The following is a 114,989-nucleotide window of genomic DNA, read 5'->3' as shown; positions in this document are numbered from 1 at the left end:
CCCTGGTGGCGTACCTGCAAGGCCTTGGCACCCTCATCAAGAGCAAACGGTGACGGCGATGGATATCGGAATGATTCGCGGCCTGGGCACCGTGGTGGTGCTGGTGGCCTTCATCGGCCTGGCGCTGTGGGTGTTCAGCCCGCGGCGCAAGAAAGACTTCGACGAAGCGACCCAACTCCCCTTTGCCGATGATCCCCAGGCCCGCCAACACGTCGAGCACGCACAAGAAAAGGCATCCGGGAGCAAAAAACAATGACAACGTTCTGGAGTGTGTACGTCACCGTTCTGACCCTGGGCACCATCCTCGCCCTGACCTGGCTGCTGCTGTCTACCCGCAAGGGCCAACGCGAGGAGACCACCAGCGAGACCGTCGGCCATGCGTTCGACGGTATCGAGGAGTACGACAACCCGCTGCCCAAGTGGTGGTTCTGGCTGTTCGTCGGCACCATTGTCTTTGCCCTGGGCTATCTGGCCCTGTACCCGGGCCTGGGCAACTGGAAAGGCATCCTGCCCGGCTACGCTTACCTGGATAACGACAAGCAGGCCGAGTTCTCGGACGGCCAGGCCGGCTGGAGCGGTGTGCACGAATGGGAGAAGGAAATGGCCAAGGCCGACGCCCGGTTCGGGCCGATCTTCGCCAAGTTCGCGGCCATGCCCATCGAAGAGGTGGCCAAGGATCCACAAGCGTTGAAGATGGGCGGTCGCCTGTTCGCCTCCAACTGCTCGGTATGTCACGGTTCCGATGCCAAGGGTGCCTACGGTTTCCCCAACCTGACCGACAAGGACTGGCGCTGGGGCGGCGAGCCGGAAACCATAAAAGCCTCGATCATGAACGGGCGCCACGGGGTCATGCCGGCGTGGGCCGAGGTGCTGGGCGAACAGGGCGTGGCCGATGTGGCCGCCTTCGTGCTCACCAACCTGGACGGTCGCCGTCTGCCGGAGGGCATCAATGCCGATCCGGCCAAGGGCAAGGTGATCTTCGCCAGCAGCTGCGTGGCCTGCCACGGGCCGGAGGGTAAGGGCACCCCGGCCATGGGCGCTCCGAATCTCACGCACCCCCAGGCGTTCATCTATGGGTCGAGCTTTGCACAGTTGCAGCAGACCATCCGATACGGCCGCCAGGGGCAGATGCCGGCCCAGGCACAGTTGCAGGGCAACGACCGGGTGCATTTGCTGGCTGCTTATGTGTACAGCCTTTCGCACTCGCCGGAGGCAGGCGAGAAAGCCGAGTGAGGAAGTTTGGGGGTGGGCTGCTGGCAGCCAGGCCAGACATAAGCCCAGCAACCGGGTTGTTCCAACAGGCGGGCAACAAATGCGTCACCGGCTGACCTGGATCAATTGACACTTCCCATATCACGTTTCACAAGATCAACCCAATGCGGCCAAAGGTCGCACCTCGGTCTGAACGTCTGCCAGGGGCGTATCATGGCCGCGCAGCGCTAGGCTCTGTGTGAAGAGTCTTGAGACGAAGGTCAGGCAAGGCGAAAACAGCCGAGGAAGCGGAGTTTACATGTTGTAAATGAGCATTCCGACCGGGCTGGCGATCCAGGCTGTTTTCAACGCAGCATCACCGAGTATCAAGGCTTTTCACACAGGGCCTAGCAGATTGCGCGAGACTGCGGCCGGCATGCACTGGCCGCGGCATTTCTCCACTGCCGTGGGACATGATGATGAGCAAGCATATACCGGTACATGATGTAACCCCGCCTGCCAAGACAGGAAAGGATTCCGTCGACCTCTACGCCTCGCGCGAAAAAATCTACACACGTGCCTTCACCGGCCTGTTCAGGCGCTTGCGCATGGTAGGTGGTGCGGTCTTGTTCTTGCTGTACTTCGGTACCGTCTGGCTGAACTGGGGCGGGCACCAGGCCGTGTGGTGGAACCTGCCAGAGCGCAAGTTCTACATCTTCGGCGCGACCATCTGGCCCCAGGACTTCATCCTGCTGTCGGGCATTCTGATCGTGGCGGCCTTCGGCCTGTTCTTCATCACCGTGTTCGCAGGCCGGGTCTGGTGCGGCTATACCTGCCCGCAAAGCGTGTGGACGTGGATCTACATGTGGTGCGAGAAGGTCACCGAAGGTGATCGCAATCAGCGAATGAAGTTGGACAAGGCGCCCATGAGCGCCAACAAGTTCGCCCGCAAGTTCGCCAAGCACAGCCTGTGGCTGCTGATCGGCTTCGTCACCGGCATGACCTTCGTCGGCTATTTCGCCCCCATCCGCGAGCTGGTGGTCGAGTTCTTCACGGGCCAGGCAGACGGCTGGGCCTACTTCTGGGTCGGTTTCTTCACCCTGGCCACCTATGGCAACGCCGGCTGGTTGCGCGAGCAGGTGTGCGTGTACATGTGCCCCTACGCGCGCTTCCAGAGCGTGATGTTCGACAAGGACACACTGATCGTGTCCTACGACCCGCGCCGTGGCGAGACGCGTGGGCCGCGTAAAAAAGACGTGGACTACAAGGCCAAGGGCCTGGGCGATTGCGTCGACTGCACCCTGTGCGTGCAGGTGTGCCCCACGGGCATCGACATCCGCGATGGCCTGCAGATCGAGTGCATCGGCTGCGCCGCGTGCATCGACGCCTGCGACAGCATCATGGACAAGATGCACTACCCCAGAGGGCTGATCAGCTATACCACCGAGCACAACCTGTCCGGGCAGAAGACCCACCTGCTGCGCCCTCGCCTGATCGGCTACGCCGTGGTGCTGCTGGTCATGATCATCGCCCTGGCCAGCGCCTTTGCCACCCGCTCGCTGGTAGGCCTGGACGTGAGCAAGGACCGCGTCCTGTACCGGGAGAATGCGCAGGGGCGCATCGAAAACGTGTATAGCCTCAAGGTCATGAACAAGGACCAGCGCGACCACGTCTACGTGCTCGATGCCACCGGCCTGCCCGACCTGATGCTCGATGGCCAACGGGAAATCCGCGTGGCCGCCGGCGACATCGTCAGCCTGCCCGTGCAACTGTCGGTGGCCCCGGAAAAACTTCCCTCGACCACCAACGAAATCACCTTCATCCTCAAGAGCGCCGATGACAGCGACGCCCAGGTTGAAGCCAAGAGCCGTTTCATCGGCCCGCAGATTCGCTAAGAAGGATGAACACCATGCCTGCCACCGCCGCCAGCCCCTGGTACAAGCACCTCTGGCCCTGGATCATCATCGGCATCCTGACCACCTCGGTGTGCCTGAGCCTGACCATGGTCAGCATCGCCGTGCGCAACCCGGACAACCTGGTGAACGACAACTACTACGAGGCCGGCAAGGGCATCAACCGCTCCCTGGACAGGGAGCTGCTGGCTCAGCAACTGGCGCTCAAGGCCAGCGTCCACCTGGACGACCTGACCGGTGAGGTAGATGTGCGCCTGACCGGTAGCAGTGACCCGCAGACGCTGGAGCTGAACCTTATCTCCCCTACCCAGCCGGCCATGGACCGCCGGGTGCTGCTGAGCCGTGTCGAGCAGGGGCGCTATGTCGGCCAGCTGGAAGACAAGGTCAATGGCCGGCGCTTCGTCGAGCTGCTGGGCAGCGAAGGCGATCAGGTGTGGCGCCTGTTCGAAGAAGAGAAGGTCGAGCATGGTGTGATCCTGGAGTTGGGTGACGAGGCGCTGCAAGGCGCTCAACACCTTTGATCGCGCTCGCGATCGACTTGTGCAAGGCAATGATGCGATGACCCAACCCATCCTCTGCTACCACTGCGCACTGCCCGTTCCCGCCAGTCGCGGGTTCACCGCCGTGGTCCTGGGGCAGCCCCGAGCCTTCTGCTGCCCAGGCTGCCAGGCTGTGGCCGAGTCGATCGTGGCCGGGGGCCTTGAGCACTACTACCAGCACCGCAGCGACAACAGCGTCAACCCGCAAGCCCTGCCCCGGCAGTTGCAAGACGAGTTGGCGCTGTACGACCGCAGCGATGTGCAGCAGCGATTCGTGCGGCACGAGGGCGAACTGGCCGAAACCACGCTGCTGGTCGAGGGCGTCAGTTGCGCCGCCTGCGGCTGGCTGATCGACAAGCACCTGCGCAACCTGCCGGGGGTGGCCGAGGCGCGCTTGAACCTGTCCAATCATCGGCTGCTGCTGAGCTGGGATGATCGGCAATTGCCGCTGTCGCAGGTGCTGGCGGCGCTGCGCCGGATTGGCTACGCCGCCCACCCCTATCAGCCTGACCAGGCGGCCGAGCAGTTGAACCGGGAAAACCGCAGTGCGTTGCGCAGGCTGGGGGTCGCAGGATTGCTGTGGTTCCAGGCGATGATGGCAACCATGGCCACCTGGCCGGAATTCAACATGGACCTGTCCGCCGAGTTGCACACCATCCTGCGCTGGGTGGCCCTGTTCCTCACCATTCCCATTGTCTTCTACAGCTGCGCGCCCTTTTTCAAGGGCGCAGCGCGTGACCTGCGCACCCGCCACCTGACCATGGACCTGTCCGTCTCGCTGGCCATCGCCCTGGCGTTCGGTGCCGGGATCTGGACGGCTGTCACCGGTAGCGGCGAGCTGTATTTCGACACTGTCGGCATGTTCGCCCTGTTCCTCCTGACCGGGCGCTACCTGGAACGGCGCGCCCGCGAACGCACGGCCGCCGCGACGGCGCAACTGGTCAACCTGTTGCCGGCATCCTGTCTGCGTGTCGATGCCCAGGGCCGCAGCGAGCGCATCCTGCTCAGTGAACTGCGTTGCGGGGACAGCGTGCAGGTGCTGCCGGGGTCGGTGATCCCGGCTGACGGTCGCATCGTGCAAGGGCGCTCGAGTGTCGATGAGTCGCTGCTGACCGGCGAATACCTGCCCCAACCTCGCCAGGAGGGTGATCGGGTCACAGGTGGCACGCTGAACGTGGAAAGCGCCCTGCAGGTGCAGGTGCAAGCCCTGGGCCAGGATTCGCGGTTGTCTGCCATCGTCCGCTTGCTCGAACGTGCCCAGACCGAAAAGCCACGCCTGGCCCAGATTGCCGACCGCGCCTCCCAGGTGTTCCTGTTGTGCTCACTGCTCGCGGCCGCCGCCATTGGCGTGTGGTGGTGGCAGGTGGAGCCGCAACGGGCGTTCTGGATTGTGCTCGCCATGCTGGTTGCGACTTGCCCCTGCGCGCTGTCGCTGGCCACCCCGACCGCGTTGACGGCGGCGACAGGCACGTTGCACAAGCTGGGCCTGCTGGTTACACGCGGTCATGTGCTGGAGGGCCTGAATCAGATCGACACGGTGATTTTCGACAAGACCGGCACGCTGACCGAAGGGCGCCTGACCTTGCGCAGCATCAGGCCGCTGGGCCATGCAACGGCCGACACTTGCCTGGCCTGGGCCGCGGCCCTGGAAAACCGCTCCGAGCATCCCATCGCACGGGCCTTCGGCCAAGTGGCCACGCCGGCCGATGGTGTGCTGGCCGTGCCCGGGCTGGGCCTTGAGGGTGAGGTTGAAGGCCAACGCCTGCGCATCGGCCAGGCAAGCTTCGTCTGCGCCTTGAGCGGCACCCCGCCGCCGGCAATACCCGAGCCACGGGGACAGTGGCTGCTGCTGGGCGACCGCCGCGGGCCGCTGGCCTGGTTCGGGCTGGACGATCGCCTGCGTGAAGACGCCCCTGCCCTGCTCGCGGCCTGCAAGGCGTTTGGCTGGCGTACGCTGCTGCTGTCCGGAGACAGCTCGCCGATGGTCGGCGAGGTGGCCGCGCAACTGGGCATCGACGAGGCCGCCGGCGGCCTTAGGCCCGATGACAAGCTAGCGCGGCTCAAGGCCCTGCAAGAGGCCGGGCACAAGGTGCTGATGCTGGGGGACGGGGTCAATGACGTGCCGGTGCTGGCGGCGGCAGACATCAGCATCGCCATGGGCAGTGCCACTGACCTGGCCAAGACCTGCGCCGACGCGGTGCTGCTTTCCAACCGGCTTCAGGCGCTGGTGCAGACGGCCTCGCTGGCGCGGCGCACGCGGCGCATCATCATCGAGAACCTGCTGTGGGCCAGCCTGTACAATGGCCTCATGTTGCCGTTCGCGGCCCTTGGCTGGATCACCCCGGTGTGGGCAGCGGTCGGCATGTCGGTCAGTTCACTGGTGGTAGTGCTCAACGCCCTGCGCCTGACCCGAATGCCTGCTGCGGCGCCTGCCCTGGCCCCGTCAGCACCTACCCTTGCGAGGAACCTGCCATGCCCGCCCTCTATGTGATGATTCCCGCAGCGCTGCTGCTGGTCGGCGTGGCCGTCTACATCTTCTTCTGGGCGGTGGACAGCGGCCAGTACGACGACCTGGAAAGCCCCGCTCACAGCATTCTCTTCGACGATCAGGATCCCCGTCACCAAGCCGCCGTCACGCCCGAACAAACGCCTGATAACCCTTCCGAGCCCCCGGCTCGTGGCTGACTTGCTACCCCTACTGGGCTCGGCGCTGGTGCTCGGCCTGCTCGGAGGCGGTCACTGCATGGGCATGTGCGGCGGCCTGATGGGCGCCCTGACTCTGGCCATACCCCCGGCGCAGCGCGGCCGTCGATTGCGGCTGCTGGTGGCTTACAACGTCGGGCGTGTGCTCAGCTACACGGCCGCGGGCCTGATGCTCGGCATGGCGGGCTGGGCGGTGGCCAACAGCCCTGCCGTGCTTGTTTTGCGCATCATGGCCGCCTTGCTGCTGATCGCCATGGGCCTGTACCTGGCCGGTTGGTGGAGCGGACTGACCCGCATCGAAGCCATGGGTCGCGGGCTGTGGCGGCACATCCAGCCGGTGGCGTCACGCCTGCTTCCGGTCTCGAGCCTGCCTCGGGCACTGCTGCTGGGCGCCTTGTGGGGCTGGCTGCCGTGCGGATTGGTGTACAGCACCTTGCTGTGGGCCGCCAGCCAAGGCAATGCATTGCACAGTGCCGCCCTGATGGCGGCATTCGGGCTCGGGACCTGGCCCGTGCTGCTGGCCACCGGGTTGGCGGCCGAGCGGGTAAACAGGTTGTTGAGACAACGCAGCGTGCGGGTGGCCGGCGGCATGCTCGTGGTGCTGTTCGGCGTATGGACACTGCCCGGCCCTCATCAACACTGGCTGATGGGCCACTGAGGCGAGCCAGGCGGCGCAGCGTATGGCTTATGGCCAGTAACCGGCCGTACCCACCGCGCATCGCTTGAGCTAGACCTAGCGCCCTCAGGCCGTTTAGCGCTTGATACAAATCAACACAGATTCCTACAGACATCCCTAGACTCCGGAACATTGCTGCTCTTTCCGGGGACCGCCCTCATGCTCGACGACCTACGTTGGGACACCGACCTGATCCGCCGCTACGATCTGGCCGGGCCACGCTACACCTCCTACCCAACCGCCGTGCAACTGCACAGCGAAGTGGGCTCGTTCGACCTGCTGCACGCCCTGCGCGAAAGCCGGCGGGCCGTGCGCCCGCTGTCGCTGTACGTGCATGTGCCGTTCTGCGCCAACATCTGCTACTACTGCGCATGCAACAAGGTCATCACCAAGGACCGGGCACGCGCTGCCCCCTACCTGCAACGCCTGGAACAGGAAATCCAGCTGGTGGCCTGCCACATGGACAGCAGGCAACGTGTGGAGCAGCTGCACTTCGGCGGCGGCACCCCGACCTTCCTGAGCCATGTAGAGCTGCGTCAGCTGATGGCCACGCTGCGCCAGCACTTCAGCCTGCTCGATGACGATTCGGGCGATTACGGCATCGAAATCGACCCGCGCGAGGCGGACTGGTCGACCATGGGCCTGCTGCGTGAGCTGGGCTTCAACCGCGTCAGCCTCGGCGTGCAGGACCTGGACCCGGCCGTGCAGCGTGCCGTCAACCGTCTGCAGAGCCTGGAGCAGACGCGCACCTTGATCGAGGCGGCTCGCACCCTGCAGTTTCGCTCGGTGAACCTGGACCTGATCTACGGGCTGCCGCGCCAGACGCCCGAAGGGTTCGCACGCACCGTTGAAGAAGTGATCCGCCTGCAGCCCGATCGCCTGTCAGTCTTCAACTACGCCCACCTGCCCGAACGGTTCATGCCGCAACGGCGCATCGAAGCCGGGGAGCTGCCCAGTGCAGCGGCCAAACTGGACATGTTGCACGCCACCATCGAGCAACTGACCGCTGCCGGCTACCGCTACATCGGCATGGACCACTTTGCCTTGCCCGATGACGAACTGGCCATTGCCCAGGAGGAAGGCACGCTCCAGCGTAACTTCCAGGGCTATACCACTCATGGGCACTGCGACCTGATCGGCCTGGGCGTGTCGGCGATCAGCCAAATCGGCGATTTGTACTGCCAGAACAGCAGCGACCTCACCACCTACCAGGACAGCCTCTCCAACGCCCAGCTCGCCACCCAGCGCGGCCTGCTGTGCACCCCCGACGACCGTCTGCGCCGGGCGGTCATCCAACAGCTGATCTGCCATTTCGAGCTGGACTTCGAGTCGATCGAACAGGCATTCGCCATCGATTTTCGTGGCTATTTCAATGACCTGTGGCCGGAGCTCTTGACCTTGCAGCGCGATGGCCTGATTCGCCTGGACGACAAGGGCATTCGGATTCTACCGGCCGGGCGACTGCTGGCCCGTTCGGTGTGCATGGTCTTCGATGCCTACCTGGCCCTGCACAATCGCCAACGGTTCTCCCGTGTGATCTGAGCGAGGCATTTGGCCGCACTCCATGCGTCCTGGCCATGCGGCTGCTGGCACACAGGCCATCGGGTGATGCGCAGCCGGGCGTGGCAAGCCAGCCTACTGGTCGCGGCCACTGGCCTACACCCTATGTCGTGGGTTACCCTTACGACTTATGTGTGCTTTCCCACAAGGATCGAGTCAAATGTCCGAGCCAGTCAAACTGCGCCCACACAGCCAGGCCCATTGCAAGGATTGCAGCCTGGCCCCCCTGTGCCTGCCCCTTTCACTCAACCTGGAAGACATGGACGCACTGGACGAAATCGTCAAGCGAGGTCGCCCTCTCAAGAAAGGCGAGTTCCTGTTCCGCCAGGGGGATAATTTTGGCTCGGTCTATGCCGTACGCTCCGGCGCTCTGAAGACGTTCAGCCTGAGCGACAGCGGTGAAGAGCAGATCACCGGTTTCCACCTGCCCAGCGAACTGGTGGGCCTCTCCGGCATGGACACCGAGGCCTACCCGGTGTCGGCCCAGGCCCAGGAAACCACGTCGGTCTGCGAAATTCCGTTCGAGCGCCTGGATGAACTGTCGGTGCAATTGCCGCAGCTGCGTCGCCAGTTGATGCGCGTGATGAGCCGCGAAATTCGCGACGATCAGCAGATGATGCTGCTGCTCTCGAAGAAAACCGCCGATGAGCGCATCGCGACGTTCCTGGTCAACCTGTCGGCGCGCTTCCGCGCCCGTGGCTATTCGGCCAACCAGTTCCGCCTGAGCATGTCGCGCAACGAGATGGGCAACTACCTGGGGCTGGCGGTGGAAACCGTGTCGCGCGTGTTCACCCGCTTCCAGCAGAATGGTCTGCTGCGCGCCGAAGGCAAGGAGGTGCATATCCTCGACCCGATCCAGCTTTGCGCGCTGGCCGGTGGCGCAATGGAGGCCTGAGGGCGGCTTTAGCAGGTATACTGGGCCGTTCGTTTTCCCAGGATACCTGCAACAATGCACAGCGACGCCTTCGACCTCAAAGCCCTGATCCGCCCGGTAGTGGACTTTCCCAAGCCGGGTGTGATCTTCCGCGACATCACCCCACTGTTCCAGTCGCCGCGCGGGCTGCGCTATGTGGCCGATCAGTTCATCGAGCGTTATGTGGAGGCCGAATTCAGCCACATCGGCGCCATGGACGCGCGTGGTTTTCTGATCGGTTCGATCATCGCCCATCAGCTGAACAAGCCCCTGATCCTGTTCCGCAAGCAAGGCAAGCTGCCCGCTGACGTGCTCAGCGAGGGGTACCAGACCGAGTACGGTGAAGCCTTCCTTGAAGTGCACGCCGACAGCCTGTGCGAGGGCGACTCGGTACTGATCTTCGACGACCTGATCGCCACCGGCGGTACGCTTCTGGCCGCCGCCAACCTGGTGCGCCGTACGGGTGCGCAGGTGTTCGAGGCGGCAGCCATCATCGACCTGCCCGAGCTGGACGGCTCGCGCCGTTTGCAAGCGGCGGGCGTACCGACCTTCTGCCTGACCGAGTTTTCCCTCAGCGAGCGTTGAGGGGTGACGCCTGGGCGGCGATAGGGTGCGGCGACACCAGGATCAGCTTCGCGGCGGAAATCCCGGGGTCACTGCACCGCAGGTCGTACTCCATCACTGCCTCAGAGCGAGATAGGGCGACGCCCTGCAAAGGCATGGGCCAGCGTGCCGCCATCTACCAACTCCAGCTCGCCGCCCAGGGGCACGCCATGGGCGATACGCGAGGCGACCAGACCCTTCTCAGCCAGCAACTGCGCAATGTAGTGCGCCGTGGCTTCACCTTCCACCGTGGGGTTGGTGGCAAGAATGACTTCGGTGAAGGTGCCCTGCTCCTGGATGCGTGCCATCAACTGTGGAATGCCGATCGCCTCCGGGCCCAGTCCGTCGAGCGGCGACAGATGCCCCTTGAGCACAAAGTAGCGGCCGCGATACCCGGCCTGCTCGACGGCATAGACATCCGTCGGGCCCTCGACCACGCACAGTTGCGTGTCGTCACGCCGTGGGTCGGCGCACTGCGGGCACAGGTCCTGTTCGGTCAGGGTGCGGCATTGGCGGCAATGTCCTACCCCTTCCATGGCCTGAGTCAGCGCCTGGGCGAGCCGCAGCCCCCCGCTGCGGTCACGCTCCAACAATTGCAGGGCCATGCGCTGTGCCGTTTTCTGGCCAACGCCGGGCAAGATGCGCAAGCCGTCGATCAGCTGGCGGATGAGAGGACTGAAGCTCATGGGAAACGCCTGACAAGTCATTAAGAGGCGGTTTATACCCACCATGGGGTGTGGCGTCAAATCGGCACGGCGGCCATAAAAAAACCGCCGCTGTTACCAGCGACGGTTCGTGGGCGCGCAGGGGCTCAGAACGGCATCTTGAAGCCTGGCGGCAATTGCATGCCAGCCGTCATGCCGCCCATCTTTTCCTGGCTGCTCTGTTCGATCTTGCGCACGGCATCGTTCAGGGCTGCAGCGATCAGGTCTTCGAGCACTTCCTTGTCGTCTTCTTCGGTCGACATCAGGCTCTGGTCGATGCTCACGCGCTTGACGTCGTGGCGACCGGTCATCACCACGCTGACCAGACCACCGCCGGACTGGCCGGTGACTTCTGCGTTGGCCAGCTCTTCCTGCATTTTCTGCATCTTTTCCTGCATCTGCTGGGCCTGCTTCATCAGGCCGGCCATGCCACCTTTCATCATGGGGAATACCTCGATTGGGTCATGTGATGCGGCCGGGCACGGGGCTGGCCGCATGGTTATTCGTTATTGGCCCTGACTGGCCAGGGCCTCTACAGGCTCAATAGTATCGTGCCGCACCTTGGCGCCAAACAGCTTGATCATCTGCTGGATCAGCGGGTCGTGCTCGATCGACGCCTCGGCTTCATGCTGGCGCTCCAGGCGCTTGCGGGCTGCCGCCTGAGCTGGCGTTTCCTGTTCGGGCCGGATCAGCTCGATGCGCAGGTTCAAAGTACGCCCCAGGTGCTGGTTGAGCGCCTCGCTCAGGCGTCTTTGCTGGGTGGCGTTGAACAACGCGCCTTGGCCCGGGTCCAGGTGCAGGAGCCAGTCATCACCGTCGGCGGCGATCAACGTGCAGTTGGCCGCGATGTTGCCCGTCATACCAGAGACAGGCAACTGCGGGAACAATTCCAGCCATTGCAAGGCCAGCCCGGTCGCCGGCTTGGCAGCAGGCAGCGGCTCGGCGGCCGCCTGGGGCTGCTCCTGGACGTGTTCGGCCAGCTCGTCGAGGTAGCTGAAGCCCACCGGATCGCTTTCGCCAGCGTAGTAGTCTTCGTCGAGCGGCGGCTCGTCGTCGCGGTCCATGCCCACCGATGCATACGCACCCGGATCGAACGGAGGTACATCATCGTGGGTTGCAGCGGCCTGTTGGGCAGGAGCAGGGTTTGCAGCAACGGGGGCTGGAGCCGGCTGGGGCTCCTGCATGGCCGGTGCGGCAGGCGCTTCCCACGGCAGATCGATTACCGGCGCGACTGGCTCAGGCACCGAGATGGCCGTAATCTCCGCCTCGAGTTCGCGGTCACGCTCAGCTTCGGGTTCATGGTCTGCCGTTGCCGGCGCAGGCACCTCGATCACAGGCGCAGGCGTTGACGGCGCCGACGCAGCCGGCTCGCTTACCGGTTGGGCAACCGCTGCCGGGGGCGCCACCGGTTCGACGGAATCAGCTGTGGCCTGGCTGATCCCCACTGGCTTTAGCACCGGCCTCGGGGCTCCATCGGCATCGGCCGGGCGGAACGCCAGCATGCGCAGCAGTACCATCTCGAAACCACCACGCGGGTCGGGCGCCAAAGGCAAGTCGCGCCGCCCTATCAGGCCCATCTGGTAATAGAACTGCACGTCCTCGGCCGGCAATGCAGCGGCCAGGGCGAGCACGCGCTCCCGGTCACCCTGGCCGTTGTCCACGGCCTCGGGCAAGGCCTGGGCAATGGCCACACGGTGCAGCACGTTGAGCATTTCGGCCAGCACCCCGGCCCAGTCCGGGCCCTGCTCGGCCAGGTTGCGCACGGCTTCGAGCAGGGCGCGTGCATCCCCTTCGAGCAATGCCTGCAGCACCCCGTACACCTGGCCATGGTCCAGGCTGCCGAGCATGGCGCGCACATCGGCGGCCAGCACCTTGCCTTCACCGAAGGCGATGGCCTGGTCGGTCAAGCTCATGGCATCGCGCATCGAGCCGTCGGCCGCGCGGCCGAGCAACCACAGCGCATCGGCCTCGAACGGCACGTTTTCGGCCTCGAGCACGTGGCTCAGGTGCTCGACCACCCGCTCCGGGCTCATGTTCTTCAACGAGAACTGAAGGCAGCGCGAAAGGATGGTAGCCGGCAGTTTCTGCGGGTCGGTGGTGGCCAGGATGAACTTGACGTAGGGCGGTGGCTCTTCCAGCGTCTTGAGCAACGCGTTGAAGGAGTGGGTCGAGAGCATGTGCACTTCGTCGATCAGGTAGACCTTGAAGCGCCCACGGCTCGGCGCGTACTGGACATTGTCCAGCAGCTCGCGGGTATCCTCGACCTTGGTGCGGCTGGCGGCGTCGATCTCGATCAGGTCGACGAAACGCCCTTCATCGATTTCGCGGCAGACCGAGCAGGTCCCGCAGGGCGTGGAGGTGATACCGGTTTCGCAGTTCAGGCATTTGGCGATGATGCGCGCGATGGTAGTCTTGCCTACACCGCGCGTGCCGGTGAACAGGTAGGCATGGTGCAGGCGCTGGTTGTCCAGCGCGTTGATCAAGGCCTTGAGCACATGGGCCTGGCCGACCATTTCGCGAAACGAGCGCGGACGCCATTTACGTGCAAGAACCTGATAACTCATCGAAAAACCATCGTAGCCTGATCGAGCGGAAGATCGCTAATGCTAGCGGAGCGGGGGCAAAATTGCACTGCCTGACTGGCCGTGCGCGACGATGGACAGCGGATCATGGAGAACATGCGGTGCGGACCCTGCTGGCTTTGTTTCTTTTCTGGTCGGCTCACAGCCTGGCTGAACAGCCGGTACTGCGCTTTTCGGTGGCCGAGAGCTGGAGCATGCCGCTGATTCGCATCGAGAACGGCCAGCCGGTCGAAGGCCTGCTGTTCGATGTCATGGAGGCAGCTGCCAAACAAGCCGGTGCCCGACCCGAATATCATGTGATGGCTCGAATGCGCCTCGAGGAGGCGATGAACCAGGGTGATATCGATGTACGTTGCTACGTCAGCGACCAGTGGTTGATGGCGCGGCCGAAGGACTTCATCTGGAGCGTGCCGCTGATTCACCAGCGCGATGTGCTGGTAGGCCGCCTGGGCGAAGGCGGCCCGATTTCGCCACAACGGCTGTCACCCCAGCCCATCGGCACCGTTCTGGGCTACACCTACACCACGCTTGAACCCTTGCTGGCGGCACACCGGCTTTACCGGGAAGACAGCCGCAGCCAGGAGCTGGCCTTGCAGAAGTTGCAAGCGGGACGGTACCGGTATGCCGTCAGCAACCAACTGTCACTGCGGTGGTTCAACCACCAGCGCCATGCGCAATTGCAGCCACTGGCGGTGCTGGACGAGCAGGACCTGGGCTGCCTGGTCCGCAACGACCCTGACATCCCCGCCCAAGCGCTGCTGCGCGCATTGGTGCGCATCAAGCAGAGTGGGGAGATGGAGCGCTTGCTGCAACGCTACGGCAGCACCGAAGAGCCCCCACCCACCGGGACGGGCACCTGACCCCTATAGCGCCAAGGCCGTCACGTACAACCCGATACCGAATACCATGTGGTTCACCAAGCTCTTGAAGCGCGCACGCCAGGGGCTGGGCGTGCGTGAAGCAAAAAAACCCATGCCCATGGCAGGCTGCATCAGGCACATGGGCGCCAATACCGTACCTGCGCCCACGGCCAATGCCGGCCACAGGGTCGGCGCGCTCAGCCACGCGACGCCCGCCGTAGTGACCAGCAGCATCGCGAACGCCACGCCAATGGCGTAGTGCAGCGCCCAGCCCCACACCCGCTCGTGCTTGATGGGCGGGGCCTGCCGGATCGCCTGATGGCGCCAGTGCCCTTGCAGTGCATGCCCGGCCCAGCGACCTACCAAGGCGTAATCGAGCGTGGTGGCGCCCAGGCGCCTGGAGACCGCAGACCAGCCGTCCATGACCAGTGTGGCGCCAACGCCGATGCCCATTGCTGCAATCCACTGTTCGCTGTTGACCATGACGCTTCCTCTCATTTGACGTTGTTGAATACGCCGGGCAGCATGCAAGTTGAAGTCAACTTCAAGTCAAGGGCTTGTACATGGACATTGCCGATGTGGCGAGACGCACGGGCGTGCCGTCTTCCACGCTGCGTTACTACCAGAAGAAAGGCCTGCTCACGGCGCGTGGCGAGCCAGGCCAACGCCGGCAGTTCTCGGCCGACGTGGCTGAAAGGCTCGCATTGATAGCGCTGGGCCAGGCCGCCGGTTTTTCGCTGGACGAGATCAGCACCCTGCTGGTGGACCTGAAGGTCGACCGGGCGCAGCTGCTGGCCAAGGCCGATGAGCTCGACAGCCAGATCAAGACATTGCAGGCCATGAGCAAGGGCTTACGCCATGCGGCTGAGTGCCCTGCGGCCGATCACCTGGCCTGCCCGCGGTTTCGCCGGTTGATGGCAGTGGCCTCAGCACGATCAGCACATCCGAATGTAGTGCGCCGTTTGAAAAGGGCGACCCCTTCGGCAGGTAAACCTAGGCACTGAATAGGGCTAACGACATCCAGAATCGGATTCACCTGCATGCCCATGAGTGCAACGCTCAAGGCGTTTGTACTCACGTCTCGATGCACCGCGAGGCAGCATGGCATAATGATATTAATGATGGAGCGAAGCGCTGATCATTCAACATTCATTATCGACAAGGAAATCTCGATGCTGTCTCGCATCAAGCTGTTCGCTACTGTCATCAGTCTGGCTATCTTAACGGGCTGCGCCTCCGTACCCATGGAGAGCCCCGAAGCAGACGCCGCGCTAAAGACTTTTGCAGCACCGCCCGCCGACCAGGCCGGCCTCTATATCTACCGTGACAACTTCGTCGGTAAAGCCCTGAAGAAAATCGTCACTGTCGATGGCAAGATCGTGGGACAAACTGCAAACCGGGTCTACTTCTACCGCCTGGTTACCCCTGGCCCGCACAAGATCGGCACTGAGTCCGAATTCAGTGACAATGTCATCGATTTGATGGCGGTGGGCGGGAAGAATTACTACATCCGCCAATCGATCAAAGTTGGCGTTTTCGTAGGCGGTGCGAAGTTGGAGGTTGTGCCTGAAAGCGTGGGCCAGGCCCATCTGCAGAAGTGCACGTTGGCAAAATCACAGTAACCCCAGCGCCTGATGCTGCGTATGCGGTAGTGTGCGCAGCGTTATAACCAGTGTTCGCAGTGCGGGCACTTACGAAAAAACGGCACAGTTTAGGTGACTGAGCGCTTGGCCTTGTAGAATTCAGGGCCTGAAATGGAGGCGGCCCCGCCAGCCACACCCCGGCACTCGATGTTCCCGCTATGGCTGCTCCCTTCCGGGCCTGACCAGGTTAACGGGTAATCAATGCGGGAGGACCGACAGGGCCACCACTACATGTCTCGCTGAACAGCGAGTGGCGCCATTGTACCGGTCCTGAGCCCAGATACAACCTCTGCGGCAGAAAAAGTCATCATTTCTCAATGACTTGTCTGGCTAGCGCGCGCCACACGGTCAAACACCCTAACCCGCCAGCGGCCCCGGCCGCCAAGATGGACAAGTGCCGGCACTCACGCAACGGGTCAGCACAGCCCCAGGGTGATCAGACCTCGATGCCCTGCTGGGCAAGAAACGCCACGAACGCCTCTTCATCGAGCACCTTCACGCCCAGCTCGCTGGCCTTGGCCAGCTTCGACCCGGCACCCGGCCCTGCCACCACGCAGTGGGTCTTGCCAGAAACCGACCCCGCCACTTTCGCACCCAGGCCTTCGAGCTTTTCCTTGGCGATGTCGCGGCTCATGCGTTCCAGGGAGCCGGTGAGCACCCAGGTCTGGCCCGCCAGAGGCAGCCCCTCGGCCACCTTCTTCTCGCTACGCCAGTGCATGCCGAAGGCCAGCAACTGCGCTTCGATGGCGTGGGCCAGTTGCTGGTTGGCTTCATCCCTGAAGAACGCGCGTACAGCCTCTGCCTGGCGCGTATTGAGCGCCTGGCGCAGGTCGATGCCATCCGCGGCGATGATCTTGTCCAGGCTGTCCAGGCGCGCCACCAGCTTCTGCGCGCCAGTCGGCCCTACCGAGGGGATGTCGAGCTTGGCGAGCAGGTCGGCCAGGGTGGTACTGGCGGCGAATTCGGCTGCCAGCTCGCCTTCGTCCTGCAACTGCATGCCGCTGTCCAGCAACTGGCGGATGACCTTCTGGTTGTGTTCGTCTTCAAAGAAGTTGTGAATCTCATGGGCCACTTCCAGGCCGATGTCCGGCAGGTAGGTGAGCACCTGCGGCAATGCCTGTTGCACGCGTGACAGGCTGCCCAGTGAGCGGGCCAGCACCTTGGCGGTTTCTTCACCGACATCGGGAATGCCCAGGGCATAGATGAAGCGGGCAAGGGTCGGCTGCTTGCTGGCGGCGATGGCTTCGAGCAGCTTGCGGCTCGACACTTCGGCAAAACCCTCGAGGCCTACGATTTGGTCGAACGCGAGCGTGTAAAGGTCGGCTGGTGAGGCAATCAGGCCCTCGTCCACCAACTGCTCCACGCTTTTCTCACCCAGCCCGTCGATATCCATCGCCCGGCGCGACACATAGTGAATGATCGCCTGCTTGAGCTGCGCCCCACAGGCCAGGCGGCCGACGCAGCGGTACACGGCCCCTTCGCTGGTCACTTCCCTGCCCTTGCTGCGCTTGACCAGCTGGGTGCGCTCCACGTGGGAGCCGCACACAGGGCATTGGCTGGGCACCTGCACTTCACGCGCCCCTTCCGGGCGACGCTCCAGCACCACCTGCATCACCTGCGGAATCACATCACCTGCGCGGCGGATGATGACCGTATCGCCGATGCGCAGGCCCAGGCGTGCGATTTCGTCCATGTTGTGCAACGTGGCATTGGACACCGTGACACCGGCGACCTTTACCGGCTTCAGACGGGCGACCGGGGTAACCGCGCCCGTGCGCCCCACCTGGAACTCCACGTCCAGCACCTCGGTGAGCTCCTCCATCGCCGGGAACTTATGGGCGATGGCCCAGCGCGGCTCCCGGGCACGGAAACCCAGCTCACGTTGTGCGGCCAGGCTGTTGACCTTGAACACCACGCCGTCGATCTCGTAAGGCAGGCTGTTACGCCGTTCACCGATGTCGCGGTAATAGTCCAGGCATTGCTCGATGCCGGCCGCGTGCTTGAGCTCACGACTGATCGGCAATCCCCATGCCTTGAGTTGCTCCAGCGTGGCGATATGGCTGTCGGCCACAGGCGCGGACACCTGACCGACACCGTAGCAGCAGAATTCCAGCGGGCGACTGGCAGTGATCTTGGAGTCCAGCTGACGCAGGCTGCCTGCCGCAGCATTGCGCGGGTTGGCGAACGTCTTGCCGCCAATGTCGGCCTGGGACGCATTGAGCCGGTCGAAGCCGGCCTTGCTCATGAACACCTCGCCCCGCACTTCCAGCACCGCAGGCCAGCCTTGGCCGTGCAGCTTCAAGGGAATGTTGCGCACGGTGCGCACGTTGGCGCTGATGTCCTCGCCGGTGGTGCCGTCGCCTCGCGTGGCACCCTGCACCAGATGACCGTCACGGTAGAGCAGGCTGACCGCCAGGCCATCGAGCTTGGGCTCGCAGCTGAAATCCACCGCGTCTGGCTGGTCCAGCCCCTCCGTCACGCGGCGACCGAACTCGCGCAGGTCGGCTTCTTCGAAGGCATTGCCCAGGCTGAGCATGGGAACCTCATGACGAACCTGGCTGAATGCAGCAAGGGCCGCACCACCTACCCGCTGGGTGGGCGAATCGGGCGTGACCAAGTGGGGGTGCTCGGCCTCCAGCGCCTTGAGTTCGTTGAACAGCCGGTCGTACTCGGCGTCGGGCACGCTGGGTTCGTCCAGCACATAGTAGCGGTAGTTGTGCTGGTCGAGTTCGGCACGCAGTTCGTGGATGCGGGTTTCAGCGGTCATTTTTCAGCTTCTCTTGCAAAACGAAAGAGCAGCCTGGCAGCGTCTGGAGGGCCAAGTCTGGTCATCGCCTTCTGCCTTAGGCAGCGAGCCCGCTTCACAGGTTCGACACAGACTCGAAAGACTGTGGTGAACCTGTGAAGCGGGCTCGCTTGCCGAAAGCCGATTCGATGAGCAAGAGGCCTGGGCCGACCAGCACGCCCCGAGGCTGCTCTTCGTCTGGATTTATCAGCGCTTCTGGGTCAGGGCGCGGCGCTCGAATTCCACGATGCGCTGGCGGTAGTGCTCGATGGTCTGCGCCGTCAACACGCTGCGCTGATCATCCTTGAGTTCACCGTTGAGCTCATGGGCCAGCTTGCGAGCGGCCGCCACCATCACGTCGAAGGCCTGCTTCGGATGGCGTGGGCCTGGCAGGCCGAGGAAGAAGCTCACCGCACGCGTGCTGAAATGGTCGATGTCATCCAGGTCGAAGATGCCCGGCTTGACGGCATTGGCCATGGAGAACAGCACTTCGCCGTGACCGGCCATGCTCTCGTGACGGTGGAAGATGTCCATCTCGCCGAACCGCAGGCCGCTCTCCAGAATGTTCTGCAGCAACGCCGGGCCTTTGAACCCGCCCTCGTCCCGGGAAATGACGCTGATCACCAGCACTTCCTCGGCCGGTGGCAGCTCCTTGACGCTGTTGTTGGCCGTTGCTGGGGATGGGCTACGGCCATTGTCCGCGGCGAAGTCGTCTTCCTCGTCGATCACGATATCCGCTTCGCGGGAAGGCGCGCTGAAGCCTGCGTCAACGCGTGGCGCTTCTGCAGCCGTCGGGCGTTTTGGCCACTTGCTGACCTTGGCGGGCTTGGGCTCACGCTCACGGTCGCGATCCGAGGCACTGAGCGACGGCAGATCACTTTCGTCCAGCTCAGGCTCCCTGTGGGTGTCGAGCACGCGGGGTGGGCCAAGTACTTCGGCGCCACCGCCTTCATCGTCCGCCGCATTGGCATAACTGCGGTCCAGACGGAATTTCAACTTGCCCTTGCCGCCGCGCATACGGCGCCAGCCGTCGAAAAGAATGCCGGCAATGACAATGATGCCGATAAGGATCAGCCACTCGCGCAGACCGATTTCCATGTAATCCCGTGCCTCTAATAAATATGCTGAAAACAAAGGCTTCAAAGGCCTTTAACACGTGGCGCCAAGCCTATGTTCTGACAGGCGTTTTACCCACGCAGAAAACGAGTGACATAAAGCTAGCACGACCAAAGACAACTTTACACCGTCTGTCTCACATGACAGGGGCATTTCAATGAAGATTGTGCCGTTTGACTACAGGTTTCACGCATCGACCATCGCCATTGCCGCCTCCACGTCCACGGCCACCAGGCGCGAACAGCCTGGCTCGTGCATCGTGACACCCATCAACTGGTCGGCCATTTCCATGGCGATCTTGTTGTGCGTGATGTAGATGAACTGCACGCTCTCACTCATTTCCTTCACCAGCCGGGCATACCGCCCGACGTTGGCATCGTCCAGCGGTGCGTCGACTTCATCGAGCATGCAGAACGGTGCGGGGTTCAACTTGAAGATGGCAAACACCAGCGCCAAGGCGGTCAGTGCTTTTTCGCCACCGGACAGCAGATGAATGGTGCTGTTCTTCTTGCCCGGTGGTCGCGCCATGATCGTCACCCCTGTATCGAGTAGATCTTCGCCCGTCAGTTCCAGATAAGCGCTGCCACCGCCGAAAACTTTTGGGAAAAGTGCCTGCAACCCGGCATTTATCTGATCAAAGGTATCTTTGAAGCGGTGGCGGGTTTCCTTGTCGATCTTGCGAATGACATTTTCGAGTGTGTCCAACGCTTCGACCAGGTCAGCATCCTGGGCATCGAGGTAGCGCTTGCGCTCGGACTGCTGTTCGTATTCCTCGATGGCGGCCAGGTTGATCGCGCCCAGCCGCTGGATACGGGCCTCCAGTTGCTCCAACGCCTGCTCGGTGCCGGCCTCGGTAACGTCGGGCTCGACCGTGGCGAGAACACCCTGCAAGTCGTAACCGTCGGCAAGCAACTGCTCCTGCAACGTGGTACGCCGCACTTCCAGGCCCTGACATTCCAGACGCAGTTGTTCAAGTTGACCGCGCAGCAACTGGGCCTGCTGCTCGGCCTGGGTGCGGCGCTTTTCGGCATCGCGCAGTTCGCGGTCGGCCTCGTCCATCTGCAAGCGTGCCTGGCGCATTTCTTCGTCGACACCCATGCGCCGTTCCAGCAGCTCTTCGAGCTTGAGCCGCAGTTCCTCCAACGGCGCCTCCCCCTCCTCCAGGTTCAGGCTCAACTGCTCCTGTCGCTCGCTCAGACGGGCCGCCTGCAGTTCCAGGCGTTCCAGAGCCTGACGCGTGGAGTCATGCTGGGCGCGCAACGACCCCAGGCGCACCGCCAGTTGGTGGGCATGATCCTTGTGCTGCCTGGCTTCCTGGCGAATACGGTCCAGGCCCTCACGCAGCCGGTCGCGCTGGGCCAGCAGCACTTCGCGCTGGTCGGTGTCCTGGGCCATAAGTTCGAGGGCATCCTGCAACAGCAAGCGGGCTTCGCCCAGCTGCTCATGCTCAAGGGCGCGCTGCTCGTCGAGCTCCGCCAGCTCCTCTTCCAGACGGCGGCGGCGCAGCGCGACCTGTTCGGCGCGGGCACGGTTGGCTGACAAGCTGGCCTTGAGCTCGGCCTGCAAGCGGTTTTCTTCCTGGGCGCGACGGCGTACCTGCTCGCGCTGCGCTTCCAGGTGCTGCTGCTGTTCACGCAAAGTCTGCAACTGCTGTTCAAGCTGCTGCAAGGCGATGTGCTGCTCGCGCTGACTGTGCTCGAGCCGTTCGATTTCCTGACCGCGCGCCAGCACGCCGCTCTCACCGCTACCCCCGCGGCGCACACGCAGGCTGTTTCGAGAGACCCAGTAGCCATCGCGGCTGACCAGGCTCTGCCCTTCGCCCAACCCGGCACGCAAGGCCAGGGCCTCGGCCAGGTCCTCCACGGGCCTGACCTGGCCCAGCCATGGCGCCAGGTCAACAGGACCCTGCACCCTGTCTAGCAGGCTGCCGGAAGTCGCTGCCTGGCTGGCGCAAGCCGCGAGCAGCAGGCTTACATCGCCCTGCTGCAAGCCTGCCAGATCCAACGGTGCAAAGTCGTCCACCAGCACCGCTTGCAAATCGGCGCCCAGCACGGTTTCCACCGCAAGCTCCCACCCGGGCTCCACGCGCAGCGCTTGTGCCAGGCGGGGGCAGTCTGCCAACCCCTGCCCCTGCAACCACTCGCCCACACCAGCACCTGGGTCCAGGGCTGCCTGTTGCAGGGCTTCCAGCGATGCCAGGCGCCCGCCCAGGCGTTGCATATCGCCCTGGGCCTGCTGCTGAGCCAGCCCAGCCTCCTGCAGCGCCTGGCGCACCGTTTCCAGGCGCTCGATAACCTCCTCTTCCTCCTGTTGCAGTGCTTCGAGCGACAACTCGCTGCTGGCCAACTGTTCAACCTGCTCCAGCATGGCTGCGTCTTGCGGGTCTTCGCCCAACTGCGCCTGCTCGTCGGTGAGTTTGCGCTGACGCTCGGCCAGTCGCTCCAGGCCGCTTTCCAACTGCTGCAAGCGCGCCTGCTGCACCTCGGCCTGGCGACGCGGTTCAGCCGAGCGACTGTTGAAGGTGTCCCATTGCTCCTGCCACCCGTGCATGCCTGACTCGGCCTCTTCCAGCACGGCAGCGCTTTCTTCGGCAGCCTCCAGGGTCAGCGCCTGCTCGGGCTCAAGCATGGCCAGTTCTTCGCCCAGGGTTGCCAGCAGCGTACGGTCATGCCCCAGGTGCGATTCGGTTTCCTGGCGCGTGCGCTCGGCTTCCTTGAAATCGTCCTGCAACTGGCGCAGGCGTTGTTGGCCGTGCTGAATGCTCTGCTCGACCCGGGCGATGTCGCCGGCCACCGAGTAGAACCGGGCCTGCACCTGGTTGAAGCGCTCGGACAGCTCATGATGACCGTCACGCAGCCGCTCGATACTGGCATCGGCATTGCGCTGCTCGGCCACCAGTGCCTCGAAGGACACATCCTGGTTACCGATCACCGACTGGCGCTGACGAACCCGTTCATCCAGCTCGCGCCAGCGCAGCGCCGCCAGGCGTGCCTTGAGCTGGCGTTCCTGCGCCTTGTATTCACGGTACTTCTCGGCCGCCTGGGCCTGGCGGTGCAGGCGTTCGAGCTGGCGTTCCAGCTCCTCGCGAAGGTCGGTCAGGCGCGCCAGGTTCTCCTGGGTGCGGCGGATGCGGTTTTCGGTTTCGCGGCGACGCTCCTTGTATTTGGAGATACCGGCCGCTTCCTCGATGAAATTACGCAGTTCCTCGGGCTTGGCTTCGATCAGCTTGGAGATCATGCCCTGTTCGATGATCGAGTAGCTGCGTGGCCCAAGGCCGGTGCCCAGGAAAATATCGGTGATGTCCCGGCGCCTGCACTTGGTGCCGTTGAGGTAGTAGCTGTTCTGGCTGTCGCGGGTCACCTTGCGCCGAATCGAGATCTCGGCGTAGGCGGCATACTCGCCCACGAGCGTGGTTTCGCTGTTGTCGAACACCAGTTCGATGCTGGCCTGGCTGACTGGCTTGCGGCCGCTGGAGCCGTTGAAGATGACGTCGGTCATCGACTCGCCGCGCAGGTTCTTTGCCGAACTTTCGCCCATCACCCAGCGCACGGCGTCGATGATGTTGGACTTGCCACAGCCATTGGGGCCCACGACCGCCGCCATGTTGCTCGGGAAGTTGACGGTGGTGGGGTCGACGAATGACTTGAACCCCGCCAGGCGGATGCATTTGAGGCGCATCGATCAGGGCCGGGCCAGCGCCGCCAGTACCAGTTCGCAACTGCGCTGGCCATAGGCGGTGAGTACTTCACGAATGCGCGGCAAGTCGCGCAGCACCACCGCCTCGAGCAAGTGACTGAACAGGCCCAGGTAATCGACCATGTTCGCTTGACGCTGGTCCAGGGACAGGTAGTAGGCGCGGCTCATGGCGGGTTGCAGGTTCTCGACGGTTTCCTGGAGGAACGGATTGTCGGCGAAGGGATAGGCGGCACGCATTACCTCGAAGCTCTCGGCCACGAACGCCTCGATGTCACGCGCGGCGTGAGCCACCTGAAGACGCTGCTGAATGTCCAGAAACGGGCGCAGTTCGTCTTCGTTGCGCCAGCGTTGTGCAACCGCGTTGCCCAGCAGGATGTAGAACTCGCTCATGAGCGTGCACAGGCTGCGCACACTGCGCTCGTCCAGCTCGGTGACGTGGGCGCCACGGCGCGGCAATATCGCCACCAGGTGGCGGCGCTCGAGGATCAGCAGCGCTTCACGCACCGAACCCCGACTGACGTTGAGCGCCTGGGTCACCTTCTGTTCCTGGATACGCTCTGCAGGCGCCAGTTCGCCGCGGATGATGCGCTCGGCCAGGTAATCGGCGATCTGCTCGGCGAGGCTGTCCGGGGCCTTGAACGTCATGGTTTTCCTTCAAATCACTGAACGGGGCACAAGGGGGCGGATTGTAGCCTACTTGCCCCTGGGAAGCGCAGCGGTGTGTCGCGGTTTATTTGACCGCCCGGACAGCTGCCGGGTCGGCGCGATCTATGCTTGGTGTAAGCACCATCAACCAGGGTGGGCCGGCCGCCGAGCAATTTCCTGACCTTTGAGTCAGAAAAACATTGACCCGCGTGACAGGTGTTGCTTAGAGTCGGCCCAACAACAATAAAACCATTGCGAGGCCATCCCCGTGATCCAGTTTCTCGTCAACCAGGAGCTGCGCAGCGAGCACGCCCTGGACCCGAACATGACCGTGCTGCAGTACCTGCGCGAACAGTTGGGCAAACCCGGCACCAAAGAGGGCTGCGCCAGCGGTGACTGTGGCGCCTGCACCGTGGTGATCGGTGAACTGACTCAGGACGACGCCGGCAACGATGCCTTGCGCTATCGCAGCCTCAATTCCTGCCTGACGTTCGTGTCCAGCCTGCACGGCAAGCAACTGATCAGCGTCGAAGGCCTCAAGCACCAAGGCCAGCTGCACAGCGTGCAACAAGCCATGGCGGACTGCCATGGATCGCAATGCGGTTTCTGCACGCCAGGTTTCGTCATGTCGTTGTTCGCCCTGCAAAAGAACAGTCAGGGTGCCGACGAGCATCAGGCCCAGGAAGCACTGGCGGGCAACCTGTGCCGCTGCACGGGGTACCGGCCCATCCTGGACGCGGCCCGGCAGAGCTGCCGGCAGCCCTGCCACGATCAGTTCGATGCCCAGCAAGCGCAGACCATCGCCCGCCTCAAGGCCATTGCACCGTCGCAGACCGGCGAGCTGAACAGTGGCGACAAACGTTGCCTGGTCCCGCTGACCGTCGCCGACCTGGCCGAGCTGTACAGCTCGCACCCCGAAGCCAGGCTGCTGGCTGGTGGTACCGACCTGGCGCTGGAAGTCACGCAAATGCACAAGACCCTGCCGGTGATGATCTACGTGGGGCATGTGGCCGAGCTCAAGCGGATCGAGCAGACCGCCACCCACCTAGAAATCGGTGCTGCCACCCCACTGACCGACTGCTACCAGGCGTTGAATGCGCAGTACCCGGACTTCGGCGCGCTGCTGCATCGCTTCGCTTCGTTGCAAATCCGCAACCAGGGCACCCTGGGCGGCAACATCGGCAACGCTTCGCCCATCGGCGACTCACCGCCCTTGTTGATCGCACTGGATGCCCAGGTGGTCCTGCGCCAGGGCGAGCGCCAGCGCACGATGCCGCTGGAAGCCTATTTCATCGACTACCGCATCACCGCCCGGCAAGACAGCGAGTTCATCGAGAAGATCCTGATACCCCTCGCCCGGCACGACTGGACGTTCCGCGCCTACAAGGTTTCCAAGCGCCTGGACGATGATATTTCGGCGGTGTGCGCAGCCTTCAATCTGAGCATCGAGCACGGTGTGGTCAACGGGGCACGCATCGCCTTTGGCGGCATGGCCGCCATCCCCAAGCGCGCCCGTGCCTGCGAGGCGGCGTTACTGGGCCAGCCCTGGAACAAGGCCAGCGTGGAGCGCGCCTGCCAGGCATTGGCCGAAGACTTCACCCCGCTCAGCGACTTCCGCGCCAGCCAGCAGTACCGCCTGCTGACCGCGCAGAACCTGCTGCGCAAGTACTTCATCGAACAGCAAACGCCGCACATCGAAACCCGGGTGACCGCTTATGTCTAATCATCATGTGGCAAAAAGCCAGGCCGAAATGGCCGACCTGTTCCGTCAGGACCTGACCACCGGGGTCGGGCGCAGCGTCAAGCACGACAGCGCCGACAAGCACGTGTCCGGCGAAGCGCTGTACATCGATGACCGACTGGAATTCCCCAACCAGTTGCACGTCTACGCACGCACCGCAGACCGTGCCCACGCGCGCATCCTGCGCATCGACACCACGCCCTGCTATGCCTTCGAAGGGGTACGCATCGCGATTACCCATGAGGACATTCCCGGGCTCAAGGACATTGGACCGGTGGTGGCAGGCGACCCCTTGCTGGCCATCGACAAGGTCGAGTTCTTTGGCCAGCCGGTCCTGGCCGTGGCCGCACGTGACCTGGACACCGCACGCCGCGCCGCCATGGCAGCCATCATCGAATACGAGGACCTCGAACCGGTGCTCGATGTGGTCGAGGCGCTGCGCAAGCGGCACTTCGTGCTCGACAGCCACACCCACCAGCGCGGTGACAGCGCCGCGGCCCTGGCCAGCGCGCCGCATCGCCTGCAAGGCACCCTGCACATCGGTGGCCAGGAACACTTCTACCTTGAGACACAGATTTCCTCGGTGATGCCCACCGAGGACGGCGGCATGATCGTCTACTGCTCCACCCAGAACCCCACCGAGGTGCAGAAACTGGTGGCCGAAGTGCTTGATGTGCCCATGAACAAAGTGGTGCTGGACATGCGCCGCATGGGCGGCGGCTTTGGCGGCAAGGAAACCCAGGCCGCGAGCCCGGCCTGCCTGTGCGCCGTCATCGCCCGCCTGACCGGGCAACCGACGAAGATGCGCTTGCCGCGGGTCGAGGACATGACCATGACCGGCAAGCGACACCCCTTCTACGTCGAGTACGACGTGGGCTTCGACGACCAGGGTCGCCTGCACGGCATCAACCTGGACCTGGCCGGCAACTGTGGCTATTCCCCAGACCTGTCCGGCTCGATCGTCGACCGCGCCATGTTCCATTCCGACAACGCCTACTACCTGGGCGATGCCACCGTCCACGGGCATCGCTGCAAGACCAACACCGCGTCGAACACGGCCTACCGAGGCTTTGGCGGGCCGCAGGGCATGGTCGCCATCGAGCAGGTGATGGACCATATCGCCCGATACCTTGGCCGCGACCCGCTGGCTGTGCGCAAGGCCAACTATTACGGCAAGGACGAGCGCAACGTTACCCATTATTACCAGACCGTCGAGCACAACATGCTCGAGGAAATGACCGCCGAGCTTGAAGCCAGCAGTGATTACGCCGAACGGCGAGCGGCCATCGGTCGCTTCAATGCCGGCAGCCCGATCCTGAAAAAAGGCTTGGCGCTGACCCCGGTCAAGTTCGGCATCTCCTTCACCGCCACCTTCCTCAACCAGGCAGGGGCGCTGATCCACATCTACACCGATGGCAGTATTCACCTGAACCACGGCGGCACTGAGATGGGCCAGGGCCTGAACATCAAGGTGGCGCAGGTGGTGGCCCAGGTCTTCCAGGTGGATATCGACCGGATCCAGATCACCGCCACCAACACCGACAAGGTGCCCAACACCTCCCCCACCGCTGCTTCCAGTGGGGCCGACTTGAACGGCAAGGCCGCCCAGCATGCCGCCGAGATTCTCAAGAAGCGTTTGACCGAGTTTGCCGCCAGGCATTACCAGGTCACCGAGGAAGACGTCGAGTTCCGTAATGGCCACGTGCGTGTGCGCGACCAGATCGTCAGTTTCGAGCAGTTGGTGCAGCAGGCTTATTTCGGTCAGGTGTCGCTGTCGAGCACCGGGTTCTACCGCACACCAAAGATCTTCTATGACCGCAGCCAGGCACGGGGCCGCCCCTTCTACTACTACGCCTTCGGCGCGGCCTGCGTGGAAGTGATCGTCGACACCCTGACCGGCGAGTACAAGATGTTGCGTGCCGACATCCTGCACGATGTGGGCGACTCGCTGAACCCGGCCATCGACATCGGGCAAGTCGAGGGCGGATTCATCCAGGGCATGGGCTGGCTCACCACCGAGGAGCTGGTGTGGAACGCCAAGGGCAAACTCGTGACCAATGGGCCGGCCAGCTACAAGATCCCAGCGGTGGCCGACATGCCGCTGGACATGCGGGTCAAGCTGGTGGAGAACCGCAAGAACCCAGAGGACACGGTGTTCCATTCCAAGGCTGTGGGCGAGCCGCCGTTCATGCTCGGAATTGCCGCCTGGTGCGCGATCAAGGATGCGGTGGCCAGCCTGGCCGACTACCGCGTGCAGCCGAACATAGACGCACCTGCCACGCCAGAACGGGTGTTGTGGGGCTGCGAGCAAATGCGCAAGGCGGCTGCCGTGCAACCTGCGGTGCAGGAACTGGACGCAGTGAACAATTGAAGGTGCGTTGCCTGTTCGGGCCCCATTGCCGGCAAGTCGGCAGGAAGGCCTGAACTGGCATCCACAGGAGGATCTTGCATATGCACCAATGGATCAACGCCCTGGCCGAACATCAAGCCCGCGGTGAGGCCTGCGTACTGGTGACCATCATCGAGGAGCGCGGCTCCACCCCGCGCAATGCCGGTTCGAAGATGGTGGTCAGCGCGTGCGGTTCATACGACACCATCGGCGGCGGCCATCTGGAATACAAGGCGCTGCATATCGCCCGGCAGATGCTCCTTGAGCAACGCGGCACCCCCCATCTGGAACGCTTCAGCCTGGGCGCCAGCCTCGGCCAGTGCTGCGGGGGCGTGACGGTGCTGTTGTTCGAACCCATGGCCGCCGTGCAAGCGCAGATCGCGGTATTCGGCGCGGGCCATGTAGGCCGGGCTCTGGTACCCTTGCTCGCCGCGCTGCCCTGCCGGGTGCGCTGGATCGATTCGCGCGAGCAGGAATTTCCTGTCCAGATCCCTGCTGGCGTGACGCGCGTGGTGAGCGAGGAGCCGGTCGACGAAGTGGCAGACCTGCCGCCGGGCTGCTACTGCATCGTCATGACCCATAACCATCAGCTCGACCTGGAGCTGACCGCTGCCATCCTCAAGCGCAACGATTTCACCTGGTTCGGCCTGATCGGCTCGAAGACCAAGCGGGTCAAGTTCGAGCATCGCCTGCGCGAGCGCGGGTTCGATGCCGCCGTGGTGGCCCGCATGCGGTGCCCGATGGGCCTGACCGAGGTCAAGGGCAAGCTGCCCATCGAAATCGCCGTGTCCATCGCCGGCGAAATCATCGCCACCTACAACGCCCGCTTCGGCCAGCACGATGCTGCCGCCAACGCCGGCCCCATTGCCCAGTTGCTGCCGCCTTCACGGCGCAGCCAAGCCATTTGACGAGTGAGATATGACCGTTACCCGCAAAGCCTACCGAGCCGCCATCCTGCACAGCATCGCCGACCCGGCCGAGGTCGGCCTGGACGCTTCCCATGAGTATTTCGAAGACGGCCTGCTGGTGATCGACGGCGGACGCATCCAGGCCGTGGGCCATGCCAGTGACCTGTTGCCGACCCTGGACGCCGACATACCGGTAGAGCACTACCAGGACGCATTGATCACCCCAGGTTTCATCGACACCCACATCCACTTCCCGCAGACCGGCATGATCGGTTCCTACGGTGAGCAGTTGCTGGACTGGTTGAACACCTACACCTTCCCTTGCGAGAAGCAATTCGCCGATAAGGACCACGCTGACCAGGTGGCGCACATCTTTCTCAAGGAGCTGCTGCGTAACGGCACCACTACCGCACTGGTGTTCGGCAGTGTGCACCCCGAATCGGTCAATGCCTTGTTCGAGGAAGCCGAGCGCCTGGACCTGCGCCTGATCGCCGGCAAGGTGATGATGGACCGCAATGCCCCCGATTACCTGACCGACACCGCCGAGTCCGGTTACGCTCAGAGCAAGGCGCTGATCGAGCGCTGGCATGGCAAGGGTCGTCTGCATTATGCCGTCACCCCGCGTTTCGCACCGACTAGCACGCCTGAGCAGTTGGCACGGGCCGGCCAACTGCTCAAGGAACACCCAGGCGTCTACCTGCACACGCACCTGTCGGAGAACCTTCAGGAAATCGACTGGGTCAAGTCGCTGTTCCCCGAACAGAAAGGCTACCTGGATGTGTACGACCACTTCGAACTGCTGGGCGAGCGCTCGGTATTCGCCCATGGCGTGCACCTGTGCGACGAAGAATGCCAGCGCTTGGCAGAAACGGGCTCGGCGATCGCGTTCTGCCCCACCTCCAACCTGTTCCTGGGCAGCGGGCTGTTTAACCTGCCCCAGGCGGAGCGTTTCAAGGTCAATGTCGGCCTGGGCACCGACGTAGGCGCCGGCACCAGCTTCTCGCTGCTCAACACGCTCAATGAGGCGTACAAGGTGATGCAACTGCAAGGTGCACGCCTGCACCCCTACAAGTCGCTCTACCTGGCGACCCTGGGCGGTGCGCGTGCGCTGCGCCTGGATGACCGGATTGGCAGCCTGCGCCCGGGCAATGACGCGGACTTCGTGGTGCTGGACTACAAGGCAACGCCTTTGCTGGACTATCGCCTGCAGCAGTCCAGAAGCATCGAGGAGACGTTGTTCGTGTTGACCACCCTGGGCGACGACCGCACGGTTCGTGAAACCTATGCGGCCGGCCGTTGCGTGCATCAGCGCGAAGGATAAGGTTCGCGCTTGATGCGAGCCCAGGCGAGCGGTCAGTTCTTGACCGCGACCTTGGGCTTCTTCAACAGATGGGAGAACACCGCGTGCAGATCGTCCGAGGCACTCTCCTCATCCAGGTTCAGCTTGCTGTCGATGTGGTCCATGTGATGCATCATCAGGCTGACGGCCTGGGCGGCGTCACGCGCTTCGATAGCATCGATCAGTTGCAGGTGTTCGTCGTACGAGCAATGGGAACGGTTGCCGCTTTCGTACTGGGCGATGATCAGCGACGTCTGCGATACCAGGCTGCGCTGGAAGCTGACCAACGGCGCATTACCGGCCGCTTCGGCGAGCTTGAGGTGAAACTCGCCGGACAACCGGATACCGGCACCGCGATCCCCTCGAGAAAAGCTGTCGCGCTCTTCGCGGACCATCTGCCTAAGCTCGGCCAACTGCTCGGCCGTGGCGTGCTCCACGGCAAGCTCGGTGATGGCGCGCTCGACCATGCGCCGCGAGAAGAACACCTGGCGCGCCTCCTCCACGGTTGGGCTGGCGACCACGGCACCTCGGTTGGGCCGCAGCAGCACCACGCTCTCATGAGCCAGCCGTGACAGGGCCCGACGAATGATGGTGCGGCTGACGCCGAAAATCTCGCCCAGCGCCTCTTCGCTGAGCTTGGTGCCCGGCGCCAGACGTTGCTCCAGGATGGCCTCGAAGATGTGCGCATAGACAATGTCGTCCTGGGTACCACTGCGGCCGGCCTTGCCGGTACGCGCGGGTTTTTTCAGGGGTTGCAGCTGTTCGTTCATGGGCTCTCGAGGCACGAAGGAAAGTATGGCGTCATTGTACACAGGCTGAGCCGTTTCTGCAGGCGCGCTTTAACGCATATAGCGATTGTTCACCACACCCGGCATACAAAACATAAAACAGTATTTGCTTTCTTTGTACACAAAAGCATAATCGCTCAGGCAACTTCCTGACCTTACGGTCAACAATATCCAGCGACATTGCAAGCCGCTGGACAGTTGCCGCCCTCGCGGAGCCGCCAAGTGCATTGCTCAGGACCACGGGCTCCATAACAACAAGAAAGACTTGAGGAGTACTCGCTGTGGAAAGCCGCAAAACCGAAGTCCCTACGCTGGACATCGCCTCACCGCCCGCCACGGGTTGGCTGGAGCGCATTTTCAAACTCAGGCAACACGGCAGTACCGTCAAGACCGAGCTGATCGCCGGGGTGACCACCTTCATCACCATGGCCTACATCATTTTCGTCAACCCCAACATCATGGCCGATGCCGGCATCGATCATGGCGCCGCCTTCGTGGCCACCTGCATCGCCGCCGCCCTCGGCTGTCTGCTCATGGGGTTGTATGCCAACTGGCCGGTGGGCCTGGCCCCCGGCATGGGCCTCAATGCGTTCTTCACCTACACCGTGGTCGGCACCATGGGCTACAACTGGGAAACGGCGCTGGGCGCGGTCTTCATCTCCGGCGTGCTGTTCATGTTCCTGACGCTGTCCAAGGTGCGCGAGTGGCTGCTCAACAGCATCCCCGTCAGCCTGCGCCATGCCATGGGCGCCGGTGTGGGCCTGTTCCTCGGCCTGATCGGCCTGAAGACAGCAGGCATCATCGTCGACAGCCCCGCCACCCTGATCAAGCTCGGTTCGCTGCATGAACCAGGCCCGCTGTTGGCGGCGGTGTGCTTCCTGCTGATCGCCATCCTCAGCTACAAGCGGGTATTCGGGGCGATCCTGATCAGCATCATCGGCGTGACGCTGGCGGGCTGGGGCCTGGGGCTGGTGAAGTTCGGTGGCGTGGTGTCGATGCCGCCCAGCCTGGCACCGACCTGGATGGCCATGGACGTGGCGGGCGTGTTCAACGTGAGCATGATCAGCGTGGTCCTGGCGTTTCTGTTCGTGCACATGTTCGACACCGCCGGCACGCTGATGGGCGTGGCACAGCGGGCGAACCTGGTGGCCCCCGACGGCCGTATCGAGAACCTGTCCAGGGCCCTCAAGGCCGACAGTGCGTCGAGCGTGTTTGGCGCGGTGGTCGGCGTGCCGCCGGTCACCAGCTATGTGGAAAGCGCAGCGGGGGTGGCCGCCGGGGGTCGCACCGGCCTGACGGCGGTGGTAGTGGGCGTGCTGTTCATCGCCGCCATGTTCTTCGCACCGCTGGCCGGCATGATCCCGGCCTATGCTACCGCAGGTGCCTTGATCTATGTCGCGATGCTGATGATGGGCAGCATGGCGCACATCAATTGGGACGAGGCGACCGACAGCATTCCGGCGATCGTCACCGTGATCATGATGCCACTGACGTTCTCGGTGGCCGATGGCATTGCGCTGGGTTTCATCAGCTACGTGGCATTGAAGGCCGGTACGGGTAAGTACAAGGAGATTTCCGCCAGCTTGTGGGTACTGTGCGCGATCTTCATTGCCAAGTTCATATTTCTTTGACCCGATCCTCTGCGGACAAAGGCGCCTGAGCGCCTAAGTCCGCAGAGGCGGAATGTAACTCATGACCCTGGTACGAGAAATACCGCTTTGTACTACCTTCGCACACTGCCGTTTATCCAGGCGCATAAGCAATGCGAACGCTCAGCACTGGGGCGCATGCCTTATCGGTGTAAACCGCCGGCCAGTACCTCAAGGCCACCTCTCTGCGGGGTGAGCGCAACAACCGTGCACCGTATTTGGAGCTCATCGCAGTGCAAGGCCGCACCTGCTTGAGATGCGCTTGCCTACTGGCGCGGTGCAGGTCTGGATAGATTGAGAATCTGACGCGTACCCAACGCAAAAAAAAGCCCGCCAGTGTGAGAGCGGGCAAGGACCTACGAAGATTCTTCTAGCGACCAACTAGCTTCCACGATAGGTCGAATAACTGTAAGGCGAGATCAGCAGCGGCACATGGTAGTGCTCCTGCTGCGCATCGATGCCAAAGCGCAATACCACCACATCCAGGAACGGCTGTTCAGGCAGCGCCACGCCTCGCCCGCGGTAGTAGTCACCAGCACTGAACTGCAGCTGGTAAACACCGGAACGGTAGTCATCGCCTTGCAACAATGGCGAATCGACGCGGCCATCGCTGTTAGTGAGCGCCGTGGTGACCAGCGTCAGCTGGCTGCCTTCGACACGGTACAGCTCCACGTTGATTGCGCTGCCTGGGCAGCCATGGGCTGCGTCCAGTACGTGAGTGGTCAAACGTCCCATCTGCTTGTCGCCTCGTGTTTGCCAGGGGCAAGTACGCACGGCAGTGACCCGAATCGGGGCAGCGTGCGCCTTGGATGAACGCAATTAAGACATTCGCAACGTAAATTGTACACAATTTTTTTGCTTTCCAAGCCGATGCCCTTGTGGGCCATGGCACCAGCTTGAATTAAGCGGGACACTGCGTCTTCGCCTTGCTTAGCTGACCAAGTGGGCAGGTTTCTTGCAAGGTATCCAGACGCGACACCTGATCATAAATACGGAAATTCGGACTTACAAAAGAATTCATAAGTTGTATACAATCATTGCATCCGGTGGTGCGACACAGCGACGCGGCCCGCCACCCTGCCCACACGTACAAGAAGGAAGACTGCAGTGAGCGCTGACTACCCTCGCGACATGATCGGTTACGGCAATAACCCTCCTCACCCGCACTGGCCAGGCAACGCCCGCATTGCGCTGTCGTTCGTGCTCAACTACGAAGAAGGCGGCGAGCGCAACATCCTGCATGGTGACAAGGAATCCGAAGCCTTCCTCTCCGAGATGGTCGCGGCCCAGCCGTTGCAGGGCGTGCGCAACCAGAGCATGGAGTCGCTCTATGAATACGGTAGCCGCGCAGGCGTATGGCGCTTGCTCAAGCTGTTCAAGGACAGCGGGATCCCCTTGACCATCTTCGCCGTGGCCATGGCCGCCCAGCGCCACCCCGACGTCATCCGCGCCATGGTCCAGGCTGGTCATGAAATCTGCAGCCACGGCTACCGCTGGATCGACTACCAGTACATGGACGAGGCCCAGGAGCGCGAGCACATGCTCGAAGCCATCCGCATCCTGACCGAAATCACTGGCGAACGCCCGCTGGGCTGGTACACCGGCCGCACCGGCCCCAACACCCGTCGGCTGGTCATGGAAGAAGGCGGCTTTCTCTACGACAGCGACACCTATGACGACGACTTGCCCTACTGGGAGCCGAACAATCCCACCGGCAAGCCGCACCTGGTCATCCCTTACACCCTGGACACCAATGACATGCGCTTCACCCAGGTCCAGGGCTTCAACTGTGGCGAGCAGTTCTACCAGTACCTCAAGGACGCCTTCGACGTACTGTACGCCGAAGGCGCCGAGGCGCCGAAGATGCTCTCCATCGGCCTGCACTGCCGTCTGGTCGGCCGGCCGGCACGCCTGGCAGCGCTCAAGCGTTTCGTCGACTACGCCAAAAGCCACGAGCAGGTATGGTTCGCCCGCCGTGTCGACATTGCCCGCCACTGGCAAGCCACCCACCCGTACCAGAAAGAGACCGTCTGATGACCACCTTCAAGACCCTCAAGCCGTCCACCCTTGACCGTGACGCGTTCGTTCACGCCTTCGCCGACATCTACGAGCACTCGCCCTGGGTTGCCGAGAAGGCCTACGACCTCGGCCAATCGGACGAACTGGACAACGTGCACGCGCTGCACCAGCGCATGAGCGACATCCTGCTGAGCGCACCTCACGCCGACCAACTGGCCTTGATCAACGCCCACCCGGACCTGGCCGGCAAGGCTGCCGTCCAGGGTGAACTGACCGCCTCGAGCACCAACGAACAGGCCGGGGCCGGTATTCACCAATGCACCGCCGAGGAATTCGCGCGCTTCACCTCGCTCAACGAGGCGTACAAGGCCAAGTTCCAGTTCCCGTTCATCATGGCCGTCAAGGGCAGCGACCGGCACCAGATCCTGGCCTCGTTCGAACAGCGCATCCACAACGATGCGAAGGCCGAGTTCGCCGAGGCGCTCAAGCAGATCAACCAGATCGCCCTGTTCCGCCTGCAACAGCTGTAAGCGACCGACGATTCTTTACAGAACAACGCACAATAGAAGAGATAACCGCATGCGCACCCTGATGATCGAGCCCCTGACCAAAGAAGCCTTCGCCCCTTTCGGTGACGTGATCGAAACCGATGGCAGCGACCACTTCATGATCAACAACGGCTCGACCATGCGCTTTCACAAGCTCGCCACGGTCGAGACCGCCGAGCCTGAAGACAAGGCGATCATCAGTATTTTCCGCGCCGACGCGCTGGAAATGCCGCTGACCGTGCGCATGCTCGAACGCCATCCGCTGGGCAGCCAGGCTTTCATTCCGCTGCTCGGCAACCCCTTTCTGATCGTGGTCGCGCCACTTGGCGATGCACCTGTATCAGGCTTGGTCCGCGCCTTCCGCAGCAACGGCAGGCAGGGCGTCAATTACCATCGCGGCGTCTGGCACCACCCGGTGCTGACGATCGAAAAGCGGGATGACTTCCTGGTGGTTGATCGCAGTGGTTCTGGCAACAACTGCGATGAGCATTACTTCAGCGAGGAACAGATGCTGATCCTCAACCCCCACCAATAAGAAAAGGTCGGTCATGCCAGGGCACTGCCCGCGCCTGTGACCGGCAAGAGGTACATACTGTGGAAGCACACCTTCACGAGTGGCTGAACCTGAGCATTCGCTGGGTTCACATGATCACCGGCGTGGCCTGGATCGGTGCATCGTTCTACTTTGTCTGGCTGGAGAACCACCTGAATCGAAGCAACCCGCGCGATGGGTTGTCAGGTGACCTCTGGGCCATCCATGGCGGTGGTATCTACCACCTGGAAAAATACAAGCTCGCCCCGCCGAAAATGCCCGAGAACCTGCACTGGTTCAAATGGGAAGCCTACTTCACCTGGATGTCCGGTATTGCCCTGCTGTGCGTGGTGTTCTACTGGAACCCCACCTTGTACCTGCTGGCACCGGGTAGCACCCTCAGTGGCGCCGAGGGCGTGGCGATCGGTATTGGGTCGCTGGTCGTGGGCTGGTTCGTCTACGACTTCCTGTGTGACTCGCCCCTGGGCAAGCGCCCTGCCCTGCTCGGTGCGGTGCTGTTCGTGCTGATCATTGCCGCCTGCTGGGGCTTCAGCCTGGTGTTCAGTGGCCGCGGCGCCTACCTGCACACGGGCGCGATCATCGGCACCATCATGGTCGGCAACGTGTTCCGTATCATCATGCCGGCCCAGCGCCAGCTGGTGGCTGCCATCGAGAACAACCAGACCCCGGACCCGGTCTTGCCGGCCAAGGGCCTACTGCGGTCACGCCACAACAACTACTTCACGCTGCCGGTGCTGTTCATCATGATCAGCAACCACTTCCCCAGCACCTACGGCAGCCAGTACAACTGGCTGATCCTGGCGGGGATCGCAGTGGCGGCGGTGTTGATCCGTCACTACTTCAACACCCGTCACGACAGCAACAAGTACGCCTGGACGCTGCCGGTCGGTGCCCTGGCCATGATCTGCCTGGCCTATGTCACCGGTCCCAAGCCAATGCCGGTCAGCCCGGAACAGGCCGCTGCCAAGATCGAATACCAGCCATTGCCAGCCACAGCCGTGGGCGGCAAAACGGCCGCCGAGCGCCGCGCCGAAGACGCGGCCAAGCCCGCCGAACCGGCGGTGCCGGCCGAGGCGACGGCGCAGGCCGGCGGTGACAGCTTCGAGAAGATCCATCACGTGATCCAGGAACGCTGCACCGTGTGCCACTCCTCGAAACCGACCAGCCCACTGTTCAGCGCCGCTCCAGGTGGCGTGATGTTCGACACACCGCAACAGATCCAGGCCCAGGCCGCGCGCATCCAGGCGCAAGCGGTTGCCAGCCAGATCATGCCGCTGGGCAACATCACGCAGATGACCACCGAGGAGCGCAAGCTGGTAGGCGACTGGATCGCCAAGGGCGCGCCGGTCAACTGAGCGTAATTGGCTACACCGCATAACGTCGTACGCAAGCATCGAGCGCAGGCGCTGGCACAGGCTTCAAACAAGGCGATCTTCAGGTTGAAGACCGCCATTTGAAGCCTGGGCTCGCCCGCCGCTTGGATCCGAGAATAAAAACAAAACTCGAGGTGCTGCATGTCCGAGTCATCCAAGGCGTCTATTCCGGTAGCGCCGCCGCGACAGCCCCTGCCCCTGTTCCAGCTCTTTCTGGTTGGCCTGCAACATGTGCTTCTGATGTATGGCGGCGCCATCGCGGTACCGCTGATCATCGGTCAGGCTGCAGGCCTGTCCCGTGAAGAAGTTGCCTTTCTGATCAACGCCGACCTGCTGGTCGCCGGCGTCGCCACCCTGGTGCAGTCGCTGGGCATCGGCCCTGTGGGTATTCGCATGCCCGTGATGATGGGGGCCAGCTTTGCCGCCGTCGGTAGCATGGTGGCCATGGCCGGCATGCCCGGCGTGGGCCTGCAGGGCATCTTCGGGGCCACCATTGCCGCAGGCTTCTTCGGCATGCTGGTCGCGCCCTTCATGTCCAAGGTGGTGAGGTTCTTCCCGCCGCTGGTGACCGGCACGGTGATCACGTCCATTGGCCTGTCGCTGTTCCCCGTGGCGGTGAACTGGGCCGGAGGCGGCCAGCAAGCGACCACCTTCGGCTCACCGATCTATCTGCTGGTCGCCGGCCTGGTGCTGGCAGTGATTCTGCTGATCAATCGTTTCATGCGGGGCTTCTGGGTCAACGTGTCGGTGCTGGTGGGGATGGGCCTGGGTTACCTGCTGGCGGGGTCGATCGGCATGGTCGACCTCTCGGGCCTGGGGGCCACCCCCTGGCTGCAGGTGGTCACGCCGCTGCACTTTGGCATGCCCACCTTCAGCCTGGCCCCGATCCTGTCGATGTGCCTGGTGGTGGTGATCATCTTCGTCGAGTCCACCGGCATGTTCCTGGCCCTGGGCAAGGTCACCGACCGTGAAGTCACCCCAGGCATGCTGCGCCGGGGGCTGCTGTGCGACGCAGGCGCCTCTTTCATCGCAGGCTTTTTCAACACCTTCACCCATTCCTCGTTCGCCCAGAACATCGGCCTGGTGCAGATGACCGGCGTACGCTGCCGTTTCGTCACGGTGGTGGCCGGCGGCTTGCTGGTGGTGCTCAGCTTGCTGCCCAAGGCGGCCTACCTGATCGCCTCGATCCCGCCAGCGGTGCTGGGCGGCGCGTCCATTGCCATGTTCGGCATGGTCACTGCCACGGGCATCAAGATCCTCCAGGAAGCGGACATCGGCGATCGGCGTAATCAGTTGCTGGTTGCGGTCAGCGTCGGTTTCGGTCTGATCCCGGTGGTACGGCCGGAGTTCTTCGCCCAGATGCCCCAGTGGATGGAGCCCATCACCCACAGCGGCATCGCCATGGCCACGGTCAGTGCGCTGGTGCTCAACGTGCTGTTCAACATCCTCGGCGGCGCGGACCGCGCAGCGCACAACGCGCCCTGCCACCCCCACTGAGCCAACGGGCGGCGCCCTGGCCGCCCATGCTTCACGCCTGAATCACTGCTGTGCCGTCGGCCCACTGCGCGTGGGCCGCCCGGGGCGCGCACGCGCCTGACAACCCACAAGAACAACATCCGGGAGCTGTCACATGAACCACATCCCCACCGCCTTGTTGCTGGGCACCAGCCTGCTTGCCAGCGTACCGAGCCAGGCCGGCCAATGGCTGCAATGGCACGGCGAGAGCCTGACCTACCTGTACGGCAAGGATTTCAAGATCAACCCTGGCATCCAGCAGACGCTTACCTTCGAGCACGCCAACAAGTGGAAATACGGCGACACGTTCCTGTTCGTCGACAAGATTTTCTACAACGGCAAGGCCGACCCCGGCAAAGGGGTGACCACCTACTACGGCGAGTTCAGCCCTCGCTTCTCGCTGGGCAAGATCCTCGACCGCAAGCTCGCCTTCGGTCCGGTCAAGGACGTGCTGCTGGCCATGACCTACGAGCGTGGCGAAGGTGACAATGAAGCCTACCTGATCGGCCCAGGCTTCGACCTGGACGTGCCAGGTTTCAATTACTTCGTGCTCAATTTCTACGTGCGCAATACCGAGGGCAGCCGCCCCGGCGACAACGTATGGCAAATCACGCCCGCCTGGTCCTACACCGTGCCACTGGGCAAATCCGACATTCTGATAGACGGCTACATGGACTGGGTGACCGACAACGACCAGAACCGACGGGGCACCTATCACGCCAACCTGCACTTCAACCCGCAGGTGAAATACGACCTGGGCAAGGCGCTGAGCCTGGGCGACAAGCAGCTGTACGTGGGCTTGGAGTACAGCTACTGGAAAGACAAATACGGCATCGACAGCCGGGGCGCCCTGGACAGCAATCAGAGCGTGGCCAGTGCCTTGATCAAGGTACACTTCTGACAACCTGACCACATGCACAGGTTTGCTCCACCGTGCTCCATGACGGAGCACTTGAGGCCAGGCGCGCAAGCCAGTAATCTGCGCGCCCCCTCGATCAGGGCAGGACGGATTCTGCCTGCGTTTACTGACCGCTCAGTCAATGAATTCGGGCGGTTGGCCAACGTGTTGCCAGCCTGAAAGACCCTTTTCATCCGTTCAGAACGACGTCGAGCAGGACGGTTTCGCCAACCGGGAAGAAGTTGGCTCAACCCTTGCCAGACAGCTGTGGCCCATCGAAAAAAGCTGACTACAAAGACAGAAAAAGCGCCAACACCGAGCGCTGACAACAGATCAACCAAGGGAGCGACATCCGCAATGCGTACCATCAACAGCCTGATCCTCGCCGGCGGCCTGCTGGCCTGTGGCACCACCTTAGCCGGCGACCTGCTGCAGTGGCAGAGCAACAGCTTGACCTACCTGTGGGGCAAGAACTTCAAGGTCAATCCGTCGACCCAACAGACCCTGACCTTCGAGCACGCCGACGGCTGGAAGTACGGCGATAACTTCCTGTTCGTCGACAAGATCTTCTACCAAGGCCAGAAGGACGCGGGCAACGGCCCCAACACCTACTACGGCGAGATCAGCCCGCGGCTGTCGTTCAACAAGATCTTCGATCAGAAGCTGTCCTTCGGTCCGGTCAAGGACGTGCTGCTGGCCATGACCTACGAGTTTGGCGAGGGCGACACGGAAGCCTACCTGATCGGCCCCGGCTTCGACCTGGACATCCCAGGCTTCGACTACTTCCAGCTGAACTTCTACCAGCGCACCACCGACGGCAGCCGCCCTGGCGACAATGTCTGGCAGATCACCCCGGTGTGGGCCTACACCATTCCGGTCGGCGCCTCCGACGTGTTGATCGATGGCTTCATGGACTGGGTGGTGGACAACGATGAAAACCGCCGTGGCACCTACCACGCCAACCTGCACTTCAACCCGCAGATCAAGTATGACCTGGGCAAAGCCATGCACCTGGGCGAGAAGCAGCTGTACGTGGGTGTGGAATACGACTACTGGAAGAACAAGTACGGCATCAAGGATTCCGGCGCCTTCACCACTGACCAGAACACCATGAGCTTCCTGGTCAAGGTGCTGTTCTGATCACGGCATAATGACGGGGCCGCTTGGCGGCCCCTTTGCCCAAGCGTTGTCACTTAGCCGGTAGCGCGTGCGCGAACCCAAGAGAATCCGCCGACCACCAGCGCCGTCAGGCCGCCAGCGACAGCCCCGACAACTCCGAACACGACGAGCTTGGCCACTGCTTCCCAGCCTCCGCTGTGCGCGACCCAGCCTTCGATGACGTGCTCAAGTGGCGCAATGCCTTCAGCAATGAATGTACCGCCGACCAGAAACATCGCGACCGTGCCGATCCAGGACAGCGCCTTCATCAGGAAAGGCGCGGCCGACACCAGCACTTCACCCAGCTTTCTGACCGCGCGACCCCACATACCCTGGGCTTTGGATTTCGCCAGGGCGAACCCTGCGTCGTCCAGCCGCACAATGCCAGCGACCAGCCCGTACACGCCAATCGTCATCACCAAGGCGATCAAGACCAAGGTCAGAATCTGCTGGTACAGCGGGGCCTCAGCCACCACGTTGAGGGTAATGACGATGATTTCCGCGCTCAGGATGAAGTCGGTCTTGATCGCCCCTTTGACCTTGCGTTTTTCATACGCGGCCAGTTCCTCGGGGGTCTTGGGAAGCGCCTTTTTCCCTTGCCCCTTCGCGCCATGCTCGCTGCGGGAAAACTTGTCCTTGATCGCCTCGAAGCCCTCGTAGCACAGGTACAGGCCGCCGGCCATGAGCAGCCATTTGACCGCCGCCGGCAGCACCGCACTGAGGATCAGGGCGCACGGCACCAGGATGGCCTTGTTCTTCAGAGAGCCTTTGAATACGGCCCATACCACCGGCAGTTCGCGATCGGCCTTCATGCCTGTTACTTGCTCGGCGTTAACGGCCAAGTCATCGCTCAGTACGCTGGCCGACTTCTTGGCCGCGACCTTGGTCATCAACGAGATGTCATCCAACAGGGCCGCGATGTCATCCAACAACGCAAAAAAACTGCTGCCAGCCATTCCATTCATCCTTAGTAGACGCGTGCGATTTCATCATCCTGAAGCGCCTGAATAGCCAGGCGTGCTCCCAGGGCAATCACGATGGCATACAGACCGGCCGGTGGCGGAACAGTTCTGCCGGGCGCGCGCGTGCCGTGGCCTGCCGGCAGCAGATGACCCAGGACGCACACATGGGTTTCAGGGCAGCGTCAGGCACGGGGCAGCGCGCATGACGATTCGTTCATGGACGCAAACGAACAGCCGTGACCAAGCGCCTGTCTCTATCCCATCGATCACATTCTTCCATTCGCACCAGGAGTACCCATGGCAAAGCTCAACATGGCCCAGCAGTTGGCCTCGACACTCGAACAAGCCGGTATCAAGCGGATCTGGGGCCTGACCGGCGACAGCCTCAATGGCCTGACCGACGCCCTGCGTAGCATGGACAGCATCGAGTGGATGCACGTGCGCCATGAGGAAGTTGCGGCCTTTGCCGCCGGTGCCGAGGCGGCGGTAACCGGTGAGCTGACGGTGTGCGCTGGTAGTTGCGGGCCGGGCAACCTGCATTTGATCAATGGCCTGTTCGACTGCCACCGCAACCGGGTGCCCGTGCTGGCCATCGCCGCGCAGATCCCCTCCTCGGAGATTGGCCTGAACTACTTCCAGGAAACCCACCCGCAGGAACTGTTCAAGGAATGCAGCCATTTCATCGAACTGGTCAGCAACCCTGCGCAAATGCCGCAGGTGCTGCACCGGGCCATGCGTTCGGCCATCCTCAATCGCGGTGTGGCGGTGGTGGTGATCCCCGGTGACGTCTCGCTGCTGGAGGTCGAGCAGAAACCGGCGGCCTGGCCTACCCTGCAGCAGCCACGCATTTTGCCCACGGACGTCGATCTGCAGCGCCTGACCGAATTGTTGCAAGACAGCCACAAGGTGACCCTGCTGTGCGGCAGCGGCTGCGCAGGTGCGCACGACCAGGTCGTGGCCCTGGCCGATGCACTCGGCGCACCAGTGGTCCATGCGCTGCGCGGCAAGGAGCATGTGGAATGGGACAACCCCTTCGACGTCGGCATGACGGGCTTGATCGGCTTCAGTTCCGGTTACCACGCCATGCTCGGCTGCGACACGCTGGTGATGCTGGGCACCGACTTTCCCTACCGGCAGTTTTTCCCGAGCGACGCCAAGATCGTGCAGGTCGACCGTGACCCGCAAGCGCTGGGGCGACGCGCCACGTTATCGCTGGGTATCGCTGCCGATGTCGGCGAAACCCTCACCGCCCTGCTGCCACGCCTGACGCGCAAGACTGATCGGCGCTTCCTGGATGATGCACTCAAAGCCTATGACAAGGCGCGCCAGGGGCTGGACGATCTGGCGGTACCCTCCAAGGGTGACCGGCCGATCCATCCGCAATATGTCACACGCCTGCTCAGCGAACTGGCCACCGAAGACGCGATCTTCACCGCCGACGTCGGTTCGCCCACGGTCTGGGCGGCGCGTTACCTGAAGATGAATGGCCAGCGTCGCCTGGTCGGCTCGTTCAACCACGGCTCGATGGCCAACGCCATGCCCCAGGCCATGGGCGCACAGGCGGCCTTCCCGGGGCGCCAGGTGATCTCGATGAGTGGCGATGGTGGGTTCAGCATGCTGATGGGGGACTTCATCTCGCTCGCGCAGCTCAAACTGCCCGTGAAGGTGGTGGTGTTCAATAACGCGTCACTGGGCTTCGTCGCCATGGAAATGAAGGCTGCCGGCTACCTCGATACCGGCACCGACCTGCACAACCCCGATTTTGCCGCCATGTCCAATGCCATGGGCATCCTGGGGATTCGCGTCGAGCGCTCCGAAGACCTGGAGCAGGCCCTGCGCCGTGCGCTGGCCCACGACGGCCCCGTACTGGTCGACGTGGTCACCGCCACCCAAGAACTGGTCATGCCGCCAGCGATCAAGCTGGAGCAGGCCAAGGGCTTTAGCCTGTACATGCTCAAGGCCGTGATGAGCGGGCGGGGCGACGAGGTGCTGGACCTGGCGAAGACCAACCTGCTGCGCTAGCGCCTATGCGCGCGACTGGATGCAAAGGCCCTGCCCAAAGCCGCTGCCTTGAGCCGCCATTGGGCACGGTGCTACCATGCCGGCTGCCTCCTAGAGGTGGCCTGACACGAGGAAGATCCCTGACCATGAGCACCATTCGCGAGCGCAACAAGGAATTGATCCTGCGCGCGGCCAGCGAGGAATTCGCCGACAAGGGCTTCGCAGCCACCAAAACCAGCGATATCGCCGCCAAGGCCGGCCTGCCCAAGCCCAACGTCTACTACTACTTCAAATCCAAGGACAACCTGTACCGCGAGGTGCTGGAAAGCATCATCGCGCCGATCATGCAGGCCTCCACCCCATTCAACGCCGATGGCGATCCTCGCGAAGTACTGAGCGCGTACATTCGCTCTAAGATCCGGATCTCCCGCGATCTGCCCCATGCTTCGAAAGTATTTGCCAGCGAAATCATGCACGGCGCACCGCACTTGTCGCCCAGCCAGGTTGAACAACTCAACGAACAGGCGCGGCACAACATCGAGTGCATCCAGCAGTGGATAGACCGCGGCCAGATTGCCCACGTCGATGCGCATCACCTGATGTTCAGCATCTGGGCGGCGACCCAGACATACGCCGATTTCGACTGGCAGATCTCGGCGGTGACCGGCAAGGCCAAGCTGGCCGACAGCGACTACGACGCTGCGGCCGAAACCATCATCCGCATGGTGCTCAAAGGCTGCGAACCCGAGCCGGCCTGAGCAGCACCACCTTGCCGTTCGCCCTGAATGTGCCCACCTGCGCCGCAGGTTGGGGCATTGAGCAAAGACAGTTGATGCGGGTCAGGCCACCGCGCCCGCATCGGCGCGCAGCCCCAGCGCCTCGATGGCACTGATCGCGCACTGCTCGTCGATATCCGATGTATCCCCGCTGATCCCCACCGCACCTAGCACCCGCCCATCCTGATCACGCACCAGCACGCCGCCTGGCGCCGGCACGACCGGACGTTCGCCCAATCCGTTGAGCGCGGCGAAGAAAGCCGGCCGTTGCTGCGCATCCAGCGCCAGCAGACGCGAGCCCTTGCCCAGCGCTATCGCCCCCCAGGCCTTGCCCGTTGCGACCTCGGGTCGGATAAGGCTCGCGCCGTCTTCACGCTGCAAGGCAAGCAAGTGCCCACCGGCATCGAGCACCGCCACCGTCAGCGGCGCCGCCTGGATGGTCCGCCCAGCAGCCAATGCGGCGTTTACCAGGCTCAGCGCCAGGTTCAGGTTCAAAGCATTCATGGGAAGGTCCTCTTTTTATTGTGAGAAGCCCTGAGGGCAGTTGAAAACCGATACAGCAATAGAACACAACCGAAAATATTTTTGTATACAATATTTAGATCCAATCGTATTCGATAGCGCAATCACCCCATTTCACGGCCGCATCGACTTACCCGATCAAAACCCATTGACCTGATCACCTGACCGTGAATACACTGAATCGCAACACAGGTTGTATACAATTACAAAATCGATGAGGCACAAATCATGAGCAAAATGAGAGCAATCGATGCAGCCGTACTGGTCATGCGCCGTGAAGGCGTCGTGACTGCGTTCGGCATCCCAGGGGCTGCCATCAACCCGTTGTACTCGGCCCTGAAGAAAGTGGGTGGCATCGATCACGTCCTCGCTCGCCACGTCGAAGGCGCCTCGCACATGGCAGAGGGCTATACCCGTGCCAACCCGGGCAACATCGGCGTTTGCATTGGCACCTCCGGCCCAGCTGGCACGGACATGGTCACCGGCCTTTACAGCGCCAGCGCCGACTCCATCCCGATCCTGTGCATCACTGGCCAGGCGCCGCGCGCCCGCCTGCACAAGGAAGACTTCCAGGCCGTGGACATCACCAGCATCGTCAAGCCCGTCACCAAGTGGGCAACCACCGTGCTGGAGCCTGGCCAGGTGCCGTACGCGTTCCAGAAAGCGTTCTTCGAGATGCGCAGCGGCCGCCCCGGCCCGGTACTGATCGACCTGCCATTCGACGTGCAGATGGCTGAAATCGAATTCGACATTGATGCCTACGAGCCATTGCCCGTGCACAAGCCATCGGCCACGCGCGTCCAGGCCGAAAAAGCCCTGGCCATGCTCAACGAAGCCGAGCGGCCCTTGCTCGTTGCAGGCGGCGGCATCATCAACGCCGACGCCAGCGACAAACTGGTCGAATTCGCCGAACTGACCGGTGTGCCGGTGATCCCGACCCTAATGGGTTGGGGCACCATCCCCGATGACCACCCGCTGATGGTCGGGATGGTCGGCCTGCAAACCTCTCATCGCTATGGCAACGCCACCCTGCTCAAGTCCGACCTGGTGCTGGGCATCGGCAACCGCTGGGCCAACCGCCACACAGGTTCCGTGGACGTGTACACCGAAGGCCGCAAATTCGTGCATGTGGACATCGAGCCGACCCAGATTGGCCGCGTGTTCACCCCGGACCTGGGCATCGTGTCCGATGCCGGCAAAGCCCTGGATGTGTTCCTGGAAGTCGCCAGGGAATGGCAAGCCGCCGGGAAACTCAAGTGCCGGCAGGCCTGGCTTGAAGACTGCCAGCAGCGCAAGGCCAGCCTGCAGCGCAAGACCCATTTCGACAACGTACCGGTCAAGCCTCAGCGTGTGTACCAGGAGATGAACCAGGTGTTCGGCAAGGACACCTGCTATGTCAGCACCATCGGGCTGTCGCAGATCGCCGGTGCGCAGTTCCTGCACGTGTACAAGCCACGGCACTGGATCAACTGCGGCCAGGCCGGCCCGCTCGGCTGGACCATTCCTGCAGCACTGGGCGTGGTCAAGGCCGACCCCAAGCGCCAGGTCGTGGCCTTGTCTGGCGACTACGACTTCCAGTTCATGATCGAGGAGCTGGCCGTCGGGGCGCAGTTCAACCTGCCCTACGTCCACGTGCTGGTGAACAACGCCTATCTGGGGCTGATTCGCCAGGCTCAGCGTGGTTTCGACATGGACTACTGTGTACAACTGGCATTCGAGAACATCAACGCCACCGACGCTGCCAGCTATGGCGTCGATCACGTAGCCGTGGTCGAAGGCTTGGGCTGCAAGGCCCTGCGGGTATTCGAGCCGGCCGACATCGCGCCTGCCCTGCTCAAGGCACGGCAAATGGCCGAGCAGTTCCGCGTGCCGGTCGTGGTCGAGATCATTCTTGAACGCGTCACCAACATTTCCATGGGCACCGAGATCAACGCGGTCAACGAATTCGAAGACCTCGCCCTGGTCGGCAACGACGCGCCGACCGCCATCTCGCTGCTGGACTGATCGCCTGACGCCCCGGCTGGTCCGGGGCTCTCAACGCAAGGAGACAACCATGCCTCGCTTCGCTGCCAACCTGTCCATGCTGTTCACCGAGCAGGACTTCCTGGCCCGCTTCAAGGCCGCCGCCGACGCCGGTTTCAGTGGTGTCGAATACCTGTTCCCCTACGATTTCAGCGCTGACGAAATCCAGGCGCAACTCAAGGCCCATGGCCTGACCCAGGTGCTGTTCAATCTTCCCGCAGGTGACTGGTCCAAGGGTGAGCGTGGCATCACCTGCCACCCCGACCGCATCGAAGAATTCCGTGCAGGTGTCGACAAGGCCATCGAGTACGCCAAGGTACTGGGCAACACCCAGGTCAACGCCCTGGCTGGGATTCGTCCAGACGGCCTGGACTGCGCCACCGTGCGCAAGACCTTCGTGGAAAACCTGCGCTATGCCGCCGACAAGCTGCAGGCCGCCGGGATTCGTCTGGTCATGGAAATGATCAATACCCGCGACATCCCAGGCTTTTACCTCAACACCACCGAGCAGGCGCTGGCCATCCAGGCCGAGGTGGGCAGCGACAACCTGTTCCTGCAGTACGACATCTACCACATGCAGATCATGGAAGGTGACCTGGCGCGCACGCTGGAAGCCAACCTCACGCTGATCAACCACGTGCAGCTGGCCGACAACCCTGGCCGCCATGAACCGGGCACGGGCGAGATCAACTACCGCTTCCTGTTCGAGCACCTGGACCGCATCGGCTACCAGGGCTGGGTGGGGGCTGAGTACAAGCCACTGACCACCACCGAAGCAGGCCTCGGCTGGCTGAAATCACACAACGCGATCTGAGCCCCACCGGGAACGCGAACAACGATAAAAGAGGTAATTTCTCATGGCTAAAATCGGTTTCATCGGCACCGGCATCATGGGCAAGCCCATGGCCCAGAACCTGCAAAAAGCAGGGCACAGCCTGTTCGTCTCCACCCACCACGATGCGGCTCCAGCCGACCTGATCGCCGACGGCGCCGTGGCCCTGGCCAACCCCAAGGAAGTAGCCCAGGAAGCCGAGTTCATCATCGTCATGGTCCCGGACACCCCACAAGTCGACAGTGTGCTGTTCGGGGAAAACGGTGTCGCCCAGGGCGTGGGACCGAACAAGGTGGTGATCGACATGAGTTCGATTTCCCCGACCGCCACCAAAGCCTTTGCGCAGAAGATCAACGCCACCGGCGCTACCTACCTGGACGCTCCGGTATCCGGAGGTGAAGTGGGTGCCAAGGCCGCGACCCTGAGCATCATGGTCGGCGGCTGCCCGAACGCCTTCGAGCGCGCCCTGCCACTGTTCCAGAGCATGGGCAAGAACATCACCCTGGTAGGCGGTAATGGTGACGGTCAGACGGCGAAAGTGGCCAACCAGATCATCGTCGCCCTGAACATCCAGGCCGTCAGCGAGGCGCTGCTGTTTGCCGCCAAGAACGGCGCAGACCCGGCCAAGGTGCGCGAAGCACTGATGGGCGGTTTCGCCTCGTCGAAAATTCTGGAAGTGCACGCCGAGCGCATGATCAAAGGCACCTTCGACCCAGGTTTTCGCATCAGCCTGCACCAGAAGGACCTCAACCTGGCCCTGCAGGGTGCCCGTGAGCTGGGCATCAACTTGCCCAACACGTCCAACGCGCAGCAGGTGTTCAACACCTGCGCGGCCCTGGGCGGCAGCAACTGGGACCACTCGGCGCTGATCAAGGGCCTGGAGCACATGGCCAACTTCTCGATCCGCGACGACCGCTGATCCGAGCGCCGGTCCTGCCTTGCAGCCCTGCTGCCGGTAAACCGGCACGCCTGTTACGCCTCTTGACTGAACACAGCCAGGGGTGACCCCGAGCAACACCGCCCCTGGTTCGGCCTGCACGGAGGCTGTTCCAGGGGCGTTCTCGATTGTGCAGAACAACAATAAAGGGAGCCTGCCATGTCGGTCGATCCACAGAAACTGCTGCGTGAGCTATTCGACACAGCCATTGCCGCTGCCCACCCCAGCCACGTGCTCGAACCCTACCTGCCCGCTGACCGCAGTGGCCGGGTGATCGTCATCGGCGCAGGCAAGGCCGCCGCCGCCATGGCTGAGGTGGTCGAAAAGCACTGGCAAGGCGAGGTCAGCGGCCTGGTCGTGACCCGCTACGGCCACGGTGCCAACTGCCAACACATCGAAGTGGTCGAAGCCGCCCACCCGGTGCCGGATGCAGCCGGCCTGGCGGTTGCCAGGCGCGTGCTGGAGCTGGTCGGCAACCTCAGCGAGCAGGATCGGGTGATATTCCTGCTGTCCGGCGGTGGCTCTGCCTTGCTGGCGCTGCCCGCCGCCGACCTGACCCTGGCGGACAAGCAGCACATCAACAAGGCCCTGCTCAAATCCGGCGCCACCATCGGCGAGATGAACTGCGTGCGCAAGCACCTCTCGGCGATCAAGGGTGGGCGCCTGGCCAAGGCCTGCTGGCCGGCCACGGTCTACACCTATGCGATCTCGGACGTGCCGGGCGACCTGGCCACGGTCATCGCATCTGGCCCCACCGTGGCCGATCCGAGCACCTCGGCCCAGGCACTGGCGATCCTCAAACGCTACGCCATCGATGCCCCACAGGCCGTCATCGACTGGCTCAACGACCCGGCCTCCGAAACCCTCAAGGCGGGCGACCCAGCCCTGGCCCGCAGCCATTTCCAGCTGATCGCCAAGCCTCAGCAATCGCTGGAAGCTGCGGCAGTCAAGGCGCGCCAGGCAGGCTTCAGTCCGTTGATATTGGGCGACCTGGAGGGTGAGTCACGGGAAGTGGCCAAGGTGCACGCAGGCATTGCCCGGCAAATCGTCCAGCATGGCCAGCCGCTCAAGGCCCCCTGCGTGATTCTGTCCGGCGGTGAGACCACGGTCACCGTGCGCGGCAATGGGCGCGGCGGGCGCAACGCGGAATTTCTGCTCAGCCTCACCGAAAGCCTCAAGGGCCTGCCGGGCGTCTACGCACTGGCAGGCGATACCGACGGCATCGACGGCTCGGAAGAAAACGCCGGCGCTGTGATGACCCCCAGCAGCTACGCACGCGCCCAAGCCCTGGGCCTTTCTGCCAGCGACGAGCTGGACGACAACAACGGCTACGGCTACTTCGCCGCGCTCGATGCGCTGATCGTCACCGAACCCACGCGCACCAACGTCAACGACTTTCGCGCCATCCTGATTCTCGAGACCGACCCCTCATGACGCCTGACAAGAAAGTGAAAATCCTCGCCACCCTGGGCCCGGCTACCGGTGGCATTGACGATGTACGGCAACTGGTGGAAGCAGGCGTGAATATCTTTCGCCTGAACTTCAGCCATGGCGAGCACGCCGACCATGCGCTGCGCTATCAATGGATCCGCGAGGTGGAGCAGCAGCTCAACTACCCATTGGGCATCCTCATGGACCTTCAAGGGCCAAAACTGCGGGTGGGTCGTTTTGCCGAAGGCAAGGTGCACCTGCAACGTGGTCAAGCCTTGCGCCTGGACCTGGACAAGACGCCAGGCGACAGCAGCAGGGTCAACCTGCCTCACCCGGAGATCATCGCTGCGCTGGAACCTGGCATGGACCTCCTGCTGGACGACGGCAAGTTGCGGCTGCGCGTGACGGCCAAACACCGTGACGCCATCGTCACCGAGGTGCTGGCAGGTGGGGAGCTGTCCGACCGCAAGGGGGTGAATGTGCCTCAGGCGGTTCTGGACTTGTCGCCCCTGACCGAGAAGGACCGCCGCGACCTGGCGTTCGGCCTGGAGCTTGGCGTGGACTGGGTGGCGCTGTCGTTCGTGCAACGCCCCGAGGACATTGCCGAGGCACGCCAGCTGATCGGCGACCGCGCCTACTTGATGGCCAAGATCGAGAAACCGTCGGCGGTGGAGCAGCTGCAAGCGATCGCCGAGCAGGCCGACGCGATCATGGTGGCCCGGGGCGATCTGGGTGTGGAAGTGCCTGCCGAGAGCGTGCCGCAGATCCAGAAGCGCATCATCGGCACCTGCCGGCAGCTGGGCAAGCCCGTGGTAGTGGCCACGCAGATGCTCGAATCCATGCGCTTCTCCCCTGCTCCGACTCGTGCCGAAGTCACCGACGTGGCCAATGCCGTGGCGGAAGGCGCGGACGCTGTGATGTTGTCGGCGGAGACGGCCTCGGGCGATTACCCGCTCGAAGCCGTGCAGATGATGAGCAAGATCATCCGCCAGGTGGAGAACGGCCCGGACTACCAGGCCCAGCTCGACGTCGGCCGGCCGAAGGCAGAGGCCACCGTATCGGACGCCATCAGCTGCGCCATCCGCCGCATCAGCGGCATCTTGCCGGTGGCGGTGCTGGTCAACTACAGCGAGTCAGGCGCCTCGACCCTGCGTGCTTCGCGCGAGCGGCCACGGGCACCGATCCTCAACCTGACGCCGAACCCGAACACCGCTCGCCGCCTGAGCGTGACCTGGGGCGTGCATTCGGTAGTGAATGACCGCCTACGCCAGGTAGACGAAGTGGTTTCCACTGCGCTGGAAATTGCCCAGGCCCAAGGCATGGCCAGCCGTGGCGACACGCTTCTGATCACTGCCGGTGTGCCTTTCGGCAAGCCAGGGTCGACCAACACGCTGCGGATCGAGACGTTGAACTGAGATTCCCGGGGGCGCTATGCGCCCCCGTCGCGGGTCAAGCCCGCTCCCACAGGAGGCGCGCCGCTCCATGGCACAGCGCAGAGCTTGTAGGAGCGGGCTTGACCCGCGAATGGAGGGCGCAGCCCTCCCCGAACACCGATGTACCGGACCTGCGGTAAATCGAGGCCCAAAGAGGCCCACCGCCCTCCCATCCACCTCACTGACTGCCCCATGTACACCAAAAATTTCGTAAACCCTTGCCCCGACTGGGCGACGGCGATACTCAACGGTTTCAGCCAGGTGCTACTGCTGCGCAACCCCCTGTGCGGCCTGTGCTGCCTGCTGGCCATCCTGCTGACCGCGCCCAACCTGGTAGGTGGCGCCCTGCTCGGCGCCTTGGCCGGCCTGCTCACCGCGCAGCGTCGCGGCTACGACCGTGCTGACCGCCAGGCCGGGCTGTACTGCTACAACAGCGTACTCATAGGCCTGCTGATCAGCGCCGTGCTGCCCTGGTCCGCCATTCTGCCGCCGCTGATCCTCGCTGCCGGCGGGCTGTCCAGCATCATCACCCACCAGTGGCGCAAACGCGGCGGCAAGCTGCTGACTGCCTACACGGCGCCGTTCGTGCTCCTGGGCTGGGGCACGTTGCTGTTCGTACAGACGGTCACCGTACCCGCGGTGGTCGAGGCCGACCTGGCGAGTGCCCTGGCAAGAGGGGTCGGGCAGATCTTCCTGCTCGATCAACCCCTGGCTGGGCTGCTGATCATCGTCGGCCTATTGATCGCCAACCCGTATGCCTGCTTCTGGGCGGTCATAGGCTCTGCCGCAGGTGCAGGCCTGGCACTGCTCGTGGGTGATACGCCGTCGGCATGGATGGGGCTTTATGGTTTCAACGCGGCCCTGGCAGCCCTAGCCTTCAGCCGTCAGGGGGAAAAACCCTGGGTCACGTTGTTGGCCATCGGCCTGGCACTGGCGTTACACCCGCTGTTGAGCAGGCTGCCGTTCCCGGCGCTCACGGCGCCTTTCGTCGCCGCCTGCTGGCTCATCCACTTGGGCAGTCACCTGAAGCTTGGCAAACGCCAGACACCGGGGCGCTTGCATAGCTGAAAGGCACCCCATAGGCTCAGCCGACTTCACGATGGACAGAGCCAATGAACAAACCTGCAAGCCTGCGCGAGCGGCTTTACGTGATCGTCTTCCAGAGCGACACCGTGGCCGGAAGACGCTTCGACAAAACCCTGTTGCTGATCATCCTGGCGAGCCTGGTCACGGTCATCCTGGACAGCATCGATGAGGTGCATCGCGGCTACGGAGGCCTGCTGGCCGCGATCGAGTGGGGCTTCACCGCCATCTTCCTGTGCGAATACATCACGCGGCTGTACTGCTCGCCCCGGCCCCTGCGCTACGCCTTCAGCTTCTACGGCCTGGTCGACTTGCTGGCGATCGTGCCGGGCATCATCGCGCTGTACTACAGTGACGCGCAGTACCTGCTGATCGTGAGGGTCATCCGCATGTTGCGGATCTTCCGTGTACTCAAGCTCAGCCCGTACCTCAAGCAGGCCAATTACCTGCTCGATGCCCTGCGCGGCAGCAAGCAGAAGATCATCGTGTTCCTGGTCAGCGTATCGACGCTGGTCACCGTATTCGGCACCCTCATGTACGTGATCGAGGGCCCGGAGCATGGCTTCACGAGCATTCCCAAGGGGATCTACTGGGCCATCGTCACGCTGACCACGGTCGGGTTCGGCGACATCGTGCCCCGAACACCTTTGGGCCAGGTGCTGTCTTCGCTGGTGATGATCATCGGCTACTCGATCATCGCGGTGCCAACCGGGATCTTTACCGCCGAGCTCGCCAATGCCATGCGTGGCGAGCAACTGCAACACCCCTGCCCGACCTGCAGCAAGAAATCCCATGAAAGTGGAGCGGCGTTTTGTGCCCGGTGTGGAAATGCGTTGTTCCCCAAATCCGGTTGAGCGAGGCGCTCATGACGAGATCCGTAGGGCTCCCGCACCTTGGAGGGTGAGGGAGTCATTGAGTGGGCAAAGCCCGTGGACAACTGCCAACACCGCCCATCGGCCAGCACGCATAAGCAAAGACGCATTGATTCTTTAATACCTGAAGAACAAGACGCTATAGTCGCTGGCACATTGCCCCAACATTCATACCTATAAGGAATGCGTCGTGAAAAAGTTTTTCACCGTCTCGCTGGCCGCTGCCAGCCTGGCCTTCGGCACCCTGGCCCACGCTGCCCCGACCCTGCTGAACGTTTCCTACGACGTGATGCGTGATTTCTACAAGGACTACAACCCGGCCTTCCAGAAGCACTGGGAGGCCGAGCATAACGAGAAGGTCACTGTGCAGATGTCCTTCGGTGGCTCCAGCAAACAGGCGCGCGCGGTGATCGATGGCCTGCCGGCCGACGTGATCACCATGAACATGGCCACCGACATCAATGCCTTGGTCGACAACGGCAAATTGATCCCTGAAAACTGGGTCACGCGCCTGCCGAACAACAGTGCGCCGTTCACCTCTGCCACGGTGTTCATCGTGCGCAAGGGCAACCCCAAGGCATTGAAGGACTGGCCGGATCTGCTCAAGGACGGCGTACAGGTCATCGTACCCAACCCCAAGACCTCGGGTAACGGCCGCTACACCTACCTGTCGGCGTGGGGCTATGTGCTCAAGCAAGGCGGTGACGAGACCAAGGCGCGTGCGTTCGTCGGCAAGCTGTTCAAGCAGGCGCCAGTGCTGGACACCGGTGGTCGCGCCGCCACTACCACGTTCATGACCAACCAGATTGGCGATGTGCTGGTGACGTTCGAGAACGAAGCGGAAATGATTGCGCGCGAATTCGGTCGCGATCAGTTCGAGGTGGTCTATCCAAGCGTTTCAGCCGAAGCCGAGCCGCCGGTGAGCGTGGTCGATAAAGTGGTGGCCCGTAAAGGCACCCAAGCCGTGGCCGAGGAATACTTGAAGTACCTGTGGTCACCGGCCGCCCAGGAACTCGCCGCCCAGAACTACTTGCGTCCACGCGATGCGACCGTGTTGGCCAAGTACACCGATCGTTTCCCCAAGGTCGAATTCCTCTCGGTCGAGAAGACCTTTGGTGACTGGCGCACTGTGCAGAAAACGCATTTCAACGATGGGGGCGTGTTCGACCAGATCTATACCGGTCAGTGAAGCTGATGGGGCTAGGCCGGCAGTACAGCGGTCCGGGGCTTGAGCTTCGCAACACCCATGAAAGCCGGACGCGGCTGTGGTCCCCTGAATGACGGCCTGCCCCGATCAACCTAACCGAAACACCAACGCCTTCAACCCCCCAGCCGGATCCACATCCGGGAACTCCGGCGGGTTCTGCAGCCGTTCCACGAAGGCGAGGCCGGGCGCGTGCTCGGCCATGCCCTCGATCAAGAACTCAGGCCCTATGCCGGGGTCGTTCACGCAGGCCAGAACCGTCCCACCTTCATTCAACAGCTCAGGCAAGCGGCGCAGGATCTTCGCGTAGTCCTGGGTCAACACGAAGCTGCCGCGCTGGAAGGTGGGCGGATCGATGATGATCAGATCGTAAGGCCCGTATTTGCGCACCTTGCCCCATGACTTGAACAGCTCATGACCCAGGTAGGCCACACGGGACGGGTCATGCTGGTTGAGGCGATGGTTGTCGCGCCCTCGGGACAGTGCCGATTTCGCCATGTCCAGGTTCACCACCTGCTCGGCCCCACCTGCAATCGCCGCCACCGAAAAGCCACAGGTGTAGGCAAACAGGTTCAGCACGCGCTGCCCCTTGGCCTGGGCGCGCACCCACTGGCGACCATGACGCATGTCCAGGAACAGGCCATTGTTCTGACGTACCCCCAGGTCCAGCAGGTAGGTCAGCCCGTCCTCGATCACCTCACGTTGCTGACACGGCTCGCCCACCAGCCACTGACCGGGGCTGTCGGGCAGGTAACGGTGTTGCAGCAGGATCGCCTGACCCGTCCACTGCTCAAGGTGCGACAGCCGCAACAGCATCGCCTCGAGCTCTGCCAATTGCTCCTCGGGGGGCTCACGGAACAAGGCGACCGACAACACGCCTTGAAGCCAGTCCACCGTGATCTGCTCAAGGCCGGGCCAGCAACGTCCTCGGCCGTGGAAAAGGCGACGGGTTTCTGCAGGGGCGGGGTTCAGGGCGGCAAGCAGATGCTGCTCGAGGGCGGCAATCGGAGAGGTCATGTCAGGTCACATCGGTAAGCGGAGGCGTATTTTACATGGCAAGGCCGCCCAGGTGCGCCACCTTGAATTGTCTATTTTTTGTACACACTAATGTCACCTTAAGTGCCATTTTTGTGTGCACTTGCACCGCCCATGCCCCGATGTGTTACATGAAGCGCTCACTTAATGCTGACCATCTGATCAACTAAGCCCATGAATTCAAACAATTATTGACTTAATGGTCAGCTTAAAACGCTGATTTTTCAGCTTGTTACTGAAATCTGCACGCTTCCTGAGTGGTCACTGTGGCGATCGCCTGCTCAAGCTGGCATGGAACTGGCTTCCCTGTGCTTGTGTTTTGTATACAAGTTTCACCGAACATAAATACACAAGAACCCGCGACGCCGATTGACCGTCGGCCGCCGCGCCCAGAACCCCGAGATGCCAACGCTGCACCGACGAGATGGCGAGCCCGTGCGCTGCCCGCTCATCGCAGTCAACGTGCATCAGGAGCCCGCCGGAATGAGTAGCAGCCTCAACCTTGCCCCTGAACTATCCGTCGCCAGCACCCAGACCCAACCAACCCCGGCCGACACGGTGCCGGACATGGCACTGAGCCCCCGCCTGCACAACCGGGACCTGGCCCCCACCCGCATCGCCGGGCGCCGCTGGGGCCGTTACAGCATCTTCGCCCTGTGGACCAACGATGTGCACAACATCGCCAACTATTCATTCGCCATGGGCCTGTTCGCCCTGGGCCTGGGCGGCTGGCAGATATTGCTGTCGCTGGCCATTGGCGCCGCCCTGGTGTACTTCTTCATGAACCTGTCGGGCTACATGGGGCAGAAGACCGGCGTCCCCTTCCCGGTCATCAGCCGCATCGCCTTCGGCATCCACGGCGCGCAGATCCCGGCGCTGATCCGCGCAGTCATCGCCATCGCCTGGTTCGGTATCCAGACCTACCTGGCCTCGGTGGTCCTGCGCGTGCTGCTCAGCGCCGTCTGGCCGCAGATGGCAGCCTACGACCACGACAGCATCCTTGGCCTGTCCAGCCTGGGCTGGGCCTGTTTCGTGGCCATCTGGCTGGTGCAGTTGGTGATTCTCGCCTACGGCATGGAGATGGTCCGTCGCTACGAAGCTTTCGCAGGCCCTGTCATTCTGGTAACGGTTGCAGCGCTGGCGGTGTTCATGTACTTCAAGGCCGACACACGCATCGCCTGGTCGGTGGCAGAACCCCTGAGCGGTTACGAGATGTGGCGCAACATCTTTGCCGGCGGTGCCTTGTGGCTGGCCATCTATGGCACGCTGGTGCTCAATTTCTGTGATTTCGCCCGTTCCTCGCCGTGCCGCAAGACCATTCGCGTTGGCAATTTCTGGGGCCTGCCGGTGAACATCCTGGTGTTTGCCGTGATCACCGTCGTGCTGTGCGGCGCTCAGTTCAAGATCAACGGCCAGATCATCGACAGCCCAACGCAGATCGTCGCAGCCATTCCAAACACCACCTTCCTGGTGCTGGGCTGCCTGTCGTTCCTCATCGTCACGGTGGCGGTCAATATCATGGCCAACTTCGTGGCACCGGCCTTCGTGCTCAGCAACCTGGCACCGCGTCACCTCAATTTCCGTCGCGCGGGGCTGATCAGCGCCACGCTGGCGGTGCTCATCCTGCCGTGGAACCTGTACAACAGCCCCTTGGTGATCGTCTACTTCCTGTCCGGCCTGGGTGCATTGCTGGGCCCGCTGTACGGGGTGATCATGTCCGACTACTGGCTGCTGCGCAAAGGCTGCATCAACGTCCCGCAGCTCTACAGCGAAGACCCCGCCGGCGCGTATCACTACACCAAGGGCATCAACCTGCGCGCGGTCGCGGCGTTCGTGCCGGCGGCCCTGTTGGCCATCGTGCTGGCCCTGGTACCCAACTTCCACAGCGTCGCGCCCTTCTCGTGGCTGATCGGGGCTGGCATCGCCGCCGCCCTGTACCTGTTGATCGCGCCGCGCAACCGTCATTACCACGACGTCAGCGGCGAATGCATCGCCGTCGACCACAGCAGCCACTGAACAAGGAGGACTGCCCATGCGAATCCTGATTGCCAACGTCAACACCACCGAAGCCATCACCGAGGCCATCGCCGAGCAGGCCCGCGCCGTGGCGGCGCCGGGCACAGAAGTCATCGGCCTTACGCCGTGGTTCGGCGCAGAATCGGTGGAGGGCAATTTCGAGAGTTACCTGGCCGCCATTGCCGTGATGGATCGGGTACTGGCCTATGAGGGCCCCTATGATGCAGTGATCCAGGCCGGTTATGGCGAGCACGGCCGTGAAGGCCTGCAGGAGCTGCTGAACGTGCCGGTGGTGGACATCACCGATGCCGCCGCCAGCACCGCCATGTACCTGGGCCACGCTTACTCGGTGGTCACCACGCTGGACCGTACCGTCCCCTTGATCGAGGACCGCCTCAGGCTTTCCGGGCTGTACGACCGCTGCGCATCGGTACGCGCCAGCGGCCTGGCGGTGCTGGAGCTCGAAGCCGATCCGCAGCGCGCTGTCGAGGCCATCGTCGAACAAGCCGAACGGGCCGTACGTGATGACAAGGCCGAGGTCATCTGCCTGGGATGCGGAGGCATGGCCGGGCTGGACGAGCAGATCCGCCAACGCACAGGGGTACCGGTGGTCGATGGGGTCAGCGCGGCGGTGACCATCGCCGAGTCGTTGGTGCGCCTGGGCCTGAGTACGTCCAAGGTGCGCACCTATGCCACCCCTCGGGCGAAGAAGGTCATAGGCTGGCCAATGCGCGTCGGCCGCTAGGGCACCAGGGCGCAACCTGCGCGGGATCGGCAATCGATCCTGCGCAGGCACTGCTCAACCGATCATTCTGGCCAGCCGCTGGCCACTGCCGCAGGCCAGCGTGAAGCCCAGCGCGCCATGGCCAAGGTTGAGCCAAAGGTTACGGTAAGGCGTTGCGCCTATGATGGGTACACCGGTGGGCGTCGCCGGTCGCATACCGGCCCATTCCACCGCGTGGGCATAATCGGCGGCATGGGGCAGCGTCTCCAGTGCCAGGCGGCGCATGCTCTGCAAGCGGCGTTTGTCCAGCGCCTCGTCCTGCCCCACGATGTCCACCATGGCCGCGACGCGCAACTGTCGATCCAGCCGGGCATAGACGATCTTGCGCTCGTAGTCCGTCAGGCTGATCTCAAGCGCCCCCTGCCCCGGCACCAGGGGCGCAGTCAGGCTGTACCCTTTGAGTGGATAGATCGGAATGTTCACCCCTGGCACCTTCAGCGCCGCGCTGCGGTAACCTGCGCACAGCACCAACTGGTCGATTGGCAGTTCTTCATGGCCAAGGCGCAGCGCCACCACCTGATGCTCACGGTGAAGCAGTTGCGTCACCGGCTGACCGAGCCGGAACTGGCATTGGCCGCAGGCTTGCAGAGCGGCGGCCAAGCGCAGGCAGAAGGCGTGGCAGTCGCCCACTTCTTCGTCCGGGGTGAAGACGCCGCCCACGAATGGCGACGCCTGCAGCGCCGGTTCCAGCGCCCGCAGCTCAGCGGCGCCGAGTACCTGCTGGCGATCAGGGTCCGTCAGTTGCACACGGCTGCGCCTGAACTGGGCTTCGCTGCGAAACGCTACGAGCTTGCCGTTGCGGCGCCAGGCAAAATCACCGATTGCCAGGGCTTGGCGCCACTGGGCCAACACGGCCTGGCTTTGCAGGGCAAGGTCAAGCAATACGGCGGCGTTGCGCTGATTGACGCTGCGTCGGCACGCCAGTGTGAAGGCCAGTAACCAGCGCCACTGCGCCGGGTCTAGACGCAAGCGCAGGCGCAGCGGGGAGTCGCCCTGCAACAACCACCCCAGCGCCTGCCACGGCACGCCCGCATCCGCCAGTGGCGCGACGTAGCGGTAGGACAATTGACCACCGTTGGCAAAGCTGGTGGCCGCCCCCAAGGTGTCGTGGGCCTCGATCAATTCAACGCAATGGCCTTCCTGCACCAGCGCATAGGCCGTCGCCAGCCCGATCACGCCGCCCCCGATCACCGTCACCTGCCGCTTCATCGTTCATCCCTGTTCAGCATCCTGGCTCAACAGTACCAGCGGATCAGGTCGGGCAGCTATGCTCACCGTCATCGAGCCCCTGACGCACGTTGCGGCTGCGCAGGCTGGCCTTGCCATCGTGCCAGTCCAGGGTCAGGACATAGAGGGTGTCGAAGTCCCCATCCTGCCAATCTTCGGTGATGACATGCTCCTTACCGACAGCCTTCTGGGCGACGGTATTGATCAGGTCCGGCAGGTAGCCGTGAGACCATGCCGTATAGATGGTCGCGTTACGGTACTTGTCGCTGAGCAGTTCGTCGGCCAGGTCATCGGTGTCGTTGGCGCTGTAGTCGATGTTGACCGGCAGGCCGAGGCGAATGGCACTGGGGCTTATGGTCATGAGCGGACGCAGGTAGCTGTAGCTTTGGTCATCAGCGCCCTCCTCCACGTGCCGGGACGGGTTGGCAGCAAACACGTAATCGGCCTTGCCGAAACGTTCGGGTAAAACCGTGGCCAAGTCCAGCGCGCGGTTCAGGCCCTGGCAGTTCAGCTGGCCCAGGCCTTCACCGGGTTTTTCGGCATGGCGCAGAAACACCAGGGTCTGGGTGCCATCCACCGGTTGCGCGCGGCTCTCGACGGCGTCCAGCGCCAGCGGTACGCCTACGGCGGTCAGGGCCAGGCCCAGCAACCAATGACGGCGACGATGCAGGTGTGGAATCAACTTCATCAATGCAGGCTCGTGTGACAAACGGGTCACCCGCGCATCGCCTGGACGGGCACAGGGCGCCTTTTGCAGTGAGTGCCTTCCTTGACGACGGGTTCGGTTCAGAGTGCCAATAGCCCGTTTTGTTCCCCGCTGCCAGGGTGCCAGGCGTCTGGCACAGGCATTACGGGGCTATCGTGTCAGTCATCGCGCGTCAGCACTTCGAGCAGCTCGATTTCGAACGCAAGGTCCGAATCAGGTGGGATAGAACCAACGCTACGCGCGCCATAACCCAGGTGCGCCGGCACCAATAGTTTGCGCTTGCCGCCAACGCGCATGCCCATGATGCCCTGGTCCCACCCCTTGATTACTCGCCCGGTACCGATCACGCATTGAAACGGCTTGCCGCGTGACCAGGAGGAGTCGAACTCGGTGCCATCGGCCAGCCACCCGGTGTATTGGGTCGTGATCAGCGCACCTTTGACGGCCGCCTTGCCGTCACCCTCGACCAGGTCGATGATTTGCAGTTCTTGGTTCATGCGCAGGCTCCAGCCGCTACGAAAATGCCGTTCTTTTCGCAGCATTGCCCGGATTTGGCAAGCCTTGGTGTCGGCCTGCGCATCGTCGGTGACGACAGGGTCGTCTTACAGGTAGACGGTACCGCGCATGAACAACGCCGCCCGCCCACTGATGATCACCCGGCCATTGCCCGGGAGCACGCAGCGCAGCTGGCCCTTGCGCGCACCGCCTTGCTCGCATTCAAGCGACTGCTTGCCTAGCCGTTGTGCCCAGATCGGTGCGAGCGAGGTATGGGCCGAACCGGTCACCGGGTCTTCATTGACCCCCACGCGTGGCCCGAACCAGCGCGTCACGAAGTCGAACCCACGCCCCGGCGCCGTTACGGCGATACCGCGCACGTCAAAGCCAGCCAGCTCGACGAAATCTGGCGTGAGGGTATCGAGCAACTCAGGGTCATCGACCACCACCACGTAGTCATCGCTGCGATACACCGCCTGCGCCTGGCGCAGGCCCAATGCTTGCAGCAGACCGGCTGGCACTGGCTGGGCCTCAGGTTGGCGGGCAGGGAAATCCATGGCCAACAGGCCGTCCGCTTGCCGTGTTACCCGCAGTTCACCGCTGCGGGTATTGAAGCGCAGCACCTGCGCCGGTTCTTTGAGGTGTTCGAACAGCACGTAGGCCGAGGCCAGGGTGGCGTGACCGCACAAGTCCACTTCCACGGTGGGCGTGAACCAGCGCAGGTCGAACACATCGCCGTTGCGCACGAAATACGCCGTTTCCGAAAGGTTGTTTTCCTCGGCGATGCGCTGCAGCACGGCATCGGGCAGCCACTGATCGAGCGGGATGACCGCGGCCGGATTACCGCCGAAGGGTTCGGCACTGAAGGCGTCGACCTGGAAGATTTCGAGTTGCATCAATACGCTCCTTGTTGCCTGCCCTTGTGCAGGCTATTGGCGGTGTGGGGCCTAATGAAGCACCGGTGTCAGCACTGGCTTGCCGGCGAAAAAGGCATCGAGGTTACGCAGGACCAACGTCACCGTGGCTTCTGCCGCCTCTGGCGATTGCCCGGCGACATGGGGCGTCAATACCGTGTTCGGAAGCGACTTGAGGGTGTCGGGAACATCAGGTTCCTCGTCGAACACGTCCAGGGCCGCACCGGCCAATTGACCGCTCTGCAGTGCCTGGGTCAGGGCCTGGGTATCGACGACGCTGGCCCGAGCGATGTTGACCAGGTAGCCCTGGGGGCCGAGCGCCTTCAGCACCTGTGCATTCACCAGGTGGCGAGTGTCGGCGCCGCCGGGTGTGGCGACCACGAGAATATCGACTGCCTCGGCCAGGGCCGGGACGCTGTCATGGCCGGTGTAGGGCAACGCCGGTCGTGGTGTTCGGTTGTAGTAGCTCACGGGCATGTCGAACCCCTGGTGTGCGCGCTTGGCAATGGCCTGGCCAACGGCGCCCATGCCCAGAATGCCCAGGCGTTTACCTGTGACCGATGGGCTGATCACGCGCTGCCATTGGCCAGCGCGGGTACTGGCGTCGGCTTGCGGGATGTTGCGCAGCAGTGCCAGGAGCATGGCCATGGCGTGATCGGCCACGGCGTCGGCGTTGGCGCCGGCGCCGTTGGTGACGGTGATGTGGCGGGCACGGGCGGCTTGCAGGTCGACCTGCTCATAGCCGGCGCCGATGACGCAGATGATCTGCAGGTTGGGCAGTGCGTCGATTTCCTTGGCTGTCAGGCCGAGGGGGCCGCGGGTGAGGACGGCGTCGATGCGGGGGCCGTTTTGCTCGATGGCCTGGGTGCGCAGGTCGGGGGTCTGGGCGAGGATGAGGTGGTAGCCGGCGTTTGTCAGCAGGGGGAGGTAGGTGTCTACGGTTTCGACCAGGACCAGGATTGTCTTGTGCATGATGCCTCCGGGTGGGTTGGGGATTATGCGGAGGGGGTGGGTGGTGGAGTCAATGGGTATTATGGGTGGGGGCTGTATGGGAGGCGGGAGTGGGATTTGGGGGCGGGCGCTTTGTAATTAGCTTGATCTTGAATTGGACTCTGCGGCTTTTGGACTTTGAACTTTGGACTTTGGACTTGGGACTTTGAACCTGGGACTTGGGGCTCAGGTCTTTGAGGCTGGAGTTGGATTGTTAGCATGGGCATTTATATTGAGTAGGTATTCATTGGCTAGGGTGGCGCACAGTCACCCTTCCGCCCTTACGGCGGCTCACTTTTTGTCTTGTCAAAAAGTAAGCAAAAACCGCCTGCTCCTATCATCCGGCCCCTACGCTACGCTCCGGGGTTCCCTCGCTCCGGGCTTGCTCCCGGGAGGACCGCGCTGCAGGCCCCATCCTGGGGCCCAGCGCTTGACAGGCATCCATGCCTGTCACCTCCCTCCGCAAGCCCTGCGCTCGGCCTCCTGAAGTCGCGATCTGCGGGGTCTGAACTACCGCGCGCTTAGAAGCAAGATCAAGATCAAGATCAAGATCAAGATCAAGAGCGGCTATTTCAATGGACTGGCGCTCTTTGGGATGAAGTGTCTTGGGTCAAGCATTCATTTTGCTCATTGCGGTGCAACTGCTTTGCACAATATTACAAGGCAATCCCATTTAATGTAGGAGCGGTCTTGTGCCGCGATGGGCCGCGCAGCGGCCCCAGGTTGTCGGTTAGAACGCCTATATAACTAAGGCTGCTGTGCGTCGCATCGCGGCCGGCCGGGTGTCGAAAAAAACTACTGCCCAAAAGCCCGCCCCAGCCCCCCAGGCACACCACTGCTGTCGGTCTGCTGCCACGGTCCATCCGGGCTCACCGACCAGCTCCAGCCATTGTCGAACCGGTAATACGTTCGCTGGCGATAGAAGGTATTGGGCTTCTTGTCCAACACATACACGCCCAACTTGGGGTCCCAATGGCTCGCCCCGCCCGGCGGCGGCGCAAAGCTTGCCGAGGTGCGCGGCACTGGCTTGGCTGGCGGTGCAGGCTTGCTCCCAGGCCCTGTAGGCTGCCCACCCGGCAGCGGCGTGACCACCGGGCCCTTGGGCGGCAGCCGTTCGATCGGTGGTTCAGGCTCAGGCTGCGAAGAAGGCCCATGCACCGTACAGGCCGACAAACCCAGCGCCAGGGTGATCAGGGTGAGGCGTACCGTCGCGTGCATAGGAAACTCTCTTACGAATCAGGGCTGTCGATGATCAGGCGCTGCTGGGCCTGGGTCGTATTGGGCAAAGGCGCGCTCTGGCCAACCCACTCACCACGGGTCGGCTGCCCATCCTTGGAAACACGCGCAACCAGTTGGACTTCGGCGAAATCGGACAGTTTCATCTGCGCCATCATCGCATCCGCATCTGAAAGCTCGACCTCGATCGGCAATTGCGCCACCGTCACCCGCTTGGCGGCAAGCGGCATGGGCGGGCCACTGCTGGCGCGGGCGAAAATGAAGACGGTGTCCTGTGCCTTTACCTTGTCCCGCAAAGCCGGCGCCAATTCCACCCGCACCTTCAAACGCACCGCAGCAGGTGCCGGCACCTGAGCGGTCTGAGTGCCCAACCGCTCGGCCGCACGGTCAATGCCACCCTGCAATGCAGCGCGCGAAGCATCTCCTTGCGGCAACTGCGCCAACAACCGCTTCCAGTACGCGATAGCCTCCTGATAGCGCTCACCTTCAAATGCCGCAATTCCACGCAGGCCCAGGCTGGTGACCTCGTTGGGGTCGGCTTTGAGCGCTTCGTCAGTCAATGCCTGCAGTTGCGCACTCCAGCGCTTGTCGGCCGCGAAATACAGGGCCTGGGCCCACTGGCCCAGTAACTCGGGCTGGCGACCGGCCATGGCCACTGCGCGCTCGAACGTGCGGGCCGCCTCGGCAGGGCGTTGTTCGGCCATGTAGGCACGGCCCAGGAAGTACACGGCCTCGGCTGAATCAGGTTGTGCCTGGACCACTCGCTCCAGACGTGCCGTCATCTCTTCCATCGACTTCGGTGCCTGGGCAAATTCCTGGGTCAGGGCCACTTTGTCCGCCGCACCGAAGTGCAGGTACAGCCCCATCGCCAGCAGCGGCACCAGGACGGCTGCCAGCAACGGCAAGGCCTTGCCCAATTGACGCTGCCTGGCGGGTTCGGCGCCCTCGGTGTCGGCCAGCAACTCCCGGGCGGCTTCATCGCGGCCCTGACTCAATTGCAGGTCATCGAGCACACCCGATGCTTGCTGCGCGGCCAGCGCGTCGATGCGTTCCTGATAGAGCGCCACGTTGAGCGCTGTTCGGTCTTGCTCCTGCTGGCGGCGATGGCCACGCAGGATCGGGATCAGCAGAAAGCTGAGGGCCGCGAGCAGCAACAAGCCCGCGCTAAGCCAGAATTCAGTCATGGGTACGTTCTTTTTCCAGCAGGTTGGCCAGCCGTGCGCGCTCCTCGGCTGACAATTCATCAGTGCCTTGCACGGACGCCAGGCGACGACGCCGTACAATCACCGCCAATACGGCAAACCCGCCGGCCAGCAGAATGCCCGGGCCGAACCAGAGCAACCAGGTCCGGCCGCTCAGCGCCGGCTTGTAGCGCACGAAGTCGCCATAACGGTCCACCATGAAGTCGACGATTTGCTGGTTGCTCTTGCCCTCCCCCAGCATGCGGAATATTTCCCGGCGCAGGTCAGCCGCAATGGGTGCGTTGGAGTCGGCGATATCCTGGTTCTGACACTTGGGGCAGCGCAATTCCTTGGTCAGTTGCTGGTAGCGCTCACGCTCGGCCTGGTCACGAAACTGGTAGGTATCGATGGCGGCCTTGGCTACCCCACCCACGCACAGGCTCAAGGCCAGGGCTGCGAACCAGCGCTTCATGGTGTCGCCTCGTCGAGCAGCGCCTGGTAGCGTGGCGCCAACTGTTCTCGCCAAACGCTGGCATCGACCACGCCCACATGCTTGTACCGAATCACGCCATCGCCATCGATCAGGAACGTCTCCGGCGCACCGTACACACCCAGGTCCAGACCTAGGCTGCCCTGCTCGTCGCTGATGTCGAGCAGGTAGGGGTTGTGGAACTCGGTCAGCCACTTCTGCGCTGCGGCGTTGTCGTCCTTGTAGTTGACCCCGTAGATGACCACACCCTGGGAAGCCAGCTGGTTGAGATAAGGATGCTCGACTTTGCACGACGCACACCAGGTGGCCCAGACGTTGACCAGCGCAGGCCGGCCCTGCAGGTCTGCCTGGGTAAGCGTACGGTCGCCCTGGGTGGAAGCCAGCGAAAAGACCGGGAACGGTTTGCCGATCATTGCCGAGGGCAATTCATCGGGCTTGAGAAACAAACCCTTGTACAGGAACACCGCCACCAGCAGGAACACCGCCAGGGGCACCACCATCAACCAACGTTTCATGCAACTGCTCCAGACACGCCCAGGGCCTCACGCACCCGGGACTTGACCTTGACGCGGTAGCGCCGGTCGAGGGCCGCCAGCAATCCGCCTAGGCCCGTCAACAGACCGCCCAGCCAGATCCAGCGAACAAAGGGCTTGATATGCACACGCACCGCCCAGGCACCGTTTTCCAAAGGCTCCCCGAGGGCCACGTACAGGTCGCGGGTAAAGCCTGCGTCGATCCCGGCCTCGGTCATCATCGACTGCTGCACGGTATACAAGCGTTTCTCCGGGTGCAGGGTGGCCACAGGACGACCCTCGCGGCTGACCACCACTGTGCCCTTGTCGGAAATGAAGTTGGGCCCTTCGAAGTGCCTGGCGCCCTGGAACAGGAAGTGATAACCGCCCAGCTCCACGCTTTCGCCCGGAGCCATTCGCAGATCACGCTCGGCGCTATTGTTGCTCGACAGCACCACCCCGAGGGCACACACCGCAAGCCCCAGGTGAGCGACCTGCATCCCCCAGTAACTGCGCCCCAGCCCAGGCAGCCCCTTGAGCAGCCCTTTGTGGCGCGTCTTGTCGAACACATCGCGCAGCCCTCCGAGCACCACCCAGGCAGCCAGAGCGAACGTGGTCAGTACCTGCCAGTCGAAATCGTCGACGATCAGGCCCGCCACCGGCGCCAGCACGGCGCTGCCGACGAGGACCGGCGTCATCATGCCCAGCAGCCACTTGCCAGGCGTATCCTTCCACCGCACCACTACCCCTACCCCCAGCACCAGCATCAACAGTGCCATCAGCGGCAGGAACAGGGCATCGAAATAAGGCGGGCCTACCGAAAGCTTGGCGCCGGTCAGGGCGTCGAGCACCAGCGGGTACAAGGTGCCTAGCAGGATCATCGACGCTGCAACCACCAGAACCAGATTGTTCGCCAGCAGCAGGGTTTCGCGCGACCACAGGGCGAACCCCACCTGGCTCTTGACCACCGGCGCACGCAGGGCGAACAGGGTCAGCGAGCCGCCGACCACGAACAGCAGGAAGAACAGAATGAAAATGCCGCGCGAGGGGTCGGCGGCAAAGGCATGCACAGAGGTGAGCACCCCGGAACGCACCAGGAACGTCCCTAGCAGGCTCAGTGAGAACGCAGCGATGGCCAACAGAACGGTCCAGCTTTTGAACACCCCGCGCTTCTCTGTCACCGCCAGGGAGTGGATCAGCGCCGTCCCTACCAGCCAGGGCATGAACGATGCGTTTTCCACCGGGTCCCAGAACCACCAGCCACCCCAGCCCAGTTCGTAGTACGCCCACCAGGAACCCAGGGTGATACCCACGCCCAGGAAGGCCCAGGCTACCAGGGTCCAGGGCCGCGACCACCGGGCCCAGGCGGCATCCAGACGCCCGCCGAGCAAGGCGGCGATGGCAAAGGCGAAGGCGACCGAAAAGCCGACATAGCCCATGTACAGCATTGGCGGATGCACGATCAGGCCAATGTCCTGCAGCAGCGGGTTGAGGTCACGGCCATCGACAGGCACCTGAGGCAGCAGGCGCTGGAACGGGTTGGAGGTGATGATCAAAAAGCTCAGAAAGCCCACGCTGATCATGCCCATGACCGCCAGCACCCGGGCGAGCATCACCTGGGGCAATTGCCGCGAGAACACCGACACGGCAAAGGTCCAGCCCCCCAGAATCAGCGCCCAGAGCAGCAGGGAGCCTTCATGCGCCCCCCAGACTGCGCTGAACTTGTAGTACCAGGGTAATGCGCTGTTCGAGTTGCTGGCCACGTAGGCAACCGAAAAGTTGTCGGTCATGAAGGCGTGGGTCAGGCACGCGAACGCGAACGTCAGGAAGGCGAACTGCCCCCAGGCTGCGGGCCGCGCCAGGCTCATCCACAAGCTGTCACCACGCCACGCCCCGAGCAGCGGCAGGCTGGCCTGCACGGCAGCGAAACAGATGGCCAGAATCATCGACAGTTGACCGAGTTCAGGTATCACCAACGCTGCGTTCATGGCCGCTCCCCCGTCTGGGCTGCCGCCTGGCCGCTTTCCTTCAGCGCCTTGCTGACTTCGGGAGGCATGTACTTTTCGTCATGCTTGGCCAGCACTTCGTCGGCCACCACCACGCCGTCGCCGTTGAGCTTGCCCAAGGCCACGATGCCCTGCCCTTCACGGAACAGGTCCGGAAGGATGCCGCGGTACGTGATGGGCACGGACTTGTTGAAATCGGTGACCACGAACCGCACGTCCAGCGAGTCGGAGGAGCGTTGCACCGAGCCCTGTTCGACCATGCCGCCGGCGCGGATACGCGTGTCCAGCGGAGCCTCGCCATTGGCGATCTGGGTGGGGGTGTAGAACAGGTTGATGTTCTGTTGCAAGGCAGTGAGGGCAAAGCCCACGGCAACCCCCACGCCGACCAGCAGACCGATGATGAGCAACAGGCGTTTCTTGCGCTGCGGATTCACTGCGTTTTCTCCCGGCGCAAGCGGCGCGCCTCTTCTTGCAGGTAACGGCGCCGGGCCAGCACCGGTACGGCGACGTTGAGCGCCAGCACAGCGGCGCAGATGCCGTAGGCCGACCACACATAAAGGCCGTGATGACCCATGGCGATAAAGTCGCCGAAACTGGCGAAACTCATGGCACGGCCCTCCCACCCAGGCTGTTCGATACCTCTTCCTTCACCCAACTGGCACGCGCCTCGCGCTTGAGCACCTCAAGGCGCATGCGCATCAGAAGCACCGCGCCGAAAAAGCAGTAGAAGCCCAGCGCCGTACACAACAGCGGCAACCACATGTCGGCGGGCATCGCGGGCTTTTCGGTCAGGGTGAAAGTGGCGCCCTGATGCAGCGTGTTCCACCACTGGACCGAATACTTGATGATGGGGATGTTCACCACCCCAACGATGGCCAGCACGGCGCAGGCTTTCGCCGAGCTGTCACGATTACTGATTGCCTGGCCCAGCGCAATGATGCCGAAGTACAGGAACAAGAGGATGAGCATCGAGGTAAGGCGCGCATCCCACACCCACCAGCTGCCCCAGGTTGGCTTGCCCCAGATGGCCCCGGTCACCAGCGCCACGGCGGTCATCCAGGCGCCGATGGGGGCGGCGCATTGCAGGGCGACATCGGCCAGCTTCATCTTCCACACCAGCCCCACCACACCGGCCACCGCCAGCAGGACATAACAGGACTGCGCCAGCATCGCTGCCGGGACATGGATATAGATGATGCGAAAGCTGTTGCCCTGCTGGTAGTCCTGGGGCGCAAAGACCAGCCCCCAGACCGTGCCAACCACTAGCAATACAACGGCAGCGATGGACAGCCAGGGCAACATGCGCCCGCTAATGGCGTAGAACCATTTCGGAGAGCCCAGCTTGTGAAACCACGTCCAGCTCATTTTCATCAGGGTGCATCCAGGGTATTGGCCAGGCTTCAAAGCCCAGGCTCGTTATTCGCCGACGCTGATTTTCAGGCCGGCGGCGATCGCAAAGGGTGCCAGGGTCACGGCCAGGGCCGTCAGGCTGGCGAGCCAGAGCAGGTGGCCAGCGGCGGGCATATTCTGCAACGCCGCCTGCAAGGCACCACTGCCCAGGATCAATACAGGGATATACAACGGCAGGATCAGCAACGCCAGCAACAAACCGCCGCGCTTGAGGCCGACCGTCAGCGCGGCGCCCACTGCGCCCAACAGACTCAATACCGGCGTACCCAGCAGCAGCGAGCCCAGCAGTACCGGCAGGCAGTGCCCTGGCAAGCCGAGCATCAGCGCCAGCAAAGGTGCCAGCAACACCAGCGCAAGCCCGGAGAACAACCAGTGCGCCAGCACCTTGGCCAACACCATCAGTGCCAGCGGATGCGGCGAGAGTACCCACTGCTCCAGTGAACCGTCCTCGAAATCGCTGCGAAACAGGCCATCGAGCGATAACAACACCGCCAGCAATGCGGCCACCCACACCAGCCCCGGGGACAGGTTCTGCAACATCTGGGTCTGCGCGCCAACCGCCAAGGGGAACAAGGCCACCACGATGGCGAAGAACACCAGCGGGTTGGCAAGCTCCGCAGGACGGCGGAACAGCAACCGCGCCTCGCGCCGCAACAACAGGGTGAAGACGCTCATGCTGCCCATTGCCCCAGGTTGAGTTCTCGGTAGCCCGCAGGCGTGTGGGACAAGGTGTGGTGGGTGGTCAGCACCACGGTGCCACCGTGTTCGCAATGGCCGGCCAAGTGGGCCTCCAGGTCCGCGACACCCTGTTTGTCCAGGGCAGTGAACGGTTCGTCCAGGATCCACAACGGCGCAGCTGCCAAGTGCAGGCGCGCCAGGGCCACGCGGCGTTGCTGCCCTGCCGACAAAGTATGGCAGGGCACGTCCTCGAAACCACGCAGCCCAACGGCAGCCAGGGCCTGCCAGATCTGTTCGCGGCTGGCTGGACGGTGCAGCGCGCACAGCCAGGTCAGGTTCTCTTCGGCCGTGAGCAGTTCCTTGATGCCCGCAGCATGGCCAATCCACACAAGGCTGCTGGCCAACGCATGCCGCTGTTCATCCAGCGGACGGCCACCGAGCAGGATCTGACCGGCGGTCGGCTGCATCAGGCCAGCCAGCAGGCGCAGCAGGCTGGTCTTGCCGCTGCCGTTGGGGCCGCTGATCTGTAGCATGTCGCCGGGCCGCAGCTCGAAGGCAAGGTGCTCGAACAGCAGACGCCAGTCGCGCTCGCAGGCCAGGCCCACGGCTTGAAGATGAAGGGTCACGGTTTCGCCTTATCGTTCTAGGGTTCGGGTGACGGTGCCCGGAGCCCTGCCACTCAAGTCGCCCGATGCGCTGCCGTTACAGTGGCAACTACGGGCGGGCGGCATTATTACATGCACAGCCCTGCTGCCAAGAGGCTGAGCGCCTAAGGTTGTATACAATCATGACTGAAATCAATAGTCTCGGCCCGCAAACCGTCACTGGAGCCCAAGCGATCAAGGCTGCCATGACCGGCGAATTGCTGCGCCTCACCCAGGCTCAACCGGGTTTGCTGAGCCCTGGGGAGACGGCGCAGGCCGAAGTGGTTGCCATGCGCCAGACTGGCCAGGAGTTCCAGTTGGTATTGCGCTTGCTGCAAGCCAACGGTCTGCAGACTCAACTGCAAGCCAGCGCCAGCCAGCCTTTGCCCCAAGGCAGCCAAGTGACCGTCAGCCAACCTGAAGCCGGGCGTCTGGCCATTTTGCTGCAGCAGGCCAGCGCTAGCCAAATCGCAACCCTCACCCGCCTGGATACTACGCAGGTACCGGTCGGTACCCTGGTGCAGGGTAAGGTCATGACCAACCAACTACTCCCTGAAGTACCGGGTCAGCCTGCAAGCTACCGGGCGCTGGTGAGCCTTCTCAATACCGCCCAAGCCGGTGCCGTGCTGGCCGTGGACAGCCCCCGACCGTTGGCAATCGGCAGCCTGCTCAGCGCACGGGTACAGGACGACCAGTCGCTGCAGTTCGTCCCCCTGGCCGGCAGGCAGGATCAATTGGGCATCGCCCAGCACCTTGGCAGCCAGCAGAACCGTCAGGCGTCGCTGCCAGGCCTGCTGGCCGGTTTGCAACAGTTGGCACGCGACGCCGGGACTGACAGCGCGCTGCGCACGACCGTCGAACGATTGCTTGGCGCGCTGCCGACAGTCCAGCAACTGGGGGATGCCAAAGCCGTTGCTCAGGCGTTGCTCAACAGCGGCGCCTTTCTCGAGGCCAAGTTGATGACAGGGGCGACAGCCACGCTGGCCACTGACCTTAAGGCAAACATGCTGCAATTGATCAACCAGATCAGTGCCAGTAGCGCCCTCGGGACACCAGCGGCGAGCGTGGCCGCGGCCATGCCCGCCCTGGTCCGAAACGCCCTGGGCATGCTGGAGCGGGTAAGCCCCAAACCCCAGCCCGGCGCGTTCCCCCTCCCCTCCAGGTTATTGCAGGCGATGGAAGAAGAAGGGGACCTGGAACAGCTGCTGCGCCTGGCAGCAGCCGCCGTCTCTCGCCTGCAAAGCCACGCCATGAGCAGCCTGCAGCAAAGCGGCACGCTGGAAAACGGCAACCTGCAGACCACTTGGCAGACCGAAGTGCCCATTCGCCATGGACAGGATTTCGTGCCCTTGCAAATCAAGCTTCAGCGCGAAGAGACACCTCAGCAGCAAGCCGACCGCGAGCGTGAGGCGCCTGAAACGCTGCAACCGTTGTGGCGTATCGAGCTGGCTTTCGATCTGCCGCCGCTCGGGCCGCTTCAAGTCCAGGCCCAGCTGACACAGGGCCGTCTGAACGGCCAGCTGTGGGCCGAACGCGAACAGACCGCCCGCCTGATCGAAGGGCAGCTTGGCGCGCTGCGTGAGCGCCTGCTGGCCCGCGGTCTGCTGGTCGATGATCTGCACTGCTACCCCGGCAGGCCTGCACAAGGCTCACGTACCAGGGTCGAACAACGTTGGGTGGATGAAAACGCATGAGTAACCCTAACCCGCGTCAGGCCGTGGCGCTGAGCTACGACGGGCAGCAGGCGCCGACACTGAGCGCCAAAGGTGACGATGAGTTGGCAGACGCCATCCTGGCCCTGGCCCGCGAACATGAAGTGCCCATTTATGAAAACCCTGAGCTGGTTCGTTTACTGGCGCGTCTTGAACTGGGCGAACAGATCCCTGAGGCGCTGTATCTGACCATCGCCGAAGTCATCGCTTTCGCCTGGCAGCTGCGCGGCAAAGTACCACCGGGCTTCGAGGACACCCCGGCTGAGCCGAGGGACATTACCCCGGCGCACTTGCGTTTGCCTGAAGGGTAGTAGTTGGCTACGACCCAAAACTGCAGGCGCATCGACACTGTATCGGCTCTATCCACTACATGAGTCGATAACCATGGCTACTACCTTCGTCAACTCAGTCGGCCAACGGTACGTGCGTAATCACCTGCGCAACATACCGCGCCCAGATCGCCAGGCCGCCGCTGCTATACGCGAGTGGGCTCAGCGGCAAGGCCATGACCTGGATCCGGATCAGACGGATGTCGTCACCTTGCACTACCGGGGCGATGAGGCCGTCGTGATGCAACGGCTTTCGCTGACCCAGGCGGTGCTGTCGAACTGGCAGGGGGAAACCTGCAAGAATCTGTTGGGGCAGCTGCTTCCTGGCGAGTGGGCAGGTCACATGCCATCGCGCCCGTTCAAAATCGTCAACCGCCTGCCCGAGAATAGCGTGCTGGACAACAGACCTGCCTATTCGGTCTTCAATGGGCTGTTCCGCAGAACCCAACCCGCACGCTACGACAGCTCGACCCACCTGCCCATCGACGTCGAAGCCATGCAGCACGCCATCTGGGAGCTGGATTTTCACACCCGTTTCGTCGCCATGCTCGACGATTACTGGCACAACGCCCGTGACAGCCACCAGCAATGCCTGCAAATCGGCTTCGTAGCGGCTTGCAACAAGCAAGTGCAAGAGGGCTCGCTCAGCGACACGGCGCGCCAGATGCTCTGGGAAGCAGCAGGCCTGGCGCCTCGCGCTACCAGTCTCAGAATCCGGGCGCTCAATGTCTATGGCTACACAGCCACCGACCTGATCGCAATCGCTGACCAGCACAGGCGCGGGGTGGTGCTGTACCTTCCAGGTAATGCCTCGCCTTTCCATGAGTTCGCAAGCCTGGACAGCATGAAAGACTGGTTTGGTGACCAGTGCCGCGTTGCAGAGAAGCGTGAGGCACTGCGCCGATATTTCCGGCTAGCCGATACGCCAGACGGGCTGGACTTCAGCGGCTTGGATACGGCGCTCGAGGGGTTAGGCGCCTATCCTGCCGTTTATCATCGATCGCCCAATCGTTCCGGTTTCACAACCGATGGTCAGTGGCCGCCGCGGCAATACGTCTACTACAAGACCAAACAGTACAGCCCGTCGATCAAGGATGACTTGTTTGCCGTGCTTACTGAGCGTCAGCGCGTGCGCAGTTACGCCGATGCGGACTTCATCATCACCAGTGACCAAGCCGTGACCAAGGCAAAATGGCGAGGCTATGTGCTCGCCTCGATCAATTTACTGGCACCACTGGCGATCGTGATTCCTGCCCTGGCACCTATGCTTGCGTTGGCAGGCGCCGCTCAGTTTGGCCTGGGCCTGGATCAGGCCATCAATGGCAAGACACTGGAGGACAAAGCGCAGGGCGTCAGCAACACGGTTTACGGACTGTTCAACGCCCTCCCCCTGGTTGGCGAGGCCACGACGCGCGCAACAGAAGTGTTCTGCGCACAACGCTCGCGCTTCTTCACGCCCATCCGTTTGAACGACCAATTGGGCTACCCGCTGAGCCCGATAAACCCACCGCATTTTTCCGAGCCGGACATCGGCGATTTCTTCGGCGATGCGCTGCAGCCCGTGCCGGCTGACGATAGCCCGGTCGCGCGATCCATCATTCGAATACCTGTCAGTGAGCAGGGACCCGCGCAGCTGCAAGGGGAAATCGGCGGTTACAACGCAAACGTGCTGTACGACAGTGAACACGATGCTTTCATCGTCGATGATGCAGTCAACGATGTGGACCCAACCTATTACCAGGTGACCCCGGGCCATCGTGGCCTTACCCCAGTGGATATCACGACGCGCCCGGTTACCGACGAAATGCGCACGGCAACGCTCAGGGGCCTTGGTATTGATCTGCCATTACCGCTCGATATCCCTGCCGTCGACCACTCGGCGGCTCAGCCTATTCCCAAAACCATTTCCAGCCTATGGGTAGGCAACAAGATCATCGCGCCTGAGCTTGTAGACAACTTGGCCGCCAACGCAGAGCGCCTGAGCAACAGCAATTACAGTTACCGCCTGTACGTGTCCAAGGCAGAACCCCAGGCCTTTGAAGCCAATCGGCAACTGCTCAATGAACGCGCGCCCAGGCTTGAAGTGCTGCCTTTGGAGGAGCAGCCGTTCTATGCGCACTTCACTGAAAGCGTGAATTTCGAGCAATACCAGCATGCCACCAGCGATCCTGGGGCCAATTACGCTTCGGCATCGGACATCTTGCGCTATTCAATGCTCGACAGTTTGGGGGGCATCTACATGGATGTCGACGATTCGCTGCTACCCCATCCCGAGGCACCGCAGGACCCTGCTCGCGCCGCTATCGAAACCGTCGAACTGGCCACGACACAGGACGGTTTCATCCTGGGTGACCCTACAAACAACGATACGCTCGGCATGCACTGCCACTACAACACCAACATGATTGGCACTCATCCTTCAAACCCCAACCTGCAGGCGATCAGCGATCTCATGCACGAACGCTACCAGGCCATGCCAGACTTTTATCAGCACAGGCCCATCACCGGCACTGCCGGTTTCAAGGCGTATGCCAGACGCCTGAATCACTTGACGGGCCCCGCAGTGCTCAATGATGTGATCGATCAGCACCTACCCCGGCTCTACTGCTTGCGCCAACTCACCAACCTGCACACATTGCCACAGACCAAACCGCTGTTTCTGACCATTGGCAAGACGCAGGCGGTAAAGGCGGCGATTACCCACGACTTGGCACTGGGCAATGTTGCACAAGTGGGCAACTACCATTCGTGGGGCAAACCTTGAAACGCACAGGGCGACTGGCGCCGCCCTGATGTTCAGTCGTTGCGATGCAGCTTGCTCATCAGCTCGGCCTCGGCCTGGGTCAGGCCGCAGGTTTCGGTGAGTTCCGACACGCTAGCGCCCATGCCGACCAGCCGTGCAGCCTGGGTGAAGGTGACGCTGCTCGGGTCACGCTGCTCCAGCCGTTCCAGCCGGTCGGGCAGCGTGGCCACCGCACCGCGCAGCTCATGGATGGCGTCGCCCATGCGCACGGTGACGTTCTGGTAGTCATCGAGCCGCTTGCCGAGGTCCTTGATACGCTGGTCGCGCAAGGCATCGCCAATGGCCTGCTGCGCAGCCAGCTCGCGCTGACGCTTGGTGTAGTTCAGGAAGAACCACAGGCTCAAGGCCCACAGCAGGGCCAGTAAGATGACGCCGACCTCGAAAATCAAGTCAGATGTTCTCCAGTTCCGACCACTCTTCCTCGGTCATCATCTTGTCCAGCTCGACCAGAATCAGCAATTCGCCGTTCTTGTTGCACACGCCCTGGATGAACTTGGCCGATTCTTCGTTGCCGACGTTGGGCGCGGTTTCGATCTCGGACTGGCGCAGGTACACCACCTCGGCGACGCTATCGACCAGAATGCCGACCACTTGCTTGTCAGCTTCGATGATGACGATGCGAGTGTTGTCGGTGACCTCGGTTGGCATCAGCCCGAAGCGCTGGCGCGTGTCGATCACGGTCACCACGTTGCCGCGCAGGTTGATGATACCCAGCACATAGCTGGGCGCACCCGGCACTGGGGCGATTTCCGTGTAGCGCAGCACTTCTTGTACCTGCATCACGTTGATGCCGTAGGACTCGTTGTCCAGACGGAAGGTAACCCACTGCAGGATCGGATCTTCAGAACCTTGTGCGGACGACTTTTTCATTCCCCTACCCCTTGAAATCCGCCTTTGGCGGTGTGTTCGGTGTGATGTGCTGTTTGGCGTGCAACTGCTTGACGGCGCCGCTGGCGATCAACTCGGCCAGCTCCGCCACGTCCAGCAGTGCACACATGTGTTCAATGACCGTGCCGGCCAGCCACGGCCGCTGGCCCCGCTGGCTACGCCACTTGATCTCGGACGGGTCCAGGCGCAGCGAGCGGCTGACCTGATGCACAGCCAGCCCCCACTCGTAGCCCTGGACAGAAATGACGTATTGCAGGCCCTGACGGAAATCATCGCGGTAGCGGTCAGGCATGACCCAGCGCGCGGTGTCGAGCACCTTGAGGTTGCCAGCCTGGCAGGTGAGGATGCCCAGGAACCACTCGGGCTGCCCGAACAGCGGCGTCAGCTCGCGGTCGGCCAAGGTGTAGATCGAGCCCAGGCACACCAGCGGCACGGCCAGGGTCAGGCCGGCCACATCGAACAGCAGGCACTCGAACGGCTCGGCAGCCCAGGCCGGGCGCCCATCGACGGTGGCCGGCGGTACGGGCACGTCCGGTGCAGGCAGGTGGACGTCCACCAGGGGCATTGCCGGCTCCACAGCCGGGGTATCAGTCAAGACCGGGATGCTGGCCTCGGCCACCACTGCCTGTTCCACCACCGCCACCACGGGCGGCTGCACAGGTATGACACTAGGCAACACCGCAAGCCTGGGCTCGGCGAACGGCCGCTCAGGTGCGGGCGGCGCCGGTTGTGCCTGCGTGGCCTGGCCAGGCTGACGCGCATCGCGGGCCTGCTCCTGGCGCACCGCCAGGGCGAAGTCATCTGCCGCGCCTGGCGGTGGCGGCGTCTCCAAGGGCTCGGTGGCTTCCTGGAGCAGACCGTCAAGATAGGACTGCAGGGCCAACTGGGGCTTGCTGCTCACTTGCCGTGTTTGTGTCATCAGGCCACCTGCGCCGCGGGCTTGTAGGTCAACAAGTGCTTGAGCAGCGCCCGATAGGCCACCAGCCCTCGGCTCTTGTTGTCGAATTGCGACGGCGTGACGCCCTTGCGGCTGGCATCGCGCAGCCGCGTGTCCACGGGAATGTAGCCCTGCCATACCTGTTCGCCGTAGGCATCGCGCAGCAACTTGAGCGTTCCCAGGGACGCCTGGGTACGTCGGTCGAACAACGTCGGCACGATCTGGTAAGGCAGCGCCTGGCGCCGGGAGCGGTTGATCATGGCAAGGGTGCCGACCATGCGCTCAAGTCCCTTGACGGCCAGGAACTCGGTCTGCACCGGGATGACCAGTTGCTGGCTGGCCGCCAGCGCATTGACCATCAACACCCCTAGCAAAGGGGGGCTGTCGATCAATGCGAAGTCGAAGTCTTGCCACAACTGCGCCAGACTCTTGGCGATGACCAGCCCCAGACCGTTCTGACCGGGCGATTGACGCTCCAGCACAGCAAGGGCAGTGCTAGAGGGAAGCAATGAAATGCGCTCGTCACTGGTTGGCAACAGCAACTGCCCCGGCAGCCCGTCCGGAACGCTGCCCTTGTGCAGGAACAGGTCGTAGCAGCTGTGCTCCAGCGCATCGGGATTATGCCCGAAATAGCTGGTCATCGACCCATGCGGATCAAGATCGACAACGATTACACGCTTGCCGGCGTCGGCCAGAAGGCCAGCCAGGGCGATGGTGGTGGTGGTCTTGCCGACGCCACCTTTTTGATTGGCTACTGCCCAGACTCTCATCAGGCAAACTCTGTCCGTGGGTGAGGCAGGGCGCGTGGTGTGCCCGCTGCCTTGCTGGAAAATGAAAGGCGTGGATGGCTGTCGGTCAGGCGCCGTGCATGGACATCCGCCAATGGGGCGACAGAGAATTGACGAGTCACTGGCCTGCCACCGCTGCTGAGCTTGCCGGTGCACTTTGTGTGCCAGCCCGGCGCAGTGCAGCATCAGGCGTGGCATTGGCAGCACCGGTACTGGTCAGGCTGCGGCGCACCTCAAGGTTGCGGGATATCACCAGTACCACGCGCCGGTTACGGGCCCGGCCCTCGGGGGTATCATTGCCCGTCACGGGCTGATACTCGCCGTAGCCCACCGAGGCCATACGCCCAGGGTTCACGCCGCCCATGGCCAACAGCCTGACGATACTGGCGGCACGGGCCGAGGAAAGCTCCCAATTGGTCGGGTATTGCGCCGTACGGATAGGCTGGTTATCGGTGAAGCCTTCGACGTGAACCGGGTTGGCGAAAGGCTTGAGAATGGCCGCCACCTTGTCGATGATGGCGAATGCATTGTCACTGGGCATGGCATCGCCACTGCCGAACAGCAACGAGGAATTGAGCTCGATCTCGATCCACAGCTCGTTGCCCCGGATCGTCATCTGATCACCCTTGATGAGGTCACCAAAGGCGTCGCGCACTTCATCGGCGATGGTCTTGAGCGGGTCGTTGCTGGCGGCCGTCAGGCCAGCGTCGGACTGCTCGCTGTCCTTGACCAAGGGCTGGGCAGGTCGCACGGTCAGCGGACGCTCATCCCCGATGGGAATGGGCCTCATGCTGCGCTCAGGGTCGTTGAACACGCCCAACAAGGCTTGGGACACCACCTTGTACTTGCCCTCGTTGACCGAGGAAATCGAATACATCACCACGAAAAAGGCGAACAGCAAGGTGATGAAGTCGGCGTAGGATACCAGCCAGCGTTCGTGGTTTTCCGGCTCCTCGGCATGACGGCGACGACGCATGGGCTACTCCATGAAGCCTTGCAGCTTCAGCTCGATCGAGCGCGGGTTCTCGCCTTCGGCAATGGACAGCAGGCCTTCGAGGAGCATTTCCCGGTAACGCGACTGGCGCAGCACCAGCGCCTTGAGCTTGTTGGCGATGGGTAACAGGATCAGGTTGGCGCTGGCGACCCCGTAGATGGTCGCCACGAAGGCAACGGCGATGCCGTTGCCCAGTTGCGCCGGGTCGGCCAGGTTGCCCATGACGTGAATCAGCCCCATCACCGCGCCGATGATTCCGATGGTCGGAGCGTACCCGCCCATGCTCTCGAAGACTTTGGCAGCCTGCAGGTCACGGCCCTCCTGGGTCAGGAAATCCACTTCGAGGATGCTGCGAATGGCTTCGGGCTCGGCGCCGTCGACCAGCAACTGCAAGCCCTTGCGCGCGTAAGGGTCAGGCTCGCCATCGGCTACCCCTTCCAGCCCGAGCAGGCCTTCCTTGCGCGCCGTGAGGCTCCAGTTCACCACGCGATCAACCCCACCCGGCAGATCGACGCGCGGTGGAAACAGGATCCAGCGCAGGATCTGCAAGGCCCGCTTGAACGAGGAGAGCGGCGATTGCAGCAAGGCTGCCGCCAGGGTACCGCCCAATACGATCAGCGCTGCCGGCCCATTGATCAAGGCGCCCACATGGCCGCCTTCGAGGAAGTTACCGCCCACGATGGCGACAAAAGCCAGGATCAGGCCAATCAGGCTGAGCACGTCCATCAGACGCACGCCTCCACCAGGTGCCGGCCAATATCGTCGAGGCTGTACACCGCATCGGCTAGGTTGGCCTTGACGATCGCCATGGGCATGCCATAAATCACGCAGCTGGCTTCATCCTGCGCCCACACCGTGCTGCCACCCTGCTTGAGCAGGCGCGCCCCTTCCCGGCCGTCCGCGCCCATGCCCGTCAGCACCACGGACAACACCTTGTCGCCATAGGACTTGGCTGCCGAGCCAAAGGTAATGTCCACGCAGGGCTTGTAGTTGAGCCGCTCGTCACCGGGCAGAATCTTCACGGTTCCACGGCCATCGATCATCATCTGTTTGCCACCGGGGGCCAACAGCGCCAGCCCGGGGCGCAGAATGTCGCCATCTTCGGCTTCCTTGACGCTGATCCGGCACAGCTTGTCCAGGCGCTCTGCAAAGGCCTTGGTGAAGGCTGCCGGCATGTGCTGGATGAGCACGATCGGCGCCGGGAAATTGCCTGGCAATTGCGTGAGCACACGCTGCAAGGCCACCGGTCCCCCGGTCGAGGTGCCGATGGCAACGAGCTTGTAAGGCTTGCGCTTGGGCGCAGGCGAATGGGCAGCCGCCGGCCTGACGGGGGCAGCGGTGCTGCGCACCGGTGCCGACGCTGCAGCGCTGGTGGCTGTTGTGGGCGTCGGCGCAGGGGCAGCAGCGGGCGCGACCGCCGGGCGGGCGTAACTGGCCATGCGGCGATTGCTTCGCGACAGGGTATGCACCTTCTCGCACAGCATCTGCTTGACCTTCTCGGGGTTGCGCGAGATGTCTTCGAAATTCTTCGGCAGGTAGTCCACCGCCCCGGCATCGAGCGCATCGAGCGTGACCCGAGCGCCTTCATGGGTGAGCGATGAGAACATCAGCACAGGTGTCGGGCACCTTTGCATGATGTGCCGCACCGCCGTGATGCCATCCATCATGGGCATCTCGTAGTCCATGGTGATCACATCGGGCTTGAGCGCAAGCGCCTGGTCGATCGCTTCCTTGCCGTTGGTTGCAGTGCCCACTACCTGGATCGTCGAGTCCCCCGAGAGGATTTCCGAGACGCGGCGGCGGAAGAAACCGGAATCATCCACCACCAGGACCTTGACTGCCATAAACACTCCGTTAGGCGGCGCCTCCGGCCAAGGGGGCGCAGCCGAGATCAAATACGCCGCGCGGCGTAACGCTTGAGCATGCTCGGGACGTCGAGAATCAGCGCAATGCGACCGTCGCCGGTGATGGTGGCCCCGGACATCCCCGGGGTGCCTTGCAACATCTTGCCCAGAGGCTTGATTACCACTTCTTCCTGGCCCACCAGTTGATCGACGACAAAGCCGATGCGCTGGGTGCCGACCGACAGGATCACCACGTGACCTTCATGTTGTTCTTCATGCACCTGGCCCTGGACCAGCCAGCGCTTGAGGTAGAACAGCGGCAACGCCTTGTCTCGCACGATCACCACTTCCTGGCCATCGACCACGTTGGTGCGCGACAGGTCCAGGTGGAAGATCTCGTTGACGTTGACCAGCGGGAAGGCGAACGCCTGGTTGCCCAGCATCACCATCAGGGTGGGCATGATCGCCAGGGTCAACGGGACCTTGATGACGATCTTCGAGCCCTGCCCCTTGGCCGAGTAGATGTTGATCGAGCCGTTGAGCTGGGAGATCTTGGTCTTGACCACGTCCATGCCCACGCCCCGCCCGGAGACGTCGGAAATCTCGGTCTTGGTGGAAAAGCCCGGGGCGAAGATCAGGTTGTAGCAGTCCGACTCACTCAGGCGGTCGGCGGCGTCCTTGTCCATCAGGCCCTTTTCCACGGCCTTGGCACGCAGTACGTTCGGGTCCATGCCTTTGCCGTCGTCGGAAATCGACAGCAGGATATGGTCGCCTTCCTGCTCGGCAGACAATACGACACGCCCGGTGCGCGCCTTGCCCGCGGCCTCGCGCTCATCGGGCATTTCCACCCCATGGTCCACGGCGTTGCGCACCAAGTGCACCAGCGGGTCGGCCAGCGCCTCGACCAGGTTCTTGTCCAGGTCGGTTTCTTCGCCCACCAGTTCAAGGTTGATCTCTTTCTTCAACTGCCGCGCCAGGTCACGCACCAGGCGCGGGAAGCGGCCGAACACTTTCTTGATCGGCTGCATGCGCGTCTTCATCACCGCCGTCTGCAAGTCGGCGGTGACCACGTCGAGGTTCGACACGGCCTTGGACATGGCTTCATCGCCGCTGTTCAGGCCCAGGCGTACCAGACGGTTACGCACCAGCACCAGTTCGCCGACCATGTTCATGATCTCGTCCAGGCGCGCGGTATCGACCCTGACGGTCGTTTCCGCTTCGCTGACCGCGTGCTTGTCGGCACTCGCCGCTGGCGCCCGCGGGGCCGCGGCAGGCTTGGGCGCTGCAACCGGTGCCGCCGCGCCAGCAGGACGGGCGACCGCCGGCGCCTCGGCCCTGGCTGGGGCTGCGGCCTGAACACTGGCAGGTGCATCGACGGCAGCCACGTCGCCATTGAACTTGCCCTTGCCATGCAGCTGGTCTAGCAACGCCTCGAACTCGTGCTCACTGATGTCGTCGCCAGTGATGGCAGATGTTTGTTCGACAGGCGCCGCCGCCTTGGCTGCGGGCAAGGCATCGGCCTGGAACGTGCCTTTACCATGCAACTGATCCAGCAGCGACTCGAACTCGGCGTCGGTAATTTCATCGCTGGCCGGCTCGGCAGCGGCAGCCACCGGCTGGGCCGTCACTTCGGCACTGAACTGGCCCTTGCCATGCAACTGGTCGAGCAGCGACTCGAATTCGGCATCGGTGATGTCGTCACCCTGGCCGCTGACCGGCTCGGCAGGCATCTGCTCGGCCGCCGCCTGGGCTTTGACTGCGTCGAGCGAATCGAGCAGTTGCTCGAATTCGCTGTCGGTGATGTCAGCTTCGGTAGCTTGCGCAGCCTGCTGCACGGGTGCAGGTTCAACCGGCACGGGCGCAGCCGGGGCTGGGGCCGCTTCGGCGCTGCCGGGCTCTGCCAGACGCGCCAGGGCTGCCAGCAGCTCGGGCGTGGCCGGTGTGACCTCGCTGCGCTCACGCACCTGGGCGAACATGCCGTTGACGGCATCCAGTGCTTCGAGCACCACATCCATCAGTTCTGCATCGACCCGGCGCTCACCTTTGCGCAGCACGTCGAACACGTTCTCGGCGATATGGCAGCACTCCACCAGCTCATTGAGCTGGAGGAAGCCGGCGCCCCCTTTTACAGTGTGGAAACCGCGAAAAATTGCATTGAGCAAGTCGGCATCGTCAGGGCGGCTTTCAAGCTCGACCAGCTGCTCGGACAATTGCTCAAGTATTTCACCGGCTTCTACCAGGAAATCCTGAAGGATTTCTTCATCGGCGCCGAAGCTCATCAAAGGTGCTCCTTAAAAACCCAGGCTGGATAGCAGATCATCGACATCGTCCTGACCGGACACGACGTCTTCACGCTTATCGGCATGAATCTGCGGACCTTCACCCCGAGTCGGATGTTTTTCTCGATCTTTTTCTGCGCGCAACTGATCCTGGTCATGCTGGATGCCCGCAAAGCGGTCGACCTGGCTGGCCATCATCACCAGTTTCAGCAGGTTGCTTTCCACTTCGGTCACCAACGCCGTGACGCGCTTGATCACCTGCCCGGTCAGGTCCTGGTAATCCTGGGCCAGCAGGATGTCGTTGAGATGGCCAGCCACCTTGCGGTTACCTTCGGCGCTGTGCGCCAAGAAACCGTCGACGCGCTTGGCCAGGTCGCGAAACTCCGTGGCGTTCACTTCCCGGCGCATGAAGCGCTGCCAATCGGCACTCAGCGCTTTGGCTTCGCTGGCCAGGTCGTTGAGCACAGGCGTGCTTTCCTCGACCAGGTCCATGGTGCGGTTTGCCGCCCCTTCGGTGAGCTTGACCACATAGGACAGGCGTTCGGTGGCGTCGGTAATCTGCGACACCTCTTCGGCCTGGGGTATGGTCGGGTCGATCTGGAAACTGACGATGGCGCTGTGCAGTTCGCGGGTCAGCTTGCCCACTTCCTGGTACAGCCCCCGATCGCGGGTCTGGTTCAACTCGTGAATGAGTTGCACCGCCTCGCCGAACCGTCCGCGCTCCAGGCTTTCGACCAACTCCTGGGCATGCTTTTTGAGGGTCGATTCGAACTCGCCCAATGACGTGTGTGATGAACTCATGGCGCGCCCCCTGACGTGACTCAGCCGTTGACGCGTTCGAAGATCTTCTCGATCTTTTCTTTGAGCACCTGGGCGGTGAACGGCTTGACCACATAGCCATTCACGCCTGCCTGGGCGGCCTCGATGATCTGGTCGCGCTTGGCTTCCGCGGTCACCATCAACACCGGCAAGCTCTTGAGCTTGTCGCTGGCGCGCACTTTGCGCAGCAGGTCGATACCGGACATGCCCGGCATGTTCCAGTCAGTTACCAGAAAATCGTAATGGCCATTTTCGAGCATGGGCAGCGCCGTCATGCCGTCATCGGCTTCGCTGGTGTTGGTGAAGCCCAGGTCACGCAGCAGGTTCTTGATGATGCGCCGCATCGTCGAAAAGTCGTCGACGATGAGGATTTTCATGTTTTTGTCCAATTAGACCTCCAAGCAGTCTCAAACGCGCTGGGCCCCGAGCGCGCACTCAATCGATTCGGTACAACGTGGAAAACGGCAACGACGGCGGCGGGCTCAACGGGCCCGCCATTCCCCCAGGCGGCTGCGCAGGCGCGCGGCGCATTGGCTGTGCAACTGGCTGACCCGCGACTCGCTGACCCCCAAGACCTCACCGATCTCCTTGAGGTTCAGTTCCTCGTCGTAGTACAGCGCCAGCACCAGGCGCTCACGCTCCGGCAGGTTGGCGATGGCCTCGGTCAACGCGACCTGGAACCGCTCTTCCTCCAACCCACGGGCAGGCTCGGCCTGGCCGCTAACGCCGTCCTCATGCAAGCCTTCGTGCTCGCCGTCCTGCAACAGGTCGTCGAAGCTGAACAGGCGGCTGCCCAGTGTGTCGTTGAGAATCCCGTAATAATCATCGAGGCTCAACTTGAGTTCGGCAGCAACTTCATGATCTTTAGCGTCGCGCCCGGTTTTGGCTTCTACCGCGCGCATCGCGTCGCTGACCATGCGGGTGTTGCGGTGCACCGAACGCGGCGCCCAGTCGCCTTTGCGCACCTCGTCGAGCATGGCGCCGCGAATGCGGATGCCGGCATAGGTCTCGAAGCTGGCGCCCTTGCTGGCGTCATACTTGTTGGCGACCTCGAGCAGACCGATCATGCCCGCCTGGATCAGGTCCTCGACCTGCACGTTGGCAGGCAGTCGCGCAAGCAGGTGATAGGCGATGCGCTTGACCAGCGGGGCATAGCGCTCGATCAGCTCATATTGCGCGTCCTTCGAGGCGCGGCTGTACATCTTGAAGCCGCTGGCGCTCATGACATCGAACCTGCACTGGTCGGCTGTACCAGGCGTTCGACGAAGAACTCCAGGTGGCCACGGGGGTTGGCAGGCAGCGGCCAGCTGTCGACCTTCTGCGCAATGGCCTTGAAGGCCAAGGCGCATTTGGAGCGCGGGAACGCCTCGTACACGGCACGCTGTTTCTGCACCGCCTTGCGCACGCATTCGTCGTAAGGCACGGCGCCCACGTACTGAAGCGCCACATCCAGGAAGCGGTCGGTGACCTTGGTCAGCTTGGCAAACAGGTTGCGCCCTTCCTGGGGGCTCTGGGCCATATTGGCCAGCACCCGGAAGCGATTCATGCCGTAATCGCGGTTGAGCAGCTTGATCAGCGCGTAGGCATCGGTGATCGAGGTCGGCTCATCGCACACCACCAGCAGCACTTCCTGAGCCGCGCGCACGAAGCTGACCACCGAATCGCCGATGCCGGCCGCAGTATCAATCACCAGCACATCGAGGTTGTCGCCGACTTCGCTGAACGCCTGGATCAGACCCGCATGCTGGGCAGGCGCAAGGTGCACCATGCTCTGGGTGCCCGAAGCGGCCGGGACGATGCGCACACCGCCCGGGCCCTGCAGCATCACATCGCGCAGTTCGCAACGCCCCTCGATGACATCGGCCAGCGTGCGCTTGGGCGCAAGGCCCAGCAACACATCGACATTGGCCAGGCCCAGGTCGGCGTCGAGCAGCATGACCCTGCGGCCCAGCTCGGCCAACGCCAGAGACAGGTTCACTGAAACATTTGTCTTGCCGACGCCACCTTTGCCACCGGTCACGGCGATCACCTGTACGGGATGCATGCTACCCATGTCTGTTCTTTACCTTGTCTCGCTGGGACTCATGCCACACGAAGGGCAATGCTGCGTACCCCTTGGCATAGCTACCTTGCACACATTTCATTTTCAACCCGCTCGCCGTGGGTTGTGGTAGAGATCAGCGAACATGTCGGCCATGGCCTCCTCGCTGGGCTCGTCCTGCTGCTGCACATTGACCGCGCGGGTGACCAGCTGGTGCCCACGGGGCAAGTGCAGATCGTCCGGGATACGCGGCCCATCGGTAAGGTAGGCCACGGGCAGTCGGAAACTGATGGCAAGGCTCAGGACATCGCCCAGGCTTGCCGACTCGTCGAGTTTGGTCAGGATGCAGCCGGCCAGCCCGCAGCGCTTGTAGCTGTGGTAGGCCGCGGTCAGCACCTGCTTCTGGCTGGTGGTGGCCAGGACCAGGTAATTCTTCGCAGCGATACCGCGACCGGCCAGGGTATCGAGCTGCATGCGCAAGGCCGGGTCGCTGGCTTGCAGGCCGGCCGTATCAATCAGCACCACGCGTTTGCGCAGCAGCGGCTCGAGCGCCGCCGCCAACGACTGACCGGGGTCGACATAGGTGACCGGCACATTCAGGATCCGGCCCAGGGTCTTGAGCTGTTCCTGGGCGCCGATGCGAAAACTGTCCATGCTCACCAGCGCCAGGTTGTGGGCGCCGTACTTGAGCACATAACGCGCCGCGAGCTTGGCCAGGGTGGTGGTCTTGCCCATGCCGGCTGGGCCGACGACGGCAATCACGCCGCCGTCCTCGATCGGTTCGACGTCAGGCGTACGGATCATGCGCGCCAGGTGCGCCAGCAGCATACGCCAGGCGTGGCGAGGCTCCTCGATGTCCTTGGTCAGCTCGAGCAATTCGCGGGCAATGGGGCCAGACAGGCCGATGCGCTGCAGCCGGCGCCACAACGTGGCCTGCTGCGGCTTGCTACCTTGCAGCTGGGTCCAGGCCAGCGACCCCAGCTGCACTTCCAGCAATTCGCGCAAGCCGGACAGCTCCGAGCGCATGGCGTCGAACAGGCGCGGGTCCACCGAGGCCTGGCTGCTTGCGGTGGCGGCCGGCTGCGGGGTATCGACATGCGACTCGACCAAGGGCTCGGCCGCCGTGAGCGATTGACCGGCGAACAGTTGGCGATTGCTGTCGCTGCTGTCCGGGCGCTGTTCGAGCTCGGCCTTGGCCGTGGCGATGCGCGTGTGCGTCTTGCGAAGCTCTTCTTCGAGTTCGACGTTCGGTACCCGAGGTGCCAGGGCGGACAGCTTGTAGTCCAGCGCGGCGGTCAGTTCGACCCCGCCTGCGATACGGCGATTGCCGATGATGGCCGCATCAGCGCCCAGCTCATCGCGCACCAGCTTCATGGCCTGACGCATATCAGCGGCGAAGAATCGCTTAACTTGCATTATCCACTACCTCAGCCATTAGGGCCCACGGTGGCAACGATGGTGACTTGCTTGTTGTCCGGTATTTCCTGATACGCCAGCACATGCAAATTCGGTACGGCCAGCCGACCGAAACGCGACAGCATGGCACGGATCGGGCCAGCAACCAGGAGGATGGCCGGCTGGCCTTGCATCTCCTGACGCTGTGCGGCTTCGATCAGCGAACGCTGCAGCTTTTCGGCCATGCTCGGCTCAAGAAGCACTCCGTCTTCCTGACCTTGCCCGGCCCTCTGCAGACTATTGAGCAAGATCTGTTCCAACCTGGGCTCCAAAGTGATCACAGGCAGCTCGGACTCAACGCCAACAATGCTTTGCACGATGGCGCGACACAATCCGACGCGCACGGCCGCGACCAAAGCGGCGGTATCTTGACTCTTTGCCGCGTTGTTGGCGATGGATTCGGCAATGCTACGAATATCGCGCACTGGCACCTGTTCTGACAACAAAGCCTGTAGGACTTTGAGAAGACCAGACAGCGAAATGACACCCGGCACCAACTCTTCCGCCAGCTTGGGCGACGCCTTGGACAAGACTTGCAACAGTTGCTGCACTTCTTCGTGACCGATCAGCTCGTGGCAATGCTTCTGCAATATCTGGTTGAGGTGAGTGGCCACCACCGTGCTGGCGTCTACGACGGTGTAGCCAAGCGACTGAGCCTGGGAGCGCTGACCGACGTCGATCCACACCGCCTCCAGGCCAAAAGCAGGATCGCGAGCCGCAATGCCGTTGAGGCTGCCGAACACCTGCCCTGGGTTGATGGCAAGCTCGCGGTCCGGGTAGATCTCTGCTTCGGCCAGGATTACTCCCATCAACGTCAGGCGATAGGCACTGGGTTGCAGGTCCAGGTTGTCGCGGATGTGCACGGTAGGCATGAGAAAGCCCAAGTCCTGAGACAGCTTCTTGCGCACCCCCTTGATCCGCGCCAGCAGCTGCCCGCCCTGGTTGCGGTCTACCAACGGAATCAAGCGATAACCCACCTCGAGGCCGATCATGTCGATCGGGGTGACGTCGTCCCAGCCCAGCTCCTTGGTTTCGGCCGCCCTCTGCGGGGACGGCAGCAGCTCTTGCTGGCGCTGCGCTTCCTGCTGGGCCAGCACCTTGGTCTTATGCTGTTTTTTCCACACCAGGTAGGCACCGCCGCCCGCCATCAGGCCCAGGCTCAGGAACGCCAGGTGCGGCATGCCCGGCACAAGGCCCATGACGATCATGATGGCGCCGGACACGGCCAGGGCCCGGGGCGAGTCGAACATCTGGCGGTTGATCAGCTTGCCCATGTCCTCCGAGCCCGAGGCACGGGTGACCATGATGGCTGCGGCGGTGGAGAGCAGCAGCGAAGGCAGCTGCGCCACCAGGCCGTCACCGATGGTCAGCAGGGCATACACCTTGCCGGCATCACCGAAGCTCATGCCATGCTGCAACATGCCGATCAGCATGCCACCGATCAGGTTGATGAACAGGATCAGCAGGCCAGCGATGGCGTCACCGCGCACGAACTTGCTGGCACCGTCCATCGAACCGTAGAACTCAGCCTCCTGGGCGACCTCGCTGCGGCGCGCCTTGGCTTGCGCCTGGTCGATCAGGCCGGCGTTCAGGTCCGCGTCGATGGCCATCTGCTTGCCCGGCATCGCATCGAGGGTGAAGCGTGCGCTGACCTCCGAGATACGCCCCGCACCCTTGGTCACCACCACGAAGTTGATGATCATGAGGATGGCGAAGACCACCGCACCGACCACGTAGTTGCCGCCGATGACCACATCGCCGAAGGCCTGGATCACCATGCCCGCGGCGCCGTGCCCTTCCTGGCCGTGCAGCATGACCACGCGGGTGGAAGCCACGTTCAGGGCCAGTCGCAGCAGGGTCGCCACCAGCAGGATGGTGGGGAAAGCGGCGAAGTCCAGCGGGCGCAGCGCGTACACGCTGACCAGCAGCACCACGATGGACAAGGCGATGTTGAAGGTGAAGAACACGTCGAGCAAAAACGGTGGTATTGGCAACATCATCATTGCCAGCATCACCAACAGCAACAGCGGCACGCCGAGGTTGCCCCGCCCGAGACCGGCCAGGTTATGGCGAGCGTTGCTGATTAACTGAGTGCGATCCACCGCGAGTCCTCTTCTTGCAAAACTTTGACGCCTGTCAGGCGACTGACGCTGCCATTGCAAGAAGCTTTCCAACTTTGTCGGGTGGAGAATTTATATTGCCTGTGCTGGCCCTATGGCGGCCATTTCAGCCATCCCCGGCGCAAGGTCAACTGTCGCGTCGCAGATCGGGCGGAATGGGCAAGTCGGTCTTCAGCGGATCTGGCCGCTTACCCTTGCCTGCGTGGTACTGACGGATCTGGAAGACATACGCCAACACCTGAGCCACCGCCAAGTACAGGCCGGCAGGAATTTCATGCTCCACCTCGGTGGAGTAGTAGATCGCCCGAGCCAAGGCGGCGGATTCGAGAATCTGGATCTTGTGCTCAGCGCCGATCTCGCGAATCTTCAAGGCCATGAAGTTGCTGCCCTTGGCCAGCAGCAAGGGGGCCGAATTCCCGTTTTCCGGATCGTACTGCAGCGCGACGGCGTAATGGGTCGGGTTGGTGATGATCACATCGGCCTGGGGCACCGCCGCCATCATTCGCCGTTGCGACACCTCGCGTTGCAACTGGCGGATACGCTGCTTGACCTCGGGCTTGCCCTCGCTGTCCTTGTACTCGTCGCGCACTTCCTGCTTGGTCATCTTCATTTTCTTGTGCGTCTGCCACAGCTGGAACGGGGCGTCGGCGGCCGCGATCAGCAACAGCCCGGCCGACATCCAGAGTGCGCTCCACCCTACCACCTGCAGGCTGTGGATGATTGCCTGCTCCAGCGGCTCGTTGGCGATCGACAGCAGAGCTTGACGGTCGCTGGCCAGCACCGCCACCGCCACTACCAGGATCACGAAGAACTTGGCCAGCGCCTTGAGCAATTCGGTCAAGGCATTCATGGAGAACATGCGCTTGATGCCCGAAAGTGGGTTCATGCGGCTGAATTTGGGTTGCAGCAAGCTGCCGGAGAATACGAACCCACCCAGTACGATCGGCGCAACGAAGGAAATCACGAATAGCAGGATCAGAATCGGCTGCACGGCCCAGATGGCCATTTTGCCGGACGTGAGCAAGAACGCCCCCATGGATCGCTCATCGACGATGATCTCTCGGGTCAGGCTGAAGTTCATGCGCATCATTTCCAGCAGAGTCTCGGCCAGATACCCGCCAAAAGCCAATATGCCCCCGGCACCTGCCAGGGTGACCGCCACCGTGTTGAGCTCCTTGGAACGCGCGATTTCGCCTTTTTCCCGTGCGTCGCGCTTGCGCTTTTCGGTGGGTTCCTCTGTCTTGTCCTGACCGCTCTCGCTTTCTGCCATTCAACCGGCCCTCGCCAAATCCCGCAGCCACAGCAACGTTTCGCTGGCCAACGCCTGGTAATGAGACAGTATATCGGCAAGGCCGATCCAGAAAATGAGCATGCCCATGACCAAGGTCAGTGGGAAACCAATGGAAAAAATATTCAGTTGCGGGGCCGCACGGGTCATCACGCCAAAGGCGACGTTGACGACCAGCAGCGCTGCGATCACCGGCAGGATCAATATCAGCCCAGCGCCGAACACCCACGCCATGCGCCCGACCAACTCCCAAAAATGCGTGACCACCAGGGCATTGCCAACCGGTAGCGTGGTGAAGCTCTCGGTCAACACCTCGAATACCACCAAGTGACCGTTCATCAGCAGAAACAGCACGCTCACCAGCATGGTCATGAATTGACTGATCACAGTGACGTTGACCCCGTTGCCAGGATCGACCATAGATGCAAAGGCCATCCCCATCTGTACTGCCACGATCTGCCCGGCGATCACGAAGGCCTGGAAAAGCAACTGCAACCCCAAGCCGAACATGGTACCGACGATGATCTGCTCGGCGCACAGCAGCGCCCCTTTGAGGCTCAACGGATCGAACGGTGGCAGGGGCGGGAGCGCCGGCACGATGACCACGGTAATCGCCACGGCAACGTACAAGCGCACCCGCGCCGGCAACATGCGCGTGCCGAAGATGGGCATGGTCATCAGCACCGCCGTCACCCTGAACAGCGGCAGGATGAAGGTGGCCACCCAGGTGCCGATTTGCGTGTCGGTCAGCTCAAGCATTGGCGCATCAACCGATGAGCTGGGGGATGTTGGTGTACAGGGTCGTGATGTACTCCATGAACTTCTGCACCAACCACGGCCCGGCCACGATCAGTGTGATCAACATCACCAGCAGGCGCGGCAGAAAGCTCAAGGTCTGCTCATTGATCTGGGTGGCGGCCTGGAACATGGCCACGATCAAACCCACCAGCAGGCTGGGAACCACCAGCACGGCAACCATCAACGTGGTCAGCCACAAGGCGTCGCGGAACAGGTCGACGGCTACTTCAGGCGTCATGCACGGCCCTCCCAGGCAAAGTCACACACCACCGAAACTGCTGGCCAGCGTGCCCATGATCAGGGCCCAGCCATCGACCAGCACGAACAGCATGATCTTGAATGGCAAGGAGATGATCAGCGGCGACAGCATCATCATGCCCATGGCCATGAGCACGCTGGCCACCACCATGTCGATGATCAGAAACGGAATGAAGATCATGAAGCCGATCTGGAAGGCCGTCTTGAGTTCCGAGGTGACGAAGGACGGCACCAGGATACTCAACGGCACCTGATCGGGGCTGGCGATGTCGGTGCGCTTGGACAGGCGCATGAACAAGTCCAGATCGCTCTGCCGGGTCTGGGCCAGCATGAAGTCCTTGAGCGGGCCCTGCGCTCGGTCAATGGCCTGTTGGGCGGTCAACTGCTCGTTCAGGTAAGGCTGCAGGGCCGTCTGGTTGATGCGGTCGAACACCGGCGCCATGATGAACAGGGTCAGGAACAGCGCCATGCCGGTCAGTATCTGGTTCGAAGGCGTCTGTTGCAGCCCCAGCGCCTGGCGCAGGATGGAAAAGACGATGATGATCCGGGTGAAGCTGGTCATCAGGATGACGAACGCTGGAATGAAGCTCAGCGCCGTCATGATCAACAGGATCTGCAGGCTGACCGAGTACTCCTGCTGCCCATCGGTACCGTTGGACAGGGTGATGGCCGGGATTGACAGCGGGTCGGCCGCCAGTGCCAACGGCGCCGCCAACAGCAGCGCCAAGGTGAACAACAGTCGCAGCGCTGCGCTCATCGGGTCTTGTCCTTAGGGTCCTTGCCCATCAGTTCCATCAGCCGCTGGGCGAACTCAGGCGTCACCTGGCGGGCACCCTGGGGTACATCCACTGGCTCGGCCAGCACGTGCAACGCTTCGATGTTGCCAGGTGTATGACCGATGAGGATCTGCTCCTTGCCCACCTGCACCAGCAGCAGCCGATCACGCGGGCCGATGGCGCGGCTGCCGATGATGTCGATCACGTGCCCGCCCTTGACCGCCGAACCTTGCATTCGGCGCAGCAGCCAGGCGAGCAGAAAGATCAGCCCGACCACCAGCAACAGGCCAAAGACCATTTGCGCCAGTTGCCCGCCCAGGCTCCCTGGAGGGTTGACCGGCGTCGCCGCAGGCGTAGCGGCGGCCAGACACACCTGGCTGGCCAGTGCCGCGGCAACCGCCGCGATGACGCGCACCCTGGCCTTCATCAACGCAGCTTCTTGATGCGTTCACTGGGGCTGATCACGTCCGTCAGGCGGATGCCGAACTTCTCGTTGACCACTACCACTTCGCCATGGGCGATCAGCGTGCCATTGACCAGCACATCCAAGGGCTCGCCTGCCAGGCGGTCGAGCTCAATCACCGAACCCTGGTTGAGTTGGAGCAGATTGCGGATGTTGATTTCGGTACTACCTACTTCCATCGAGATGCTCACCGGGATGTCGAGAATCACATCCAGGTTCGGGCCTTCGAGGCTGACGTTGGCATTGGGCTTGGGCGAGCTGGCGAACTCCTCCATCGGCAGGCGGCCGGGCCCCTGATTCTGGCTGGTATCGCCCAGCAGTGCATCGATGTCGGCCTGGCCGGCCGCACCGGTTTCTTCCAGCGCAGCAGCCCACTCATCGGCGAGCGCCTGGTCTTCCGGGGAGGTGATCTCGTTTTCGTTAGCCATGATTTCCTCGACAGGCATTCAATTCGTTGGGAGGGCCGCCGTCAGCGGCGTTCGATCGGGTCGATGATCTGCAGCGCCAGGTTGCCCTTGTGCGAGCCCAGGCGCGCCTTGAAGGCCGGCACGCCGTTGGCGCGCAGCACAAGGTGCTCGGGCAGCTCGACTGGGATGACGTCCCCGGGCTGCATGTGCAGGATGTCCCGCAATTTGAGCTGACGCCTGGCTACCGTGGCCGTTACCGGCACGGCGACATCAAGCACGTCCTCACGCAGCGCCTTGACCCAGCGCTCGTCCTGGTCGTCCAGATCGGACTGGAACCCGGCATCGAGCATTTCACGCACCGGCTCGATCATCGAATACGGCATGGTCACGTGCAGGTCGCCCCCGCCGCCGTCGAGCTCGATATGGAACGTGGACACCACGACCGCCTCGCTGGGGCCGACGATGTTGGCCATGGCCGGGTTGACCTCGGAGTTCATGTACTCGAAGTTCACCTCCATGATCGCCTGCCAGGCTTCCTTGAGGTCGATGAAGCACTGGTCCAGCACCATGCGTACCACGCGCAACTCGGTCGGGGTGAATTCGCGGCCTTCGATCTTGGCGTGTCGGCCGTCCCCGCCGAAGAAATTGTCCACCAGCTTGAACACCAGCTTGGCGTCGAGGATGAACAGCGAAGTGCCGCGCAGCGGCTTGATCTTGACCAGGTTGAGGCTGGTGGGCACGTACAGCGAATGCACGTATTCCCCGAACTTCATCACCTGCACGCCGCCCACGGCCACATCGGCCGAGCGGCGCAGCAGGTTGAACATGCTGATGCGGGTGTAACGGGCAAATCGCTCGTTGATCATCTCCAAGGTCGGCATGCGGCCCCGGACGATACGGTCCTGACTGGTCAGGTCATAGCTTTTGATACTGCCAGGCTCGGATGCACTTTCAGTCTGCACCAGGCCATCGTCGACGCCGTGCAGCAGGGCATCGATCTCATCCTGGGACAGCAGGTCCTGTACGGCCATTGCGTGCTCCTACTGCAATACGAAATTGGTGAACAGCAACTGGTCGATCACGGGCTTGCCGACTTCTTTCTGGGCCACTTCCTGCACCACGACGGTCGCTTTCTGGCGCAGCATTTCCTGACCGACCGAACTGCTGGCCAGGGTATCGAAGCCGACCCCGGAGAACATCATCACCAAGTTGTTACGGATGACCGGCATGTGCACTCTAAGGGCATCGAGGTCAGCCTGATTGCGCCCCTGCAAGGTGATGCTGACCTGCATGTAGCGCTGGCGACCATTCTGGTTGAAGTTCACCACGAACGCGGGTGTGAGCGCTTCGTAGATGGCCGCTGGCTTGGTGGTGCTGGCGCCTTCCTGCTCAGCAGGCGCAGGCTCGCTCTTGTGCATGATGAACCATGTGGCGCCCACGGAAATGCCCACGGCCACCAGCAGGCCACCCACGGCCAGGAGGATCAGTTTGAGTTTGCCTTTTGGGGCAGGGTCTTTGACTGCTTCGGTATTCGCCATGCCAATATTCCGTCGTCCATCGGGAGTAACTGGGAAGATGGCTTGGGGTGAGCAAGTGTTATGCCAAATAGGCGAGCGTCCAGGCTGGGGCCATTACACGGCCCCAGCGGTCTTACATGAACAGCATTGGCAGCCGGGCGGTCACCCTATCTTCAGCCGCCTCAGGCGTAATAATCCACAGCGCTGTCCCCAATCACGACCTGCTGCTCCACAGGCCGTTCGCGCTCGGCTGCGTCGACCGAGCCCTCCCCTGCACGCGCAGCCACCCCGGACAGACCATTCCCCCCCTGCCCCTGCGCCGCCTGCCCTTGTTGCTGCTGACCTCGCGACTGATCGGCCACGTTGACATCCGGCTGGGCCAGGCCCTGCTGGGCAAAGAGTTCGCGCAGCCGGTGCACCTGGCTGTCCAGCGTATCGCGTACACCGACGTGGCCGCTGATGAAGGTCACCTGGGTAGCCTGGTCGGCGGCGACATTGACGCGGATGTTCAAGCGCCCCAGCTCGGCCGGCTCAAGCTGGATATCAGCCGACTTGAGGTTCTGGCTGGACAAGTACATGACTCGGTTCACCAGCCCCTCGGTCCAGGCGTTCTGGTTCATCGACAGCGGCTGCTGCAACGGGTTGGGGTTCACCGGCACGGCGTTGGCCGTCTTGGCCGTTGCCGCCTGGGTGAGGTTGGCCAGGCGGCTGGCGAAGTCATCGATTCGGGTATCGCTGTTGGCGCCCTTGGTGTCTTTCAACCCTTCTTCGAGCAATGCGCCAAATGCCTTGTCACCGGTGTCGGTGGAAGCTTCTTCGGCCCCTTGCCCCACCTGCGCCAAGGTATTGACGGACGCAGCCTGCGCCTGTTGCTGACCAGGGTCTGCGGCATGGGCCGAGGTGGCCCCCTTGGCTTGGGCACTGTGCTCCAGGGCCAGGCGCAGGGTAGGCAAGTTCGCCAGGGCATCGGCAGCAGGGTCGAAATCTGGCGCCTCTTCGGACGGCGGCTGATCATTGGCAGCCTGCAAAACAGGGGCTACCGCCTCGGCCTGGGCCTGGATCAACTGGGCGCCAGGCTGCGCGTCGGTGACTTGACCGGCAACCAGGCTGGCATCGCGCATGCCAGTGTCGGCCTGGGTGGCGTGCTCGGTGGGCGAGGCATTGCCGTCATCGGCAACGCTGCGCTTGTCGGCAGGCTTGCCTTTGCCGCTTGAGGCCGCTTCAGCCTTTTCAGCGGCCTTGCTCGAAGCGTTCTTGTCTGCAGCGCCGGCAACCTTGTCACGCCCCTGCCTGGCCATCATCTGACCGAAGCCATCACCCTGCTCGCCCAGCGTCTGCTGGGGTTTGGCGGCGGTGGCGCTAGCAGAACGGGCTGCGTCAGCCTTGATGTTGGCTTGCAGCAAAGGGTTGGATGCAACAGGCATTGAGCAGTCTCCGCGCCATAAACAAAATGATCACGGGCATTACCCAGCAAAACTCGCGCCAACTCATACGGGGGCGGCAAGCGCGTGGGCTAACCCGCCGATATCCGATGATGTTCGGCACGGTAAAAGCGCTGCACCTCGGCAAACTCCAGATCAATCCGGTTGATAAGGTCTTCGATGCCCAGCAGCGGGGGATGGCGGGCCTTGTCCTCGAGTTCCTGGCACAGAGTTGCCAGCGCAACGGCGCCCATGTTGCTGCTGCTGCCCTTGAAACTGTGGGCGGCGGCGCCGAGTTCCACTGCGCTGCGGGCAGCGTGAAGTTGGCCAAGACGCCGTTCGGAATCGTCCAGAAAGGTCTGCACCAGCTGCAGATAGCCGTCTTCCATGATTTCACGCAGGTCACTGAGTACCTTGTGGTCGATATGCATGTCAGCCACTTGTTCGCTCCTTGATCAAGTCAGATTATGGCAGAGCCCGACGCGGACTCACCAGATGAACTCGACGTGCGCACAGCGCCCGCCCTCTGTCCAGCGCGCCACAGTGGACAGGCGCCTGACCAGTGCCATTCCCCGGCCACTGAGGCCTTGCTCTGGCAATGGCTGCGCAAGCACCTGCTGCACGTCGAACCCTTCGCCGCTGTCCCTGACCTCCACTTTCAGACGCCCACCAGCGGCGAGCGGTTCAACTGCAAGATTGATGCGCACGTAGCCTTCTTCGATCACCTGCAAGCGCCTGGCACGCTCCTGATAATAATCGGCAAAGCCTGGCGCATCGCATTTGAGCCGAGAGTCCAGCCCCAGCACGCCATGTTCAAGCGCATTAGAGTACAGTTCGCTCAGCACACTGTAGAGGGTGCCGGCCGATGAACGCAGGCCATGTATTTCCTGCAACAACTGCACCAGGTAGGGTACCGGGTTGAAACGGCGCAGGCTTTCTCCTCTCACATCGAAACTCAGCGACCAGTCCATGGCGCTACAGCGGCCCAGGTCCTGAGGCAACATCGCCATGGGCTGCGGCAATTGCGCACCCAGCATGCGTATATCACACAAGCTGACATCGTCGCGCGCCCGCCCACCGAAGCGTTGTAGCGCGTCGAGCAGCTCATCGAACAACAGCGCGGGATTGCGGTTGTCGGCCAATACCGCCCGCAGGCGTTGCTCACCGAACAGACGCTCCTGATCATCGGCGGTTTCGAGCACCCCATCGGACATCAGCAGCAGCCGCTCGCCCGGCGCCAGCGGCCAGACTTCGGTCTGGTCGTCAAACTGCTCAGCACCCAGAACACCCAGCGGCAAGTGCCGGGAACTCAATGCAGACAACACCTTGCCCCCAGTGGAAAGCAGGAAGCCATCAGGCATGCCGCCATTCCATACCTCCACTGCGCCGCGCTGCATGCTCAGGTTGACCAGCAGTGCGCAGCAGAACATGTCGCCAGGCAGAATGCGCTTTAGCTTGGCATTCATCTCTCGCAATACCTGCGCCATGCCGTAGCCCTTGGCCGTCATACCGTAGAACACTTCGGCCAGCGGCATGGCCCCCACGGCAGCCGGCAGCCCGTGCCCGGTGAAGTCCCCCAGCAGCACGCGCATGTCCCCGGACGGCGTGAGCGCGGCCAGCATCAGGTCGCCGTTGAACAGCGCGTACGGCGATTGCAAAAAGCGGATGTTCGGTGCGTCCAGACAGCCAGAATGGGCCACCTTGTCGAATACGGCTTTGGCCACCCGCTGTTCGTTGAGTAAATGGTGGTGGTGCCGCGCAATCTGATCGCGCTGATCCAGCACCGTGGCCTGAAGCCGTCGCAGCCGGTCCATGGCCCGAATCTTGGCTGCCAGAATGACTGCGCTGTAGGGCTTGGCCAGAAAATCATCCCCACCGGCTTCCAGGCAACGCACCAGGGCCTGTTCTTCGTTGAGTGCCGTGAGAAAGATGATGGGCACCAGGGTTTCGCCAGCCAGGGCCTTGATCTGCCGCGCCGCCTCGAAACCGTCCATGACCGGCATCAACGCATCGAGTAGCACCAGCTGCGGGCGTCGAGCCTTGAACACGTCCACGGCTTGCTGGCCATTTTCGGCAGTGAACACTTCATGCCCTTGACGCCTGACGATCTGCGCCAACAGCAGCCGATCAACCGCGCCATCTTCAGCCACCAGCACGGTCAACCCAAGTTCATCAGCCATCGGCGCATTCAACTGATGTCGAAAAGCTTGTCGAAATTGGAGATGGCGAGAATCTTGCGTACGTCGCAATTGGCATGGACGACCCGCACATCCGCCTCGTCCCCGCCGGCATGATCGCGCAGCAGCAGGAGCATGCCCAAGGCGGAGCTGTCCAGGTAGGTCACCTCCTGCAAGTCGACGATGACCGCGTCAGGGCGGCGTGGCTGGCGTTCGTAGGCCTCACGAAAGGCCTGGTGCTTGCCGAAATCGAAACGTCCCTTGATTTTGATCGTCAGCTTTTTACCGTCCTGCGAGACATCGGTTTCCACTGCCATGCTAGCGATTCCTTCGATGATGGCGGATGCGGCTCCATGAAGGTGTAGCAGTGATGGGGCGAGGGGGCAAGCGGGGATGGGAGCCGTATTGGCCGGTGGGCAGAGACCTGGGGCTAGATCAAGCTCCCCCAGCTACAGCGGCCCCTGCCGCGGCAGCCGTTGGGACAACTCGTCGAGCAAGCGCTGCTCGCGCTTGTCCTCGGCGCGCCGCGCCTCGTCCATATAGCGTTGCACCAGCTTGCGCAAGCCCTCTACCCGCGCATACGCCTGCTGCCAGGTGCCGCGGGCATTGGCGAGGTTGTTCTGGTGCCAGGTGAGGCTCTGGCGCTGTTGGGTCATGGCCGTTTCCAGCTGGCCGAGAAAGCGCTGGTAGTTGACCAGCCAGTTTCCGTCTACACCCTGGCCGCCCCGGTTGAGCCACTGCTGTTGATAATCCTCGCCAAAGCGCTCCAGCTCCGTTAGCTTGGCCTGGGCCGTGGCCACCTGCTGCTGGAAATGGCCCAGGCGCTGGGCCGCCTTGCGCTCGGCTTCCTCGGCCATGTCCACCACGGGGGCCAGGCGCGCCGCACGTCCGGGCAATGCCATGGCCTATCAGCCCGCCGGGGGCGTGAAGATCGCCCCCAGTTGATCGCGGCTTTGCGCCATGCCCACGTTCTCACGCAGCCCTTGACGCAGAAACTCCACCAGCCTGGCCTGCAGCGCGATGGCAAGGTCGGTCTCGGGGTCCCCGCCCGCCACGTAGGCACCCACGCTGATCAGGTCGCGGCTCTGCGACAACCGAGACCAGAGCTGCTTGAATTTCTGCGCCTGGCGAAGGTGGTCGGCATCGACCACCTGGGGCATCACCCGGCTGATGGACGCTTCGATGTCGATTGCAGGGTAGTGACCCTCCTCGGCCAGCCGTCGCGACAGTACGAAGTGGCCGTCCAGCACACCCCGGGCCGAATCTGCGATCGGATCTTGCTGATCGTCGCCCTCGGACAGCACCGTGTAGAACGCCGTGATCGAGCCGCCACCCGGCTCACCATTGCCCGCTCGCTCGACCAGCTTGGGCAGTTTGGCGAACACCGAAGGCGGATAGCCACGCGTGGCGGGCGGCTCCCCGATGGCCAGTGCGATTTCCCGCTGCGCCTGGGCAAAGCGGGTCAGCGAATCCATCAACAGCAGCACGTTCTTGCCCTTGTCGCGAAAATACTCGGCGATACGGGTGCAGTACATGGCCGCCCGCAAGCGCATCAGGGGCGCATCGTCAGCGGGCGAAGCCACCACCACGGAGCGTTTGAGCCCCTCCTCGCCAAGGATGTGTTCGATGAATTCCTTCACTTCGCGGCCCCGCTCGCCAATCAGGCCGACCACGATGATTTCGGCTTCGGTGAAGCGGGTCATCATGCCCAGCAAGACCGACTTGCCCACACCGGTACCGGCGAACAAGCCCAGGCGCTGGCCGCGCCCGACGGTGAGCAGGCCGTTGATACTGCGGATGCCCACGTCCAGCGGCTTGCTGATGGGGTCGCGGTTGAGCGGGTTGATCACCGGCCCGTCCATCGGCACCCAGTCCTCGGCCTTCATGCCGCCTTTACCGTCCAGCGCGCGGCCCGCGCCGTCCAGTACCCGGCCCAGCATGCTCATGCCCATGGGCAGCCGACCACCGTCGTCGAGCGGCACCACGCGGGCACCCGGGGCGATGCCGACAATGCTGCCAACCGGCATGAGGAACACCTTCGACCCAGAGAACCCCATGACTTCCGCTTCGACCTGCACCGGGTGGTAGCTGTCGTCGTTGACCACCAGGCAGCGGCTACCCACGGCTGCCCTGAGCCCTTCGGCTTCCAGGGTCAGGCCTACCATGCGCAGCAGTCGCCCCTCGACCACCGGTTGCGCCGGCACCTCGATGGCCTCGGCATAACTGCCCAGGCGCTTGGCGAAGCTAGTACGGTCAAGGCGCATCGGCGTCCTCCACCGGCGCGTCCAGGTCAACGCTCACATCAGGCGCTGCCGGGTGCAGCGCATGGTCATGCATCTGATCGAACAACTGCGCGACGGTCTTCTCGATGCGGGTTTCCATGGTCGCATCGATACGGCTGTGGGCAGTCTCGATACGGCAGCCACCGGGAAGCAGGGTGCTGTCTTCGAGCAGGCGCCACTGCTCTTCGTGGCGCTCGCGCAAGGCCTTGGCCAGTTCGAAATCCTGCGGGTTCAGGTGAATACGGATATTGTCGGCACCCATGGGCAGGCGCTTGAGGGCTTCGCGCAGCACCTGGGTAATCTGGCTGGAATCGCTCGTGAGTTCACGGCCGATCACCTGGCGCGCCATGTGCGACACGAGGTGCACCAGGGTCCTTTCGATCTGGGTGTCCTGCTCGGCGATGGGCTCCATCAAATGGGTCATCAGCTTTTCCAGGCTGCCCAGCTTCGCCTTCAGGGCCTCGTCAGCCTCTTGGCGCACCTTGAGCTGGGTGCTGTGAAACCCATCACGCTCACCGGTTGCGAAGCCTTCGTTGTAGGCTTCCTGGCGAATAGCTTCGAGCTCTTCGAGGGTCAGCGGCTGAACGTCCTCCAGCGGCACTTCCTCGACTTCTTCCTCCACCTCGACCGGTTCGGGCTCAGGCTCGTGCGCGGGCTGGGGGTCGAAGCTGGGCAACGTCCAGACGTCCACGCCCTCGAGGTCGCGGGCCCGGATCAGGTCACTGGGGTGATGTTCTTTGGTCGACATTCAAAAACCTGTCTATCAGGGTGCCAGGCGCCATACCGCCTGCCGAAGACTGCACGCTAAGGCAGATTGCGTGGGTGACGCAATCGCCTTGCGCTGACCCATGGCGGCTCGCCGCTTAGATCATTTCCTCGGCACCTTTGCCACCGAGCACGATTTCGCCGGCTTCGGCCATGCGACGGGCGATGGTGAGGATTTCCTTCTGGGCCGTTTCAACATCGCTGACACGGACTGGACCCTTGGCCTCGAGGTCATCACGCAGCAGTTCCGAAGCACGCTTGGACATGTTCTTGAACACCTTGTCCTTGACCCGCTCGTCCGCGCCCTTGAGCGACACCACCAGCACGTCGGAAGACACCTCGCGCAGCAGCGCCTGGATACCGCGGTCATCCACATCGGCCAGGTTGTTGAAGACGAACATCAGGTCTTCGATCTGCTCGGACAGGTCGCTGTCGATTTCGCGGATCGAATCCATCAGGGCGCCTTCCACGGAGCTGTCGAGGAAGTTCATGATGTCGGCGGCACGCTTGATGCCACCCAGGGTGGTGCGCGCGGCGTTGGAATTGCCGGAGAACTGTTTCTCCAGAATCTGGTTCAGCTCTTTCAGGGCAGCAGGTTGCACGGTATTGAGCGACGAGACGCGCAATACGATGTCCAGCCGGACCTTGTGGTCAAAGTTGCTCAGCACCTCACCGGCCTGGTCAGGGTCCAGGTAAGCCACGACAATGGCCTGGATCTGCGGGTGCTCGTAGCGGATCACGTCGGCCACGGCGCGTGGTTCCATCCACTTGAGGCTGTCCAGGCCGCTGGTGTTGCCACCGAGCAGGATGCGGTCGACCAGGCCGTTGGCCTTGTCCTCGCCCAGTGCCTGGTTGAGCATCTTGCGAATGTACGCATCGGAGCCCACGCCCAGGCTGGTCTGATCGCCGACCACTTCGACGAACTCGCTCATCACTTGTTCGACCTGGTCACGGTGCACGTTGCCCATCTGCGCCATGGCCACGCCCACGCGCTGCACTTCCTTGGGCCCCATGTGGCGCAGTACCTGCGCGGCATCGGTTTCACCCAGCGAGAGCAGCAGGATGGCTGCCTTGTCGACGCGGCTCAGCTTGGCGGTAACGGCTCGGTTATCACTCATCGGCGTTGATCCAGTCTTTGACGACCTGGGCTACGCGGCCCGGGTCTTCGGCCACAAGGCCTTTGATTGCGTTGAGCTGTGCCTCGTAACCCTCGGTGGGGCTAGGCAGCAGAATGCTTGTCGGGCCACCCAGGCTGACGCGGTCGTTGGCCAGTTCGCCATCCAGACCGATCATGCCGCCCAGCTCCATGTCATTTTCAAGGGCAGGCTGCTTGCCACCCCCTGTCAGGTTGTTGAGCACAGGCCGCAATACGCCGAACACCAGCACCAGGATGAACAGCACGCCCAGCACTTGCTTGACGATATCCCAGAACCAGGGCTGCTGGTAGAACGCGATATCGGCAATCTCTTCGCCACGGTCCGGCGCGAACGGCACGTTGATCACGGTCACGCTGTCGCCACGGCTGGCGTCGAAACCAACGGCATCCTGGACCAGCCGGGTGAAGCGCGTCAGGTCCTCGGCAGCCCACGGCACATGGGTGGTCTCCCCGGTGGCGGCGTCCACCTTGACCTGATCGTCCACCACAACCGCCACGGACAGGCGCGTCATGCGCCCCTGTTGCTGGCGGGTATGGCTGATGGAGCGGTCGAGCTCGAAGTTCTTGGTGCTCTGTTGGCGCTTGTCGGACGGATAAGGCGCGAGCATCGGCTGGCCGGTGGCCGGGTCCATGATCTGCTGGCCATTGGCATCGACCAACGGCTGGCCAGGCTGGATGGCGCCCGCTGCACCTGCGGTACCGCCAGTGGTCTGTGGCGCCGAAGCGGCACCCGGTGGCTGGTTGCTCAACGCGCCCGGCACACCTTGTGGGCCCTGGCTGCTAGCGCGCTGCTCGTCGACCGACTGCTCACTGCGCAGCGCCGGTTGGTCCGGATTGAACTGCTCGGAGGTGGACTCGACCGCACTGAAGTCCAGGTCGGCAGACACTTCGGCCTTGTAGCGGTCGTTGCCCAGCACCGGTTGCAGGATGTTGTGCACACGCTGGGTCAGCATGCCTTCCATTCGGCGGCTGTAGTCGAACTGCTTACCGGCCTGGGTCAGGGCAGAATCCTGGATCTGTTCGGACAGCAGGTTGCCTTTCTGGTCGACCACGGTGACCTGGGACTTGTCCAGCTCAGGCACGCTGGTAGCCACCAGGTTGACGATGGCCATTACCTGGCCGGGCTCAAGTGCACGACCTGGATAGAGCTCGACCAGAACCGATGCACTGGGCCGACGCTCATCGCGCACGAACACCGAGCTCTTGGGAATGGCCAGGTGCACGCGAGCACCCTTGACGTTGTTCAGGCTCGACACGGTGCGCGCCAACTCGCCTTCCAGGCTGCGGCGGTAACGCGTGGCCTCCATGAACTGGCTGGTGCCAAGGCCCTGCTCCTTGTCGAGCAGCTCGAAGCCGACGTTGCCGTCGGTAGGCGCCACGCCCGCAGCTGCCAGCTTCAGGCGCGCACGGGAGATGTCGTCGGCCTTGACCAGCAGGGCCCCGGAATTGGGTTCCACGTTGTAGGCAATGTCGGCCGCCGCCAGGGTGTCCATGACCTGCTTGGTGTCCATGCCCGACAGGCTGGGGTACAGCGGACGGTAGTCCGGCTGCTGCGACCACAGCACCACGGCAAAGCCGATCGCCACGCTGGCAGCCAGGCCGACCATCAGGCCGATCTGACGCAGCATGGGCATCTGCGCAATGTTTTCCAGGAACGCCAGGCGCACCAGAGGTGCCTTGGGCGCTGGCGCGCCGCCCTTGGCGGGCGCGTTGTCGACGACTGCTTCAGCCATGGTCTACGTCTGCCCTCAAACCGGCATTTGCATGATGTCCTGGTACGCCTGGACGAGCTTGTTGCGTACCTGGGTCAAGGCCTGCATCGAAACGCTGGCTTTCTGCGAGGCAATCATCACGTCGGTGAGGTCGACCCCGGTCTTGCCGATTTCGAACGCGTTCGCCAACTGCGAAGAGGCCTGCTGGGTGTCATTCACCTTGCCGATGGCCTGGCCCAGCATGTCGGCAAAGGTACTTTGCCCTGGGGCCAGCTCAGGGGCGGCTGATACTTTCGGCAGCGACATGGCATCGGCCTGCATGGCCCGCATGTCCAGCATCAGACGATTGAATTCAACACCTTGGGTCATGAGCTTCTCTCTCCGGCGGCCGCATATTTTTGACAGTCATGCGGCGGATAGCCTTCGTAAAGCAACAAAGGTGCCAGCCTTATGAAAGGGTGAATACGTCTAGGAAAAAACGGGCGTATCAGGCTACGAAGCACCGTGAAGATCACGCACGCTTGGCGGGCGATGCCTAAAAGAGCGCTGGATTACCCGCGCTAGAGATGACGTCTGCAGGGTAAAACGCGACTGTCTTACTCGCCAAACAGACTGGCCTCGACGTCGAAACCGGCGTCGCGCATCTGCGCAAGCTTATAGCGCAGCGTGCGCGGGCTGATCCCCAGGCGCTCGGCCGCTTCCTTGCGCCGACCTCGCTCGGCCCGCAGGGTATCGATGATCTGCTGGTACTCGTGACGCCGCTTGTCGTCGCCCTGCTCGGCTGCAAGTCCACCTTGCCCAGATAGTGGCACAGCGCCACCTGACAAGGGAATGGCGCCATCAAGACAAAAATCCGCCGCCTCGATCACCCCGCCTTGCTGCAGGATCAAGGCGCGCTGCAATGCATTATCCAGCTCACGCACGTTGCCAGGCCAGGTCCAGGCTTGCAGGCAGGCCTGCGCGTCGGCGGACAGGCGCACGGGGGCATGCTGCATTTTTGCAATGTGACGAGCCAGCAAGCGCTCGGCCAGTTGAACGATGTCGCCGGGCCGCTCGCGCAGGGGGCGCCAGGCCAGCGGGAACACGGACAACCGGTAGAACAGGTCCTCGCGAAAACGACCGGCAGCCACCTCGCCCGCCAGGTCCCGGTTGGTGGTGGCCACTACGCGGATATCCAGCGCGATGGGCTTGCGCCCCCCTACCCGCTCGACCTCACGTTCCTGCAGCACCCGCAGCAACTTGGCCTGCAAGGCCAGGGGCATTTCCGAGATCTCGTCCAGCAGCAAGGTACCCCCGTTGGCCTGCTCGAACTTCCCGGGCTGGGCAGCGATCGCCCCGGTAAAGGCACCCTTCTCATGGCCGAACAGCGTGGCCTCAAGCATGTTGTCCGGAATGGCGGCACAGTTGATCGCAACGAACGGCTGGCTGGCACGGGGGGACTGCTGGTGGATGTAGCGCGCCAGCACTTCCTTGCCCGTGCCCGACTCACCGGAAATCAACACGGTCGAGCCACTGCGCGCCACGCGTGCGGCCAGCTCCAGCAACTGCCGGCTGGAGGGCTCGCGTGCAACAGGGCCCTCCTCGTCCGTCATACGCCCGGCGGCATGCCGCTGCACAAGGTTGAGCAGCGCCTTGGGTTCAAAGGGTTTGACCAGGTAATCCACCGCACCTTGGCGAATGGCTTCCACCGCCCGTTCCACGGCCGCGTGAGCGGTCATCAGCAATACCGGCAATTGCGGCTGCTGGCGGCGCAGCTGGGCCAGCAACTGGTGGCCGTCCATGCCCGGCATGTTCACGTCGCTGATGACCAGGTTGAAGGGTTCTTCATGCACCACTTTCAGGGCCTGCTCTGCGCTGTCCACCGCTTTGTAGGCGAAACCACCCAGGTCGAGGGTATCGGCCAGTGCCTCGCGCAGCACACGGTCATCCTCGACCAGCAACACATTCACCGTCATCACCGGCTCTCCGCCAACGACCCGTCGATCAAGGGCAACTCCACCCGCACGCAGGTGCCGCGCCCCACCTTCGAGCGCACCTGCACGCTGCCATGGTGGGCCTTGGCCACCGCCTTGACCACCGCCAGCCCGAGCCCCGTACCGGTCGACTTGGTGGTCAGGAATGGCTCGCCAAGACGGGCGAGCAGATCAGGTGCAATGCCAGTGCCAGCGTCACTGATGCACAGGTGCAGGGTCTGCTGGCGACGCCATAGGTGCACCTTGAGCCGCGCAGCGCCCTGGCTGGCCTGGGTGGCGTTTTCGATCACGTTCAGCAGTGCACCCACCAGCGTGTCGCGGTTGCACAGCAGCTCACCCAGGCGGCTGTCACACTGCCAGCGCACCGCGTGCCCGTGAACATGCGTCTGCGCAGCCTGCTGCAACGCCTGGAACAAGGCTTTCGGAGAAATTCGATCCGTGAGTGGCAACTCGCCACGGGCGAACACCAGCATGTCGCGGACCTGTTGTTCCAGCTCATGCAGACGCTCCTTGAGACTGCCAGCGAAGCGCTGCCGGGTCTGAGTGGTCAACGCCTGTTCAGGGTCGGCCAGGTGGCTGGCGTAAAGCATGGCAGCAGAGAGCGGCGTGCGAATCTGATGCGCCAGCGAGGCGACCATGCGCCCGAGCGAGGACAATCGCTCGTGGCGTGCCAACTGGTCTTGCAGGCGACGGGTTTCCGTCAGGTCGTTGAGCAGCACCAGCTGCCCCGGCTCGGCATCCAGCGAGCGCGTGGCAATGGACAGGCGACGGCCGTCGCGCAGGGACACTTCATGGCCGTCGTCCAGTCGCGGGGCAAAACTGCGGGCAATGACTTCACGCCACAGCTGGCCGATCAATGGCTTGCCCAACAACTCGCAGGCGGCCGGATTGGCTTCGCGAACGCTACCCTGCCCGTCGATGACGATCACCCCGCCCGGCAGCAGGTCCAGCAAATGCTGCAAGCGGTTGGCCAGGCGTTCTTTCTCGTTCAACTCCTCGATGCGCTGGGCGCTGACCACCGCCAGCTCGCCCTTGAGCTCACTGACCCGGGCTTCGAGCAGGCTGTAGGACTGGCTGAGCTGGCTGGAGACCTGGTCGAACAAAGCGAACGCCTGCTCGACACCCTGGCGGCTTTCCTGCTCGACCAGTGACTGCGCCTGGGGGGAAAGGGCTCGGGATACGTGGGCGGCCTGGGGCATCGTGCTCTCTCGCGTGGCTGACCGTCATAAAAACGGTGTGGTGGCCAGTGCGTAGCAATACCCGTGCCGCAGATAAGGGCTTACGACATTTGCCGGAGACTTTGCACTCCGGCAGAGAATCTACCGCCTATCGACGACGATCACTCCTCTGCCTGGTCTTCACCACCCTGCCGGCTCATCCCATACTTACGCATTTTCTCGACCAGCGTGGTGCGGCGAATGCGCAAGCGCTCGGCAGCGCGCGCGACGATGCCGTTGGCGTCGTCCAGTGCTTGCTGGATCAGCCCCTGCTCCAGGCTGCCCAGGTAGTCCTTCAGGTCCAGGCCTTCAGGCGGCAACATGGCAGGGTTGCTAAAGCTGGGCGCGTGCCCGTTGATGGCAATGCGCTCTTCCAGGTCGCTGCGCAGGTTATCGACCATCTGCTCGTCTTCGTCATCGATGTAGCGGAATTTCTTCGGCAGTTCCGACACACCGATCACCCCGTACGGATGCATGATGGCCATGCGCTCGACCAGGTTGGCCAGCTCGCGCACATTGCCCGGCCAGCCGTGGCGGCACAGGGACATGATCGACGCCGAGTTGAAGCGGATGGAGCCACGTTTTTCGTGCTCCATGCGCGAGATCAGCTCGTTCATCAGCAGCGGGATGTCTTCGACGCGCTCGCGCAGGGGCGCCATTTCGATAGGGAAGACGTTAAGCCGGTAATACAGGTCTTCGCGGAAGGTGCCGGCCTCGATCATGTTCTCGAGATTTTTATGGGTCGCGGCAATGATGCGCACATCGATGCTCTGTGTCTTGTTGCTGCCCACCCGCTCGAACGTACGCTCCTGCAGCACGCGCAATAACTTGACCTGCATGGGCAGCGGCATGTCGCCGATTTCATCCAGGAACAACGTGCCGCCGTTGGCCAGTTCGAAGCGACCCGCACGGCTGGTGATGGCGCCGGTAAACGCACCTTTTTCATGGCCAAACAGTTCGCTTTCCAGCAACTCAGCCGGGATCGCGCCACAGTTGACAGGCACGAACGGCGCTTCGCGGCGCTTGGAGTGGTAGTGCAGATTGCGCGCCACCACCTCCTTGCCCGTGCCCGACTCGCCCAGGATCAGCACACTGGCGTCGGTATCGGCCACCTGCTGCATCATCTGGCGTACGTGTTGAATGGCGCGGCTGGTACCCACCAGGCTGCGGAACAGGTTCGGCTCGCGCTGACGACCGCGCTCACGTGCCTGATCGTACATCTCGCGGTAAACCTGCGCTCGGTGCAGCGAATCGAGCAACTGGCTGTAGCTGGGCGGCATTTCCAAGTTCGACAGCACGCGGCGGCGCAGCTCTTCAGGCAACTCGCTCGAAGAAATATCACCTAAAAATAGAACAGGAAGGAACTCATCCCATGAAAGCACTGTCCTAAGCAGCCCGAGCAGTGTGCCGGGCGTGTTGACGGTTCCGACGAGCACGCACAACACCTCACGGCTCGAAGACAAGGGATCAACCACCTGCTGCCACTCATGGCTGGCGCAGGACAGGTTTTCTTCGCCCAGGAAGTTGAGCACCACCGCCAGATCGCGGCGGCGGGTGCTGTCGTCATCGATCAGGAGAATCTTGGTTTCACGCCACATGCAATAGCAACTTCCCTAGTCATATCGGCGCCCGAGGGCGTGCTCGACATCATTCCGACTGAATGGTCAGTGTTCGGACGTCTGGAATACGAGAACAGGCACTAGTTAAGTCAAAAAGGGTCGCACAGTCAAATTTATGGCGCCTTTTGTTCAGTTACAGGCATTTTAACTGAACAAATGATAAACCTTTGAAGCATTCTTCGCTTGATTGATCTGCATCATCTCATCGGCAATCGCCTGGCGTTCGCCGGTTGTCACCTCGATGAGGCTGCGGTAGACATCCATGACGCCTTCGAGCTTAACCCGCAGTAGTCCTTCGTCGTAGGCGTGTGCTTCGAGCACCTCGTCAATACACGTGCGACACGCCACGTCCAGCTTGGCGATGGTATCCCAATCCCGTTCGCCCAAGGCGCCGAGCAGCGCATCACAGGTGTCGTCGAGCCGTTGCAGTGCAGTCACGGTAAACTCCTTGCCGTCAATCGGCCGGCTGGATATCGGCGATGCCGTCCCAACCGCTCTTCACGGTGATCATCAGCTGGGCGACTTCATCAATGATGCGGGCGTCGTTTTCAACGTTGGCCTGCATCAGGCGGTTGGTCATGTACACGTAGAGCGCATCGAGGTTTTCGACGTACTCAGGGTTCTCGCTTTTTTCCGGCATCAGCCCATCGCGCAGGCCAATGATGATGTCGATTGCCTTGCCCAGCATGAGACCTTTCTCGGCAATGTCCCCACGCGCCATCGCGCCCTTGGCCTGGGCCATGCGATCGAGCGCCCCTTCCATCAGCATCTGCACCAGACGGTGTGGCGTGGCTTCGGAAATCTGGGCATGGGAATTGACCTTCTGGTACTGACGAAGGGCTCTCATGGGATTCATCTTGCGACCTCATTACGGGGATGCGTTGGAAGGTGGATACTTACTGTATCGGGCAGAACCCGCAGAACTTTACAAGGCTTTGCAGGAAGCCTGGCCAGGCGCCAGGCTTCAGGCGTGGCGCATGGCGTTAATCATCACTCTTCTTGTTCAGCGCATTGAGCGTGCTGAGCACCGAGCTTTGCTGCTGACGCAACTGGGTCACCAGCGTGTCCATGTTGTTGTACTTGTCCTGCAGGCTCTTTTTCAGGGCTTCCATGCGAACATCCAGCGAATCCTGCTCAGCCTTGAGCTTGGTCAGGCTTTCGCTCAAGGTCTTGGACCGTTCGGCCAAGGTGCCGGTGGAGGCCTTTGCAAAAGGTTCAGTGACCTTCTGCAGGCGTGCCAGCATCCCGTCCTTGCCATTGAAGATGCTGGTCAGGTCCGCTGCGTTCGTGCTGGCAATCTTGTCCCACTTCTTGTCATCCAGGCTCAGCGCACCGCCATCCTGGGCCGAGGTGACGCCAAAGGCTGCCAGGGCCTTGAAGGTGCCGCTGCCAGAGGCCGCGTTGAGTTCTTCACGGATCGACGTCATCAGTGCACGCATGGAGGCATCCCCCGTCAGCGCAGCAGCCGTCATGGTACCGTCGGCGTTCTTGGTCACCTTGGTCTCGGCATTGACGACCTTGAGCAACGCGTTGTATGTATCGATGAAGCCCTTGAGCCCTGACTTCAGGGCACTGCTGCTGGTCGATAGCGACAAGATGGTGGCCGGCGTTTCCCCTGACGCGTTTTTTACCGACGGCCCTATCAGCTTGATGTTCAGACCACTCACCGCATCGGTGATGTCATTGGTCTTGGACTTCATGGCAATGCCGTCCAGGGTATATTCGGCATCGGTCGGCTTATCGACCACCGTGTAACCATCCTCGATACCTGAGTTGCCAGACAGGGTGATATCAGACCCTTCGCCCATCTTGGTCGAGGTGATGATCAGTCGCGAGCCGGTGGCATCGGTCAGCACGTTGGCACTCAGGCCTGCAGGGCCGAATTGGCTGTTGATGCTGTCACGCACTTGCTGCAGCGTGGCGCCGGCCGGAATGCTCAGATCGTGCGCCTTGCCATTCTGGGTCATGGTAAGCGTGGTTGCGCCTGTACCACGGTTGATGACCGAGCCCGCCCCGTCTGCGTAAGTCTTGCTCGATACCTTGGAAGCGGTCGCCAGCTTGTCGACGATGAGCTTGAACGTGCCATTGGCGGCCCCTGCCCCCATCGTCACGGTGGCCACCTTTTCATCCGAAGACTTGAGGCTCAGCCCGCCGAAACTATTGGTATCGGTCATGTTGGTCAGCGCGCCACGGAAAGCATCCAGGGCAGCCTGAATCTTGCCGATCGAGGACAACGTGGTGGTTGCCTTCAGCGTCTGGGTGTTGATCTGCGACTGCTTGGGCGCTTTTTGCGCGGCAACCAGCGAATCCACGATCGCCTGGGTGTCGATGCCCGAGCCAATCCCACTGACTGTTGTACCTGCCATCATTGCTCTCCTTGAACGGTAGCTGCCGGATCCTTGGCGATTAAATCCTTGAAAGACCCACCAACAACAAAAAACATACCAGCCTAAGCGCGGCCTTCGAACAACAGGCTGCCCGCTTCGCTGAGGCTTTGCGCCAACTTGAGCGCCGTCTCGGAAGGCAACTGGCGGATGACTTCGCCTGAGTCGGTGGCAATGACCTTGACCACCACCTGCCCTGTCGAATCATCGATGGAAAAATCCAGCTGACGTTGGCTGGACTGTACGAATTCGCGAATATCACCGACAGCCTTTTCCAGGTCTTCGCGCGTGTGCGGCTGACCGTCAGGCGCGGCGGCTTCCTGCACTTTGGCAGGGGTCTTGGCCTCCTTGTCCACGACAGGCGACGCAGGCACGACCGAAGGATACACCTGGTTCAGCTTGACACTGATGTCCATGCTCCGAACTCCTCACGTATAAAACGGCAAAAGGGCACGTAAACGCGCCCTTTCACCTTTTACTCAGGCGCCTGAATTACTGGAGCAGTTTCAGGACCGAGGAAGGCAGCTGGTTGGCCTGGGACAGGATCGCGGTGGACGCCTGTTGCAGGGTCTGCTGCTTGGTCAGCTCGGCAGTTTCCGAAGCGAAGTCCACGTCCTGCACGGTCGAACGGGCAGCGGTGGAGTTCTTCTGGATGTTCTGCAGGTTGTCAACGGTGGTTTGCAGACGGTTCTGAGTAGCACCCAGGCCCGAACGTACGCTGTCGATGGAGCCGATGGCCTTGTCGATAACCGCCAAAGCGTTTTGTGCGCTAGTAGCATCTGTAACTGTTGTATCAGAGATTTTAGTTTTCTGCGACGTAATCGACTCAGACGCATCAAACAGGTCCTTTACACCCGTACCGTTCAGAGAATAACCCTTAGCAGAGTCCAGCGATACCTGTCCAGTCACTACAATAGCATCAGCATCGGTTAGGGTAGCAGACAAAGCAGCAGAGTCGCTATATTCCCCATCCCCTGCCTTTGCCGCAACTTTTAGATTCGCCGCGTCGGCGTTATCACTCTTAAACTTAAAATTCTCACCGGTATCGGACTTGACACTTAGGGCACCAGTAGACTCATCGAAATTTACGCTGACACCCAACTTCGCAGCATTTGACTTCAGCTGATCTGCCAGACCAGCTACATCTGTAATACCTGTGAAGCTTACCGATTTGCCGTCTCCGACTGCTAACGAGAAGCTAGCAGGCTTATCTTTAGCGAGTCCAGACGTGTCAAATTTTACTTCAGTACTAGCAGTAGCACTAAGGCCACCAATTGCGCCATTCATTTGTGCTGCAATGGCTTTTGCTGACGCGCCTTTGGCAATCGTTAAGTCTACTTCTTGGCCGTTACCCGTCACTTTCACCGCGCCACCCGCTACGCCATCTTTGACAGGTTTAAGAGCAACGCTTTTCACTTGCTGAGAGCCAATGCTCTTAGCCGAAACGTTGTCCAGTGACAGATTGATAGTTTCATTGGCGTTAGCACCTACTTGGATAGCCTTGGTGCCGTAGGAGCCGTCCAGCAGCTTCTGACCACCAAAGGTAGTAGTATCGGAGATCCGGTTCAGCTCCGCGGTCAGCGCCTGATATTCATCGTTGTTCGACTTACGGTCTTCAGCGCTCAACGAGCCAGTGGACGAAGACAGGGCCAGGGTACGCATCTTTTGCAGGATGTCGGTCGAAGCCTGCATTGCGCCTTCAGCTGTCTGCGCGATGGAGATGCCGTCGTTGGCGTTCTTCACAGCCTGGCCCAGGCCGTTGATCTGGCTGGTCAGACGGTTGGCGATCTGCAGGCCGGCAGCGTCGTCTTTGGCGCTGTTGATACGCAGACCCGAGGACAGACGCTGCATCGAAGTAGCCTGAGCGTTGCTAGCCTTGTTCAGGTTTACCTGGGTAGTAACCGAAGCAATGTTGGTGTTTACAGTTAAAGCCATGACGAAATCCTCGTTGTATGGGTGCTGCGGCTTCCGGCCTTGGCAACCGCCGGATTGGCCTAGAGAACCTTCGTAATGGTTATCGTCGGATAGCCCGGTTGCTTGAGGGGTTTTTGCAAAAAAAAATGCTGGCATGCGGCCAGCCCTGGAAAATCAAGGGGTTAAGCGCGGAATTTTGGCGTCAAAAAGCGGGGTGGGTAGGTATGAGGGGGATGACGGCGTCTGGAGCGAGTCGAGGGATGGCCTGGCGAACTGAGGGCTGAAGAGGAGGTGGCGAAGGTTCAAGGTATGCAGCTTGGCGTCAGGAAATGTCGGGGCCGCTGCGCGGCCCCAGGTTTGCGCTTAGCAGCTGATCTTGGCACCGTCCGCGATGGGCCTTTAAGCAGCCCTGGAAGTTGGGCTCAACCCATTAAGCACAGGGACCAG

At 62.5% G+C, this 114,989-nt stretch carries 108 protein-coding genes, 1 other RNA gene and 1 pseudogene (1 of these 110 cut by a window edge); 41 read left to right on the top strand and 69 right to left on the bottom strand.

Annotated elements, in window-relative coordinates:
* From ccoO to FH041_RS02405, 11 genes and pseudogenes are all read left to right on the top strand, one after another.
* A protein-coding gene (ccoO, locus tag FH041_RS02455) for a cytochrome-c oxidase, cbb3-type subunit II (RefSeq protein WP_023535925.1) crosses the window boundary here: on the top strand, positions 1-53 show its final stretch. 556 nt of this gene lie to the left of the window's left edge; only the last 53 of its 609 coding nucleotides appear in the window; the start codon falls outside the window, past its left edge; its stop codon occupies positions 51-53.
* 5 nt (positions 54-58) lie between these two features.
* The gene (locus FH041_RS02450) at positions 59-256 is read left to right on the top strand and encodes a CcoQ/FixQ family Cbb3-type cytochrome c oxidase assembly chaperone (RefSeq protein WP_023535942.1); all 198 of its coding nucleotides are present in this window, start codon (positions 59-61) and stop codon (positions 254-256) included.
* The gene (gene ccoP, locus FH041_RS02445) at positions 253-1,233 is read left to right on the top strand and encodes a cytochrome-c oxidase, cbb3-type subunit III (protein WP_140174147.1); all 981 of its coding nucleotides are present in this window, start codon (positions 253-255) and stop codon (positions 1,231-1,233) included. Before FH041_RS02450 ends, ccoP begins: the two co-directional genes overlap by 4 nt.
* 437 nt (positions 1,234-1,670) lie before the next feature.
* Entirely contained in the window at positions 1,671-3,086 is a 1,416-nt protein-coding gene (ccoG, locus tag FH041_RS02440; protein WP_027916021.1) for a cytochrome c oxidase accessory protein CcoG, read from the top strand.
* A 14-nt stretch (positions 3,087-3,100) separates the two neighbouring features.
* Positions 3,101-3,625: a FixH family protein gene (locus FH041_RS02435; protein WP_028687959.1), complete on the top strand. Its 525-nt coding sequence runs from the start codon at positions 3,101-3,103 to the stop codon at positions 3,623-3,625.
* Positions 3,626-3,662: 37 nt separating this feature from the next.
* A pseudogene (locus FH041_RS02430) lies at positions 3,663-6,096 on the top strand (heavy metal translocating P-type ATPase); the annotation flags it as partial.
* Between the two features lie 19 nt (positions 6,097-6,115).
* On the top strand, positions 6,116-6,328 hold the full coding sequence (gene ccoS, locus FH041_RS02425) for a cbb3-type cytochrome oxidase assembly protein CcoS (RefSeq protein ID WP_028687961.1): 213 nt from the start codon (positions 6,116-6,118) through the stop codon (positions 6,326-6,328).
* Positions 6,321-7,004 carry a sulfite exporter TauE/SafE family protein gene (locus tag FH041_RS02420; RefSeq protein WP_027916017.1) on the top strand — a complete coding sequence of 228 codons (684 nt, stop codon included), beginning with the start codon at positions 6,321-6,323 and terminating at the stop codon, positions 7,002-7,004. Before ccoS ends, FH041_RS02420 begins: the two co-directional genes overlap by 8 nt.
* Before the next feature lie 177 nt (positions 7,005-7,181).
* Entirely contained in the window at positions 7,182-8,564 is a 1,383-nt protein-coding gene (gene hemN, locus FH041_RS02415) for an oxygen-independent coproporphyrinogen III oxidase (RefSeq protein WP_027916016.1), read from the top strand.
* Positions 8,565-8,742: 178 nt separating this feature from the next.
* Complete coding sequence (gene fnrA / locus FH041_RS02410; protein ID WP_027916015.1) at positions 8,743-9,477, top strand: Crp/Fnr family transcriptional regulator FnrA; 735 nt, start codon at positions 8,743-8,745, stop codon at positions 9,475-9,477.
* A gap of 54 nt (positions 9,478-9,531) precedes the next feature.
* Positions 9,532-10,080 carry an adenine phosphoribosyltransferase gene (locus tag FH041_RS02405; protein ID WP_023535921.1) on the top strand — a complete coding sequence of 183 codons (549 nt, stop codon included), beginning with the start codon at positions 9,532-9,534 and terminating at the stop codon, positions 10,078-10,080.
* 101 nt (positions 10,081-10,181) lie between these two features.
* On the opposite strand, the gene recR is transcribed toward FH041_RS02405, so the two are convergent.
* The 3 genes from recR to dnaX all read right to left on the bottom strand — a co-directional run bounded on the left by recR (position 10,182) and on the right by dnaX (position 13,366).
* The gene (gene recR / locus FH041_RS02400) at positions 10,182-10,784 is read right to left on the bottom strand and encodes a recombination mediator RecR (RefSeq protein WP_023535938.1); all 603 of its coding nucleotides are present in this window, start codon (positions 10,782-10,784) and stop codon (positions 10,182-10,184) included.
* 125 nt (positions 10,785-10,909) lie between these two features.
* Positions 10,910-11,245 (bottom strand): YbaB/EbfC family nucleoid-associated protein, encoded by a 336-nt coding sequence (locus FH041_RS02395; protein ID WP_023535908.1) that lies wholly within the window; start codon positions 11,243-11,245, stop codon positions 10,910-10,912.
* 63 nt (positions 11,246-11,308) lie between these two features.
* On the bottom strand, positions 11,309-13,366 hold the full coding sequence (gene dnaX / locus FH041_RS02390) for a DNA polymerase III subunit gamma/tau (protein ID WP_140174145.1): 2,058 nt from the start codon (positions 13,364-13,366) through the stop codon (positions 11,309-11,311).
* A 119-nt stretch (positions 13,367-13,485) separates the two neighbouring features.
* Here dnaX and FH041_RS02385 point away from each other — a divergent pair, with 119 nt between their 5' ends.
* Complete coding sequence (locus FH041_RS02385) at positions 13,486-14,244, top strand: ABC transporter substrate-binding protein (protein ID WP_028687962.1); 759 nt, start codon at positions 13,486-13,488, stop codon at positions 14,242-14,244.
* A 3-nt stretch (positions 14,245-14,247) separates the two neighbouring features.
* Here FH041_RS02385 and FH041_RS02380 read toward each other — a convergent pair whose 3' ends face one another.
* Positions 14,248-14,727: a DUF2938 domain-containing protein gene (locus FH041_RS02380; RefSeq protein WP_027916012.1), complete on the bottom strand. Its 480-nt coding sequence runs from the start codon at positions 14,725-14,727 to the stop codon at positions 14,248-14,250.
* 80 nt (positions 14,728-14,807) lie between these two features.
* Here FH041_RS02380 and FH041_RS02375 point away from each other — a divergent pair, with 80 nt between their 5' ends.
* Positions 14,808-15,248 (top strand): helix-turn-helix domain-containing protein, encoded by a 441-nt coding sequence (locus FH041_RS02375; protein ID WP_049695650.1) that lies wholly within the window; start codon positions 14,808-14,810, stop codon positions 15,246-15,248.
* Between the two features lie 168 nt (positions 15,249-15,416).
* A complete protein-coding gene (locus tag FH041_RS02370; protein WP_028687964.1) occupies positions 15,417-15,866 on the top strand; it encodes a DUF2846 domain-containing protein in 450 nt (149 codons plus the stop codon).
* 142 nt (positions 15,867-16,008) lie between these two features.
* On the opposite strand, the gene ffs is transcribed toward FH041_RS02370, so the two are convergent.
* The 5 genes from ffs to FH041_RS02345 form a co-directional block, all read right to left on the bottom strand.
* An RNA gene (gene ffs / locus FH041_RS02365) (signal recognition particle sRNA small type) lies at positions 16,009-16,105 on the bottom strand.
* A gap of 218 nt (positions 16,106-16,323) precedes the next feature.
* Complete coding sequence (ligA, locus tag FH041_RS02360) at positions 16,324-18,654, bottom strand: NAD-dependent DNA ligase LigA (RefSeq protein ID WP_028687965.1); 2,331 nt, start codon at positions 18,652-18,654, stop codon at positions 16,324-16,326.
* A gap of 225 nt (positions 18,655-18,879) precedes the next feature.
* Positions 18,880-19,770, bottom strand: a complete 891-nt coding sequence (gene zipA / locus FH041_RS02355; protein ID WP_027916009.1) for a cell division protein ZipA — start codon at positions 19,768-19,770, stop codon at positions 18,880-18,882.
* Between the two features lie 204 nt (positions 19,771-19,974).
* A complete protein-coding gene (smc, locus tag FH041_RS02350) occupies positions 19,975-23,466 on the bottom strand; it encodes a chromosome segregation protein SMC (protein WP_049695648.1) in 3,492 nt (1,163 codons plus the stop codon).
* Positions 23,467-23,469: 3 nt separating this feature from the next.
* Positions 23,470-24,129, bottom strand: coding sequence for a GntR family transcriptional regulator (locus tag FH041_RS02345; protein WP_023535885.1), 660 nt, complete (start codon positions 24,127-24,129; stop codon positions 23,470-23,472).
* 268 nt (positions 24,130-24,397) lie between these two features.
* Here FH041_RS02345 and xdhA point away from each other — a divergent pair, with 268 nt between their 5' ends.
* The 4 genes from xdhA to guaD all read left to right on the top strand — a co-directional run bounded on the left by xdhA (position 24,398) and on the right by guaD (position 30,488).
* Positions 24,398-25,852: a xanthine dehydrogenase small subunit gene (gene xdhA / locus FH041_RS02340; protein ID WP_088523291.1), complete on the top strand. Its 1,455-nt coding sequence runs from the start codon at positions 24,398-24,400 to the stop codon at positions 25,850-25,852.
* Positions 25,845-28,241, top strand: coding sequence for a xanthine dehydrogenase molybdopterin binding subunit (gene xdhB, locus FH041_RS02335; RefSeq protein ID WP_027916006.1), 2,397 nt, complete (start codon positions 25,845-25,847; stop codon positions 28,239-28,241). Before xdhA ends, xdhB begins: the two co-directional genes overlap by 8 nt.
* A gap of 80 nt (positions 28,242-28,321) precedes the next feature.
* A complete protein-coding gene (gene xdhC / locus FH041_RS02330; protein WP_049695646.1) occupies positions 28,322-29,167 on the top strand; it encodes a xanthine dehydrogenase accessory protein XdhC in 846 nt (281 codons plus the stop codon).
* 10 nt (positions 29,168-29,177) lie between these two features.
* On the top strand, positions 29,178-30,488 hold the full coding sequence (gene guaD, locus FH041_RS02325) for a guanine deaminase (protein WP_027916004.1): 1,311 nt from the start codon (positions 29,178-29,180) through the stop codon (positions 30,486-30,488).
* A gap of 32 nt (positions 30,489-30,520) precedes the next feature.
* On the opposite strand, the gene FH041_RS02320 is transcribed toward guaD, so the two are convergent.
* A complete protein-coding gene (locus tag FH041_RS02320; protein WP_027916003.1) occupies positions 30,521-31,276 on the bottom strand; it encodes a GntR family transcriptional regulator in 756 nt (251 codons plus the stop codon).
* A 299-nt stretch (positions 31,277-31,575) separates the two neighbouring features.
* Between FH041_RS02320 and FH041_RS02315 the strand changes: the two genes are divergently transcribed.
* Positions 31,576-32,925, top strand: coding sequence for an NCS2 family permease (locus FH041_RS02315; RefSeq protein WP_049695645.1), 1,350 nt, complete (start codon positions 31,576-31,578; stop codon positions 32,923-32,925).
* 399 nt (positions 32,926-33,324) lie between these two features.
* Here FH041_RS02315 and uraH read toward each other — a convergent pair whose 3' ends face one another.
* Complete coding sequence (uraH, locus tag FH041_RS02310; RefSeq protein WP_027916001.1) at positions 33,325-33,678, bottom strand: hydroxyisourate hydrolase; 354 nt, start codon at positions 33,676-33,678, stop codon at positions 33,325-33,327.
* A 372-nt stretch (positions 33,679-34,050) separates the two neighbouring features.
* On the opposite strand from uraH, the gene puuE reads away from it, so the two are divergent.
* The 7 genes from puuE (at position 34,051) to FH041_RS02275 (ending at position 40,989) form a co-directional block, all read left to right on the top strand.
* Positions 34,051-34,977 (top strand): allantoinase PuuE, encoded by a 927-nt coding sequence (gene puuE, locus FH041_RS02305; protein WP_027916000.1) that lies wholly within the window; start codon positions 34,051-34,053, stop codon positions 34,975-34,977.
* The gene (gene uraD / locus FH041_RS02300) at positions 34,977-35,492 is read left to right on the top strand and encodes a 2-oxo-4-hydroxy-4-carboxy-5-ureidoimidazoline decarboxylase (protein WP_128610324.1); all 516 of its coding nucleotides are present in this window, start codon (positions 34,977-34,979) and stop codon (positions 35,490-35,492) included. The genes puuE and uraD overlap by 1 nt, the downstream gene beginning before the upstream one ends.
* A gap of 49 nt (positions 35,493-35,541) precedes the next feature.
* Complete coding sequence (locus FH041_RS02295) at positions 35,542-36,045, top strand: ureidoglycolate lyase (protein WP_023535901.1); 504 nt, start codon at positions 35,542-35,544, stop codon at positions 36,043-36,045.
* 59 nt (positions 36,046-36,104) lie between these two features.
* Positions 36,105-37,418 (top strand): urate hydroxylase PuuD, encoded by a 1,314-nt coding sequence (locus FH041_RS02290; protein WP_027915998.1) that lies wholly within the window; start codon positions 36,105-36,107, stop codon positions 37,416-37,418.
* 159 nt (positions 37,419-37,577) lie between these two features.
* Complete coding sequence (locus tag FH041_RS02285) at positions 37,578-38,933, top strand: nucleobase:cation symporter-2 family protein (RefSeq protein WP_023535929.1); 1,356 nt, start codon at positions 37,578-37,580, stop codon at positions 38,931-38,933.
* Positions 38,934-39,066: 133 nt separating this feature from the next.
* On the top strand, positions 39,067-39,852 hold the full coding sequence (locus tag FH041_RS02280) for an outer membrane protein OmpK (protein WP_049695642.1): 786 nt from the start codon (positions 39,067-39,069) through the stop codon (positions 39,850-39,852).
* A gap of 354 nt (positions 39,853-40,206) precedes the next feature.
* A complete protein-coding gene (locus FH041_RS02275) occupies positions 40,207-40,989 on the top strand; it encodes an outer membrane protein OmpK (protein ID WP_140174144.1) in 783 nt (260 codons plus the stop codon).
* Positions 40,990-41,042: 53 nt separating this feature from the next.
* Here the strand turns inward: FH041_RS02275 and FH041_RS02270 are convergent, their stop codons facing one another.
* The gene (locus FH041_RS02270) at positions 41,043-41,963 is read right to left on the bottom strand and encodes a DUF808 domain-containing protein (RefSeq protein ID WP_140174143.1); all 921 of its coding nucleotides are present in this window, start codon (positions 41,961-41,963) and stop codon (positions 41,043-41,045) included.
* A 303-nt stretch (positions 41,964-42,266) separates the two neighbouring features.
* On the opposite strand from FH041_RS02270, the gene poxB reads away from it, so the two are divergent.
* Complete coding sequence (poxB, locus tag FH041_RS02265) at positions 42,267-43,991, top strand: ubiquinone-dependent pyruvate dehydrogenase (protein WP_033695150.1); 1,725 nt, start codon at positions 42,267-42,269, stop codon at positions 43,989-43,991.
* Between the two features lie 125 nt (positions 43,992-44,116).
* Entirely contained in the window at positions 44,117-44,728 is a 612-nt protein-coding gene (locus tag FH041_RS02260) for a TetR/AcrR family transcriptional regulator (protein ID WP_027915993.1), read from the top strand.
* Positions 44,729-44,809: 81 nt separating this feature from the next.
* Here the strand turns inward: FH041_RS02260 and FH041_RS02255 are convergent, their stop codons facing one another.
* Positions 44,810-45,250 (bottom strand): heme-binding protein, encoded by a 441-nt coding sequence (locus FH041_RS02255; RefSeq protein ID WP_023535891.1) that lies wholly within the window; start codon positions 45,248-45,250, stop codon positions 44,810-44,812.
* Positions 45,251-45,496: 246 nt separating this feature from the next.
* Between FH041_RS02255 and gcl the strand changes: the two genes are divergently transcribed.
* The 8 genes from gcl to FH041_RS02215 all read left to right on the top strand — a co-directional run bounded on the left by gcl (position 45,497) and on the right by FH041_RS02215 (position 55,067).
* Positions 45,497-47,272 (top strand): glyoxylate carboligase, encoded by a 1,776-nt coding sequence (gene gcl, locus FH041_RS02250; protein WP_027915992.1) that lies wholly within the window; start codon positions 45,497-45,499, stop codon positions 47,270-47,272.
* A gap of 49 nt (positions 47,273-47,321) precedes the next feature.
* On the top strand, positions 47,322-48,104 hold the full coding sequence (gene hyi, locus FH041_RS02245; RefSeq protein WP_140174142.1) for a hydroxypyruvate isomerase: 783 nt from the start codon (positions 47,322-47,324) through the stop codon (positions 48,102-48,104).
* A gap of 43 nt (positions 48,105-48,147) precedes the next feature.
* Positions 48,148-49,041: a 2-hydroxy-3-oxopropionate reductase gene (locus FH041_RS02240; protein WP_027915990.1), complete on the top strand. Its 894-nt coding sequence runs from the start codon at positions 48,148-48,150 to the stop codon at positions 49,039-49,041.
* 177 nt (positions 49,042-49,218) lie between these two features.
* Positions 49,219-50,493, top strand: a complete 1,275-nt coding sequence (locus FH041_RS02235; protein WP_023535914.1) for a glycerate kinase — start codon at positions 49,219-49,221, stop codon at positions 50,491-50,493.
* Positions 50,490-51,905, top strand: a complete 1,416-nt coding sequence (gene pyk, locus FH041_RS02230) for a pyruvate kinase (RefSeq protein WP_049695639.1) — start codon at positions 50,490-50,492, stop codon at positions 51,903-51,905. The genes FH041_RS02235 and pyk overlap by 4 nt, the downstream gene beginning before the upstream one ends.
* 210 nt (positions 51,906-52,115) lie before the next feature.
* Complete coding sequence (locus FH041_RS02225) at positions 52,116-52,991, top strand: urea transporter (RefSeq protein WP_028687972.1); 876 nt, start codon at positions 52,116-52,118, stop codon at positions 52,989-52,991.
* A 44-nt stretch (positions 52,992-53,035) separates the two neighbouring features.
* The gene (locus tag FH041_RS02220; RefSeq protein WP_028687973.1) at positions 53,036-53,860 is read left to right on the top strand and encodes an ion transporter; all 825 of its coding nucleotides are present in this window, start codon (positions 53,036-53,038) and stop codon (positions 53,858-53,860) included.
* Positions 53,861-54,068: 208 nt separating this feature from the next.
* The gene (locus FH041_RS02215; RefSeq protein ID WP_027915986.1) at positions 54,069-55,067 is read left to right on the top strand and encodes a sulfate ABC transporter substrate-binding protein; all 999 of its coding nucleotides are present in this window, start codon (positions 54,069-54,071) and stop codon (positions 55,065-55,067) included.
* 105 nt (positions 55,068-55,172) lie between these two features.
* Here FH041_RS02215 and FH041_RS02210 read toward each other — a convergent pair whose 3' ends face one another.
* Positions 55,173-56,099 (bottom strand): class I SAM-dependent methyltransferase, encoded by a 927-nt coding sequence (locus FH041_RS02210; protein WP_140174141.1) that lies wholly within the window; start codon positions 56,097-56,099, stop codon positions 55,173-55,175.
* 501 nt (positions 56,100-56,600) lie between these two features.
* Here FH041_RS02210 and FH041_RS02205 point away from each other — a divergent pair.
* The gene (locus tag FH041_RS02205) at positions 56,601-58,133 is read left to right on the top strand and encodes an NCS1 family nucleobase:cation symporter-1 (protein ID WP_027915984.1); all 1,533 of its coding nucleotides are present in this window, start codon (positions 56,601-56,603) and stop codon (positions 58,131-58,133) included.
* Positions 58,134-58,149: 16 nt separating this feature from the next.
* Positions 58,150-58,878, top strand: a complete 729-nt coding sequence (locus FH041_RS02200; protein ID WP_027915983.1) for an aspartate/glutamate racemase family protein — start codon at positions 58,150-58,152, stop codon at positions 58,876-58,878.
* A 54-nt stretch (positions 58,879-58,932) separates the two neighbouring features.
* Here FH041_RS02200 and FH041_RS02195 read toward each other — a convergent pair whose 3' ends face one another.
* From FH041_RS02195 to ccmA, 15 genes are all read right to left on the bottom strand, one after another.
* Complete coding sequence (locus tag FH041_RS02195; RefSeq protein WP_140174140.1) at positions 58,933-60,126, bottom strand: D-amino acid dehydrogenase; 1,194 nt, start codon at positions 60,124-60,126, stop codon at positions 58,933-58,935.
* Between the two features lie 43 nt (positions 60,127-60,169).
* Positions 60,170-60,832: a hypothetical protein gene (locus FH041_RS02190; RefSeq protein WP_027915981.1), complete on the bottom strand. Its 663-nt coding sequence runs from the start codon at positions 60,830-60,832 to the stop codon at positions 60,170-60,172.
* A gap of 176 nt (positions 60,833-61,008) precedes the next feature.
* Positions 61,009-61,347, bottom strand: coding sequence for an FKBP-type peptidyl-prolyl cis-trans isomerase (locus tag FH041_RS02185; RefSeq protein WP_027915980.1), 339 nt, complete (start codon positions 61,345-61,347; stop codon positions 61,009-61,011).
* Between the two features lie 105 nt (positions 61,348-61,452).
* Positions 61,453-62,241 carry a PhzF family phenazine biosynthesis protein gene (locus FH041_RS02180; RefSeq protein ID WP_049695636.1) on the bottom strand — a complete coding sequence of 263 codons (789 nt, stop codon included), beginning with the start codon at positions 62,239-62,241 and terminating at the stop codon, positions 61,453-61,455.
* A gap of 51 nt (positions 62,242-62,292) precedes the next feature.
* Complete coding sequence (locus FH041_RS02175) at positions 62,293-63,231, bottom strand: 2-hydroxyacid dehydrogenase (RefSeq protein ID WP_027915978.1); 939 nt, start codon at positions 63,229-63,231, stop codon at positions 62,293-62,295.
* 813 nt (positions 63,232-64,044) lie between these two features.
* Positions 64,045-64,467, bottom strand: a complete 423-nt coding sequence (locus FH041_RS02170) for a hypothetical protein (RefSeq protein WP_027915977.1) — start codon at positions 64,465-64,467, stop codon at positions 64,045-64,047.
* 11 nt (positions 64,468-64,478) lie between these two features.
* Complete coding sequence (ccmI, locus tag FH041_RS02165) at positions 64,479-65,669, bottom strand: c-type cytochrome biogenesis protein CcmI (RefSeq protein WP_027915976.1); 1,191 nt, start codon at positions 65,667-65,669, stop codon at positions 64,479-64,481.
* Positions 65,662-66,138, bottom strand: coding sequence for a cytochrome c-type biogenesis protein (locus FH041_RS02160; protein WP_027915975.1), 477 nt, complete (start codon positions 66,136-66,138; stop codon positions 65,662-65,664). Before FH041_RS02160 ends, ccmI begins: the two co-directional genes overlap by 8 nt.
* Complete coding sequence (locus FH041_RS02155) at positions 66,135-66,671, bottom strand: DsbE family thiol:disulfide interchange protein (protein ID WP_023533963.1); 537 nt, start codon at positions 66,669-66,671, stop codon at positions 66,135-66,137. The genes FH041_RS02160 and FH041_RS02155 overlap by 4 nt, the downstream gene beginning before the upstream one ends.
* Complete coding sequence (locus tag FH041_RS02150) at positions 66,668-68,641, bottom strand: heme lyase CcmF/NrfE family subunit (RefSeq protein WP_173645908.1); 1,974 nt, start codon at positions 68,639-68,641, stop codon at positions 66,668-66,670. The genes FH041_RS02155 and FH041_RS02150 overlap by 4 nt, the downstream gene beginning before the upstream one ends.
* Positions 68,642-68,652: 11 nt before the next feature.
* A complete protein-coding gene (ccmE, locus tag FH041_RS02145; RefSeq protein ID WP_110607609.1) occupies positions 68,653-69,108 on the bottom strand; it encodes a cytochrome c maturation protein CcmE in 456 nt (151 codons plus the stop codon).
* On the bottom strand, positions 69,105-69,281 hold the full coding sequence (ccmD, locus tag FH041_RS02140; protein ID WP_023533952.1) for a heme exporter protein CcmD: 177 nt from the start codon (positions 69,279-69,281) through the stop codon (positions 69,105-69,107). Before ccmD ends, ccmE begins: the two co-directional genes overlap by 4 nt.
* Positions 69,278-70,045, bottom strand: coding sequence for a heme ABC transporter permease (locus FH041_RS02135; RefSeq protein WP_027915972.1), 768 nt, complete (start codon positions 70,043-70,045; stop codon positions 69,278-69,280). Before FH041_RS02135 ends, ccmD begins: the two co-directional genes overlap by 4 nt.
* A 45-nt stretch (positions 70,046-70,090) precedes the next feature.
* On the bottom strand, positions 70,091-70,759 hold the full coding sequence (gene ccmB / locus FH041_RS02130) for a heme exporter protein CcmB (protein WP_027915971.1): 669 nt from the start codon (positions 70,757-70,759) through the stop codon (positions 70,091-70,093).
* Entirely contained in the window at positions 70,756-71,388 is a 633-nt protein-coding gene (ccmA, locus tag FH041_RS02125; RefSeq protein WP_140174139.1) for a cytochrome c biogenesis heme-transporting ATPase CcmA, read from the bottom strand. The genes ccmB and ccmA overlap by 4 nt, the downstream gene beginning before the upstream one ends.
* 161 nt (positions 71,389-71,549) lie before the next feature.
* Here ccmA and FH041_RS02120 point away from each other — a divergent pair, with 161 nt between their 5' ends.
* The 3 genes from FH041_RS02120 (at position 71,550) to FH041_RS02110 (ending at position 76,211) form a co-directional block, all read left to right on the top strand.
* On the top strand, positions 71,550-73,100 hold the full coding sequence (locus FH041_RS02120; protein WP_128610315.1) for a flagellar hook-length control protein FliK: 1,551 nt from the start codon (positions 71,550-71,552) through the stop codon (positions 73,098-73,100).
* Positions 73,097-73,429, top strand: a complete 333-nt coding sequence (locus tag FH041_RS02115; protein ID WP_027915968.1) for an EscU/YscU/HrcU family type III secretion system export apparatus switch protein — start codon at positions 73,097-73,099, stop codon at positions 73,427-73,429. Before FH041_RS02120 ends, FH041_RS02115 begins: the two co-directional genes overlap by 4 nt.
* Before the next feature lie 73 nt (positions 73,430-73,502).
* A complete protein-coding gene (locus FH041_RS02110) occupies positions 73,503-76,211 on the top strand; it encodes a dermonecrotic toxin domain-containing protein (RefSeq protein WP_140174138.1) in 2,709 nt (902 codons plus the stop codon).
* A gap of 32 nt (positions 76,212-76,243) precedes the next feature.
* Here the strand turns inward: FH041_RS02110 and FH041_RS02105 are convergent, their stop codons facing one another.
* From FH041_RS02105 to FH041_RS01910, 40 genes are all read right to left on the bottom strand, one after another.
* Positions 76,244-76,639 carry a DUF2802 domain-containing protein gene (locus tag FH041_RS02105; RefSeq protein ID WP_023533917.1) on the bottom strand — a complete coding sequence of 132 codons (396 nt, stop codon included), beginning with the start codon at positions 76,637-76,639 and terminating at the stop codon, positions 76,244-76,246.
* 1 nt (position 76,640) lies between these two features.
* Positions 76,641-77,120, bottom strand: coding sequence for a chemotaxis protein CheW (locus FH041_RS02100; RefSeq protein ID WP_003254393.1), 480 nt, complete (start codon positions 77,118-77,120; stop codon positions 76,641-76,643).
* A gap of 4 nt (positions 77,121-77,124) precedes the next feature.
* On the bottom strand, positions 77,125-78,057 hold the full coding sequence (locus tag FH041_RS02095) for a CheW domain-containing protein (RefSeq protein WP_027915966.1): 933 nt from the start codon (positions 78,055-78,057) through the stop codon (positions 77,125-77,127).
* Positions 78,057-78,845 (bottom strand): ParA family protein, encoded by a 789-nt coding sequence (locus FH041_RS02090; protein WP_028687985.1) that lies wholly within the window; start codon positions 78,843-78,845, stop codon positions 78,057-78,059. The genes FH041_RS02095 and FH041_RS02090 overlap by 1 nt, the downstream gene beginning before the upstream one ends.
* Before the next feature lie 136 nt (positions 78,846-78,981).
* Positions 78,982-79,839, bottom strand: a complete 858-nt coding sequence (gene motD / locus FH041_RS02085; RefSeq protein ID WP_028687986.1) for a flagellar motor protein MotD — start codon at positions 79,837-79,839, stop codon at positions 78,982-78,984.
* Between the two features lie 3 nt (positions 79,840-79,842).
* Positions 79,843-80,583 (bottom strand): flagellar motor protein, encoded by a 741-nt coding sequence (locus FH041_RS02080; RefSeq protein ID WP_027915963.1) that lies wholly within the window; start codon positions 80,581-80,583, stop codon positions 79,843-79,845.
* Positions 80,583-81,701: a chemotaxis response regulator protein-glutamate methylesterase gene (locus FH041_RS02075; protein ID WP_028687987.1), complete on the bottom strand. Its 1,119-nt coding sequence runs from the start codon at positions 81,699-81,701 to the stop codon at positions 80,583-80,585. Before FH041_RS02075 ends, FH041_RS02080 begins: the two co-directional genes overlap by 1 nt.
* 47 nt (positions 81,702-81,748) lie before the next feature.
* A complete protein-coding gene (locus FH041_RS02070; RefSeq protein WP_140174137.1) occupies positions 81,749-83,980 on the bottom strand; it encodes a chemotaxis protein CheA in 2,232 nt (743 codons plus the stop codon).
* Between the two features lie 12 nt (positions 83,981-83,992).
* The gene (locus tag FH041_RS02065; RefSeq protein ID WP_023533920.1) at positions 83,993-84,781 is read right to left on the bottom strand and encodes a protein phosphatase CheZ; all 789 of its coding nucleotides are present in this window, start codon (positions 84,779-84,781) and stop codon (positions 83,993-83,995) included.
* Positions 84,782-84,801: 20 nt separating this feature from the next.
* Entirely contained in the window at positions 84,802-85,176 is a 375-nt protein-coding gene (locus FH041_RS02060) for a chemotaxis response regulator CheY (protein ID WP_161780420.1), read from the bottom strand.
* A 105-nt stretch (positions 85,177-85,281) separates the two neighbouring features.
* A complete protein-coding gene (gene fliA / locus FH041_RS02055; protein ID WP_023533945.1) occupies positions 85,282-86,022 on the bottom strand; it encodes an RNA polymerase sigma factor FliA in 741 nt (246 codons plus the stop codon).
* The gene (gene fleN, locus FH041_RS02050; protein WP_023533996.1) at positions 86,019-86,852 is read right to left on the bottom strand and encodes a flagellar synthesis regulator FleN; all 834 of its coding nucleotides are present in this window, start codon (positions 86,850-86,852) and stop codon (positions 86,019-86,021) included. Before fleN ends, fliA begins: the two co-directional genes overlap by 4 nt.
* A 93-nt stretch (positions 86,853-86,945) precedes the next feature.
* The gene (gene flhF / locus FH041_RS02045) at positions 86,946-88,256 is read right to left on the bottom strand and encodes a flagellar biosynthesis protein FlhF (protein WP_111475173.1); all 1,311 of its coding nucleotides are present in this window, start codon (positions 88,254-88,256) and stop codon (positions 86,946-86,948) included.
* 11 nt (positions 88,257-88,267) lie between these two features.
* The gene (gene flhA / locus FH041_RS02040; protein WP_027915958.1) at positions 88,268-90,397 is read right to left on the bottom strand and encodes a flagellar biosynthesis protein FlhA; all 2,130 of its coding nucleotides are present in this window, start codon (positions 90,395-90,397) and stop codon (positions 88,268-88,270) included.
* A gap of 145 nt (positions 90,398-90,542) precedes the next feature.
* A complete protein-coding gene (gene flhB, locus FH041_RS02035; protein WP_140174136.1) occupies positions 90,543-91,685 on the bottom strand; it encodes a flagellar biosynthesis protein FlhB in 1,143 nt (380 codons plus the stop codon).
* On the bottom strand, positions 91,686-92,462 hold the full coding sequence (gene fliR, locus FH041_RS02030) for a flagellar biosynthetic protein FliR (protein WP_027915956.1): 777 nt from the start codon (positions 92,460-92,462) through the stop codon (positions 91,686-91,688).
* 7 nt (positions 92,463-92,469) lie between these two features.
* A complete protein-coding gene (gene fliQ / locus FH041_RS02025) occupies positions 92,470-92,739 on the bottom strand; it encodes a flagellar biosynthesis protein FliQ (RefSeq protein ID WP_023533926.1) in 270 nt (89 codons plus the stop codon).
* Positions 92,740-92,760: 21 nt separating this feature from the next.
* Positions 92,761-93,516, bottom strand: a complete 756-nt coding sequence (gene fliP, locus FH041_RS02020; protein ID WP_023533994.1) for a flagellar type III secretion system pore protein FliP — start codon at positions 93,514-93,516, stop codon at positions 92,761-92,763.
* Positions 93,513-93,962 (bottom strand): flagellar biosynthetic protein FliO, encoded by a 450-nt coding sequence (gene fliO, locus FH041_RS02015; protein WP_027915955.1) that lies wholly within the window; start codon positions 93,960-93,962, stop codon positions 93,513-93,515. Before fliO ends, fliP begins: the two co-directional genes overlap by 4 nt.
* A complete protein-coding gene (gene fliN, locus FH041_RS02010; RefSeq protein ID WP_023533974.1) occupies positions 93,962-94,426 on the bottom strand; it encodes a flagellar motor switch protein FliN in 465 nt (154 codons plus the stop codon). Before fliN ends, fliO begins: the two co-directional genes overlap by 1 nt.
* A 41-nt stretch (positions 94,427-94,467) precedes the next feature.
* Complete coding sequence (gene fliM, locus FH041_RS02005) at positions 94,468-95,436, bottom strand: flagellar motor switch protein FliM (RefSeq protein WP_023533965.1); 969 nt, start codon at positions 95,434-95,436, stop codon at positions 94,468-94,470.
* Between the two features lie 9 nt (positions 95,437-95,445).
* Positions 95,446-95,943 carry a flagellar basal body-associated protein FliL gene (fliL, locus tag FH041_RS02000; RefSeq protein ID WP_140174135.1) on the bottom strand — a complete coding sequence of 166 codons (498 nt, stop codon included), beginning with the start codon at positions 95,941-95,943 and terminating at the stop codon, positions 95,446-95,448.
* 161 nt (positions 95,944-96,104) lie between these two features.
* The gene (locus FH041_RS01995) at positions 96,105-97,346 is read right to left on the bottom strand and encodes a flagellar hook-length control protein FliK (protein WP_028687990.1); all 1,242 of its coding nucleotides are present in this window, start codon (positions 97,344-97,346) and stop codon (positions 96,105-96,107) included.
* Positions 97,347-97,435: 89 nt separating this feature from the next.
* Positions 97,436-97,783 carry an Hpt domain-containing protein gene (locus FH041_RS01990; protein ID WP_027915953.1) on the bottom strand — a complete coding sequence of 116 codons (348 nt, stop codon included), beginning with the start codon at positions 97,781-97,783 and terminating at the stop codon, positions 97,436-97,438.
* Positions 97,784-97,831: 48 nt separating this feature from the next.
* On the bottom strand, positions 97,832-99,523 hold the full coding sequence (locus FH041_RS01985) for a fused response regulator/phosphatase (protein WP_140174134.1): 1,692 nt from the start codon (positions 99,521-99,523) through the stop codon (positions 97,832-97,834).
* A gap of 8 nt (positions 99,524-99,531) precedes the next feature.
* Positions 99,532-99,837 (bottom strand): STAS domain-containing protein, encoded by a 306-nt coding sequence (locus FH041_RS01980; RefSeq protein WP_027915951.1) that lies wholly within the window; start codon positions 99,835-99,837, stop codon positions 99,532-99,534.
* Positions 99,838-99,969: 132 nt separating this feature from the next.
* Entirely contained in the window at positions 99,970-100,422 is a 453-nt protein-coding gene (gene fliJ, locus FH041_RS01975; RefSeq protein WP_027915950.1) for a flagellar export protein FliJ, read from the bottom strand.
* A gap of 6 nt (positions 100,423-100,428) precedes the next feature.
* Positions 100,429-101,784 (bottom strand): flagellar protein export ATPase FliI, encoded by a 1,356-nt coding sequence (fliI, locus tag FH041_RS01970; RefSeq protein ID WP_023533988.1) that lies wholly within the window; start codon positions 101,782-101,784, stop codon positions 100,429-100,431.
* Entirely contained in the window at positions 101,774-102,550 is a 777-nt protein-coding gene (gene fliH / locus FH041_RS01965) for a flagellar assembly protein FliH (RefSeq protein ID WP_088523278.1), read from the bottom strand. The genes fliI and fliH overlap by 11 nt, the downstream gene beginning before the upstream one ends.
* 115 nt (positions 102,551-102,665) lie before the next feature.
* Entirely contained in the window at positions 102,666-103,685 is a 1,020-nt protein-coding gene (fliG, locus tag FH041_RS01960) for a flagellar motor switch protein FliG (protein ID WP_023533955.1), read from the bottom strand.
* Complete coding sequence (gene fliF, locus FH041_RS01955) at positions 103,678-105,456, bottom strand: flagellar basal-body MS-ring/collar protein FliF (RefSeq protein ID WP_023533998.1); 1,779 nt, start codon at positions 105,454-105,456, stop codon at positions 103,678-103,680. The genes fliG and fliF overlap by 8 nt, the downstream gene beginning before the upstream one ends.
* A gap of 15 nt (positions 105,457-105,471) precedes the next feature.
* Positions 105,472-105,804 carry a flagellar hook-basal body complex protein FliE gene (gene fliE, locus FH041_RS01950; protein WP_023533916.1) on the bottom strand — a complete coding sequence of 111 codons (333 nt, stop codon included), beginning with the start codon at positions 105,802-105,804 and terminating at the stop codon, positions 105,472-105,474.
* Between the two features lie 227 nt (positions 105,805-106,031).
* Positions 106,032-107,390 (bottom strand): sigma-54 dependent transcriptional regulator, encoded by a 1,359-nt coding sequence (locus FH041_RS01945; protein ID WP_028687992.1) that lies wholly within the window; start codon positions 107,388-107,390, stop codon positions 106,032-106,034.
* Positions 107,390-108,607: a PAS domain-containing sensor histidine kinase gene (locus tag FH041_RS01940; RefSeq protein WP_028687993.1), complete on the bottom strand. Its 1,218-nt coding sequence runs from the start codon at positions 108,605-108,607 to the stop codon at positions 107,390-107,392. Before FH041_RS01940 ends, FH041_RS01945 begins: the two co-directional genes overlap by 1 nt.
* A gap of 140 nt (positions 108,608-108,747) precedes the next feature.
* Positions 108,748-110,223 (bottom strand): transcriptional regulator FleQ, encoded by a 1,476-nt coding sequence (fleQ, locus tag FH041_RS01935; RefSeq protein WP_140174133.1) that lies wholly within the window; start codon positions 110,221-110,223, stop codon positions 108,748-108,750.
* Between the two features lie 165 nt (positions 110,224-110,388).
* Positions 110,389-110,682 (bottom strand): hypothetical protein, encoded by a 294-nt coding sequence (locus FH041_RS01930; RefSeq protein WP_033737224.1) that lies wholly within the window; start codon positions 110,680-110,682, stop codon positions 110,389-110,391.
* A gap of 16 nt (positions 110,683-110,698) precedes the next feature.
* Positions 110,699-111,100, bottom strand: a complete 402-nt coding sequence (fliS, locus tag FH041_RS01925) for a flagellar export chaperone FliS (protein ID WP_140174131.1) — start codon at positions 111,098-111,100, stop codon at positions 110,699-110,701.
* A 127-nt stretch (positions 111,101-111,227) separates the two neighbouring features.
* Positions 111,228-112,610 (bottom strand): flagellar filament capping protein FliD, encoded by a 1,383-nt coding sequence (gene fliD / locus FH041_RS01920; RefSeq protein WP_140174130.1) that lies wholly within the window; start codon positions 112,608-112,610, stop codon positions 111,228-111,230.
* An 83-nt stretch (positions 112,611-112,693) separates the two neighbouring features.
* A complete protein-coding gene (locus FH041_RS01915) occupies positions 112,694-113,044 on the bottom strand; it encodes a flagellar protein FlaG (protein WP_028688013.1) in 351 nt (116 codons plus the stop codon).
* Positions 113,045-113,120: 76 nt separating this feature from the next.
* Positions 113,121-114,563 carry a flagellin gene (locus FH041_RS01910; RefSeq protein ID WP_140175077.1) on the bottom strand — a complete coding sequence of 481 codons (1,443 nt, stop codon included), beginning with the start codon at positions 114,561-114,563 and terminating at the stop codon, positions 113,121-113,123.
* Positions 114,564-114,989: the final 426 nt, after the last annotated feature.

This window comes from Pseudomonas sp. SWI7 (assembly GCF_006351945.1).
GTDB classification, from domain to species: Bacteria; Pseudomonadota; Gammaproteobacteria; order Pseudomonadales; family Pseudomonadaceae; genus Aquipseudomonas; species Aquipseudomonas fulva.
This window is presented reverse-complemented; position numbering and strand designations above follow the sequence as displayed.

Bases quoted from the DNA above. Each gene is read 5' to 3' on its own strand.
- xdhB (WP_027916006.1), top strand. From the start codon at position 25,845: ATGTCTAATCATCATGTGGCAAAAAGCCAGGCCGAAATGGCCGACCTG.
- FH041_RS02190 (WP_027915981.1), bottom strand. From the start codon at position 60,832: ATGAAGTTGATTCCACACCTGCATCGTCGCCGTCATTGGTTGCTGGGC.
- fnrA (WP_027916015.1), top strand. From the start codon at position 8,743: ATGTCCGAGCCAGTCAAACTGCGCCCACACAGCCAGGCCCATTGCAAG.
- FH041_RS02180 (WP_049695636.1), bottom strand. From the start codon at position 62,241: ATGCAACTCGAAATCTTCCAGGTCGACGCCTTCAGTGCCGAACCCTTC.
- uraH (WP_027916001.1), bottom strand. From the start codon at position 33,678: ATGGGACGTTTGACCACTCACGTACTGGACGCAGCCCATGGCTGCCCA.
- fliA (WP_023533945.1), bottom strand. From the start codon at position 86,022: ATGAGCGCCAGCGGCTTCAAGATGTACAGCCGCGCCTCGAAGGACGCG.
- FH041_RS01910 (WP_140175077.1), bottom strand. From the start codon at position 114,563: ATGGCTTTAACTGTAAACACCAACATTGCTTCGGTTACTACCCAGGTA.
- FH041_RS02170 (WP_027915977.1), bottom strand. From the start codon at position 64,467: ATGCACGCGACGGTACGCCTCACCCTGATCACCCTGGCGCTGGGTTTG.
- FH041_RS02395 (WP_023535908.1), bottom strand. From the start codon at position 11,245: ATGATGAAAGGTGGCATGGCCGGCCTGATGAAGCAGGCCCAGCAGATG.
- FH041_RS02120 (WP_128610315.1), top strand. From the start codon at position 71,550: ATGACTGAAATCAATAGTCTCGGCCCGCAAACCGTCACTGGAGCCCAA.
- FH041_RS02240 (WP_027915990.1), top strand. From the start codon at position 48,148: ATGGCTAAAATCGGTTTCATCGGCACCGGCATCATGGGCAAGCCCATG.
- hemN (WP_027916016.1), top strand. From the start codon at position 7,182: ATGCTCGACGACCTACGTTGGGACACCGACCTGATCCGCCGCTACGAT.
- FH041_RS02160 (WP_027915975.1), bottom strand. From the start codon at position 66,138: ATGAAGCGCTGGTTCGCAGCCCTGGCCTTGAGCCTGTGCGTGGGTGGG.
- fliR (WP_027915956.1), bottom strand. From the start codon at position 92,462: ATGCTTGAGCTGACCGACACGCAAATCGGCACCTGGGTGGCCACCTTC.
- FH041_RS02110 (WP_140174138.1), top strand. From the start codon at position 73,503: ATGGCTACTACCTTCGTCAACTCAGTCGGCCAACGGTACGTGCGTAAT.
- FH041_RS02275 (WP_140174144.1), top strand. From the start codon at position 40,207: ATGCGTACCATCAACAGCCTGATCCTCGCCGGCGGCCTGCTGGCCTGT.
- ccoP (WP_140174147.1), top strand. From the start codon at position 253: ATGACAACGTTCTGGAGTGTGTACGTCACCGTTCTGACCCTGGGCACC.
- FH041_RS02070 (WP_140174137.1), bottom strand. From the start codon at position 83,980: ATGAGCTTCGGCGCCGATGAAGAAATCCTTCAGGATTTCCTGGTAGAA.
- FH041_RS02370 (WP_028687964.1), top strand. From the start codon at position 15,417: ATGCTGTCTCGCATCAAGCTGTTCGCTACTGTCATCAGTCTGGCTATC.
- FH041_RS02100 (WP_003254393.1), bottom strand. From the start codon at position 77,120: ATGAAAAAGTCGTCCGCACAAGGTTCTGAAGATCCGATCCTGCAGTGG.
- FH041_RS01915 (WP_028688013.1), bottom strand. From the start codon at position 113,044: ATGGACATCAGTGTCAAGCTGAACCAGGTGTATCCTTCGGTCGTGCCT.
- FH041_RS02210 (WP_140174141.1), bottom strand. From the start codon at position 56,099: ATGACCTCTCCGATTGCCGCCCTCGAGCAGCATCTGCTTGCCGCCCTG.
- ccmB (WP_027915971.1), bottom strand. From the start codon at position 70,759: ATGAGCGTCTTCACCCTGTTGTTGCGGCGCGAGGCGCGGTTGCTGTTC.
- ccoG (WP_027916021.1), top strand. From the start codon at position 1,671: ATGAGCAAGCATATACCGGTACATGATGTAACCCCGCCTGCCAAGACA.
- FH041_RS02405 (WP_023535921.1), top strand. From the start codon at position 9,532: ATGCACAGCGACGCCTTCGACCTCAAAGCCCTGATCCGCCCGGTAGTG.
- uraD (WP_128610324.1), top strand. From the start codon at position 34,977: ATGACCACCTTCAAGACCCTCAAGCCGTCCACCCTTGACCGTGACGCG.
- fliM (WP_023533965.1), bottom strand. From the start codon at position 95,436: ATGGCCGTACAGGACCTGCTGTCCCAGGATGAGATCGATGCCCTGCTG.
- FH041_RS02080 (WP_027915963.1), bottom strand. From the start codon at position 80,583: ATGGACGTGCTCAGCCTGATTGGCCTGATCCTGGCTTTTGTCGCCATC.
- FH041_RS02200 (WP_027915983.1), top strand. From the start codon at position 58,150: ATGCGAATCCTGATTGCCAACGTCAACACCACCGAAGCCATCACCGAG.
- hyi (WP_140174142.1), top strand. From the start codon at position 47,322: ATGCCTCGCTTCGCTGCCAACCTGTCCATGCTGTTCACCGAGCAGGAC.
- fliF (WP_023533998.1), bottom strand. From the start codon at position 105,456: ATGGCTGAAGCAGTCGTCGACAACGCGCCCGCCAAGGGCGGCGCGCCA.
- FH041_RS02260 (WP_027915993.1), top strand. From the start codon at position 44,117: ATGAGCACCATTCGCGAGCGCAACAAGGAATTGATCCTGCGCGCGGCC.
- FH041_RS02225 (WP_028687972.1), top strand. From the start codon at position 52,116: ATGTACACCAAAAATTTCGTAAACCCTTGCCCCGACTGGGCGACGGCG.
- FH041_RS02115 (WP_027915968.1), top strand. From the start codon at position 73,097: ATGAGTAACCCTAACCCGCGTCAGGCCGTGGCGCTGAGCTACGACGGG.
- FH041_RS02285 (WP_023535929.1), top strand. From the start codon at position 37,578: ATGTCCGAGTCATCCAAGGCGTCTATTCCGGTAGCGCCGCCGCGACAG.
- FH041_RS02235 (WP_023535914.1), top strand. From the start codon at position 49,219: ATGTCGGTCGATCCACAGAAACTGCTGCGTGAGCTATTCGACACAGCC.
- FH041_RS02345 (WP_023535885.1), bottom strand. From the start codon at position 24,129: ATGACGTTCAAGGCCCCGGACAGCCTCGCCGAGCAGATCGCCGATTAC.
- fliO (WP_027915955.1), bottom strand. From the start codon at position 93,962: ATGAAGGCCAGGGTGCGCGTCATCGCGGCGGTTGCCGCGGCACTGGCC.
- FH041_RS02175 (WP_027915978.1), bottom strand. From the start codon at position 63,231: ATGCACAAGACAATCCTGGTCCTGGTCGAAACCGTAGACACCTACCTC.
- poxB (WP_033695150.1), top strand. From the start codon at position 42,267: ATGGCAAAGCTCAACATGGCCCAGCAGTTGGCCTCGACACTCGAACAA.
- FH041_RS02075 (WP_028687987.1), bottom strand. From the start codon at position 81,701: ATGGCAGTCAAGGTCCTGGTGGTGGATGATTCCGGTTTCTTCCGCCGC.
- FH041_RS02090 (WP_028687985.1), bottom strand. From the start codon at position 78,845: ATGAGAGTCTGGGCAGTAGCCAATCAAAAAGGTGGCGTCGGCAAGACC.
- FH041_RS01985 (WP_140174134.1), bottom strand. From the start codon at position 99,523: ATGGCTGATGAACTTGGGTTGACCGTGCTGGTGGCTGAAGATGGCGCG.
- fleQ (WP_140174133.1), bottom strand. From the start codon at position 110,223: ATGTGGCGTGAAACCAAGATTCTCCTGATCGATGACGACAGCACCCGC.
- fliG (WP_023533955.1), bottom strand. From the start codon at position 103,685: ATGAGTGATAACCGAGCCGTTACCGCCAAGCTGAGCCGCGTCGACAAG.
- fliQ (WP_023533926.1), bottom strand. From the start codon at position 92,739: ATGACGCCTGAAGTAGCCGTCGACCTGTTCCGCGACGCCTTGTGGCTG.
- FH041_RS02195 (WP_140174140.1), bottom strand. From the start codon at position 60,126: ATGAAGCGGCAGGTGACGGTGATCGGGGGCGGCGTGATCGGGCTGGCG.
- fliP (WP_023533994.1), bottom strand. From the start codon at position 93,516: ATGAGCGCAGCGCTGCGACTGTTGTTCACCTTGGCGCTGCTGTTGGCG.
- pyk (WP_049695639.1), top strand. From the start codon at position 50,490: ATGACGCCTGACAAGAAAGTGAAAATCCTCGCCACCCTGGGCCCGGCT.
- smc (WP_049695648.1), bottom strand. From the start codon at position 23,466: ATGCGCCTCAAATGCATCCGCCTGGCGGGGTTCAAGTCATTCGTCGAC.
- FH041_RS02185 (WP_027915980.1), bottom strand. From the start codon at position 61,347: ATGAACCAAGAACTGCAAATCATCGACCTGGTCGAGGGTGACGGCAAG.
- dnaX (WP_140174145.1), bottom strand. From the start codon at position 13,366: ATGAGTTATCAGGTTCTTGCACGTAAATGGCGTCCGCGCTCGTTTCGC.
- fliL (WP_140174135.1), bottom strand. From the start codon at position 95,943: ATGGCGAATACCGAAGCAGTCAAAGACCCTGCCCCAAAAGGCAAACTC.
- fliS (WP_140174131.1), bottom strand. From the start codon at position 111,100: ATGAATCCCATGAGAGCCCTTCGTCAGTACCAGAAGGTCAATTCCCAT.
- FH041_RS02155 (WP_023533963.1), bottom strand. From the start codon at position 66,671: ATGAAACGTTGGTTGATGGTGGTGCCCCTGGCGGTGTTCCTGCTGGTG.
- FH041_RS02065 (WP_023533920.1), bottom strand. From the start codon at position 84,781: ATGAGTTCATCACACACGTCATTGGGCGAGTTCGAATCGACCCTCAAA.
- FH041_RS02205 (WP_027915984.1), top strand. From the start codon at position 56,601: ATGAGTAGCAGCCTCAACCTTGCCCCTGAACTATCCGTCGCCAGCACC.
- FH041_RS01940 (WP_028687993.1), bottom strand. From the start codon at position 108,607: ATGCCCCAGGCCGCCCACGTATCCCGAGCCCTTTCCCCCCAGGCGCAG.
- FH041_RS01980 (WP_027915951.1), bottom strand. From the start codon at position 99,837: ATGGCAGTGGAAACCGATGTCTCGCAGGACGGTAAAAAGCTGACGATC.
- recR (WP_023535938.1), bottom strand. From the start codon at position 10,784: ATGAGCTTCAGTCCTCTCATCCGCCAGCTGATCGACGGCTTGCGCATC.
- fliN (WP_023533974.1), bottom strand. From the start codon at position 94,426: ATGGCTAACGAAAACGAGATCACCTCCCCGGAAGACCAGGCGCTCGCC.
- gcl (WP_027915992.1), top strand. From the start codon at position 45,497: ATGAGCAAAATGAGAGCAATCGATGCAGCCGTACTGGTCATGCGCCGT.
- FH041_RS02135 (WP_027915972.1), bottom strand. From the start codon at position 70,045: ATGAAAATGAGCTGGACGTGGTTTCACAAGCTGGGCTCTCCGAAATGG.
- fliE (WP_023533916.1), bottom strand. From the start codon at position 105,804: ATGACCCAAGGTGTTGAATTCAATCGTCTGATGCTGGACATGCGGGCC.
- FH041_RS01995 (WP_028687990.1), bottom strand. From the start codon at position 97,346: ATGCCTGTTGCATCCAACCCTTTGCTGCAAGCCAACATCAAGGCTGAC.
- flhF (WP_111475173.1), bottom strand. From the start codon at position 88,256: ATGCAAGTTAAGCGATTCTTCGCCGCTGATATGCGTCAGGCCATGAAG.
- ligA (WP_028687965.1), bottom strand. From the start codon at position 18,654: ATGACCGCTGAAACCCGCATCCACGAACTGCGTGCCGAACTCGACCAG.
- FH041_RS02295 (WP_023535901.1), top strand. From the start codon at position 35,542: ATGCGCACCCTGATGATCGAGCCCCTGACCAAAGAAGCCTTCGCCCCT.
- fleN (WP_023533996.1), bottom strand. From the start codon at position 86,852: ATGGGTAGCATGCATCCCGTACAGGTGATCGCCGTGACCGGTGGCAAA.
- FH041_RS01945 (WP_028687992.1), bottom strand. From the start codon at position 107,390: ATGACGGTGAATGTGTTGCTGGTCGAGGATGACCGTGTGCTGCGCGAG.
- FH041_RS02380 (WP_027916012.1), bottom strand. From the start codon at position 14,727: ATGGTCAACAGCGAACAGTGGATTGCAGCAATGGGCATCGGCGTTGGC.
- FH041_RS02320 (WP_027916003.1), bottom strand. From the start codon at position 31,276: ATGAACGAACAGCTGCAACCCCTGAAAAAACCCGCGCGTACCGGCAAG.
- zipA (WP_027916009.1), bottom strand. From the start codon at position 19,770: ATGGAAATCGGTCTGCGCGAGTGGCTGATCCTTATCGGCATCATTGTC.
- ccoS (WP_028687961.1), top strand. From the start codon at position 6,116: ATGCCCGCCCTCTATGTGATGATTCCCGCAGCGCTGCTGCTGGTCGGC.
- FH041_RS02280 (WP_049695642.1), top strand. From the start codon at position 39,067: ATGAACCACATCCCCACCGCCTTGTTGCTGGGCACCAGCCTGCTTGCC.
- fliI (WP_023533988.1), bottom strand. From the start codon at position 101,784: ATGCGCCTTGACCGTACTAGCTTCGCCAAGCGCCTGGGCAGTTATGCC.
- FH041_RS02060 (WP_161780420.1), bottom strand. From the start codon at position 85,176: ATGAAAATCCTCATCGTCGACGACTTTTCGACGATGCGGCGCATCATC.
- FH041_RS02435 (WP_028687959.1), top strand. From the start codon at position 3,101: ATGCCTGCCACCGCCGCCAGCCCCTGGTACAAGCACCTCTGGCCCTGG.
- ccmI (WP_027915976.1), bottom strand. From the start codon at position 65,669: ATGACTGAATTCTGGCTTAGCGCGGGCTTGTTGCTGCTCGCGGCCCTC.
- flhB (WP_140174136.1), bottom strand. From the start codon at position 91,685: ATGGCAGAAAGCGAGAGCGGTCAGGACAAGACAGAGGAACCCACCGAA.
- FH041_RS02270 (WP_140174143.1), bottom strand. From the start codon at position 41,963: ATGGCTGGCAGCAGTTTTTTTGCGTTGTTGGATGACATCGCGGCCCTG.
- FH041_RS02375 (WP_049695650.1), top strand. From the start codon at position 14,808: ATGGACATTGCCGATGTGGCGAGACGCACGGGCGTGCCGTCTTCCACG.
- guaD (WP_027916004.1), top strand. From the start codon at position 29,178: ATGACCGTTACCCGCAAAGCCTACCGAGCCGCCATCCTGCACAGCATC.
- FH041_RS02450 (WP_023535942.1), top strand. From the start codon at position 59: ATGGATATCGGAATGATTCGCGGCCTGGGCACCGTGGTGGTGCTGGTG.
- FH041_RS02220 (WP_028687973.1), top strand. From the start codon at position 53,036: ATGAACAAACCTGCAAGCCTGCGCGAGCGGCTTTACGTGATCGTCTTC.
- fliD (WP_140174130.1), bottom strand. From the start codon at position 112,610: ATGGCAGGTACAACAGTCAGTGGGATTGGCTCGGGCATCGACACCCAG.
- ccmD (WP_023533952.1), bottom strand. From the start codon at position 69,281: ATGAGTTTCGCCAGTTTCGGCGACTTTATCGCCATGGGTCATCACGGC.
- xdhC (WP_049695646.1), top strand. From the start codon at position 28,322: ATGCACCAATGGATCAACGCCCTGGCCGAACATCAAGCCCGCGGTGAG.
- fliJ (WP_027915950.1), bottom strand. From the start codon at position 100,422: ATGGCATTGCCCGGACGTGCGGCGCGCCTGGCCCCCGTGGTGGACATG.
- fliH (WP_088523278.1), bottom strand. From the start codon at position 102,550: ATGTCGACCAAAGAACATCACCCCAGTGACCTGATCCGGGCCCGCGAC.
- motD (WP_028687986.1), bottom strand. From the start codon at position 79,839: ATGCGTCGTCGCCGTCATGCCGAGGAGCCGGAAAACCACGAACGCTGG.
- FH041_RS02095 (WP_027915966.1), bottom strand. From the start codon at position 78,057: ATGACACAAACACGGCAAGTGAGCAGCAAGCCCCAGTTGGCCCTGCAG.
- FH041_RS02255 (WP_023535891.1), bottom strand. From the start codon at position 45,250: ATGAATGCTTTGAACCTGAACCTGGCGCTGAGCCTGGTAAACGCCGCA.